This is a genomic window from Coprococcus sp. AF102-57, from assembly GCF_027686195.1.
Lineage (GTDB): Bacteria > Bacillota > Clostridia > Lachnospirales > Lachnospiraceae > Allocoprococcus > Allocoprococcus comes.
Map to the genome: position 1 here is coordinate 1 of NZ_JAQCSY010000002.1, position 115,343 is coordinate 115,343.

114 protein-coding genes and 8 pseudogenes (1 of these 122 running past the window's edge) are annotated in these 115,343 nt (G+C 41.9%); 12 read left to right on the forward strand and 110 right to left on the reverse strand.

Going from position 1 to position 115,343, the window contains the following annotated elements; all coding sequences use genetic code 11:
* Positions 1-41: 41 nt before the first annotated feature.
* The 7 genes from PGZ10_RS01300 to PGZ10_RS01330 all read right to left on the reverse strand — a co-directional run bounded on the left by PGZ10_RS01300 (position 42) and on the right by PGZ10_RS01330 (position 4,909).
* On the reverse strand, positions 42-896 hold the full coding sequence (locus PGZ10_RS01300) for a site-specific integrase (protein WP_270246773.1): 855 nt from the start codon (positions 894-896) through the stop codon (positions 42-44).
* Complete coding sequence (locus tag PGZ10_RS01305; RefSeq protein ID WP_270246772.1) at positions 868-1,332, reverse strand: N-terminal phage integrase SAM-like domain-containing protein; 465 nt, start codon at positions 1,330-1,332, stop codon at positions 868-870. Before PGZ10_RS01305 ends, PGZ10_RS01300 begins: the two co-directional genes overlap by 29 nt.
* A 2-nt stretch (positions 1,333-1,334) precedes the next feature.
* Positions 1,335-2,552, reverse strand: coding sequence for a site-specific integrase (locus tag PGZ10_RS01310; RefSeq protein ID WP_270540527.1), 1,218 nt, complete (start codon positions 2,550-2,552; stop codon positions 1,335-1,337).
* Positions 2,549-2,776 carry a helix-turn-helix domain-containing protein gene (locus PGZ10_RS01315; protein ID WP_005337954.1) on the reverse strand — a complete coding sequence of 76 codons (228 nt, stop codon included), beginning with the start codon at positions 2,774-2,776 and terminating at the stop codon, positions 2,549-2,551. The genes PGZ10_RS01310 and PGZ10_RS01315 overlap by 4 nt, the downstream gene beginning before the upstream one ends.
* A 150-nt stretch (positions 2,777-2,926) precedes the next feature.
* Positions 2,927-3,448: a type II toxin-antitoxin system PemK/MazF family toxin gene (locus PGZ10_RS01320; RefSeq protein WP_270246770.1), complete on the reverse strand. Its 522-nt coding sequence runs from the start codon at positions 3,446-3,448 to the stop codon at positions 2,927-2,929.
* 593 nt (positions 3,449-4,041) lie between these two features.
* Complete coding sequence (locus PGZ10_RS01325; RefSeq protein WP_270246769.1) at positions 4,042-4,512, reverse strand: RNA polymerase sigma factor; 471 nt, start codon at positions 4,510-4,512, stop codon at positions 4,042-4,044.
* 211 nt (positions 4,513-4,723) lie between these two features.
* Positions 4,724-4,909: a hypothetical protein gene (locus PGZ10_RS01330; RefSeq protein ID WP_270540528.1), complete on the reverse strand. Its 186-nt coding sequence runs from the start codon at positions 4,907-4,909 to the stop codon at positions 4,724-4,726.
* 89 nt (positions 4,910-4,998) lie between these two features.
* On the opposite strand from PGZ10_RS01330, the gene PGZ10_RS01335 reads away from it, so the two are divergent.
* A complete protein-coding gene (locus PGZ10_RS01335) occupies positions 4,999-5,361 on the forward strand; it encodes a helix-turn-helix domain-containing protein (RefSeq protein WP_270540531.1) in 363 nt (120 codons plus the stop codon).
* Positions 5,362-5,542: 181 nt separating this feature from the next.
* Here PGZ10_RS01335 and PGZ10_RS01340 read toward each other — a convergent pair whose 3' ends face one another.
* Positions 5,543-5,884 carry a hypothetical protein gene (locus PGZ10_RS01340; protein ID WP_026649399.1) on the reverse strand — a complete coding sequence of 114 codons (342 nt, stop codon included), beginning with the start codon at positions 5,882-5,884 and terminating at the stop codon, positions 5,543-5,545.
* 58 nt (positions 5,885-5,942) lie between these two features.
* Entirely contained in the window at positions 5,943-6,365 is a 423-nt protein-coding gene (locus PGZ10_RS01345; protein WP_270540532.1) for a winged helix-turn-helix domain-containing protein, read from the reverse strand.
* A gap of 158 nt (positions 6,366-6,523) precedes the next feature.
* On the opposite strand from PGZ10_RS01345, the gene PGZ10_RS01350 reads away from it, so the two are divergent.
* Positions 6,524-6,892: a BlaI/MecI/CopY family transcriptional regulator gene (locus tag PGZ10_RS01350; RefSeq protein ID WP_117542454.1), complete on the forward strand. Its 369-nt coding sequence runs from the start codon at positions 6,524-6,526 to the stop codon at positions 6,890-6,892.
* An 18-nt stretch (positions 6,893-6,910) separates the two neighbouring features.
* Complete coding sequence (locus PGZ10_RS01355; protein WP_173824655.1) at positions 6,911-8,710, forward strand: BlaR1 family beta-lactam sensor/signal transducer; 1,800 nt, start codon at positions 6,911-6,913, stop codon at positions 8,708-8,710.
* A 100-nt stretch (positions 8,711-8,810) separates the two neighbouring features.
* Here PGZ10_RS01355 and PGZ10_RS01360 read toward each other — a convergent pair whose 3' ends face one another.
* The 8 genes from PGZ10_RS01360 to PGZ10_RS01395 form a co-directional block, all read right to left on the reverse strand.
* Positions 8,811-9,650 carry a hypothetical protein gene (locus PGZ10_RS01360; protein WP_173824657.1) on the reverse strand — a complete coding sequence of 280 codons (840 nt, stop codon included), beginning with the start codon at positions 9,648-9,650 and terminating at the stop codon, positions 8,811-8,813.
* A gap of 26 nt (positions 9,651-9,676) precedes the next feature.
* On the reverse strand, positions 9,677-10,909 hold the full coding sequence (locus PGZ10_RS01365; RefSeq protein WP_270540534.1) for a DUF6070 family protein: 1,233 nt from the start codon (positions 10,907-10,909) through the stop codon (positions 9,677-9,679).
* 8 nt (positions 10,910-10,917) lie between these two features.
* Positions 10,918-12,156, reverse strand: coding sequence for a DUF6070 family protein (locus PGZ10_RS01370; RefSeq protein ID WP_243872384.1), 1,239 nt, complete (start codon positions 12,154-12,156; stop codon positions 10,918-10,920).
* Complete coding sequence (locus tag PGZ10_RS01375; RefSeq protein ID WP_270540536.1) at positions 12,107-14,218, reverse strand: penicillin-binding transpeptidase domain-containing protein; 2,112 nt, start codon at positions 14,216-14,218, stop codon at positions 12,107-12,109. Before PGZ10_RS01375 ends, PGZ10_RS01370 begins: the two co-directional genes overlap by 50 nt.
* Before the next feature lie 129 nt (positions 14,219-14,347).
* Positions 14,348-16,069: a lysozyme family protein gene (locus tag PGZ10_RS01380; protein WP_270540537.1), complete on the reverse strand. Its 1,722-nt coding sequence runs from the start codon at positions 16,067-16,069 to the stop codon at positions 14,348-14,350.
* A gap of 25 nt (positions 16,070-16,094) precedes the next feature.
* Positions 16,095-16,502: a DUF6075 family protein gene (locus tag PGZ10_RS01385; protein WP_028087880.1), complete on the reverse strand. Its 408-nt coding sequence runs from the start codon at positions 16,500-16,502 to the stop codon at positions 16,095-16,097.
* Positions 16,503-16,590: 88 nt separating this feature from the next.
* Complete coding sequence (locus tag PGZ10_RS01390) at positions 16,591-18,930, reverse strand: VirB4-like conjugal transfer ATPase, CD1110 family (protein WP_021740708.1); 2,340 nt, start codon at positions 18,928-18,930, stop codon at positions 16,591-16,593.
* The gene (locus PGZ10_RS01395; RefSeq protein WP_021740709.1) at positions 18,911-19,303 is read right to left on the reverse strand and encodes a PrgI family protein; all 393 of its coding nucleotides are present in this window, start codon (positions 19,301-19,303) and stop codon (positions 18,911-18,913) included. Before PGZ10_RS01395 ends, PGZ10_RS01390 begins: the two co-directional genes overlap by 20 nt.
* A gap of 82 nt (positions 19,304-19,385) precedes the next feature.
* On the opposite strand from PGZ10_RS01395, the gene PGZ10_RS01400 reads away from it, so the two are divergent.
* Complete coding sequence (locus PGZ10_RS01400) at positions 19,386-19,766, forward strand: hypothetical protein (RefSeq protein ID WP_021740710.1); 381 nt, start codon at positions 19,386-19,388, stop codon at positions 19,764-19,766.
* 54 nt (positions 19,767-19,820) lie between these two features.
* Here PGZ10_RS01400 and PGZ10_RS01405 read toward each other — a convergent pair whose 3' ends face one another.
* From PGZ10_RS01405 to PGZ10_RS01715, 63 genes and pseudogenes are all read right to left on the reverse strand, one after another.
* Entirely contained in the window at positions 19,821-20,657 is an 837-nt protein-coding gene (locus tag PGZ10_RS01405; protein WP_270540538.1) for a hypothetical protein, read from the reverse strand.
* Between the two features lie 83 nt (positions 20,658-20,740).
* Positions 20,741-21,106: a glutamyl-tRNA amidotransferase gene (locus PGZ10_RS01410; RefSeq protein WP_117835696.1), complete on the reverse strand. Its 366-nt coding sequence runs from the start codon at positions 21,104-21,106 to the stop codon at positions 20,741-20,743.
* A 34-nt stretch (positions 21,107-21,140) separates the two neighbouring features.
* Positions 21,141-22,937, reverse strand: a complete 1,797-nt coding sequence (locus PGZ10_RS01415; protein ID WP_021740712.1) for a VirD4-like conjugal transfer protein, CD1115 family — start codon at positions 22,935-22,937, stop codon at positions 21,141-21,143.
* The gene (locus tag PGZ10_RS01420; RefSeq protein ID WP_006426173.1) at positions 22,924-23,127 is read right to left on the reverse strand and encodes a hypothetical protein; all 204 of its coding nucleotides are present in this window, start codon (positions 23,125-23,127) and stop codon (positions 22,924-22,926) included. Before PGZ10_RS01420 ends, PGZ10_RS01415 begins: the two co-directional genes overlap by 14 nt.
* A 26-nt stretch (positions 23,128-23,153) precedes the next feature.
* A complete protein-coding gene (locus tag PGZ10_RS01425; protein ID WP_021740713.1) occupies positions 23,154-24,158 on the reverse strand; it encodes a hypothetical protein in 1,005 nt (334 codons plus the stop codon).
* A 5-nt stretch (positions 24,159-24,163) separates the two neighbouring features.
* Positions 24,164-25,045 carry a DUF3801 domain-containing protein gene (locus tag PGZ10_RS01430; protein ID WP_021740714.1) on the reverse strand — a complete coding sequence of 294 codons (882 nt, stop codon included), beginning with the start codon at positions 25,043-25,045 and terminating at the stop codon, positions 24,164-24,166.
* Positions 25,020-26,462 carry a relaxase/mobilization nuclease domain-containing protein gene (locus tag PGZ10_RS01435; RefSeq protein ID WP_270540539.1) on the reverse strand — a complete coding sequence of 481 codons (1,443 nt, stop codon included), beginning with the start codon at positions 26,460-26,462 and terminating at the stop codon, positions 25,020-25,022. The genes PGZ10_RS01430 and PGZ10_RS01435 overlap by 26 nt, the downstream gene beginning before the upstream one ends.
* Entirely contained in the window at positions 26,453-26,791 is a 339-nt protein-coding gene (locus PGZ10_RS01440; RefSeq protein WP_055157273.1) for a plasmid mobilization protein, read from the reverse strand. The genes PGZ10_RS01435 and PGZ10_RS01440 overlap by 10 nt, the downstream gene beginning before the upstream one ends.
* A complete protein-coding gene (locus PGZ10_RS01445) occupies positions 26,788-27,774 on the reverse strand; it encodes a DUF5688 family protein (RefSeq protein ID WP_270540540.1) in 987 nt (328 codons plus the stop codon). The genes PGZ10_RS01440 and PGZ10_RS01445 overlap by 4 nt, the downstream gene beginning before the upstream one ends.
* 120 nt (positions 27,775-27,894) lie before the next feature.
* A complete protein-coding gene (locus PGZ10_RS01450) occupies positions 27,895-28,002 on the reverse strand; it encodes a DUF3789 domain-containing protein (RefSeq protein WP_006426179.1) in 108 nt (35 codons plus the stop codon).
* 166 nt (positions 28,003-28,168) lie between these two features.
* Entirely contained in the window at positions 28,169-28,480 is a 312-nt protein-coding gene (locus PGZ10_RS01455; protein WP_270540541.1) for a hypothetical protein, read from the reverse strand.
* 15 nt (positions 28,481-28,495) lie between these two features.
* A complete protein-coding gene (locus PGZ10_RS01460; RefSeq protein WP_270540543.1) occupies positions 28,496-29,482 on the reverse strand; it encodes a DUF3991 domain-containing protein in 987 nt (328 codons plus the stop codon).
* A 110-nt stretch (positions 29,483-29,592) separates the two neighbouring features.
* Positions 29,593-30,123, reverse strand: coding sequence for a hypothetical protein (locus PGZ10_RS01465; RefSeq protein ID WP_270540544.1), 531 nt, complete (start codon positions 30,121-30,123; stop codon positions 29,593-29,595).
* Positions 30,124-30,134: 11 nt separating this feature from the next.
* The gene (locus PGZ10_RS01470; RefSeq protein WP_270540546.1) at positions 30,135-30,713 is read right to left on the reverse strand and encodes a hypothetical protein; all 579 of its coding nucleotides are present in this window, start codon (positions 30,711-30,713) and stop codon (positions 30,135-30,137) included.
* A gap of 31 nt (positions 30,714-30,744) precedes the next feature.
* Entirely contained in the window at positions 30,745-31,404 is a 660-nt protein-coding gene (locus tag PGZ10_RS01475) for an RloB family protein (RefSeq protein ID WP_270540548.1), read from the reverse strand.
* Positions 31,405-31,406: 2 nt separating this feature from the next.
* Positions 31,407-32,750, reverse strand: coding sequence for an AAA family ATPase (locus PGZ10_RS01480; protein ID WP_144094584.1), 1,344 nt, complete (start codon positions 32,748-32,750; stop codon positions 31,407-31,409).
* A 173-nt stretch (positions 32,751-32,923) separates the two neighbouring features.
* Positions 32,924-33,505, reverse strand: coding sequence for a JAB domain-containing protein (locus tag PGZ10_RS01485; protein ID WP_270540549.1), 582 nt, complete (start codon positions 33,503-33,505; stop codon positions 32,924-32,926).
* Positions 33,477-33,803: pseudogene (locus PGZ10_RS01490) on the reverse strand (LPXTG cell wall anchor domain-containing protein); the annotation flags it as partial. The gene PGZ10_RS01485 and the pseudogene PGZ10_RS01490, both read right to left, overlap by 29 nt.
* 115 nt (positions 33,804-33,918) lie before the next feature.
* A complete protein-coding gene (locus PGZ10_RS01495) occupies positions 33,919-34,326 on the reverse strand; it encodes a metal-dependent transcriptional regulator (protein ID WP_270540550.1) in 408 nt (135 codons plus the stop codon).
* 48 nt (positions 34,327-34,374) lie between these two features.
* Entirely contained in the window at positions 34,375-36,117 is a 1,743-nt protein-coding gene (locus PGZ10_RS01500) for an amino acid ABC transporter ATP-binding/permease protein (RefSeq protein ID WP_270540552.1), read from the reverse strand.
* Positions 36,117-36,716: pseudogene (locus tag PGZ10_RS01505) on the reverse strand (ATP-binding cassette domain-containing protein); the annotation flags it as partial. The pseudogene PGZ10_RS01505 and the gene PGZ10_RS01500, both read right to left, overlap by 1 nt.
* 90 nt (positions 36,717-36,806) lie before the next feature.
* Positions 36,807-38,426 (reverse strand): recombinase family protein, encoded by a 1,620-nt coding sequence (locus PGZ10_RS01510; protein WP_002571010.1) that lies wholly within the window; start codon positions 38,424-38,426, stop codon positions 36,807-36,809.
* 111 nt (positions 38,427-38,537) lie between these two features.
* Entirely contained in the window at positions 38,538-38,726 is a 189-nt protein-coding gene (locus PGZ10_RS01515; protein WP_002571011.1) for a transposon-encoded TnpW family protein, read from the reverse strand.
* Positions 38,727-38,740: 14 nt separating this feature from the next.
* Positions 38,741-39,583 carry an ATP-binding protein gene (locus PGZ10_RS01520; protein WP_002571012.1) on the reverse strand — a complete coding sequence of 281 codons (843 nt, stop codon included), beginning with the start codon at positions 39,581-39,583 and terminating at the stop codon, positions 38,741-38,743.
* Complete coding sequence (locus PGZ10_RS01525; protein ID WP_038283483.1) at positions 39,580-40,314, reverse strand: replication initiator protein A; 735 nt, start codon at positions 40,312-40,314, stop codon at positions 39,580-39,582. Before PGZ10_RS01525 ends, PGZ10_RS01520 begins: the two co-directional genes overlap by 4 nt.
* A gap of 132 nt (positions 40,315-40,446) precedes the next feature.
* On the reverse strand, positions 40,447-40,833 hold the full coding sequence (locus tag PGZ10_RS01530) for a cysteine-rich VLP domain-containing protein (protein WP_002571014.1): 387 nt from the start codon (positions 40,831-40,833) through the stop codon (positions 40,447-40,449).
* The gene (locus PGZ10_RS01535) at positions 40,823-42,439 is read right to left on the reverse strand and encodes a relaxase/mobilization nuclease domain-containing protein (RefSeq protein ID WP_002571015.1); all 1,617 of its coding nucleotides are present in this window, start codon (positions 42,437-42,439) and stop codon (positions 40,823-40,825) included. Before PGZ10_RS01535 ends, PGZ10_RS01530 begins: the two co-directional genes overlap by 11 nt.
* On the reverse strand, positions 42,411-42,809 hold the full coding sequence (locus PGZ10_RS01540; RefSeq protein ID WP_002578912.1) for a plasmid mobilization protein: 399 nt from the start codon (positions 42,807-42,809) through the stop codon (positions 42,411-42,413). Before PGZ10_RS01540 ends, PGZ10_RS01535 begins: the two co-directional genes overlap by 29 nt.
* Before the next feature lie 17 nt (positions 42,810-42,826).
* Positions 42,827-43,303 (reverse strand): hypothetical protein, encoded by a 477-nt coding sequence (locus PGZ10_RS01545; protein WP_040013272.1) that lies wholly within the window; start codon positions 43,301-43,303, stop codon positions 42,827-42,829.
* Between the two features lie 227 nt (positions 43,304-43,530).
* Complete coding sequence (locus tag PGZ10_RS01550; RefSeq protein ID WP_002571017.1) at positions 43,531-44,142, reverse strand: Type 1 glutamine amidotransferase-like domain-containing protein; 612 nt, start codon at positions 44,140-44,142, stop codon at positions 43,531-43,533.
* Between the two features lie 332 nt (positions 44,143-44,474).
* Positions 44,475-45,403, reverse strand: a pseudogene (gene erm(52), locus PGZ10_RS01555) (23S rRNA (adenine(2058)-N(6))-methyltransferase Erm(52)).
* Between the two features lie 458 nt (positions 45,404-45,861).
* Positions 45,862-46,059, reverse strand: a complete 198-nt coding sequence (locus tag PGZ10_RS01560) for a helix-turn-helix domain-containing protein (protein ID WP_002571019.1) — start codon at positions 46,057-46,059, stop codon at positions 45,862-45,864.
* The gene (locus tag PGZ10_RS01565; RefSeq protein WP_002571020.1) at positions 46,052-46,474 is read right to left on the reverse strand and encodes a sigma-70 family RNA polymerase sigma factor; all 423 of its coding nucleotides are present in this window, start codon (positions 46,472-46,474) and stop codon (positions 46,052-46,054) included. The genes PGZ10_RS01560 and PGZ10_RS01565 overlap by 8 nt, the downstream gene beginning before the upstream one ends.
* Positions 46,475-46,637: 163 nt before the next feature.
* Positions 46,638-47,081, reverse strand: coding sequence for a zinc ribbon domain-containing protein (locus tag PGZ10_RS01570; RefSeq protein ID WP_002571021.1), 444 nt, complete (start codon positions 47,079-47,081; stop codon positions 46,638-46,640).
* A 134-nt stretch (positions 47,082-47,215) separates the two neighbouring features.
* Positions 47,216-48,355 (reverse strand): annotated as a pseudogene (locus PGZ10_RS01575) (ABC transporter transmembrane domain-containing protein); the annotation flags it as partial.
* 10 nt (positions 48,356-48,365) lie between these two features.
* Positions 48,366-48,704 carry a nitrous oxide-stimulated promoter family protein gene (locus tag PGZ10_RS01580; protein ID WP_117527746.1) on the reverse strand — a complete coding sequence of 113 codons (339 nt, stop codon included), beginning with the start codon at positions 48,702-48,704 and terminating at the stop codon, positions 48,366-48,368.
* Between the two features lies 1 nt (position 48,705).
* Positions 48,706-49,110, reverse strand: a complete 405-nt coding sequence (locus tag PGZ10_RS01585; RefSeq protein ID WP_118198594.1) for a YbaN family protein — start codon at positions 49,108-49,110, stop codon at positions 48,706-48,708.
* 38 nt (positions 49,111-49,148) lie between these two features.
* Positions 49,149-49,640 (reverse strand): annotated as a pseudogene (locus PGZ10_RS01590) (ABC transporter ATP-binding protein); the annotation flags it as partial.
* Positions 49,630-49,764 (reverse strand): annotated as a pseudogene (locus PGZ10_RS16720) (iron chelate uptake ABC transporter family permease subunit); the annotation flags it as partial. The pseudogenes PGZ10_RS16720 and PGZ10_RS01590, both read right to left, overlap by 11 nt.
* Before the next feature lie 102 nt (positions 49,765-49,866).
* Positions 49,867-50,034, reverse strand: a pseudogene (locus PGZ10_RS16725) (NEAT domain-containing protein); the annotation flags it as partial.
* A gap of 329 nt (positions 50,035-50,363) precedes the next feature.
* Entirely contained in the window at positions 50,364-51,200 is an 837-nt protein-coding gene (locus PGZ10_RS01605) for a hypothetical protein (RefSeq protein WP_270540553.1), read from the reverse strand.
* Positions 51,201-51,219: 19 nt separating this feature from the next.
* Complete coding sequence (locus PGZ10_RS01610; RefSeq protein WP_270540555.1) at positions 51,220-52,038, reverse strand: metal-dependent transcriptional regulator; 819 nt, start codon at positions 52,036-52,038, stop codon at positions 51,220-51,222.
* Between the two features lie 37 nt (positions 52,039-52,075).
* Positions 52,076-52,345, reverse strand: a complete 270-nt coding sequence (locus PGZ10_RS01615) for a hypothetical protein (protein ID WP_270540557.1) — start codon at positions 52,343-52,345, stop codon at positions 52,076-52,078.
* Between the two features lie 362 nt (positions 52,346-52,707).
* A complete protein-coding gene (gene srtB, locus PGZ10_RS01620; RefSeq protein WP_270540558.1) occupies positions 52,708-53,520 on the reverse strand; it encodes a class B sortase in 813 nt (270 codons plus the stop codon).
* Positions 53,521-53,592: 72 nt separating this feature from the next.
* The gene (locus PGZ10_RS01625) at positions 53,593-53,934 is read right to left on the reverse strand and encodes an MmcQ/YjbR family DNA-binding protein (protein ID WP_330674214.1); all 342 of its coding nucleotides are present in this window, start codon (positions 53,932-53,934) and stop codon (positions 53,593-53,595) included.
* Positions 53,935-54,142: 208 nt separating this feature from the next.
* Positions 54,143-54,424, reverse strand: a complete 282-nt coding sequence (locus PGZ10_RS01630) for a type II toxin-antitoxin system RelE/ParE family toxin (protein WP_243002785.1) — start codon at positions 54,422-54,424, stop codon at positions 54,143-54,145.
* 13 nt (positions 54,425-54,437) lie between these two features.
* A pseudogene (locus tag PGZ10_RS01635) lies at positions 54,438-54,656 on the reverse strand (prevent-host-death protein).
* A 36-nt stretch (positions 54,657-54,692) separates the two neighbouring features.
* Positions 54,693-55,568, reverse strand: a complete 876-nt coding sequence (locus tag PGZ10_RS01640) for a YitT family protein (RefSeq protein WP_270203654.1) — start codon at positions 55,566-55,568, stop codon at positions 54,693-54,695.
* Positions 55,569-55,878: 310 nt separating this feature from the next.
* Positions 55,879-57,774 carry an ABC transporter ATP-binding protein gene (locus PGZ10_RS01645; RefSeq protein WP_270540560.1) on the reverse strand — a complete coding sequence of 632 codons (1,896 nt, stop codon included), beginning with the start codon at positions 57,772-57,774 and terminating at the stop codon, positions 55,879-55,881.
* Complete coding sequence (locus tag PGZ10_RS01650; RefSeq protein WP_195368490.1) at positions 57,774-59,525, reverse strand: ABC transporter ATP-binding protein; 1,752 nt, start codon at positions 59,523-59,525, stop codon at positions 57,774-57,776. The genes PGZ10_RS01645 and PGZ10_RS01650 overlap by 1 nt, the downstream gene beginning before the upstream one ends.
* The gene (locus tag PGZ10_RS01655; RefSeq protein ID WP_055246695.1) at positions 59,522-59,989 is read right to left on the reverse strand and encodes a MarR family winged helix-turn-helix transcriptional regulator; all 468 of its coding nucleotides are present in this window, start codon (positions 59,987-59,989) and stop codon (positions 59,522-59,524) included. The genes PGZ10_RS01650 and PGZ10_RS01655 overlap by 4 nt, the downstream gene beginning before the upstream one ends.
* Positions 59,990-60,114: 125 nt before the next feature.
* Positions 60,115-60,885 (reverse strand): YibE/F family protein, encoded by a 771-nt coding sequence (locus tag PGZ10_RS01660; RefSeq protein WP_173824688.1) that lies wholly within the window; start codon positions 60,883-60,885, stop codon positions 60,115-60,117.
* Positions 60,879-61,961, reverse strand: coding sequence for a YibE/F family protein (locus PGZ10_RS01665; RefSeq protein ID WP_270540561.1), 1,083 nt, complete (start codon positions 61,959-61,961; stop codon positions 60,879-60,881). Before PGZ10_RS01665 ends, PGZ10_RS01660 begins: the two co-directional genes overlap by 7 nt.
* Positions 61,962-62,015: 54 nt before the next feature.
* A complete protein-coding gene (locus tag PGZ10_RS01670; protein ID WP_117556994.1) occupies positions 62,016-62,591 on the reverse strand; it encodes a hypothetical protein in 576 nt (191 codons plus the stop codon).
* 1 nt (position 62,592) lies between these two features.
* The gene (locus PGZ10_RS01675) at positions 62,593-63,432 is read right to left on the reverse strand and encodes a metal ABC transporter permease (RefSeq protein ID WP_117556992.1); all 840 of its coding nucleotides are present in this window, start codon (positions 63,430-63,432) and stop codon (positions 62,593-62,595) included.
* Complete coding sequence (locus tag PGZ10_RS01680; RefSeq protein WP_270540563.1) at positions 63,429-64,139, reverse strand: metal ABC transporter ATP-binding protein; 711 nt, start codon at positions 64,137-64,139, stop codon at positions 63,429-63,431. The genes PGZ10_RS01675 and PGZ10_RS01680 overlap by 4 nt, the downstream gene beginning before the upstream one ends.
* Positions 64,140-64,147: 8 nt before the next feature.
* Positions 64,148-65,140: a metal ABC transporter substrate-binding protein gene (locus PGZ10_RS01685; protein WP_270540565.1), complete on the reverse strand. Its 993-nt coding sequence runs from the start codon at positions 65,138-65,140 to the stop codon at positions 64,148-64,150.
* A 95-nt stretch (positions 65,141-65,235) separates the two neighbouring features.
* Positions 65,236-65,535 (reverse strand): hypothetical protein, encoded by a 300-nt coding sequence (locus PGZ10_RS01690; protein ID WP_117556986.1) that lies wholly within the window; start codon positions 65,533-65,535, stop codon positions 65,236-65,238.
* A 42-nt stretch (positions 65,536-65,577) separates the two neighbouring features.
* Entirely contained in the window at positions 65,578-65,994 is a 417-nt protein-coding gene (locus tag PGZ10_RS01695; RefSeq protein WP_270540566.1) for a Fur family transcriptional regulator, read from the reverse strand.
* A 188-nt stretch (positions 65,995-66,182) separates the two neighbouring features.
* A complete protein-coding gene (gene hypD, locus PGZ10_RS01700) occupies positions 66,183-68,555 on the reverse strand; it encodes a trans-4-hydroxy-L-proline dehydratase (RefSeq protein WP_270540568.1) in 2,373 nt (790 codons plus the stop codon).
* A gap of 4 nt (positions 68,556-68,559) precedes the next feature.
* Positions 68,560-69,468 (reverse strand): trans-4-hydroxy-L-proline dehydratase activase, encoded by a 909-nt coding sequence (locus tag PGZ10_RS01705; protein WP_270246727.1) that lies wholly within the window; start codon positions 69,466-69,468, stop codon positions 68,560-68,562.
* A gap of 229 nt (positions 69,469-69,697) precedes the next feature.
* A complete protein-coding gene (locus tag PGZ10_RS01710) occupies positions 69,698-70,537 on the reverse strand; it encodes a C39 family peptidase (protein WP_270540569.1) in 840 nt (279 codons plus the stop codon).
* A gap of 226 nt (positions 70,538-70,763) precedes the next feature.
* On the reverse strand, positions 70,764-71,501 hold the full coding sequence (locus PGZ10_RS01715; RefSeq protein WP_270540571.1) for a peptidylprolyl isomerase: 738 nt from the start codon (positions 71,499-71,501) through the stop codon (positions 70,764-70,766).
* 176 nt (positions 71,502-71,677) lie between these two features.
* On the opposite strand from PGZ10_RS01715, the gene PGZ10_RS01720 reads away from it, so the two are divergent.
* The 3 genes from PGZ10_RS01720 to fucO all read left to right on the forward strand — a co-directional run bounded on the left by PGZ10_RS01720 (position 71,678) and on the right by fucO (position 74,862).
* Positions 71,678-73,027 (forward strand): MATE family efflux transporter, encoded by a 1,350-nt coding sequence (locus PGZ10_RS01720; protein WP_118198568.1) that lies wholly within the window; start codon positions 71,678-71,680, stop codon positions 73,025-73,027.
* A gap of 12 nt (positions 73,028-73,039) precedes the next feature.
* A complete protein-coding gene (locus tag PGZ10_RS01725) occupies positions 73,040-73,600 on the forward strand; it encodes a TetR/AcrR family transcriptional regulator C-terminal domain-containing protein (protein ID WP_008374533.1) in 561 nt (186 codons plus the stop codon).
* A gap of 116 nt (positions 73,601-73,716) precedes the next feature.
* A complete protein-coding gene (fucO, locus tag PGZ10_RS01730) occupies positions 73,717-74,862 on the forward strand; it encodes a lactaldehyde reductase (protein WP_118218149.1) in 1,146 nt (381 codons plus the stop codon).
* A gap of 303 nt (positions 74,863-75,165) precedes the next feature.
* On the opposite strand, the gene yihA is transcribed toward fucO, so the two are convergent.
* The 7 genes from yihA to PGZ10_RS01765 form a co-directional block, all read right to left on the reverse strand.
* Positions 75,166-75,768: a ribosome biogenesis GTP-binding protein YihA/YsxC gene (gene yihA / locus PGZ10_RS01735; RefSeq protein WP_008374529.1), complete on the reverse strand. Its 603-nt coding sequence runs from the start codon at positions 75,766-75,768 to the stop codon at positions 75,166-75,168.
* Positions 75,758-78,097 (reverse strand): endopeptidase La, encoded by a 2,340-nt coding sequence (gene lon / locus PGZ10_RS01740; protein WP_270540572.1) that lies wholly within the window; start codon positions 78,095-78,097, stop codon positions 75,758-75,760. The genes yihA and lon overlap by 11 nt, the downstream gene beginning before the upstream one ends.
* Positions 78,098-78,176: 79 nt before the next feature.
* Positions 78,177-79,427, reverse strand: a complete 1,251-nt coding sequence (gene clpX, locus PGZ10_RS01745) for an ATP-dependent Clp protease ATP-binding subunit ClpX (RefSeq protein ID WP_270246722.1) — start codon at positions 79,425-79,427, stop codon at positions 78,177-78,179.
* Between the two features lie 64 nt (positions 79,428-79,491).
* The gene (clpP, locus tag PGZ10_RS01750) at positions 79,492-80,076 is read right to left on the reverse strand and encodes an ATP-dependent Clp endopeptidase proteolytic subunit ClpP (protein WP_008374523.1); all 585 of its coding nucleotides are present in this window, start codon (positions 80,074-80,076) and stop codon (positions 79,492-79,494) included.
* Positions 80,077-80,116: 40 nt separating this feature from the next.
* Positions 80,117-81,403 (reverse strand): trigger factor, encoded by a 1,287-nt coding sequence (gene tig, locus PGZ10_RS01755; protein WP_022220277.1) that lies wholly within the window; start codon positions 81,401-81,403, stop codon positions 80,117-80,119.
* 83 nt (positions 81,404-81,486) lie between these two features.
* Entirely contained in the window at positions 81,487-82,167 is a 681-nt protein-coding gene (locus tag PGZ10_RS01760; protein ID WP_270540573.1) for a hypothetical protein, read from the reverse strand.
* On the reverse strand, positions 82,157-82,708 hold the full coding sequence (locus tag PGZ10_RS01765; protein ID WP_117557029.1) for a DJ-1 family glyoxalase III: 552 nt from the start codon (positions 82,706-82,708) through the stop codon (positions 82,157-82,159). Before PGZ10_RS01765 ends, PGZ10_RS01760 begins: the two co-directional genes overlap by 11 nt.
* A 132-nt stretch (positions 82,709-82,840) precedes the next feature.
* On the opposite strand from PGZ10_RS01765, the gene PGZ10_RS01770 reads away from it, so the two are divergent.
* Positions 82,841-83,290 (forward strand): CYTH domain-containing protein, encoded by a 450-nt coding sequence (locus PGZ10_RS01770; RefSeq protein ID WP_117556965.1) that lies wholly within the window; start codon positions 82,841-82,843, stop codon positions 83,288-83,290.
* A gap of 68 nt (positions 83,291-83,358) precedes the next feature.
* Here the strand turns inward: PGZ10_RS01770 and PGZ10_RS01775 are convergent, their stop codons facing one another.
* From PGZ10_RS01775 to PGZ10_RS01825, 11 genes are all read right to left on the reverse strand, one after another.
* Positions 83,359-84,567, reverse strand: a complete 1,209-nt coding sequence (locus tag PGZ10_RS01775; protein WP_117824294.1) for an aspartate kinase — start codon at positions 84,565-84,567, stop codon at positions 83,359-83,361.
* A gap of 26 nt (positions 84,568-84,593) precedes the next feature.
* Positions 84,594-85,811 carry a homoserine dehydrogenase gene (locus tag PGZ10_RS01780; protein ID WP_270540575.1) on the reverse strand — a complete coding sequence of 406 codons (1,218 nt, stop codon included), beginning with the start codon at positions 85,809-85,811 and terminating at the stop codon, positions 84,594-84,596.
* A gap of 8 nt (positions 85,812-85,819) precedes the next feature.
* On the reverse strand, positions 85,820-86,260 hold the full coding sequence (locus PGZ10_RS01785; protein ID WP_008374505.1) for an ACT domain-containing protein: 441 nt from the start codon (positions 86,258-86,260) through the stop codon (positions 85,820-85,822).
* Positions 86,253-87,363, reverse strand: a protein-coding gene (gene prfB / locus PGZ10_RS01790) for a peptide chain release factor 2 (RefSeq protein ID WP_117556961.1) whose coding sequence is annotated in 2 segments (ribosomal slippage) — positions 86,253-87,287 and positions 87,289-87,363 — 1,110 coding nt in all. Because the reading frame shifts where the segments join, the coding sequence is not laid out codon by codon here. The genes PGZ10_RS01785 and prfB overlap by 8 nt, the downstream gene beginning before the upstream one ends.
* A 50-nt stretch (positions 87,364-87,413) precedes the next feature.
* Positions 87,414-89,981: a preprotein translocase subunit SecA gene (gene secA, locus PGZ10_RS01795; protein WP_022220283.1), complete on the reverse strand. Its 2,568-nt coding sequence runs from the start codon at positions 89,979-89,981 to the stop codon at positions 87,414-87,416.
* Between the two features lie 115 nt (positions 89,982-90,096).
* Positions 90,097-90,870, reverse strand: coding sequence for a phosphoribosylformimino-5-aminoimidazole carboxamide ribotide isomerase (gene hisA / locus PGZ10_RS01800; protein ID WP_117556959.1), 774 nt, complete (start codon positions 90,868-90,870; stop codon positions 90,097-90,099).
* A 125-nt stretch (positions 90,871-90,995) separates the two neighbouring features.
* Complete coding sequence (locus PGZ10_RS01805) at positions 90,996-91,268, reverse strand: hypothetical protein (RefSeq protein WP_117556957.1); 273 nt, start codon at positions 91,266-91,268, stop codon at positions 90,996-90,998.
* Positions 91,269-91,491: 223 nt separating this feature from the next.
* The gene (locus tag PGZ10_RS01810) at positions 91,492-93,444 is read right to left on the reverse strand and encodes a fructose-1,6-bisphosphatase (RefSeq protein WP_270540576.1); all 1,953 of its coding nucleotides are present in this window, start codon (positions 93,442-93,444) and stop codon (positions 91,492-91,494) included.
* Between the two features lie 34 nt (positions 93,445-93,478).
* Positions 93,479-94,237 carry a 4-hydroxy-tetrahydrodipicolinate reductase gene (dapB, locus tag PGZ10_RS01815; protein WP_270246717.1) on the reverse strand — a complete coding sequence of 253 codons (759 nt, stop codon included), beginning with the start codon at positions 94,235-94,237 and terminating at the stop codon, positions 93,479-93,481.
* 119 nt (positions 94,238-94,356) lie between these two features.
* On the reverse strand, positions 94,357-95,247 hold the full coding sequence (gene dapA, locus PGZ10_RS01820) for a 4-hydroxy-tetrahydrodipicolinate synthase (protein WP_008374488.1): 891 nt from the start codon (positions 95,245-95,247) through the stop codon (positions 94,357-94,359).
* Between the two features lie 56 nt (positions 95,248-95,303).
* Positions 95,304-95,948 (reverse strand): single-stranded DNA-binding protein, encoded by a 645-nt coding sequence (locus PGZ10_RS01825; protein ID WP_117556951.1) that lies wholly within the window; start codon positions 95,946-95,948, stop codon positions 95,304-95,306.
* Positions 95,949-96,166: 218 nt separating this feature from the next.
* On the opposite strand from PGZ10_RS01825, the gene typA reads away from it, so the two are divergent.
* From typA to hpf, 3 genes are all read left to right on the forward strand, one after another.
* Positions 96,167-97,993 (forward strand): translational GTPase TypA, encoded by a 1,827-nt coding sequence (gene typA, locus PGZ10_RS01830; RefSeq protein ID WP_117556949.1) that lies wholly within the window; start codon positions 96,167-96,169, stop codon positions 97,991-97,993.
* Positions 97,994-98,071: 78 nt separating this feature from the next.
* Positions 98,072-98,683, forward strand: coding sequence for a transporter (locus PGZ10_RS01835; protein WP_008374483.1), 612 nt, complete (start codon positions 98,072-98,074; stop codon positions 98,681-98,683).
* Positions 98,684-98,891: 208 nt separating this feature from the next.
* Positions 98,892-99,428, forward strand: a complete 537-nt coding sequence (hpf, locus tag PGZ10_RS01840; RefSeq protein WP_022220288.1) for a ribosome hibernation-promoting factor, HPF/YfiA family — start codon at positions 98,892-98,894, stop codon at positions 99,426-99,428.
* Between the two features lie 114 nt (positions 99,429-99,542).
* Here hpf and PGZ10_RS01845 read toward each other — a convergent pair whose 3' ends face one another.
* Positions 99,543-100,199 carry a YigZ family protein gene (locus tag PGZ10_RS01845; RefSeq protein ID WP_270246716.1) on the reverse strand — a complete coding sequence of 219 codons (657 nt, stop codon included), beginning with the start codon at positions 100,197-100,199 and terminating at the stop codon, positions 99,543-99,545.
* A 216-nt stretch (positions 100,200-100,415) separates the two neighbouring features.
* On the opposite strand from PGZ10_RS01845, the gene PGZ10_RS01850 reads away from it, so the two are divergent.
* The gene (locus PGZ10_RS01850; RefSeq protein ID WP_270203588.1) at positions 100,416-103,052 is read left to right on the forward strand and encodes a transglycosylase domain-containing protein; all 2,637 of its coding nucleotides are present in this window, start codon (positions 100,416-100,418) and stop codon (positions 103,050-103,052) included.
* Between the two features lie 85 nt (positions 103,053-103,137).
* On the opposite strand, the gene PGZ10_RS01855 is transcribed toward PGZ10_RS01850, so the two are convergent.
* The 11 genes from PGZ10_RS01855 to uvrC all read right to left on the reverse strand — a co-directional run.
* Complete coding sequence (locus PGZ10_RS01855) at positions 103,138-104,295, reverse strand: amidohydrolase family protein (protein WP_118198562.1); 1,158 nt, start codon at positions 104,293-104,295, stop codon at positions 103,138-103,140.
* Positions 104,295-105,365 (reverse strand): amidohydrolase family protein, encoded by a 1,071-nt coding sequence (locus PGZ10_RS01860; protein WP_270203586.1) that lies wholly within the window; start codon positions 105,363-105,365, stop codon positions 104,295-104,297. The genes PGZ10_RS01855 and PGZ10_RS01860 overlap by 1 nt, the downstream gene beginning before the upstream one ends.
* 101 nt (positions 105,366-105,466) lie before the next feature.
* The gene (locus PGZ10_RS01865; RefSeq protein ID WP_270540578.1) at positions 105,467-107,155 is read right to left on the reverse strand and encodes a peptide ABC transporter substrate-binding protein; all 1,689 of its coding nucleotides are present in this window, start codon (positions 107,153-107,155) and stop codon (positions 105,467-105,469) included.
* A gap of 27 nt (positions 107,156-107,182) precedes the next feature.
* The gene (locus PGZ10_RS01870) at positions 107,183-108,172 is read right to left on the reverse strand and encodes an ABC transporter ATP-binding protein (RefSeq protein ID WP_270246714.1); all 990 of its coding nucleotides are present in this window, start codon (positions 108,170-108,172) and stop codon (positions 107,183-107,185) included.
* 2 nt (positions 108,173-108,174) lie between these two features.
* Positions 108,175-109,200 (reverse strand): ABC transporter ATP-binding protein, encoded by a 1,026-nt coding sequence (locus PGZ10_RS01875; RefSeq protein ID WP_270203583.1) that lies wholly within the window; start codon positions 109,198-109,200, stop codon positions 108,175-108,177.
* Positions 109,201-109,216: 16 nt separating this feature from the next.
* Positions 109,217-110,161 (reverse strand): ABC transporter permease, encoded by a 945-nt coding sequence (locus PGZ10_RS01880; protein WP_270246713.1) that lies wholly within the window; start codon positions 110,159-110,161, stop codon positions 109,217-109,219.
* Positions 110,162-110,172: 11 nt separating this feature from the next.
* Positions 110,173-111,108: an ABC transporter permease gene (locus tag PGZ10_RS01885; RefSeq protein ID WP_270203581.1), complete on the reverse strand. Its 936-nt coding sequence runs from the start codon at positions 111,106-111,108 to the stop codon at positions 110,173-110,175.
* Positions 111,109-111,112: 4 nt separating this feature from the next.
* Complete coding sequence (locus PGZ10_RS01890; protein ID WP_270540580.1) at positions 111,113-111,775, reverse strand: GntR family transcriptional regulator; 663 nt, start codon at positions 111,773-111,775, stop codon at positions 111,113-111,115.
* 195 nt (positions 111,776-111,970) lie between these two features.
* A complete protein-coding gene (locus tag PGZ10_RS01895; RefSeq protein WP_178413731.1) occupies positions 111,971-112,909 on the reverse strand; it encodes an ROK family glucokinase in 939 nt (312 codons plus the stop codon).
* Positions 112,910-112,923: 14 nt separating this feature from the next.
* The gene (gene hprK, locus PGZ10_RS01900; RefSeq protein ID WP_008374454.1) at positions 112,924-113,847 is read right to left on the reverse strand and encodes an HPr(Ser) kinase/phosphatase; all 924 of its coding nucleotides are present in this window, start codon (positions 113,845-113,847) and stop codon (positions 112,924-112,926) included.
* 14 nt (positions 113,848-113,861) lie between these two features.
* A protein-coding gene (uvrC, locus tag PGZ10_RS01905) for an excinuclease ABC subunit UvrC (protein WP_270540625.1) crosses the window boundary here: on the reverse strand, positions 113,862-115,343 show its 3' portion. The gene runs 414 nt beyond the window's last position; 1,482 of the gene's 1,896 nt are visible here — the last part of the coding sequence; its start codon lies beyond the right edge, outside the window; the stop codon is at positions 113,862-113,864.

The window sequence follows — 115,343 nt, forward strand, 5'->3', positions numbered from 1 at the left end:
ACAGCTGGAATTTAGTTTTTCATTTAAGTTTCTATTTTTTATCATGCTGCGTTGAAATATTCCTCCAGGATTAAGTCTATTTCAATCACTTCTGAATAATCATAATACTGATCTTTCCGCTCTTTTGGAATAACTTCTTCAATAAATGGTTCCAATATATCTAGACAGTCTTCTATGATTTCCTGCGTATCTCCATAGACATCTACTGATATGATTTCCTTGGCATGTCCCAATAAATGCGAAACACCTTTTGAATTAAAGCTATTCTTCAGCAAAATAGTTGCATAGGTATTTCTCAACTGGTGAAAATGAATATCAGGCAAATCCAAGGATTTCAACAAGTCTTTATAGTATTTCTGATGAAAACCTTTACTCCTTGGATTCCCATATGTAGAACAACAAATATAATTCCAGTCCCGGAACTCTTTTGGTCTGCGTCTGCGGTTCTTCTCATAAGTTTTCCGTTCTTCCAGAATTGCTTCAAATACATAATCCGGTATTGGAAGTTCACGCACACCAGCAGGTGTTTTTGTTTTAATTTCCTGCTTTGTCAGCATCTTAGGTGCACAGTCTTCTGCTTTACTGTTTGGCTTCTTTCCCAACTGACGCTCTACTCTCAACGTCCTGTGAATGTAATCGACATCACTGTATTTCAAACCGTTGATTTCACTTCTTCTGAGCCCCATCAATACAGCAAATAAAATCTGCATATGAATCGGTGTTTCTTTACTTTCCTCAATCAACTGTAGCACCTGCGGAAGTGTCAATGTTTTCTTTTCGTCGATTTTCAGAACACGATACTCTGTCTTTTTTATTTTCTTCGGTAAATTGATTCCCTTCGCAGGATTAGTTGCCAATACATTTTTGTTAAATGCATACTCCAATGATGTTTTCATGATCGTCCTGACATTTTTCGCAACTGATTCGTTTTTCTGCAACTGTATTATATAATTTTCTGATATAACCCTGATTCAGTGTAGACATATACATTTTTCCAAGCTGTGGAACAATATAATTCCTAATGGCACTTTTGTAAGTTGTATATGTGTCGTCTGTTATTCGGGGACGCATAATATCTTCCAACCAGAAGATCATAAACTCCTCTACCCGGATTTTTCCATACACAATATAGGTTCCAGTATGTAGCTGTCCGATTACTTCATCACGAAATGCATTAGCTTCTCTTTTGGTTGTGAATCCCGCATGTTGCTGTGTCTTTGTACTTTCGTCTGCAAACGTCAGCAACACACGAAATCCATACCCATTTTTGATTGTTGTCACCGAATAGACCTTATATTCTACATATTTCTTAAAATCAAAGGTCTTATGCATGGCTATCCCTCCGTTCCGTTTTGTTGTGGTACAAACGTATTATTTACAAACGCAATAATCTTATCCTGCTCGTCCATAATCTCACAATAATATTCGTAAGTCGTATGAACGGAACTATGACCTAGCAGACCAGATATTTTAAACAATGGAACTCCAAGCTCAATTAAAATGGTCGCAAACATATGTCTGAGTCCATGTACGGTGATATTTGGCAATCCATTTCTGTTACAGATTTTCGTAAGTGCCTGATTCATTGCCGTTAATGATCGGGGTTCGCCATTTTCCTGACAACATACATAATCAAAATTCTTGTATTCTATGCCCAGATCAGTTTTTCGCAATTCAATCAACTGCTGTCTGCGTTTTACTTCCCGCATCACCACTTTTGGCACTCTCAATATCCGGTAGCTGTTCTCAGTCTTTGGATTCCTTTCAATAACAGCATATTCCGTAACCGTAAATTCTTTTTCTTTCAGTTTCAGGTTTCCAACAAGCTGTCTGCTAATTCTGACGGTCTGTTTTTCAAAATCAAAATCCTGAAACTTCAATCCAAGGATTTCTCCTTTTCGTAATCCACAAAACAGTCCCAGTAAAATTTCCAGATACCAAGGATTCTTGCTCGCAGCTTCAAGAAAAACCTTCAATTTTTCTTTGCCTAATACCCTTACCTTTGGTTTTGCTCTCGGATATGGCTTTGTCTCAGGCATTGGATTATAGCTTATGAACTTATCTCTTGCTGCATCTTTCATGGCGATACTCAAAAGCTCCCGCCCTTTATTTCCCGCTGAAGGACAGATTTTCGCGACACGTTCCAGTAGAGCATCTAAATACTCTACTGAAACATACCTTAATTTGATATCCGCTTCCATACTCGGAAGAATCAGATTATATAAGGTATATGCTCCAACCATTCTCGTGGTTGTCTCAATTCTCGGACTGAAAATATTTTCAAACCAGTATTCCAGATAATCCCCAAGCATCACATCTGTCTTTTGCATTTTTGCAATCTGGAGATCTCTCTGCTTCTTCTGGTATCTTTTTTCATATTCCCAGTAACTTTTCTCTGCTTCTTCCGGCGTTTCAAAGCCACCTTTTTTCCCATATTTTGTCGTCAGATCGTCCTGCAGCTCTTTGGTTCTGTGATACCATGATTTTCCTTCAAAAAAGACAACTCTCTTTTCCTTTGACATTGTCTCTTGCTGCGTTTCTTTCTGTTTCATTCTGCTCTCACTCTTTCTCTCTCCTCGTCTCCATTCAGCCACTTATCAAAAGAATTGCATGGGATACGATAAGATCTGCCAATCTTCAACACCCGGAATGGTTTTCTGTCATAATAAACATTTTCTATAAATTCATATGCCTTGGAGCGTCCCAGCCCAAGCAAATTTTGAACATCTTCTACTTTATATACTTTCTTTTCCATTTCATTCTCTATCATTGCCATGACGTTATCCTCCTCGTCCTAATCTTTGCGCTTTACTACCGGTAGTTTTTAGCTGTGTAACATCTAAAAACGGTACACCACTAAGATATCCATTTTCGTCTACATCGTCCAATGTGCGAATTTTCAAATCGCACACTTGACTTTTACGTGTTACTTGTTCTTTCTTCCTATATAATAGTCGTACCCATTCCGGACATTGCAGAACATACATAATTCCTTATATCGCTGCTCCGGATTCACCCGCCGGATATAATGTCCCGGCACCTCATAAAAATTGCCTGCACATACTCTACACAAGCTCACGACTAACGGTTTTTCAATTATCTTCGGTATCCCGGTACTTCTTCGGATTGCTTTATTGATTTTCTCCATTTCAGTACAATCTAAGGTACACACATAATTTTCCAACCGTCTTTTATCTAAAGTTCTAAGCTGCTCCAACAGCACTACAGAATCCTTTTCCAAACCTTCCATTTCCGGAACTGCAATGTGTGTCGGCAGTTTCATTTTTTCTTTACTAGTAATTGCTGCCACGATCACTGTCGGACTGTATTTATTTCCTATATTATTCTGAATCACCAGCACCGGACGATAACCGCCCTGTTCACTTCCAAATACAGGATCAAGGTCGGCGTGATAAATATCCCCACGCCTGACGTTTCTATCTTCCATCTTTGCTTTATCTCCTCTCGTCTTTCTAACTGTTGTTATCCCTAAATATGTAAAATACAAGCCTATTTGTCCCCGACGCCCCGACTTGTAATTGGGAAATCATCAGACGGCTGACTGCTAATCAGCTCCACAGGATTTTATCTAAAATAAATATATGGGATTAGGAGTTTTCCTCTCCAGGGATCTCCTGAAGCTGCCCTCACTTGTTGCGGCATCAAAGAAATATTTTGTATACACGACTTTATGACCGGACAGGAGTATCATTATGCCTGTTGTCTGTCATCGCCCTGTCAGAAGCAATCTGACAGTTATAACCAGATATTTTTCGCTCAACAGTCCAGGTAATACAAACTGAAACCAAAAGGAAGTATACGGGTGGGATTTCGCTGTCTTTACCCAGCCTGTGTTATGGCGTATCTGTTAATGTGGCTTACGCTCATCACGATAACAACAGGAATGTGTCTGATGAATGTATATGAATTTGTCAAGGTTCGTCCCTCTCCCCAGTCTTTTCGTGACAAAAGAAGAAACAGGCGGATCAGAATATTTCTCTTTCCACCTGTTTCCTCACTTAAACGCTATTTTTCAACCCACTATCTCAAAATCTTTTTCAAATTTCTGATTGCTGCTTTTACAGACTTTGCTACCATCTGAAAAGAGCAGCCTTCTTCCTGTGCAATCTGCTCATAATTCTTATCTTTAAAATAATACTTCATCAATCGTCTTCTCTGAATTTCCGACAACTGCTGAATTGCACTATGTAAACGTTCCGCTTCCAGTTTATTCAGAACAGTATCCTCTACACCTTCCTCTTTCTGAAATACCCGTTCATATAAACTGGAATCCCAGATTTCTGACTGTTCCAAATGCCTGTCCACAACATTCATATGCGACACATCCTGCAATTCAAACGTATTAAAAGCTTCATATACATTCTTTCCTATTTCCAAATCCTTGTACTCTTTTTCACCATTATGAAATGAAACATAATATTTTCCGTCCTTCTCATAGATTTCATATGGGTTGTATTTATCTTTTCTTCTTTTTGGCTGTCTGCCTTCCATGTCCTTTCCTCCGATCTGAATTTTTTTGAATTCAGATCAGTAGGCGGGGCACGAATACGAGCAATCGCCCTTATTTTGAATTGCTCATTCTCAATATTTAGGTAACAAAAAACGCCCTGACAGATTTCACTCCTATGGACGCATTTAATTCGATATTTTATTACCCTGGATTCATTATTGGCTCTTACCCTAGTTTCAATTCCAACATTTACTAATGAAATTGTTGAGATTTTTTTAATTGAATACCTTCTGTTGAACAGAATTTTTTAGCTGAACTCTTGCTAAGAACCATATTTTCTCCGGTTAGATTCCGGAAAAGAAAATAAGCATACAAATACTGCTCTTTCGGAATCTGTTTTTTTTTAACCGAAAGAGATTTGTATGCTTTCTCATTCATTGGGTAATACCCTGTATTTTTTCTAATGTTACACCCTTTTCACTTTTCAAATTTAGGGTAATACACTAAGTTTATGGAGGTATATAAACATGGATATTCCAAAAACATTATTTGCCACTTTAGTAAAACAAGGGCGTATGGAAATGCATTTAACACAAGAAGCTCTTGCTGAAAAACTCGGAATATCGGCGGCTTATCTTGGAGACCTCGAACGCCATAAAGGCGGTCCCAGTCTGGAATTATTTTGTAAAACCATGCAGACTTTAAATATTTCTGCTGATGACTACGTTTACTCAAATCAGAATAAAAATAATTCTACATATGATCAGATTCTTCGGCTCTTAAATCAGTGCAATGATTATCAGTTACAGGTAATTCTTGCAACTACGACAGCTCTGCTAGATTCTAATCCTTTTATTTCTAACGTAGACACTACTAATGATACAAAATAAAACTTGTAAAATACCGATAAATAGCTGATAATTACCGATATTTAAAATTAGTGGAATAAATACTATTACCATATGTTAAAAACAGTTATGCTATATCATTACAACTTGATATAACATAACTGTTTCTTCTTTACGAACATCCTTTTATCTATCAAATACTACATTTTCCTCCACGACACACTTAATTGCTTTTCATCTCGCTAATTATTTTTTCCATATCCGTCGATTTTTTCAAGAGTCCTAAACCAGCCAATAACTGAATACAATCTACATATCCTTGACAATATGCCCTTTGTTCTGACACAAACGCTTCTTCTTCCAAAATTTCTCCATATTGCTTCAACTTCTCTCTGTCCTCATTACTTATATGATCGAGAAGTTTATTCACCTTTTCTTTTTCCATTTTCTTCTTCAACTGAATATTTGCAAGTTCTTGGAAATAGATATAACTTTCTCTGTTTATATTCTCACAACGCAACTGGTTCAAAAAAGAGGATATTTCATTCCAAATATCATTTTCCATAAAAATTTCTCCTGCTATTTTTGGTATCTTTACTTATTATGCCCAATTTTATATTCCATCATTTCATCAATTCACCATTAAATTTATATCCCATTCCCCATACATTTAAAATGTATCTTGGTTTTGCAGAATCTGGCTCAATCTTTTTTCTGATTCTCCGAATTATGCCCATAACATTATCTTCTGCCCCATAATATGGTTCTTTCCACACCTGTGTATATATTTGTTCCTTTGAAAATATCCGTCCTGGATTTTTTGCCAGCAAATATAATATTTCAAATTCATAATTCGTCAATTGAACCAGCTCACCATTACTTTCTACAGAACGATATTCCACATTTATTTTTAATGCTCCGTAATTAAGTACCCTATTTTGTTTATCAGGCATCTCAGAGTATTTTTTAGCAGACAGAAAATGTAATAATTCATTTAATTTTTCTTCCTCATTTTCATCAAATGTTACAACAACTACCCTTCCCATTTTTATAAAAACCTTTCACATTTCAAATCTTACAAGTGTAATTTTTATCTATTATTACATCTGTAAGATTTAAAGTCAAGTTTTTATTTCGTTGACAGAATAACCTTTTAAGATATATAATATTTTTATTACATTTGTAAGATTTGGAGGGATATCACATGAGCAATTTGCCTCAAATTACAGAAGCTGAATTTGAAGTTATGAAAATCGTTTGGAAATACGCGCCAATCAGCACAAACGAAATTACTGAAAAATTAACACAAACTTCCAGTTGGAGTCCTAAAACAATTCAGACATTGATCAAACGTCTCGTTTCTAAAAAGGCTTTAACTTATGAAAAACAAAGCCGGGTTTTTGTCTATACTCCATTAGTCAAGGAAGAGGAATATATTCGGCAGGAAAGTAATTCTTTTTTAAAACGATACTATAATGGTAATATCACTTCTATGCTTGCCTCTTACATTGAGGACGATAAATTATCTGAAGAAGACATTACTGCCTTACGGAATCTTCTTTCCAATCATTAATCATGGGAGGAGCATATTTTGACATATTTTAGCTTTCATTTTTTACTCTGTAATGCCATCATCTGTATTTTTTTAGGCATTTTACTGGGATTAAAAAGATTATTACAAAATCAATTATCCGCACGTATGCAATATAATCTTTCGATTATATTTCTTGTCGTTCTAATTGTTCCTTTTTTTCCAATAAAGTCTGCCCCATCTTCTATATCATGGGGACATTTACTAATGCCAAATTCAAATACCAATGGTGACATTCAAACCACTTTTCTTTCTGGTAATAGTTATACTTTGAATAAAATAAATGATTTTGCTGTCTCGGTCAACACCCAAATTCCAACTTTTATTCACTCATTACTTGTATTTTTCTGGAGCATCGGTGTTTTCGTAATGTTTGTTCTTCTCTACCGTTCGGCAAAACAAGTAAAAGCCTTACATAGTTCTGCCTTACCTCTTCAAAACGAAGTAATAAACACTCTTTATATAGATTGTTTAAACGAAACGAACATCAAGAACACAATCCCAATTTATAGTACAGCATTTTTGAAATCTCCTGTTTTAGCTGGTTTCCTACGTCCTCGCATTTATCTTCCAATTCACCTGATTTCAGATTTTAATGCCGGAACTATAAGCGCAACGGATCTTCGATATATGCTTCTGCACGAACTACAACACTACAAGCATAAAGATATTCTAGTTGGATATCTGATAAACACAGCAAATGTTTTCTACTGGTTCAATCCTTTGATCGGGTATTTTCTGAAAAGAATACGACAGGAACGAGAACTTGCCTGTGACGCTGCTGTATTGCAATTATTGAAAGAAACAGAATACACGTCATATGGAAATACACTGATTAACTTTGCCGAAACAATAGCTCTGACTCCATTTCCTCTTACTATGGGAATCAGTGGAAATGCAAAGCAGTTAAAAGGACGTATTTTAAATATCGCATCATTCCGCAAGCCTACTTTTACACAAAAAATTCGTGGATACCTTATATACATATTTGTCTCTACTGTCATCATTGGATGTGTTCCATTACTTTCTGTTTATGCTTCCGATCAGACTGTCTATCATTTTGATACAATAGGAAAGAATATTACTCAGCTAAATCTTTCTTCTAATTTTGGAAACTATACCGGAAGCTTTGTTCTATATGATCAAGCTACTGATAAATGGAATATTTATAATATGGATCATGCTTCCACACGTGTGCCACCGAATTCAACTTATAAAATATATGATGCATTACTTGGCCTGGAATCTGGAATCATTACACCGAAACATTCCACTTTCACATGGAATGGAGAACCCTGTCCTTTTGAATCTTGGGAATCTGATCAAGATTTGACCTCGGCTATGCATAATTCCGTGAACTGGTATTTTCAGGCAATTGATTCACAGGCCGGTTTTCAATCCGTAAAGACATTTTTACAGACAATAAACTATGGTAATCAGAATACTGGAACAAACTTAAATCTCTATTGGACGGATTTTTCTCTGAAGATATCTCCAATAGAACAAGTAGAATTGCTACAGAATTTCTATCAAAATAATTTTCATTTTGATAGAAAAAATATTCAGGCAGTAAAAAATGCTCTGTTACTTTCCACCACTTCTTCTGGCTCTCTTTACGGGAAAACCGGAACAGGACGTGTCAATGGTAAAGATGTCAATGGCTGGTTTGTCGGATACATTGAATCAGATAATAATACTTACTACTTTGCTACAAATATTCAAGCTCCTTCCAACGCAACCGGAAGTCAGGCTACTGAAATAACCGAAACTATACTTTCTGATTTTGGTATTTGGAAATAAAAAAGAAGAACTGGTAACCTAATTTCCTGTTATCAGTTCTTTCTTTTTCTTCGTAATCTCTTCAATATTGTTATCTGATTATTTTAAGGTATATCCTCACTTACATTCCTATATATTTTTGGGCTTCTTTTTTACAATCCAACGTATTACCATGGGCAATTACATATTCCATGCATTCTTTTCCCTGTTGTTCTTTCCCTACTCTGTAGTAACATACTCCAAGCAGAAGTCTGCGTGTAACCTCATAATATGGCAACTTTTCTGTATCATCTTCCAGTAATCTTATTGCTGCCTCATCTTCCTCTTTCAGCATAAACTTTTTTGCCATAAACAGCGGATTATTCTGAAATACGTTTCCTGCTTTTTCTAATGTATCAGAATATCCAGCTCCATCTTTCTCCTGATATTTCTTCGTCAGTTCAAGATTCGTCACAACCTGCTGCCAGAAACGTCCCTCTTTTTTTCCTTTCCATTCATTCTTTGTATATTCTTCTGCTTTCTGTAGTTCTCCATTAGCAATAAGTGCAACTATATACTTAGGTTGAGCCATCAATACTACATTTTTTTGAAAACCTTTATAATCCAGACTCTTTCCGTATTTTATCATCCCCTCCAACATTTCTAAATATTTCTCTGCATCACATTCCTGCGACAGCATCCGATCAATTTTTGAAAACTCTCGGAGAATATTACAAATTTCAATCAACATGACCACAATCAGATCAAGCACCGCACAGCCCCATAGAAGATAGGAATCTGTTGTGATCCAGCCCGACTGTTTCACATTGAAAAAGAGTACTGTCTCTTGATGTGGAAATGGATTCCCTTTAAAAATACTTACAATACAAATCAATGCTACATAAATCAACAGCACATTTCGTATCATTCTGATGCGACCATTTTTTTGCTTTTCATAAATCTTTTTTATCTGTTCTTCCATTCTCTTCTACCTTTCTTCGTTGCTGATCAATCCTGCAACTTATCTAATCGATACTGATATTTTGGTATATTATCGATTCCATTATCTAAAATCCTATTTCCAACATAATGAACCGATCCATCATTCTGAAATTTCACCGTAAGTTCATGTGTAATAACCGCATCATTACACACTACAGAATCACAAACTGCATTTATAGTCAATACAACTGTTCCATCTTCATTATACTTGATTTCAATTACTTCCGGCAATGATAATCCGAAATGTGTTGGTGCATAACTACCACATCCCAAACGTTGCCACGCATAAGTATTACTTTGTTCATCATACATCGCCCATTCTTTTAGTTCTTCTGCGGTAACAGGAAGATATGTCATAATTACACTTTCAAACTCATCTGCCGTAACTCCTGCTACTCCAGTTTCATTGCTAAATTTTTCCCCGTATTTCATATTATAAAGATATTCAAAAATCCCATTATAGTCCAGATCTTGCATATTCTCTATATTCCAGTTTGAGCACAATAGATTGTTTCCCTGATAACCCAATGGCCCTACATATTTTTCTGAATATTCCAGGCATTCCTCATTTAATGGTCTAACTCGGATAATACAACTTCCATCAACAATTTCTGTCACTTCCGGTGGTTCCGGTACACATACTTCATAGCAAAAGTTCCCATATTCTGTGTATTTCCATTCCTTTATTTTTGAAAGAGAAATATAGGTAAGCATCGGCTCTGTATCATCGTTCCACAACATTTTTGCTGAAATAACAAACATGTTTTCCCCATCATATGTATATTCTTTTCTGGTAATTCCTCCATCTATATCAATTTCATATAAAATTACGTTGTCTTTTTCTTCTTGCCTGGCAGCATTCAAAAACATTTCCATCTTCTGATAATTTTCCATAACAGAATAATGATCTGAACCCCTTACCGGATTTCCATTTTGTTTAATAATCTCTTTCATCCGATCCATCATTTGCCTGGCAACATTCTGATCAGCTTCTTGTATTCCATTAAATTCAGAATAAATATCTCGGATGGCCTCCATATTCTCTTCACAATCGTTCACTACTTCCTTTTTCTTTTTTTCATCAATTTGCAAATCATATCCCTTATCTTGAATTTCCATAACAGTGTTTTTCTGATTCTTCTCATTTTTTACATCTGTGCTGTTTACCGATATCTTACTTTCACAGGAAGTCAGAATCATTCCTATACAAAGCACTAACAAAATACTTTTTCTTTTCATATTGCCCCCTAATTATTACTGTAATTCTCTTCCCACTCTTCTTCTGTTAACCTTGGCATATACCACCCTGCATTTGCATTTTGATCTGAACTAATTACCTTATTTGATAAATACCGGAAACTTCCGTCTTCCATAGGTTTTATCATCAATTCACTGGTGATTGCCTGATCTAACATTCTGATTTCCCATACTGCTTCTATCGTAAGTTTTAATGTTCCATCGTGCAATTTTTCATATGAGATAACTTCCGGATATGGCTCATATGGAAATTCACAATCATACAATCCTCTCGGTCTGTATCTAAAAGTTTTGTCATCACAGTTATAAAAAGTTCCCTTTTTAATCTCAGTACTGTCAAATGGTAAATATGTCTGTAAAACCTCTTCAAACTCATCTTCTGGAACTTCATATTCTGCGCCACCATAATTTGCTTCATATGGAACTTGCTTTCCATATTTCATATAATACATTTTTTCATAAAGGTCATAAAAATCGAGTTCCATATAATTCTGGTTATCCCAATTTGTAATCAACAGGTTATTAAGTTCATACCCCAACGGCATAACGTATTTTCGATTCAATTCCCGGCACGTTTTATCTAATGGCTGCACTCTGAATCCAGTTTCACCCGGTGCTCCATCAAATCCCGGTGGACGGTACTCTTCAATAAACAAATATCCTTTTTCCGTATATTTCCACGCATACGCTTCATATTCATCATAATATTCGGCCTGTGGATTATTATCTTTCCATTCAACCTGACATAATCGAACATCCACCTTTCCATCCATTGACTCTAAATGATATTGTATAATTTCCCCTTCATCAAATACGACAATAATGTCAACTGCTGCCTGTTTTTCTTTTTCCGCTGCTTTGCAAAATTTTTCTACCTTTTCACTGTTGACCATATCAATCTGATTATCACGATCTACTGCCACATATCCTTGCATTTTCAGACAATTGATAATTTTTCTTTTCGTTTTTAATGTATTTAACTCTGACTTCTCCTGTATATAGATATTCTGAAAAATTTGTGCTGTTTCTTTCGCTTCAGCATACATTGCAGATTCTACAGTTTCTTTCTTTTGTACTTTTTCTGTGATTCTTTCTTGTCTGCATCCTGTAAAAACCATAAGAATTATCAATATCACCGTCAAAATCTTACGTTTGTAATAATTTCTTGTAAAAATTTTTTTATTCTTTAAAATACTCATCCAATACTGTTGCATCTTTTCTAACAACATAACCACTTCCACCGATTCCTTTCACATTCTCAACCATACTGATGAGAAGAATTGGTTTGTCTACATTTTCCTCTGCTGTAAACACTGAAAACCACCCGACTTCTTTACCATAAGTGTCTTCTTTCGTTGCTTTCAACTCTGCTGTCCCCGTTTTTCCAGCCAGTAAAATATCGTCACGATGTGCCGCATATCCGGTTCCTTCTGGATTATTTACAACACCTTCTACACCTTGCATAATTTCCTCTACATTTTCTTTGGTAAAAGCATTTTCTATCCATATTTCACCGGCAGCCTCTTCTTCGTATGTTAAATACGGCTTTACCATATTCCCTTCATTTAAAAACGAAGTATAAATACTTGCCAAATGTAACGGATTTACAAGAATCTGCCCTTGTCCATAGCCACTATCTGCCAGTTGTATTTCTGTTTCTATTTTATCCGTATTTGAATATGTTGATTCCTGCATCGCAATCTCAAACGGTATATTCTGATTAAAGCCTATTTCATTTAAAGTATTCATAAAATTTTCACTTCCAATTTTAAGAGCAGCCTTTGCGAAGTAAATATTATCAGAATAAATAATTGCATTCTTCATAATAACCGGTTCATACTCATGAAGTGTTGTCACTTGATAAGACCCCCAGGACGAATCTTTCTGCCATTCCAGACCTTCATGTCCAAAATCCTCTTTTGGATCTATGGTTCCCGTTTTCAACCCAATTCCTGCTACAACTGGCTTAAATGTTGAACCAGGACACCATACTTGACGGAAACGATTATATAAAGGTTTCTTTTCATCTTCATTTAATGATGTCCATTTTTCTGATGATAATCCTCGTATAAATTCATTATTGTCATAAGATGGAGTACTGACCAAAGCCAATACTTCTCCTGTATAAGGATTCATTGCAACAGAGCATCCCGGATCTTCTTTAAACTGCTCATATAATGATTTTTGCAAGTCAGAATCTATCGTCAATCTTATATCTTTACCATCTTCTTTAAAAGTGCTTACAAGAACTTCTTTTTCTTCCCCATCGCTATCTAGAATCTTTATATCACAACCATCTTTTCCTTTTAATTGCTTTTCGTATAATTTTTCCAACCCAGACCTTCCGATTACACTTTCGTTTGTATATCCTTCTCCCGGATGATTTTCCAAATCCTCTGCCGTTACAGATTGTACATAACCAATTAAATGAGCGGCTGCTTCCCCTAACTCATAGGATCTAACTTCCACATCTGACAGCATAACCCCTGGAATTTCTAGAAGTTTATTCTGACGCTCCTGCTCTTCAAGCGTCTTTTCTTCTGGCTGTATTTTCATTAAATCTGTTTCTTTTACTTTTGAAATTGTTTCAATTGGTACAAAAGAATCTTCTTTCACCCACTTTGCTGTAAGTTTGTTATTTATCGTTTCTACGTCTATCTTCAATAACTCTGCTATTTTTTCAAGAGATACATTCCTGTCTTCCAGCTTTCCCGGTATAATACCAACCGATGTCGCTACACCTTTTCCTGCAAGCATTTTACCATTCCGGTCTAATATTTCTCCTCGCTCCGCTTTTGAGATAGTAACGCTTATTTTATCATCACTCTCTAAATCTGGAAAAATCAAACTATCCTGCCATACTAATTTATATCCCTGTTTTGTTTTTTTCAGTTCTGCCATATTATCAAACTGTATTGCTCCAGCAATTGTATTACATGATGATTCATACGAAAGCGTAACTGTATCTGCTTTTTTCTCTTTCACAGCTATATGACTGATTTTAATGTCACTGACCTCTATTCCTTCGTATATCTTAGAATTTCGTTGTATGTATTCTTCTTTTGTCAGATAAACTTTTTCATCTGAATCTATCATAGTATACATTACTTCATATTCCTTTTTTTCAATATGGTTCATATATTCCACAAGTGTGTCTTCTGGTGATTCCGTTATCGTCCTTTTTAATAAAACACCTCCCGAAACAGCAATTACTGTTATAGCTACTATCAGCCCAAAAATCTTACAAATGTAAGATTTTTGAGTGTTTTGCTTTTTCCGTTTTCTTTTCATAGATATTCCTTTCTTCTAATTTTTTTGTTTCTTAAATCTTACACTTGTAATATTTAAAAGTCAAGTCTATTTTCAGGAATTGTATACTCCAGATTCACCATTAGACTATCACACTTTTTCTCCTGCCTTTTAATATGCCGGAACACCATATCCATAAATGTTACTGCTTCCGATACTGTAACTCCGTCTTGCTACTTTATCCCCACTGTTGCCTTCAATGGTATTTACGGTTCCACCACTAACGCTCTCTACAATTCCAACATGGTCAATCGTTCCATTATTCCCCCAGTCAAAGAAAATAATATCTCCTGCCGCCGGGGTATAACTGCTGTCCCGGAACCTGCCCTTACTTTCAAACCATCTAACACCGTCCGAACAAAGAGAAAATTTGGGAATGACTCCACTCTGGATATAACCGCTCTGGTCTGCACACCATGACACAAAGCAGGCACACCACTCTACCCGGCTTCCAAAACCATACCAACTCCAGTAGGTTGTTCCGCCTTTTCCTTCCTGAGATGCTGCTACCTGAACGATTGCCTGATTACCGATGCCTGTCGGGATTCTTCCAAATGCATAATACTGAAGCACATGTGGTACATACTGCTTGTCCCCATAACTGCTCCACCCCATTCTCTGTGCCATCATATCAGAAAATTCTGCTGCATTGGCAAGGGTATATCCACCTCTAGCTTTCGCCCATTCCAGATATCCATTTCCATAATTGTAGCTTTGCAATGCCAGTTTAATATTTTCCATATCCAGAGGATTTTTTACTCCTGCACGTTCCAGACAGCTTTTTATTTCCTGCACTCCGCAAGAAATCGAATACTCCGGATCTGTGATTCCATTCGGCTGTTTGGGATATTTTGTATTAAAACTGCCCTCTGAACACTGCATCGGGTCAAGTCCTCTCCCACCGGATTCCTGCATCATAATCGCTTTAATCAATTCCACATATTCACCAATTCCATATTGGTTTGCATACTGCCGAATTAGTGGCTCATATGCTTCTACTTCTGCACTGACAGAAGAAACCGTACTGGAATTATCCCCGCCTGTCATGCAAAGAAATCCACCAAATAAAATGACGATAATCAATATCACCACTGCAATCCAACCGCCTGCGGTCAATCCACTTAACAATGCTTTTATAGCTTCCATCAACGCTTTTATTGCATGTGTTACTGCCTTTGCTGTCGTTTTCACTGCAATCTTTGTATTCTGTGCTGTCTGTCTTGCTGCCTGCACTGCTTTTTCTGCTTTTTTCATGGAATAATGCATTGCCCGGACAGAAACATTTGCTGTCTGCTCCGATGTCTTAATACTGGTCTTTGCCGTCTGTTCTGCAGTCTTGACCGCTTTTCCAGAGGTCTTGATAGTACCTTTTCCAGTATTCTTTACAACCTGTTCCGATGCTCTCCCGGTCTTGATGGTTCTTTTATCCCGTTCAATGGTCTTAATTTTTTTGACAGCAAATTCTTTTCCCTGCTCCTGTGCCGTTTCTCCGCCTGAAGGCGGTACTGGTCGAATTTCTTCTTTCGGCTGGTAAACTGTTTCTTCGCCTGTCGAAGAAACAGAAGCTTTCTCTTTCTTCCGTTCAATAATCTTTCCTGCCTGTCTGCGTACCTGATGCCCTGTTTCGTGAAAGATGCGGTCAGCATACTTGCTGGCCGCATCTTCTGCATAACCTACCGGATTATTCTCTCTATCACTAGATTTCTCCGTCGATTGCATGATATTTTCTTTTGTTCTGACATAGGACTGCTTAACATGGTCTGTCACTGTAACTGTCTTATCTAATACTTTAATATCCTTATGGACTTGGCGTGTTTTTATCTTACGATCCATCGCTTTTCTCCATTTGAATCTTTATCTAGCGTTCATGATTAGTTTCTTTTTTGCTCACCTGTGGCAGTTCCCGGCAGTATTCCGGGTATTTCATGCGGATTGCTTCATAAAAATATGATGCATAGCCACAATCGAACATCTCGTATGGGGTAGACAGACTTTCTTCTCCCTTCTCCACATATCCATTCCACAAGTTGAAAGCCAGTCTGGTCAATCGTGCCGAACCGCCTGTCTGCCACCCTTCATGCAATGCTTCTGGTTTAATCAAACGCTCTTTAAAATCAAACATGCGATCAACATGATTTCTGGTATCTTCAGAAATTCCCACACAATAGAAAAATGAACTGTAATAACTGTCGTGCTTTCCGCATTTAGCTAACATCTGATAAAAAAACTTTTCGTGTTCCTTTGATGAAAATCTGATTTCTGACATATTTGGCTCCTTTTCCGGCACTAAAAAACGCCACAAATTGTGACGATTTTCAGTGCCTTGCTTTTCATTATTCAAAATATTTTTAATTTTACATTCTTCCCCGGTTGATACTGTCCTCTCCCGGCTTTGTGGTCATCAGTTTATACAACCTTGTATTGGTTGGGAATCTATTGACGAACGGTACAAGCGAACTTCCATATTTCACCAGACCACAACCGGCATCTGCATTTGTGATATATCCCATTTGCTCTGTAGAAATATTCAAAAGTGTCGCCAACTTTGCTCTGTCCGGCTCTGCCTGATTAAGCATCACGATATACTCACTGTTGGAAATCATCGTACTTGCAAGAACAGAATCTAACAGATATTCCACGTTCTGTGTGATTGCTGTCGGGAATGCATTACGCTTACGAAATCTTCGCCATGCAGAGTTAAAAAATGCTCCGGAATACTCATTTTCAAATACTACATGAAACTCGTCTAAAAAAATATGGGTTCGCTTTCCCTGTTTCCAGTTCTCCGTTACCCGGTTCAACATTGCATCAGTGATTACCAGAAGTCCCATGGTCTTTAACTGTTTTCCTAAATCCAGAATGTCGTATACCATGATACGGTTATTCACATCAACATTACTTTCATGTGCAAATGCGTCCAGACTTCCATTGGTAAATAATTCTGATACCAGTGCCAAATCCTGTGCTTCCGGTTCTTCCTGTTCTAAAAATTTTTCACGCAACACCCGCAAAGTCGGCACTGCTCCGCCATGCTGATATTCCTCATAAACTTCTCCCACACATCGGTCAATAATGGAACGTTCCTTTGCATTGATTCCTTTTTTATCCAACTGTTCAAACAGAGATAAAATAAACTGTGACTTCTCAATCACTGGATCACCGCCATCTCCATATCCGTCTACCATATCCATTGCATTGATATGGTCCCGGCTTCCTGCAGCAATACGAACCACTTCTCCGCCCATTGCTTCAACTAATGATGCATACTCTCGCTCTGGATCACAAATCAGGATATCGTCCTGCGTTGCCAGTGCCAGGAATACAATCTGCATTTTTGCATTAAAGGATTTTCCACTTCCCGGTACTCCTAAAAGGAATGAGTTTGGATTTAACAGTTTTTCTTTATTACACATGATTAAGTTATGGGAGATTGCATTTTCACCGCAATAGATTCCACCTGCGTCCATAATCTCCTGCACCCGGAATGGCATCAACACTGCTACACTCTCCGAAGTCAGTGTGCGGACTGCCGGAATCTTCCGGTGTCCGATGGGTAGTGCTGTATTCAGTCCGTCCATCTGCTGAAATTTCAGAACAGAAAACTGGCATAACTTTTTCCGTCCGATTGTCAGAAGTGTTTCCGTATCTGCATCAAGCTGTTTTTTCGATTCTGCCGTATGCACCATAGTCAGTATACCGAACATCATACGCTGGTCACGTGTGGTTAAATCGTCCATGAACTCTTTACTTTCTTTTCTCTGCTGTTCCAAATCATAAGGAATCACTGCGGAAAAGTTATTGTTGGCATTTTGGCGTCGTTGCCAGTTTGTTATATTAGTCTCCACACCTAACAAACGTTTTTCCACTTCCTGTACTGCTTCATCAGTCGGAACCGGAATCACATCAATGCTCAACATCAGATTTCGATTCATGTCGGTCAGTTCTGCTATCATATCGTCTTTGATGTAAGAAGCATACTCACGAAGAAAAAGTACTCTTCCATAACGATCTCCCATGCGGAAATAATCTTTTTCAAATTCAAAGGTATCCGGACAGATATAATCTTTAAAGCTGTGTCCTTTTCTCATATTCTCCTGAATATCAAAATGGAAACCAGATTCTTCTCCTGTACGGTAAAAATCGTGCAGAATCCGTAACTTATCTTCTCCATTTATCTCTACACATTTGGAACCCAATCTTGCAAAATGACTGTTCAGCTCTGTTGTCACTCGTGCAAAATACGTTCTGGCTTCTTCGATTGTTTTCTTATAGCAGGATACTGTCACATATTTTTCCTGCACCATGCTGTTGGAACTGGTTGCCTTATCTAAAAGCATATTGTTGTACTCTTTCCGATATAAATCCAGTCCGTCCTCCTGCATCGGAATCAGGATTGCTTTTTCAAAATCCACCTTATTCAAGCGGCGATTATTGATCGTTATTTTTGTTGTTCCACCGCAATCGAAAGAATTTAATAAATCCATATATTCCAGGAACATGGTTTCCTTATCTACTTTGCTTGCCACCGCGTAGTTGATATCTGTAAATTTATAAGTACGTGCAAATTTATTTCTCCCGATTTTAAAAATCCCGTCTGACCAGATAGTCTCGATGGGAATTACCTGCTGTACGCTTCTTGGAATTACAAATTTTTCTTTATCCTGCTTGAAAATATTACTCAGCGTTTTTATCATTCTTCTTGCGTCCCTCCTTCTTCAGACTTTCTTTCTCATATTTTTTAATGACTGGTTCTACCGCATCAAAATAAAGATTTTCTGACCGGAACACCAGTTTTTTCGGCATCAGGATTTCTGATTTTATCCATGCCCAGATAAACTGCTCCGCTGTCATTCCATGATATTTTACAAACCCGAACACTACACATGGGGCAGCTCCCAGTACACAAATCCAGCTCACTGTTTCCATGCTCATGTATGGGTGAAGCAAAAAATAAAGCCCAACGGCAATCCCGCAGGCTAATCCTGAAAAGATAAACTGTCTCAGGGACAATCCGAAAAAGATTGCTTCCGTGTAATCCCTGATTTCCTTGTTAATTTTTACTTCCAAAACGATACACCTCCAAATCGCACATTTGTTATATTTTTTCTGTTCTGTTACACTTTGGGTAAATGAAAGGGGGGACTGACCTATGCCAATCACTGTTATGATTTCACTTGTTGTTACCGTTGCTCTATTCCTGATTTCTCTGCTGTTTCGGATTGCTGCCAGATTAAATCTGACCTTACCGCTGTTATACTTTCTTGCTGTTTCCACAATTCTGAATCCATGGGCAGCAACTCATGAGAAACTTGCATTTGCAATCCTCTATCTGCTGACTGCCTTTTCTGTTCTCAGCTGGATTTTTGCTCTGCGACGCAAATGGCAGGAACATCAATACTACAAAGTTATGAAAGACGATATGTCCTTCCAGATTTCTCGTGCCAGACAAAGAGGGATTCCATTAGATTCTGTTCATTTCGATTCTCAGGGAAATATGAGATATAATGACAGCAAAGACATTGTAGAATAGGCTCATAACATACAACAGGGTATGTACGGTTTCTTACCATACATACTCTGTTTTTTATAATCCCATCATTTCCCTCACTACCCTGTCTGACATCTTCACCGCACCGACCAGTACAAGCATATTGAAAATCAACTCTCCAATATAGCTCCACACCATAGTGACTACTGCTGCATCTGGATTGACAACTGGCGGTGATGATGCAAACAATGAAAATATAATGCAGGAAAGTACCACGATTGCTCCCTCCAGACACACTGCTGCGTATGACTTCAAAAAACTTCTTCCGATATTCTGACTCGGCTCTCCTGCAAATGAAGATAATGGAATCGGTGCAATCGCTGTGTAAAGATACAATCGAAAAAATCTTCCATATACACTCATAATCATAATGAAGCTCAGAACTGTAATAAAAAGTCCACCGATCAACGTCACCGCCCATAGAGGAATACTTTCAAAAAATCCACAATCTTCTACCGCTTCTATGATTTCGTCCGGTAAAACGGTATCTTCCGTACTTCCAAATCCTGCGGTCTGCATAATCGTACTGGTCACTCCTTGTATGATATTGAATAATGCCATCATCAGCTCCAGTCCATACGTGACTACGCCTTTTGTAATCGCAAAACGGATAAAAATTTTCAATGCATGTTCCGGTCTTTTTACCTCTGTAAAACTTCCACAAGTCTTGACCACTCCGACTACAAAGAAAAGCACTAACAAAGCATAGCCGATTGCCTGCAATGCTCCATGGATCTGCACAATCACCTGCCAGATACCGCCACCCTTAAAGGTTTCCGGTGACTGTGTGAGTATCTGCCAGATTTCTGCAAGTTTGCTGTTCCAGGTATCCAAGGCATTTTGCAAGTTCTGTACTACCCAGTTATCTGACACCTTCTAAACACCTCCTGTCTTAGCCTGGGCGGTGCGATTCCTTTCGGACCTGCACCGTCCCGTTTCCTTATTTCCTATTCTTCTTAACCTGTAATCAGATTCAGGATTTCTTTTGCAAATGTAATAATAACACCGCCTGCAAGTGTCAGGAATCCATTCGCTCTCTGGCTTGGATCATGAGATTTCAGTGATAAACCGACCTGCACAATTCCAAATCCCAACAAAATCATTCCGATGGCACGAATCAGTCCAAAGATAAACGTGGACAGATTATTGATAACGGTCAGTGGATCGTCTGCCGCAAATACGGTACTTGCTCCTGCTGTCATAATCAGTACCATTGCAATATACACTGCCATGGCACGTTTCATTTTTGCTGTCATTGGCAGCTTCTTCGTTACTTTTGTGGTTTCTTTCTTCTCCTGCTTCTTTCGCATATCTAACTTCATTTTTTTGATAGCCTCCTATATATTTTTCTTGGATTTACTGATATTTCTGAATGATTTCTTCCAGATCTTCATCGGATAATAATTCATAATCTTCCACTTCCAGAGAATCATCTGTGAACTCGCCTTCCAAGCTGTCTCCCAGTGAAATACTTGCCACTGCCCGGTCAACTGCTCCATGCAGATATGGTTTTCCGTTTCCGTCAGTTGTAAGTCCCACATTGGGGTGCTTTAAAATATCAAATTTCTCGTCTAAAATTGGTCTTTCTCCACGAATAAAAAGAATCGCATATCGGTTATCCAACATGCGAACTTCATCGGGTGTCATCAGCTCCCGCCCTGTATTCTGATAATTGGTGGAATAGTTCCCGGAATGTCCCGTTGACTTTCCATAGGTGTTCGTGTCAATCGTTGCCTTGCCAAGAAGTTCGCTGACATATTTATGTGTTCCCTGCTCATTGCCGCCTAAATATAAAAATTCATCACAATTTCCCATAATGCTTTCCCACTGCTTCTCAAACAATGCTTTTAACTGCGCCAGATTCTGCAAAATAATACTGACTGACACTTCCCTGGAACGCATCACAGACAGAATCTTATCGAAGTCATCAGGCAGTGAAACATTTGCAAATTCGTCCATGAGGAAATGCACATGAACCGGAAGTCTCCCTCCATATTTATGGTCTGCCAGATAGAACAACTGCTGAAATAACTGGGTATACAAAATTGACACCAGAAAGTTGTAACTGGTGTCGTTGTCCGGGATTAACGCGAATAAAGCCACTTTTCGCTCTCCCAGTGATGGCAGGTCTAAATCGTCCGTTGCGGTCAGTGCTGCCAGACTGGATAAGTTAAATTTCTCAAGTCTTGCTGCAAGTGTAATCTGAATGGACTTTAATGTTTTTGCACTACCAGAGTGATAATCTTTGTAATACTTCACTGCAATGTGTTCTGGATTTTTCATTTCCAACCGCTCAAATAATTCATCAAGTGGTGACTGATACTGGTCATCGTCTTCTCTGACTTCTCCGGCACGTAACATTTCCATTACCATCGGAAAATTCTGTTCTTCCTCTGGTGCTTCATACTGTAAATAGAAAATCAGTGCCAGCAACAGCATGGAAGCTGCAGTATCCCAAAACGGATCGTTTGACTGACTTCCCTTGGGTGTAGTCGCTTTGAATAGGTTCGTTACCAATCTCTGCACATCGTTATCGTCCTTCAGATATACAAACGGGTTATAGCAATGGCTCTTTTCCATGTTGATCAGGTCAAGCACTCTTACCTCATATCCTTTTTCTTCCAGAAGATACCCAGTATCTCTTAGATTTTCTCCTTTTGGATCTAAAACCACAAAAGAAGTATTCGCCTGCATCAGATTCGGTTTTGCAAAAAATCTGGTCTTCCCTGAACCGGAACCACCAATCACAACCGTCAATACATTTCGCAAATGTTTCCTCATGTTATAACTGATCTGCACATGCATGGTCAGCAACTTATTTTTTGTAAACCGCTTCTCCTTGTATCTGCGATTTATTTTCTTCACATTTCCCCATTTAGCAGAACCATGTTCTTCACCTCGTCGGTAATGTTTCTTGGTAGAAATATAAATCCCGATTCCCATGCCGTAAGACAGCAAAAAAATAAGGACAGTTTTTACACTGTCCCCACATAACCGAATGGAAAACGGATGGTTCATTGCTTCCGGGACTCCATCCAGAATCCCCATAAGACCAGACGAAAGATAAGGTGCGACAAGTAACGCAAACCAGATAACCGGGATAATTCCAATTACCGCCAACATCAGACTGCTCTGCTCATCATCGTTCTTCATGGCTTCTGCGTCCTCGCTTTTCCTTCTCCGACGGTACTTCGATTTTCTCAATGACTTTCATTAAAACGTCATCGACAAGCTCCGTATCTTTTCCCTCTTTCAGCATCTGATTCCGCTTGTCCTTTAGGGAATGGAACACTACGCCACTCTCATATTTATCCAGTTCTAACGTAATCGTATCACTGCTCATTTTGCATTCTCCTTTCCCGAATTTTTCTAGCGTGCTTCTTTTCTATGTTGTCCTCTGGATTTCTGTTCTTTCTTTTCAGGCTCTGGATTTTCTTTCTTATCTTTCACATTTTCAGAACTGTCTTGCCCGTTTTTTTCAGCCTCTGACTGTCGGTAAGTTGCATTCCGATTCTGATCCAGTACCTTTGCCATTCTTGCAGAAATTGTATTCGCTGCATCTCTGGCTCTGGAAAGTTCCACTCTCACTTCCTGAGTCTCCATTTTTTCAAAAAACTCTGGTGCATGTAAAAAATTATATCGACTGGTATCCATTCCATATTTTTTACACAACATATAAGACGCACACGATACATGAAATGCATCTTCATTTTTATCATAGTGTGGATTTCCATCCGCATATCCGGCAAATACCAATTCCGGCACAAGATTCTGAAAGATTTCCTGTGCACTCATCCCTTTTCTTACATAAATACAACCTTCTTCCGGTTTAAAAAATGCTCCTTTTTCATCCGGCATCTGTTCTGGTTCTGCTGCAACAATATTTACCGGAGGGGTACTGACTAACGCCCGGATTAAATCATGTTCTTCATATTCTGACTTTTGAATTGTAGTATCGGACATTGTTGTCTGAGAAATATCATATAGCTTTTTCGCATTATAATAATTTCCAACTGTACCATCTTCACGCTTATATGTTTTTCCTGGCTCTAAAATCAGAACTGGATTCTGTTGTTCCATACGTTTTAAATAAAATCCATGATCTCTCCAGTATCCATAGTCACCTAATTTCTGTGCATCTGGTCTTTGTGCCAGAATCAGAAGTGCATTATTGGTAGTATATCGATCAAAGGTACTCTGTACATCCAGATACTTCTGCAGCATTTTCCCATCCGTTGCCACTTGTGCGGTTACCTGCTCTGACAACTCATAGCAGCGATTCCTGTTATTTTTGCTTTCCGCAATAAATGCCTGTACCTTTTCATCCTGTGGTACAGCCGATGCATTTAATAAAGAATCAAAACTATTATCCATAAAATTTACCTCTCTTTCCCTTTCCTTGGTTTTCGTTTCTGTTGTGGCTGCTGGTGGCGAATCTGATTCGGGTCTTTATTTCCCTGATTTCTCACCGGATCATTTCTATTCTCACGCCGCTCCGCTTCTTTCTTCCTTGCATTCTGTATTTCCCGAAGTTCCTTTCTGACCGATGGTTTCTCTGGTTTTTCCGGGGTAAATAACTTAGAAGTACCCTCTGCGGTTTTCTCTTGCTTCTTTGAGGTAGGCTCGGACAGACGGGATTTGGTCGTCTTTGCCAAAGAAGGGTTTTGCTCCTTACCCTCTTTCTTCACCGACTCTCCAAACAACTCGTCCATAAGCTGATCCTCCTTGGATTTCTGCGGATAATCTTTTTCCGGCTCTGCCTGTCCCTGTTTTTCTTGCTGAACCTGTACTTTTTCCGGCTTCTTTTCCTGCTTCTCTGATTTTCCGGCTTTTGCTTTTTCTGCACGTGTCCGCTCAATTTCCGTCTTAATCTTCGCTGCTTCTGTTACAGATGCAAACTGGAATCTATCTACGATACGGTTGATTCTTGGTGCATCTTCTTCCTTTACAATCACATCTATCAATCCGTCACTGCTTCCTCTTGGATTTCGGACTGCACAGTACAACACGCCATATCGTTTTGCTTCCTGAACAAATTGTTTCAGATCACTTTCTTTCACTGAAAATACCGTCAGTGGTCTACCTGATTTAACCAATGTTTCAAGTCTTACTCTGCCTTTTGTCTTTTTCTTCTCTTTTAAGACTGCATACAGCATCACTGCCAGATGCTTCGCTCCTGTGCCACTGATCTTCAATGCTGCTTCACCGACTTCCAATGACATTCGTACCACCTGATCAGCGGCTTCGCCTGATGTGTTCATGCCTTTGTTCCTCCTTCTGCTCTTTTTCTTCCCGCACCATCTTAAATTTTTCTTCGATTACCTTGGAACGTGCGGCGATTCCATCACAAAGTGCTGCCTCCTTTCTGAGCGTTCCAATTTTCTCTGTCAGAACTTTTATCTGCTCCTTCATTTCCTGTATTTCTTCTTCCGGTCTGTCTGCCCGAATCTTATAACGCAAGTGCTTCCGTTCCTCCGCACACTGCTCCATTTGTTTCTGTAAATGGTCTTTCAATGAAAAAAGCTGCTCCGCAGTATCAATGTGATAATGGCAAAGCAGCTTCGTTTCTTTAGAAACGGTATTCAGTTTTAATAAATCCTCCCGGAACAATACATGCACCTGTTTAGCAGATATTGACGGGCGATTCTTCGGTAGGATTCCTAAAAGATAACAGTAATGCAGATACAATCCCCGAAGTCCTCCGATTTTTCTTGTCTGCTTGAAGTTGCCGGATACCCTAATCCGGTAATGCCTCTGAACCGGAAATTTCTTCTCGGCAGGTAATTCATTTTCTTCCAGAGTCCGAACCCTGATTGCTTCCAGTGAATAATTCTCTCCAAAATTCCGCTTTAACTTCAGACCACGCTCCCGCCCTTCCGGACGAATGGTAATGTCTTTCCCAAACTTAAAAGAATATCCTTTTTCCCGCAAATAAAAAAAGAACTGTTTTTCAGTCCTCGCCTTTCGGATTGCCTCGTCAACATCTGCCTTTACCATGCTGTGATAACTCGGCTTCCCATCCTGTTCTGCCTGCCACTCGGCATAATGTTTTCCTTTTCCCTGTTCTGGCTGCCTCACAACCGATAACTGGTATTCTTTACATAAACGGTCTGACACCATCCGCATATCCCGGTAATCCTGATTTGTCCTGTGGTATCTTTTCCCATCAATGAATGAAACTGAGTTCACCACAAAATGGTTGTGCAGATGATTCGCCTTATCCAAATGAGTCGCAATCAATACCTGATACTGACTGCCCCACAATTCTTCTGCCAGCTTCTTTCCAATCTCATGTGCCATTGCCGGATTACATTCTCCCGGTGCAAAAGACTGGTAGCCATGAAACGCAACAATTCCGTCCTCCTTTCCAAAACGCTTTTTGACTGCAATCATTTCTTCTCTGGCGGTTGTCGGTGCACAATTAAGTCCCGATACATACTGTTCCATCAGTTCTTCCGATTCTCCGACAACTTCCATTTCCATTGATTTAGATTGTCTCAGTCTGGTCTTTTCTGCATTCACCGCATAGGTAATCACATCTTCCAGTCCTTGTGCGGATCGTGATTGATCCTCGACTATCTGCCCTTCGTTATTCTCTTTCGTCTTGTCCGGGTTCTCCGCATAATTGATTACTTTTCCAATCCAACCTTTAATGCTCCAGATTGATGTCACTGCCATGATTCATTTTTTTCCGGAAGTATTACTGCTTCTGTAATCTTACGGACTGCTTCATTGAACTTCCGCACTTCCTGATCGTAACGTTGCACATCTACCACATTTAACACATGTGCTTTCTGCGCAATCTGATTTAAGTTATTTCCAATTTTATGCAGCTCCCGCATCATAGAATAATAATCTGGTGGCGGTGCGTCTCTTGGAACAACACCAGAAATCAACTGTCTCAGGTAAGCTTCCCGGTTCAGTCCGCTTCTCTTTACTTTCTTATCCAATGCCTCTGCTTCTTTTTTGTTCAATCGGAAAAGAATTGCTACATTACGTTTTCTCAACGCTCCATCTCCTTTACTTTCTGTATAGAATCTGGTTCCTGGCGAATCTGGTGTTTTTCTTTATCGTAACTGTAAACTCTGTCTGAGAGAACCTCCTGCCGTTCCACTTCATTTTTATTTACTTCCCGTACCATTTCACCAAGCATTTTCGGTTCCATCTCTCCATTATCCGGAACAATCAGAACTTCATGCACAGATGACGGTAACACATAAAATCCTTCTGGGAAAAGCTGTTCCAATTTATTTAAAACTTCTGGCTGCGTGATCATAGATGCTCCATATTGCTTTTCTACATTCGTAAGTGCATACAGCATATCATGTGAACGAAGTCCAAAATCAACATTTTCATCTAACAGGTTTGTTGCATGTCCTTCTTCATTAAAAATACTCAACAACATTTCGTCCATTGACTGAAGAATCGGTGTATTTACAGGCTGTGTATTTGCTCTGGCCTGCTGGAACATTTCCTTTGCATCCACATTCCACATCTTAAGATGTTCATTTTTCACCTTCATAGTCGCTTTTCCATCGTTAGACTCTACCGGAAAATCCACATAACAGATAGCCGACAGATCTTCCATATTTTCATGAGGCATTTCCTGTAACATTCGTTTGTTTGCCTGGGTGTTCACAAGCATCACTGCCAGATGCTCCTTCACTGAATCATAATCCATTGGATTGATACCACTGTGCACAAACGGAGCATTGCCTGCTTCTTCCATGCATTTTGCAATTTCATTCATCACTTTCTCAACAGGTTCACCCAAACGTATTTCATTAAAGAACGACCCTACATAAACAACTGGGCACACATTTTCTTCCTGTAGTCTTACCTGTACTCCTATCATCTGGACTCCATTATTTTTATTCATCTGCATTACCTGAAATTCTGCATTCTCATATTTTTCTGGGAGAAAATTCCTGATGTCCTTTGCTACACTTTCCGCAAACACTTTTTCTGCTATCATCTCTCTTGCAATCATTTCTTCTGTTCTCCCTTCTTCTTGTTCATTTTCTTTAAATATTCCTGATATCGTCTTTCTGCTTTCTTTTTGTCTTTCATTGATACTTCAACCTGCATTTTGTATCTCCTTTCTTTTTGTCTACTGAATCTTGTTAATCTGCAACAGGCACATCAACACTACTCCTATAATGCCACCTACTAATACTCCACAAATAAACTTCAACATTGTTACTTTCTCCTTTTTCATTTTCTGAAGGTTTCAGGGATTCTCCCTGACAAGCTGCCGCAGACTGCCAGACAGGAAACCTGTGTGGCAATCCAAAGGCGTTGCTTGCTGGTATTGTGTATTCTTCTGATACCCGTCTCACTGTTCCGGGTATCAGAAGATTTACTTGCCGAAAAGCAAATGTTTTTTATTCTTTCAGTTCACAAATCCCGCAAGTTTCACACAAGTATTCACACTCTGTGCATCGTACATTTTCATCAGTTGCCATGCATTCTTTACTTGCCGGACAATACTTTTGACAACTTTCACACTGCTCCGTACCGCCTTCTTCTGACACTTTTTCAGCAATAATTCCAAGCAATTCATTCTGTTCTTTTTCTTCTTTCAACTGTGTTTCCAGAAAAATCTTCAACAGTTCTTCGCTGTCTACATCGTCTTCCATCGTCAAAATCAGTTCTTTCTTATACACAACCTTCAACTCATATCTTGCAATTTTCATATCTTTTTTCACCTTCTATCTCTCATATTTTTCATGACCAGACATACTCTTTTTCGTGTTTTTTTCTCGCTTTGTAATTGCCAGATTTAACTTGATGCAGAGCAGATCGTTGTAATCTTTTCCTTGTTTTGGTGGTACATCTTTTACCTGATATTGCTTTGGAAGCACTGCAGAAATTGCTTTTGTGGCAAGTCTTCCAATACGGTCATTGTCCAAATGCAGAACGATTGTCTTCACCTCTGGATGCATTTTTAATGTCCTGGCCAACGCTGCAGGGACTTTACTTTTTTCAATTTCTTTTGCTGGCTGATAGACACCTGCCAGTGACAATAAATGTTCTCTCCTCCACTCTTTCCCGTCTAATTTCTGCAACGTCGCATAAGATAACAAATCAATGGCTGACTCAAACAGATGCACCGTATCATTGGATTTCTCTGCAAAAATGGAAAAAGAATAATTCTTATTGCTTCCATTTGCTTCTCCTATAAAGCTGGTTCCGATTCCTCTAAGAGCTGCATATTTCGGATTATCTTTCTCATCCATCCCTACAAACACTACGTTATGATGAAATGCACTTTCATAAACTCTTCCGGACTCCAAACAAAACTGAATGATTTCCTTATCAATCCCACGTCCTAAAAGATACGCAATCACTTTCTGATCATCTTGATTTTTCTTTGGAAACAGTAACTGTTTCTTCATCGGAACATTCTCAGATACAAAAAGAGGCGGCTGAATATTTGCCCGTTCTGCAAGCAATTCAACCGCCTCTAAAAAACTGTATCCTCTTACTTTGATCAGATAATCCAGTGCTGATCTGCCACCGGTTCTCTGACTCCACCACATCCATTTCCCATTTGATATTTTCAAACTATCGTGTGTTCTGGTAGTGTAGGTGTTGCCAGAAAAGTGAACTAATTCGTATGGTTCATAATTTTTCAGGTATGTGAGCAAGTCCATACGCTTGACCTCCTGCACAACTGATGGTGGTATATATGGCATAATTTTCATCTCCTTCCCTGCCTTGGATTGATATTATTGGGGATAATATCCGGGCATGAAAATAGCCAGGTGATTCCTCGGGATGGAACTATCTGGCTATGTATTTTTTATTATATACAAAAACTGCTTCCTAATTTCAGTTCTCTAACTATATCATTATTTACTTTTTTAAATTCATCTTTATTATTTGCATAATCTGTAATCTTCATTTCCAACCATAATTCGGGTGATACTCTAATTCCTGTTACATCACTTTTTATCTGTGTTGCTAATAATATATACATTGAAATCGCTCTATATTTATTAAATGATACAGTATTTCGCAATGTATAATTTTCTTTTTGCATAGTAGCTGCAATTTTTATTGCTTCTTTTGAGCCATATGCATATATAGTATCCATTAATGAAGTAAAATCATTTAATAAATCACCTTTTCCTCCCGTTTGCATAATATTATCCATTAGTTTCAATATTTCATATGGTATAGATGACATTTTTTCAATATGAATACTCGTTTTTTCTTTTTCCAGTTCTTCCTTAAAATTTCTTTTCATTGATTTATATGTAACTATAAAACCGATAACTGAAATAATACTTGTTACCCCCGATGTAATAATAACACCTAATAATTCTTCACTCATCTTTTCACCTTTTAATTATTTTCTTTTTCTATAATTAGTATTATATCTTCATAAAACGATATTTTATTTGCTATATTCATTCTTCTATTTTTGCCCAAAAGGTACAATGTTACACCAATGATTAATATTAGCAACGAAAACATACCATAAAAAATTATTGATTCTTTAAAGTTGAATTCTAATAACCTCGCAGTTTGTTCATATAATTTATCTGTATTTGATACAAAATAATTAGTTACAATCTCTGATGCTGCAGCATTGTAATTTTTAATTAGTTCCGCAAAAGCAAACATAAAAGTTAATAAAACAGTTAAAACAAAAATATTTAAAGGCATCCAAATTGCATCAAGAGTTGCAATTTTATTTTCCTCACTTCTTTTCTTTCCTTTTATGTAATGCACAAAATTTAATCGAGTTGTTTCCGTAAACTGACTACACTTATTTATAATGTGACTTTCCCAGTTTTTATATGTCTTTAACTCACTCTTATTATCACCAATACTCTCATATTTTTTATATTCTTCATTTATGTTAAAATCATACGGTGTATTTTCTTTTCTTTTAAATATAATGGTTCTCTCCTTTTCCAAATATCAGTAAATTTTTCCTTAACAATTGGCATTAAGCTAATTCACAATCCTTCAATATCTTCTCAATTGCCTCCCATGCAGCCAATGAAGGATTCTCTTTATAATACTGATACCCTTTATATTGATACAAAGTATATCCATTTTCTTGATTTCTCTGCATGATTTTCCTTGCCCGATCAACAGCCGCAATTACATTGGACAAGTCCATTTTCTTAAGACATCTCTTGAAATTATTCTCTTCTTTGAATTCGTCCATATTTTGAAATTTTTCTCCAAACGCCCGGTTAATCGGTGTAATATACTGTTTTCGATGTGAAAATGACGCATTACAGTTCGTCATATGAAGAATGATCCATAAATCAAAAGTAAAATTACTATATCCAGATTTATATTTTATCTGTTTTCCTATTTTTTCTGCCTTCTTCATATTGTCCAGAGCTTCTTGAAAGCCTTTGACATGAAGCGGTTCATCACTTTCGTAATCAAAAAAATGATAGATTTCAATCTTTCTGGTAACGGTCAATGATTTCGCATGCTTTAATGGATTTTTTCTTACCGGACAATCAATAGACACCTTGCATGCAGCTTTTTCAGTATTATTTATCGTATCCTGCAGCCATTTTAAGTACCACTGTTCTGTTTCTCCCTCAACACTGAAATAATATTTATTTGTTGGTTTTCTCTTTGCCATCCCTATCCCTCTTTTTCATCACATAAGATTTCTTCAAAGATTGGTGTAAAATCAATATCCTTTATTGCTCCATACTGGCTGATGAAATATTTGCTCATATAATCTTCGTGCTTACGAACACCCTTATCACCTGTTGTGCCAAAATCAGATAATGCATATAATACGCTGTCATGTGTATCATCATCACGCTCAACAAACTTAATCTCGTCTCTTCTGAAAAGATTTGAATTCAAAAATATCGGATTATGAGTATTAAATATAAGCTGTGCATGATGGATATTTACATCATCATTATGAAATACATTGATAATACTCATCAATGCCATCGGATGAATGGATGCATCAAATTCATCCACCACCAATGTTCCACCCGTTTGCATCGCTTTAATTACAAGCGGAAACATATTGATAAATCGAATCGTTCCATATGACTCAAAAATATCTGCTGCAACCGCCGTAGTCTTTTTGTTTTTCATATTTTTAAATACAGAATATAATTTTGCATCAGGCTCGTCATCGCTCACGACATATCCTACTGCATTTGAATTAATTCCAAATAATTTTGCAGCTTCATCTGTTGTTTTTTCAACATAGATTGCTTTCTTTTTTGGATCTGCAAATCTTTTAATCAGTTGCATCGAATCCGCACGATAAATCACCATAAACTTATTCGTAAACCAATCAACAATCAGCTTTGTGAATTTAGGCGAAAAAATCAACTTAAAACCATTTGTTAAAAATAATTCTTCTTGATTCAAACTGTTTTTCGCAATTTCATTTACACTGTCTGCGTTCTGTTCTGTTATATCCGACAAATAATCTTTAATAACCTTTAAGTTCTCTATTTTCAGATCTTGCGTACGTTCAAATACTCTTTCTCCATTGACCTCCAACACTTCTGCAAGGATTTTTCTTTGATGTTCCTCCTCAAGAAAGGTTCCAAGATCAACCTCTAATTCATAGTGTATTTTAAATTTATGATCTTCTCCATCTTCCTCATAAAATTCTATTTCAAAACATACCGGTTTTGATTCCATTTCATTATTATTTGGAATCAATTCTAATGCTGCTGCAGCTGGGTTTGGTGATGATTTTTCTTCAGAATTTCTGATATTTCCTCTCAAAACAATTGCCCGCAATACATCCATCGCACCAATAATATTAGTTTTTCCTGCCGCATTCGGTCCATAAATAACCGAAGAACTTAACCCTTTTATCTCTTTTCCTTTTATTTTTGTCTTCATAAGACTATAATCTAATCCCTTTTGTTTTGGCGCAGCTACCATTGAAAAGCTTGCCTCTTCTACAAAAGATTTATAATTTTTTGTTTTAAATTCAAGAAGCATTTTATTACCTCCATTCTGCTTGTTTTTAACAAAATCATATTTATATTATAGTCTTATTGTATGATAGAGTCAATTTTTTATTCTTATTTTGCACTTTTTCTTCAAAATCATTTTATTTTTGTTAAGTCAAGGAATCTTTATATCATAGATTCCCTGACTCTCCACCGCTTGCCCTATCTCTCCCAATCCATCCTTCCTGTCACATTCAACATCTTTTCTTCTCGGAAGCTGAGCATCTTTCCATTAGTTCCACCGACAATGATATGATCCAGCAATTCTATCCCCAGTAGCTGTCCGCACTTCTGCAGCTTTCTCGTAACAATCATATCCTCTTTTGACGGTTTCACATTGCCACTGGGATGATTATGAAGTCCAATGATTGCAGAAGCATTTGCCAGAATACTGCTCTTAAAAACTTCTCTGGGAATTACCAAAGATGCATTGATTGTTCCACCATAATCTGCTCCTTTCGTTTCTTCCTTTACTTCTTTTTTTCCTGACAAATAGCTTATCACTTTGTTTGCCTTAATGCTTTTCTGCAGCTCACTGATAATGCACAGATCTGCTACATTCACTCCCGGCAAAGCAAGCATTTCATCCATCGCCATATTGACAATCTCTTTTTCCGTTCCGTATCCGGCATCAAATAAACGCTGTAATACTTTTATTGCTTTCTGATTTTTTCCCATTTCATCATCAAAGGGCAGCTTATCGCCGCCCTCTGTTTTACTCCTCCTCTTCTTTCTTTTCTTCAATTCCTAATCTCTTAACCTGTTTCTTTTTATTCCAGATACGAACTCCTATGATTCCGGCTGCTGATAATACCAGAATGGCTATCCATAAAATTGCATTTGTAGTGTCTCCTGTTTTCGGAGGGTTACTGGTTTTTGTAGTAGTACCCGGTGTCTCTGGGGTTGGTGTTTCCGGTACTTCTTTGATGGTTACAGTCTGACCTTCATCGTTGATGTCCTTATGCTCTGTTACCTTTTTCGGTTCTTCCGGATTTGTCATATCATACAGTTCTTCAAAGGTTACAAGCTGCTTTCCACTTATCTACCTCATCCGCAGCAATCAATACTTTTTTCATTTGTATCCCTTTTCTTATGTTACTTCATTTTTTAAACAGAAAAGGCAGTGAAATCTCTCCACCGCCTTTCCTGTTTTTGATTTAATTCGTTAATTGCATTTGTTCATTCGATGCATTTTCCTTTTTTATCTTCTTCACCAGCTCCTGAATCTTCCGAAAAGATTCTTCACTGATTGTATGTTCCATCCGGCATGTATCATGATTTGCAGTTTCCGGAGATACCCCTATCCGTTCTAAGAATTCTTCCAAAAGCAAATGCCTTGCATAAACCTTTTTAGCAATCTTTTTCCCTTCCGCTGTCAGTTCAACATAGCCATGTTCATCTTTTATTACATATCCTTCTGCCACCAATCCACGTATCGCAACTGAAACACTTGCTTTGGAATAGTTCAGATAATTACAAAGCAGAAAATTACGGACATATCCTTTCTGACGTTTCAAGATATACATCGCTTCCAGATAATCCTCTTTGGATTCTCCAAGTTTCATCTACTACCTTCTCCCCTTTCGGAAAGTATTTCTTCTGCATTCCTGCTGTTAAGAAATTCTGTCGTTCTCCATTTCATATACCACATCTGCCACGTTCATTGTAGATACTCTGTGAGATACCAGGACAACTGTTTTCTTCTTGGCCGATTCTTTCAATGATTTTAAGATAATTCCCTCATTTAAAGAGTCGAGGTTCGATGTAGGCTCATCGAGTAGAATGAGGGGGCATTCATGGAGAAATGCTCTTGCAATTCCGATTCTCTGTTTTTCACCACCAGACAGCGTATCACCCAGTTCTCCGACTTCTGTATCATATCCTTTCGGAAGTGTCATTATGAAATCGTGGATAGACGCTTTCTTTGCGGCTTCCATAATCTCTTCTCTGGATGCTCCCGGCTTTGCGATTGCGATATTGTTTGCAATCGAATCATGGAACAGGTGCGTTTCCTGTGTCACGTAACTTTCCATATCTCTTAAATGCTTGGTCGGAATCTTGCGTACATCTGTACCATCTACCGATACGCTTCCATCCTGCACATCCCAGAACCGCATCAGCAGTTTTAAAAGTGTAGATTTTCCAGAACCGCTCGCACCATGAATCCCTGTAATTTTACCCGGCTGTAATTTCAGTGAATAGTTATCTAAAATAACCTCATTATCATAAGCAAATGTTACGTTCTCTGCCTCTGCTCCTGTAAATTCATGTTCCATGCTCTCTGCACCGGAAGTTTCCACGTCACCCGGAATTTCTTCCACAAGCGGTGTCTCTTCCAGAAGAGAAAGAACACGCTCACCACTTGCCAGTGTCTGATTCAGGTTATTGGAAAGGCTTGATAATGCTACTACCGGTCCGAAAGAACCCATCATTGCGATGGTGCAGGTTAAGATTCCCTCGAATCCCATCTCGCCCTTTGCATACAGCCAGATGGTCAGTGCCAGCATTCCAAAAGATGCAAGCAGGATAACCATGTTCGTAAATGAACGCTGTAAGCCTTCCATTTTGCTTAAATCTTCCTGCATTCCTGCAAGATTTTTGGAACGCTCAGACATCTGCTCTTTTCTCTTTTCACCCTGTCCGTACTGAATGGTCTCGTCCAGTCCACGTAAAGAATCCAGAACAAAACTGTTCAGTTCTCCGAAGTTTGTCCGAAATTCCATTCCCTTCTGGCTGCCACGTTTTCCATTCCACATCGGGATGGCTACACCGACAATCAGATAAGCTGCCAGTGCAAGCACTCCTGCTAACCAGTGATATCTTCCGATAAAAATCACCATAATGATTGAGGTCAGCGTTGCAATCGCAATCGGGGAAATGGTATGTGCATAGAACACTTCCAGTAATTCGATATCGGTTGTAATAATCGAAATCAGATTTCCCTTATCCCGTCCTTCCAGTTTTGCAGGGCAGAGCTTTCTCAGTGCCGCAAATACTTTGTGACGGATGATTGCCAACAGCTTAAATGCAATAAAATGATTACAATACTGTTCCACATAATGCAGGATTCCACGAAGCACTGCAATTACGATCATGACTGTAATAATCGTTTTTACTGGAGTAAATACCAGCCACATATTATCTACCGGAACAATCATTCCGGCTACTCCTGTCAGAAGTCCATGCACGATGACCTGTCCTGTCAGTATTGTCAGGAAGATTGCACACAAATACCCCAATGTTCCAAGGATGATTGCTGCCAGCATGATATGGAGCAGGGGTTTGACCAGACCAATCAGACTTCCCATGATTTGGATGGCACTTCTGCGTTTTGTTGTATTCGTATTTTCACTCATTATGCCACTCCTCCTTTTCCATAGTTTTCCAATGCCATCTGGCTTTCATACAGATGTCTGTACGCACCATTCCGGCTCATCAGTTCGTCATGCTTTCCGATTTCTTTGATTTCTCCGTCTTTTAAGAAATAAATCTTGTCAGACTTCACAACATTTGCCAGTCTGTGGGAGATCAGAAGCACCGTCTTTGTCTTTGCCAGTTCGTGAATCACATTCATGATCAGTTCTTCACTTTCCACATCAATATTAGATGCGGCTTCATCGAAAATATAAACTGCACTGTCTGTCCGAAGCAATGCTCTGGCAATCACCAGTCTCTGACACTGACCGCCGGACAGGTTGCTTGCTTTTTCCAGCAATTGTGTCTGTAAGCCATCCTGTGTCTGTAAGAACCCTAAGAGATTGACTTTCTGAAGAACAGCTTCCATCTCTTCTTTCGTTGCGTCCGGTTTTGCCATCTTCAGATTTTCTTCTACTGTACCTTTGAACAGGTAGCTGTTATGGCGAACCAGAACAACCCTCTGCATCAGATTTATTTCATTTACTTCATTAAGCGGTACGCCACCGATGATGATTTCTCCGTTATATCCCCGGTTCTTTTGCTTATGTGTGATAAAGAAGTAATAGAAGTGTAAAAAATTTTGCCGTTCCTATCCGGCACTTGGCCATTGTGTCGGATAGGTCGGGCGTTAGGCTTCGGGCAAGTCAATCTTGCCGACAAAGCTGTAATAAATCTCAATGTCCTGCCTGCGGGTGCCGTTCTCGTCATAGCTACACTCATGCACGACGATTTTCTCAATCATTTCCCGCAAGAGGGTGGGGGTAAGTTCCTCAAAGGCAAGGTGCTTTCGGACGATACCCATAAACTTTTCCGCGTTGACGGTGGCGGCCTGCGACTTGTCCAGTTCGGCCTGCAAAGCGGCGGCGCGGTCTTTCAGTTCCCGCTGTTCCTGCTCATAGTCTGCCGACAGTTCCATGAAACGCTCGTCGCTGATTTTGCCGTTCACATTGTCCTCATACAGCCGCTTGATAATGCGGCTCACTTCGGCAATGCGCTCCTGCGCCTGTTCAAGCTGCTTGGTGGCTGCGGCGGTCTTTCTCTTGCCGCCGATCTCGTTCTGCTGGATAAGCAGCTTCACAAAGCGGCTCTCGTGCTTGGCGGCGTATTCGGTCACTTGCCGGAGATTGGAGAGGACACCGGCGGTCAACAGGTCGGTGCGGATAAAGTGCGCCGTACAGTCGCGGGTGCGCTTCTTGTAGCTGCCGCAGATGTAACAGTCCTGCTTGCGGTTCTTGTTCTGATACCGCTGCTGGTACATCACATGACCGCAGTCGGCGCAGAACAGCATACCGGAGAACAGCCCCACTTCATCATAGCGGTTCGGGCGTTTGCGCTGCTTGCGTAACTCCTGCACGCGCTCCCATGTTTCCCGGTCTATGATAGGCTCATGGTGGTTCTCAAAAATGGCCTGCTTCTCTACGGGGTTCTCTACACTGTGCTTGACCTTGTAAGAGGGCTTCTCCGTCTTGAAGTTTACCAGACAGCCGGTGTACTCCCGGTTTTCGAGGATATGAACAACGGTGTTCGTCGCCCATTTGCACTCATAGCCGGGGTGGTAGCGGCGGGTGCTGCCCGTCCTGCGGTATTCCAGCGTTCCCGGCGTAGGGATTTGCTGCTCCGTAAGCATACGGGCAATCTTGGTCGGGCCATTCCCGGCAAGGCAAAGCTGGTATATCTGCTGGACAACCGGCGCGGTTTCCTCGTCAACGAGATAGTTCTCGTCCTCGTCCATGAGATAGCCATAGACCGGCTTGCTGGTAACGGGCTTGCCGCTCATGCCTTTTGCTCGTTTTACTGCTTTGATTTTCTTGCTCGTATCTCTCACCAGCCATTCGTTGAACAGATTTCGCAGAGGGGTAAAATCGTTGTCCATGCCGCCGTTTGCGCTGTCCACATTGTCGTTGACAGCGATAAAACGCACTCCCTTTTGAGGGAACAGCATTTCCGTGTAAAACCCTACCTGCAAGTAGTTTCGCCCTAACCGGCTCATGTCCTTGACGATGACCGTACCCACTTTCCCGGCTTCAATGTCTGCAAGCATGGCTTGAAAACCGGGGCGCTGGAAGTTCGCGCCGGAAAAGCCGTCGTCGGTGTACCAGCGCAGGTTGGTAAAGCCATTCTGTTTTGCAAAGGCTTCGAGTATCCTTTTTTGGTTCGATATGGAATTACTCTCACCTTGCAATTCGTCCTCATGGGACAATCTCGGATAAAGGGCGGTAATGAGGTTTTGGGTGGCTTGTCTTAACATAAAATCCTCCGTTTCCGACAGCCAGCCCCACTATTCCGTAGCTTTATTGTACCACGGAATAGCGGGGGCTGTATAGCGGCAAAAGTGTAAAATCTGCTTCTTTATGGTTTGTCAAATTGCCGGTTTTTGTGTAGCAGCGGCTTCCGCTTCCAGTACCCGCGCCATTTTGTCGGCGGCGGTGGTGGTAGTGTCTTTCTTGAAATAGCCGGACACGACAAGGACGGAATTGCCCATGCGGATTTCCGTCACGCAGTCGGGGCGGCGGGCGGTGCGGGTGTCGTGCTGCTTGTTATCTGTCATAGGCAATACTCCTTTCAGTCGGTAATCAGTTTCTTCATGCTCTCCATTTTCCGCTGCGCGGCTTCCTGCCGGAAGTTGTCGCCGGTAAAGCGTACCGGGACGCACATGGAAAGCAGGCGGTCATAAATCCGGGAATGGGCGGTGTCCTCCGGGTTCCGCAGGTCGTCCAGCGTGAGGTTGGTCGTGACGATCAGCGGCTTGCCGCTGCGGTAACGGCTGTCAATCACATTGAAAACCTGTTCCAGCCCGTACTCGGTGCCGCGCTCCATGCCGAAGTCGTCAATGATAAGCAGCGGATAGCGGCAAAGGCGGGAAATGTACTCGTTGCGGTTCTCAAAGCTGGCGGCAAGGTCGTTGAGGATAAGGGCAAAATTCGTCATGTGGACGGGGATTTCTTTCTCCATAAGGGCGTTTGCGATACAGCCCGCAAGGTAGCTTTTCCCGGTTCCCACGCCGCCCCAGAACAGGCAGCCGATATTGTCGGCTCGCATATCCTCCCAGTGTTCCACATACCGGCGGGCAATCCCGGCCTGCGGGTTCCTGCCGTTGTCGTTCTCAAAAGTCCAGTCCCGCATGGTGGGGTCGGTAAAGCCCCGGCGTTTCAGTTCCTCCACGGTGTCAAAGTGCCTGCGCCGCTTCTCGGCGGCCTCCCGTTCCTCGCGGGCGGCTCTCTGGCAGTCGCACTCTGCCGGGTGGCGGTCGCGGCCAAAGATAGCGGCCTTATCCGGCGCAAAATAGGCTTCTTTCGGCTTGCGGCACCTGCCGCAGTACAGTAAACCGTCCTCGCCGGTGTAGTCCTCCGGCTCCGGGGTGGCAGTCGTCATATTCTCCAAAACAGCGTTGATTTCGTTCTTCATAAACTCTCGCCCTCCTTGCATGAGTAGTCAGGGATGCCCTTTTTCGGGGCGCCCTTTTTGTCGTTCCCCGCCCATATCCGAAGGGCGGCGGCATAGTTCTGGTAGCTTTTCCCGCTGGCGGCAAGGTAGCGGCTCATTTCCTCGATGAACCGTTCCAGCCTGTCGGGGTACTCTGCCTGCAACTCGTCGTATTCGGTCTGTGACAGAAAAATATTCTGGTATCGGCCATAGGGCGCGGGCGGCTCCCCACTCACTCCCTTTGTTTGGTTCTCTGTAAGGTTGTTTATAGTAGTTTGGTTAGGGGACGGTTTTCCGACCATCATAAGGTCGGTTTTCTGACCATCAGTTGGTCGGTTTTCCGGCTCTATGAGGGTCGGTTTTCCGGCCATCAGTTGGTCGGAAAACTGTACCTGTGGCACACGCGGCACTTTCACATACAGTCGGTTCGGTGCGGAGAAGCCGCCCCGTTCCCGTTCCAGCAGCCCCGCCATGTCCAGTTCATTCAGCGCCCCCTTTATGGTGGTGCTGCCTTTATCCAGTATTTCGGCTATCTCCGCGATGGGATAGATAATATAAATCCTGCCCTCGCCGTCCTGCCACTTGTTCTTCTGGGAGAGGGTGGAGCGGTCTAACAGCAGCGCATAGAGCAGCTTGGCGGTCTGGGAAATCTCCATTTTCAGCAGGAAACGGGGATAGGGCAGATAGGCGGGCAGCTTCGTGTCTGCCATGATATAATCAGCGATAGGATCACCTCCCTGTGTTCGGGTTGATTTTGACGGTTTGTACGCATTTAGAACGCTGTTTCCGGGGGAAAAGGATAAATGTATCGCGTACCCTTTGACACCCACGAAAAAAGCCTTGATTTATGCGGGTTTGAAAGGCTCTAAAGCGTGACATTTCTGCCTTTGTTTCTGCTTTCGCTCGGCGGCTTTGATTTTCTTCATGCGTCCGGCGCAGCCGGGGCAGTATTTTCCCCGGTTGGATTTGGGGACAAAGGCCGCGCCGCAGACGGCGCACCGTTTCCGGCTCCCCCGGTACAAGAGGGCTGCGGCCAGCTCCCCGTCAAGGGGCAGGACAGCCACACGGAACCAGCGGCACATGAGGGAAAAGGAAATGCTCTGGACGCATACGCAAGGCTCCCCGTCGTCCAACAGCAGGCAGTTCCCCTCGTCGTAGTTACAGCACTCATGCACCAGCCGCCGCGCCCGCCGGTGCTGGCGGTAGTCCATGCGGGGCAGGTTATCGCTCATGGCTCTGCTCCTTTCTGCGGCGGGGTTCCTCCCGGCGCAAAATCTGGTCGATGTTCCGCTTGACGGTCTGCAACTCCTTAAACCGCTGTTTCTGTGCGTGATAGGTGTTATACAGGCCGGATTTCTTGGAAACAAGCTGCTCGATCTCGTCCTGCAACGCTTTCCGGGCGGGCAGCCTGGTAATGCCATGTGCCTTGAAATACCGGGCGGCTGCGTCGGCTATGATAAAATCGCTCTCATGCGCCTGCCGGTATGCTTCGCGGGCTTTGGGGGATTTCTGCGCTTTCAGGCCGTCGCGGACGGGTTTGGTCTTGGCGTAGGCCAGCACCTGTCGCTGCAATTCCTTTTTCCCTTGCAGCTTCGTTTCCAGTGCTTTCAGTTCGCCGCTGGTCTGGCGCATTTCCTGATAGGCGGTATCAACGGCGGCTTCTAACTGCTCCGGGGAAGTGAAGCCGTATTCCTGATACACATTCAGCGTCGCGGCCATCTGTTTGAGGTTGTGCATGGTCGCCCAGCGTTCATAGCCCCGGCCTTTCCCCTCGGCTTTCTTCTGCTCAATGTCCACAAGCCGCTGCACATTCGGGGCGGTTCGGGCGGCTCTGTCTGCCCGCAGTTGGTCTTGGATAGAGGGCGGGGTGCTGGATATAGCCGCGGCCTTTTCTGCGGCTCTGGCGGCGTTCTGCTCCAAAACGGCAAGGACAGCGGCGCGGTCAAAATCGTCGCCCAGCTTGCGGGCGGAAATGGGCTTTGTCCTGTCCGGCGTGAGGTAACTAAGCCGCCCCCGGCTCTCCTTGACGGTCACGCCCTCCCGCAGCAGCAGAGAGGAAAAATCCTCGAATGAGGCCGCCGCAGACAGCGCGGCGCGTATGGTCTGCCGCAGCTTCTCTTTGTTCGTTTCAAACTTGGTCTGCCGGGGCGTGATACCGCCTGCAATCATGGGGGCGTTCTGCTTGTCCAGCGCGGCCTGTCCCTTTTTCTGCGCCCAATACTCCCGGTCTGTGACGCGGTTCTTGCTGCCGTTCAAGAGGTCGATTTGGTAAAGCCCCTCCCGGTGGCACATCTCCATGACTTCGGACTTGAAGTAGCGCAAGGCCGCGTCGGTACAGCGGTGCTTGCACCCGGCTTTCGTGTCGGCTGGCCTGTCCATGTAGGGCAGGAACGGGACTTCCTCTATCCGCAGCGAATTGATAACGATATGCACATGGATATTGCCGCTGTGGTTATGCCCGTCCGGGTGGGTGCATACAAGGGCTTGGTGGCCGGGGAAATGCTCGGCGCAAAACTTCTCGCCCAATTCCTGCGCCCGGTCTACGGTCAGGCCGTTGTCCGGGCCGTCCCGTGGGTCAAAGCTGATGATATAGTGGTGACTTTTCACATCTTCCCGCCGTTGGTTTTTCTCATAGCGGAGATTTGCCCGCATACAGGCAACGGCAAAATCCTCCCCGCCGCAGTTCAGCGTGGACAGCCGGTAGTCCTCGCGGGGGATAAGCCTGCCGGTTTCATCAAGGACGGGCTTCATGGTAAACTCGTCATGCTCAAAAAGCAGGTATTGTTCGGCGGCTCCGTAGTCGGCGTTTTTAGAGTTGATATGCTTGAGTGTTGCCAACCGCGTCACCTACTTTCTGTAAGATTTCATACTTGAGGGCGGCAAGGTCGGCTATGGCGGCGCGTACCTCGCCGGACAGCGCATTGTAGGGTACGCCGTACTCGTTCAGATACCGGGCAATCTGGTTGAGGTTGCCGCCGATCCTGCCGTACTCGGCTGTGAGTTTCCCGACAGCGGAAAGCAGCTCGTCATTGACCGCCGACACATGGATAATTGGGCGTATGGCGGTGCGCCGTATCGCCTGCCGGAGAAATTCGGACTGGCTGATACCATAGGGCGCAAGCCGCGCTGTGAAGTCGGCGTATTCATCTTCGGACAGCCGGGTTTTCACAACGCGGCTGCGGTGGGGCGTGTTGTATCGCTTCGGCATGGGCTGTAAACCTCCTTTCACTTATCACAAAAAATAGGCTGGTCTGTTAGGTATTTCCGGGGCAGTTCTCGCAAAAAAACGGCCTGCCGAACGGAAATCTTTTTGCGGCGCAAGCCGCCATAGCAGGGTTTGGGGAAGGCACTCCCCAACAAGTTTCCCGCGAGGGACAAAACCGCAGAATTGCGGATTTTGGCACCGTGGTAGAAACTTGCTCTAAGACTGCCGCAGACTGCCCCTGTCTGGTTTTTCCGTACATAGAACGGACAGGACAGGGCTTGCGGCCCGCTGTGGGCGGCCTTTTTTCCTTTCGCCAATATGACGCCGGAACGGGGCTTTGCTGCCCGCTGGCTGCGGCTTTTTCCCTTTCCGCTAAAGATACATTTCAAAGGCCGCCAGCTACCCGCTGGACGGGGATTTTTCAAAATTTCTTTTGCCTTAGTAATCCGGGCAACAGGATTTTGGCAACCGGCGGGGCAGAGAATTTTTCCTTTCACTCCCCACACCACCGCTCTTAGAAATTTGCCAAACGGAGCAGGCAGTTTTTTCTGGCTTCACCTACCTACTACGGGTGATTTTCGATTTTGCCAAATGGACACAAAAAAAGCAGCAAATCTTTTTCAGACTTACTGCTTTCGCTGGCCGCTGGTGGGCGGCTGATATTCAGTTTTGAAAGTTCGGGTCAGGGTGCCCCGAAGATAAAAAAACAACAGTATTCAATTTATTAAATAATTTCCTGTCGATTCCCTTTAATCAATACAGTTTGACCGTCAGCCAATTCAATCAAATCGTTCTTCGATATATCTCCAAAAGGGCTCTCTTTTTCAGCGTGTGGTATCAACGGATTTGCTAAATATCCTAATCCATCGGAAAAATTTCCGGCAGCAATCATACTACCTGCGCTAATTCCCAGATACACCAATCCATTCTCTATTGCTTGCTTTAGGGGCTTCGAAAATCCTGTTCTGTTTATTTCGCTAAGAAGCGTATGGGCATTTCCTCCACAAAAAGCAATCATGTCATATTGAGTGAGTTCTTGAACACTCATTAAGCGAAACGGTACAGGTATGTCACTAATATAACTTGAATATGTTCTTTTATATCCATCGGAAAGTAAAAACGCAAGATTATATATAAGAATATTATTCATAGGTATTCCCATATTCATAAGGCGCTCCATACATACAATGATTCCTTCTCGCGCACCATCATTTCCAACTGCGGCGGATGGAACCAAAATCGCTTTTGTGTTAATCGGTTCTTTTCCGATACATTTCCAAAATAATACCATAGTCTTTTCGTTTAAGCCACTTGAAGTTAAGAACAGGGTTCTCATAAACTTAGTCCTCTTTTAATTTTTCAAATTTCTGATTCTATGTAAGATGATAAAACATCAATTCATACCGAAATAATCCCATAATGTTAGTTATTTTGTTTTTTTTCAATACAGCTTACCATTATTATCACTATTCCGCGAGTATTAGATGACCTTAAATTCAATCTCTCCTTCTTGTATCTAACAAATATATTCTACTACCCCTGTTGTTTTTACTTTCTAATATACTTTTATGGTTAACTCATTGAAATCTACTATCAACAAAATCCAGCATTAAATTCTCTTCTCAGATTTTCGCACTACCATGCACATTTTTATAGAAATTATCAATACTATCTATTTTTTGTACCATTAGAAGTATCAATCCTTGTTCTACATTTCTTATTGCTACTAGACTTTCGTAAAGATGTTCTGTTTTGCTTTTTCAATTTTTTATTCATTTTTTGAAGTTTTTTATATGCATCTTGAAACTTTTTTTCTTTTCATCTGTCAATCCAATTTTGGAGTAATAATAAATATTCATCCACTGCTCGGCCGTGATTAACGTATATGAATTTGAAAGACTAATTCTATTGGCTTTTCCCAATCTTTTGATTTGCTCATTAGAAAATAAAATAGAAAGTCTCTCTTTAGCAGTCTCTCCTTTAATATTAGTGTAAAAAAAAGCCACTAAATCTTTATAATTTTGAAGATCATCACCACTCAATCTATCATCCCATAACTGCATATGAAGCATAACTGTATCAACATTAGGCGAAGGAAAAAAATCGCTCCTTTTAAAACTATGTGTAATTTCTACCTTATATTGTGCCTTTATTATAGCAGCACGAAAACCTTCATATTTTTGTAATGGAATACCGCAATTCTTTTTAGCTGCCTCTCTTTGAATTATGATATTTATATCTGATGGTGGATTTACATCGTCTGTTAATTTCCTAATAATATCCGCTGTTATCTGAAAAGGAATATTGGAGAATATTTTATATCTGCGATTTAAAGGCAACTTATATTTTAAAAAATCACCAAATATATATGTAACATTATCATGACTGTGATATCTTACTAAATTATTATATAATTCTTGATCATATTCAACTGCAACAACCTCTCCAGCATGCTGAGAAAGTACATCTGTTATTATCCCTTTTCCAGGACCAATTTCAATAACATAATCTGTTACATCAATATTTGACTTGCTTATTAAACGTTCTACCAACTTTTTATTAACCAAAAAATTTTGTGAATATCCAAGATTTTTCATCTAATCGCACCTCATTCTCTATTTATTTTCATAACTATATACGAGTAAGCCCTAACGTTGCATAAAAAACAGCCCCTGTAAAACGATATATAAGTAAAGTGCGCCAATAACCTATTCTTTCAAACACGATGAATGACCATTGTAATTTCTTAAAAAATGTACAATTACTTTAAAATATTATATATCTGATCTTTACCTGAATCATTTGCTCACTATTGTTGTATCTATTTTCTTGCATAGACCATTTTTTTTGGGCACATACCAGTCTCACGGAACGACTGTTGCACATTTTCTAAAACATAGAAGACAAAATATTTTTACTCTATAGAATTCTTTCAAAAAATATAATTACTATTTGTCGATGGCTTTATTATACTATGACCGCTTACTTATGGGAATAGATGAATTGTAAACTTGCTGGTGAAAATCGCTAATGACAGTCGGTGTTCGTTCTTTGCTTATCGGTCAAAGCGAAATTTGAACAGCGCGGCGATTAGCTTCTGTTTTATATGTTCCTCAACCTCGGCGCTGACTTTCCCGTGTACTTTGGAACAGTATCGGATATATCCGACGTAGTGGGAAAGAACGGTGTCGATTGCGTCCGGGTCGCCCTCATGCGCCTTGACGATTGTTTCATAGGGGAGAAGTTTACTCATAGCGTTTTCCCTCCATGAGCCGCCGGAGCCGCTTCAAGGCAAGCTGGATATGCCGCCCTGCTGTGCTGCGTGTCCGTCCGATATGTACGCCGATCACCCGCTGCGGCTGGCGCAGGAAATAGTAACGGAAAATTTCTTCCTGTGTCTGCTCTGGCAAAAGGGCAAGGGCGGCGGCGAGTTCCGCATGGTACAGAACGGCGGTCTGGCCGCAGGCGGTAAAAAGATATTCTTCAAGCTGCTCCGGCTCGGCAAGCTGGACAAACTTCTCATTCATCAGATAGTCAAGGGAAACTTCCCGTTCCCACCTCCGGCGCAGCTTCAAAATTATATCTATGGCGGCGTGACGAATGACAACCTTGCAAAAGGCGTTAAAGGTGTACTGGATATGCACTTTGTAGGCTTCATCTTCGGTCATGGAAATTCCCCCTCTCTGATAATAGTGCGGGGCGGCAGCACTCCTTGCTGTCGCCCCTTGATTGCCTACCAGCAAAGGCGGGCGGGGCTGTCAACGGCGGCGCGGTACGCGCCGTTCATCTTGACCGTTGACTGGCTCGGCTGGCTTTGCTATGACAATATAGTTATTTCCAGTGCTTTAATTGCGAAAGGTACAAATCAAACTGATTACGTCTGGTTTCTTCATCTGCGTTATCGGGATTTGGCATATTCGCAACCAGATAATCCAATAAAGATTCCTTGGATTGATATGCAAATTTCCCATTAGCATAGCACCATTTACAATAGTCCTCGTTATAGCTTCCGTCTGGTTCTCGGCTAATCAGACCATCTTCATTCAATGGCATTCCGCAACACTGACAAACAAGTTGCCGTGGAGAACCCAGAAGCGTATTGATTGACACATCAAAAACTCGTGATAACAGTTTTAAGGTATCTGTATTTGGCTGCGTTTCGCCTGTTTCCCAGCGACTAACCGCCTGTCGGGTAACTTGCACACGTTCAGCCAGTTGTTCTTGCGTAAGGTTGTTTTTCTCGCGTAAATTTTTAAGAATACCTTGTATTTCCATGCCCGTCCCTCCTAAAGGTTGTTTTTACTCATTATAACTTCAAAATGGGGTTTTAACAAGCAACTCGCTGTTGCTGCGGAATAGTGGGCTGCTGTCTATCAATTCTTATGTGTTACTTTATGGCACATGAGCATTGCTGCAAGGATTCCTGCAATCGTACTCTTACCACATCCGGATTCACCAACCAGAGATACAAAACTTCCTGCCGGAAGATTCAGATTGATTCCTTTTAAAATCTCTCTGTCCTCTTCATAAGAAAAGTGCACATCTTTTAATGTAACATCTAACGCGACCTCCGGCAGTATTTTTTCTCCAGCCTGTGGTTCCGGTAAATCTAAAATCTTGAAAATCTTATCACTCGCTGCCATACCATTCATTGCGATATGGAAGAATGAACCAAGCAGTCTGAGCGGCAGGAAAAACTCGCTGGCAAGCAGAACGATACATAACGTTCCTGCCACGCTGATATTTCCTTTTAAGAATTCGGACACCGCGACTGCCATACCGATCGCTGCTCCACCATACGCCACAATATCCATCACGCTGGTTGAATTGAGCTGCATGGTCAGCACCTTCATCGTAATCTTACGGAAGTTCTGGGATTCCACATCCATCTCGTCTGCTTTCTGCTGGTCTGCCTGATAAATCTTCAGTGTGGTAAGTCCCTGTAAATTTTCAAGGAACGAATCTCCCAGTCCAGTATAGATGCTCCAATACTTATTCAGTAATTTCTTTGCAATCTTCTGTACCACCACGATAGAAATCGGGATCAGCGGTACACAGATCAGCAGGATCACACTCGCTTTCAGGCTCACTCTGCAAAGAATGATAAATAATGTCAGTGGTGCGATCAGGCTATAAAATAATTGTGGAAGATATTTTCCAAAGTATGTTTCCAACTGCTCCACACCCTCAGTTGACACCTGTACGACCTCCGAAGAGGATACCTGCTCACTGTAGGAAGCTCCCAGCTTTAACATTTTCTCATAAATCTTTTCACGTAGAATCCGCTTTACATCCACACATGCCAGATAGGAAGACCTTGCTCCCATCCGTTCACATACGAACCGGATCACCACAACCAGGACTAAAATCAGTATCGTCCGTTCAATGATCGGTACGGTTACTGCCCGGTACACGACCCGTTCCAGTAAATCTGCGATAGAAAAGACTGCCAATACCTGCGACAGGAGGGCTGCCCACTGCCACAAAATCGTATACACGATATACTTTTTTGCGTGGGACAACAGCCCCACCAGTCTTGTTTTAATCATAAGTAACTCCTTACTTTTTCTTCTCTTTGTTGCTACACACCAGATGCCAGATAGCAAGCACCGGATGATACAACAGCATCCTTGGTCCTGAAAACCGCATAACCTGCCTGATCTGTTCTCTCATCTCCGGCTTATAACAATGTACCTTACAATTCGCACAAAACGTCTTTTCTTCCATAAATGGACACTTTTGACTTCTTTGTTTTGCATAATCCGAAAGTTTTTGACAGTCAGGACACATCTGCCCTTCCTGTCTTTTTTCTTTCGGATGTTTTTTTCGGCAATACAGCCGGATCATCTCTTCCACGACATACTGTTCTTTCTGCCGTTTCTTTTCTACTTTGTCCATCTTACTCTACGCTTTCTGCCATTTCAGCTTCAGGCTTTTCTGTCTTAACTCTTAAGAAGAAGTAAAACAGGTGGCATACCCACACAACTGCGATACAGATTCTTCCGATTGGTACATTCTTCATACAGATAAAGCCGATTGCCATGACTACCGTTACCATTCCGATAATCTTGCATTTTGTTCCCATTGTCATGGCTCTTTTCTGAACAAAACTGTCCAGATGTTTCTTATAAAGATTCGTTCCTATGAACCAGTCGTGCAGTTTCTTAGAACTCTTTGCAAAGCAAAACAGTGTTGCCATATAAAACGGAACGGTTGGCAGGATAGGAAGTACAATTCCTATCGTACCAAGTCCCAGACAAAGAAATCCAAGCACGATCCATACTACTTTTAAAGGATTTTTCATCTTCTTACACCGCCAATACAAATTTTCTGCCATCAACCCTTGTCACGATATTCTGTCAGATTGGTTACTTCCAATGCCCACTGGATCATACGCTCATCTTCGGCACTGTCTCCCTGCATCATTTTCTTATGAGGGGTTCTTCCGAATGCCACCAGATTCTCAACAGTGATATCGTCTGATGCACTGTTATACTGCTGAACAATCGCAACCTTTCTGGCGAATTCTTTTAAATTCAGGTTCTGGATGTTTTTACCCTTAAGGAAAATGTTCCCCTTTCTCGGATAGAGGTTCTTTGTCATCAGGGAAAACAGTGTGGATTTACAGCATCCGTTTGCTCCCATAATCGTTGTTATTTTACCTTCTTCAATCTTCAGGGATACGCCCTTTAAGACTTTATTTTTTCCATAGGAAAAATGCAGGTCTCTGACTTCCATCGCAGGCTTGTCTGCCCACTTATCCGCTTTTTTCACTTTCTTTACTGCTTCATTTTCTGTAGAAGTCAAATCCATATTCTTTTCTTTACTTCCCATACTTCTTAGACCTCCTTAACAGAATGATGAAGAATGGACCTCCGACCACACTCATAATGATGAATGCAGATACCTCATACGGAGCGGCTATCGTTCTTCCGATGGTATCTGCCAACAGGAATGTAACTGTAACATCAGCAAGTGTTCCATGCGGATTTCCATACTTATCAAGTGTATAACCTGTTGTGAAATATTTCAGCTGACTTAAATATCCAAGTTTCTGTCCCACCGTCAAACCATTGAAGTTCAAAGTAATATAATATTTACCATTCTTTACAGTCAATTTAATAGTATGATCAATCACTGCATCCGACATAGAAGCTGTTGTTTTATCAACTTTCACCATATTTCCGGTAATAGAATATACACCATCTGCAAGATTGCTAATATTCAATCTACTATTATTTCCATTAGCTTTTTGCTAATAAATCTTTAGTTATGATGTTTAGAGTTCTACGAGAATATTTCCGGTTGCTCGTTCCTAACTCCTTGTCTGAAAGATACCATAATTTGCCATCTGATGTCAATACAATTTTCGCACAAGTTTGTTGTCTGAATTGCAACAAATGAGCCGTTATTTCCTTTGATTTTGTTGCTATTCAGACAACAACAGACGCAAAAGTGCTGTTATTGATAGCATTTTATCAACAACAGCACCTTATTGAAATTTTTTCTTATTTTGTTACATGATATGCGTAAATGAGAATTTTTCTCACTTCTTATTTATACCCAGAAATATAATAATGCAGTACTTTCCGGCATGTGAACCGGTCCTACACTACAGGTTACGGTAACTGGTACAATTCCCATTGTGCCGATTCCCGTCCATCGGTGGATTCTGCACGCTTCCATCGGGATTTTTACAATATTATTCTCTATTCTTGCTTCTTCCAAAACTTCATTATGCTCATACTTTAATGTTTTCAGTTTTCCAGCCATCATTTCACCGTTCGCTCTGGAGTGTGCTGCCATCTCTTTCAGCTTTAATTCCAGATAGCTTTCTCCATTCTCCTGAACGATTTCGGCTATTTCTTCAAATCCTCTCATCGCCATAGAGTCTCTTCCCTGCCCCTGCTTTTTATTCATCCGGTAAAGCCGGAACACTACCGGATGCCTTTCACATTTCTGCAGATTGTGCTGTATCTCCTGATCCAGTTCATTCTCTTTTTTCTTGTATACTGATTTTTTCTCTGCATAGGCGTTAATCATCAGTTCCAGCATGTGGATGTCGATATTCTCCACCATAATATCCAGTGATTCCTCGATTTCTTCCGGTTTTGCACCGATTTCTTCCAGATATTTTTCAAGATTCTCATACAGGTTGGAATATCGTTCCAGCCATTCTTCTCCTGCAGGAGTAAATTCCAGTGATTCTGTCAGAATTCCTCTTTCTATGCAGTTCTTAAAATAGCGGTTCACCGTTGAACGGTTCACGCCATAATATTCTGCGATACTTCCCTGAGCTCCACGTTTCTTTTCTACTTTTGACAGGCCTTGTAAATATTGCAGTTGCAGCATTGTAGGTCTGTTCTGTCTCTTTAGATGTTCACCTTTTTCCATTTTCTTTGTCCTCTCTTCGTCACCATACATGAATATTCAATTCCCGATAATCGATTGGCAATGGCTTCTGTTCAAAACGGGTAATCGCAATAATTGCCACTGCTTCTGTGACCGGAATTCCTGTATTCGCAGTATAGGTAAAGATGTCTGTCGGCAACTGATAAACACCTTTTTCTTCTTTCGCCTGTATCCATTCTTCGTCTCTTCTGTACCATACACATCCGATAGATTCATCTTTTTTTGTCTTGAGCAGGAAGCAGTTCTGGGACTTTTTCACTCTCAATATGACGGAGTATTCCAGTTTCTCATACTCTGTTGCAAGGAATCTCGGATTGCGTCGCTCCGGTTCATATAGTCCGAATGCCATCGGGAAATCGCCATCCTCATAAAAGGTATACAAGTCCATATCGTCATATACTCTATCGTATACGTCACCATACTGCAGAAAGTTTTCAATTCCTTTTAATCCTTCCGGACTGATATAATGTTCCACTCTACAGGCATCTTCCTGCGCCCTCTGCTGCTCCATTCCACTTACCATCTGGAAGAACTGTGTCAGTTTCTCATGACGTGCAAGGCACTCCATCCCTTCCAGTTTTCCCTTATCGGTCAGTTCCAGATGTCCGTTTTCCGGCTCACACAAAAATCCTTTTTTTACCAGACTCCGCACCAAACCTGCCGCTTCATATCCGGTTATGTTCATTTCTCTAGCATACTCTTTCGATGTGATCTGTCTGCCCTGTCTCCATGTCCGGTAGACATATTCCAGAAGATCTTCCTCTAATTCGCCTCTGGCTTTTGTCACATCAATATTTCTGTTTTCAATCTTCTTTACCATTTTACCTTTCCCACCTGTCTTTTTATGTATTCATCCGCTACACGATATCCGGTATTTTCTGCAAAAGCCTTCCATCCAGTAAGCATATCGTTTTTTTCTTGGAGCCTTTCTTTTCCTCTGCGACAAACCCCAGATTATAGGTGAAGTGTATTTCACCCAACCACTGCTGTTCGTACTCTATGTGAAATGCTGTGGCAGGAATTTTGATACTGTGATCATTTACTTCTGCCCTCTTCCAGATTCCATGCATGTTCTGATACCAGATTGTCCTGTCATCCTCATTTTCCGGATGCTCCGTTAGTTCCAACCAAATCTCCCAAGGCTCTATGTGCAGCCAGCCATCCCTTTCAAACCGCATATCTTCGATAGCTGCTTTTCTCTCTTTTCCAATCTCTGTGGTGTAAAAGGAATACTACATCTGAAAAATCGTCCGCAGAATATCTTTTTGCAGGTATTCTTTTGCCACTTTCTTTGTTTCCATTACTTTTTCCTCTGTTTTGTTTATCGATTACGCTTTGGTTAGTTTGCTCAAACTATGTAATTTTAATTATATTGTCCTTTTTTCAGGTTTGTCAATGCATTTTCCGCTACAACATTATAATTCCATATAAAAATATCCAAAAATATGTTTTTATTTCTTTTTTCACATACTTTTGGATATTTTCACTCTTAATTTCCTGTTTCCTTTAATTTTGACTCATCCGTAGTCTGTGCGTCAACGCAGACTGCATGGATGGCAAGCCGCTTGCTGTATCCGTTCCCTGTACAGGTAGAAAGCGTCAGTATTTTATTACTGCTCTGCGGCTTTATTCCTGTATCAACATTGGAATCTTTTATCATCTGGTCGATAAAATTCTGATACTCTTCGCCCGGCTGGTATCCTACTTTATACACATCACCGCCATTGACCGCATCTTCATAAGAGAAGATTCGATAACGGTAGGCGGTTGTCTCAGAATATACAGTGAAGTATTGATTCTCTTTCCAGAAACCGTCGTCCTTATATTTTTTCAAGCTTCCGAACATGCTTCCGTCATTCATATTGTGACCGTAGATGATGTTGTAATAATCTGAAAAATCAGATTTATTAAGACCTTCCAAAAAAATACACCCTGCAATGTGGCTGTTGCCATGCAGGTCGGTTCTCAGATATTTCTGATTATCACCTGAATACAGAATCGGATAGTTGATGCCAAGTTCGTCCTGATTGTCAAACCGTATCCATCCGATGACATCTGGATTCTCAGCTTTCAGCTTGTCAAACTCTACTTTTACGTCTGTTGTCCACCAGTCTTTTTTCTTCTGCTTTCCATCATCTGGTTCGGACTCATCATTTACATACTCTTCGGCAAGTTTGTCATAATCTCTGGCAGATTTCCATCGGTCGATGTATGGGGGCAGGATATGCATAAGTGCTACCCCGATCAAAACCACTGCCAGAATGATCCATATCAGCCATCGGTATGAGCTTTTTTTCTTCATGTTGTCTCTCCCATTTTTCCTGTTAGTTTTCTCAAACCACTATCGTCATTATGGAATGTACGGTCAGAATTGTCAATCTTTTTCTTCTGTCGTACTGTCTGTTGTCTGTCTATCTGCTCCTGCCTCTCCATCTGCTTCTACCTGTCCGTCTACGAGGTCGTAACTAATATCGAGTAAGTCCAGAACTTTTGAATTGCTGACAGAACCATCCAGTGGAACTGCCAGCCAGTGCTCCTGATCCATGTGCTTTGCCGGAGCAAGGTGATACATTTCGATGTAGTTGCCTATCATGTCCGGCTCTGCCTGAACTTCCATGAAAATTGTTCTTTCGGCTGGTTGGTAAAAGATGGCATACGGTGCGGCGGTTCTTGGTTTTTTAAAGATTGTAACGCTGTATCGGGATTTGGTGATGATGTCTTTTTTATACTAAAAAATTACTACTTTTTGCAATATTCATAAATATTAAACGGTTCTTCTCTTTTTTCAAATAAGATATCAGCTTCTTTCCTTTGATGAAAATCTGATTTCTGACACTCTTGGTCTTCTTTTTCCTGCACTAAAAAAACGCCACAAATTGTGACGTTTTTTAGTACCTTTTATATTTCAGTGAGATTTCTTGATTCTAAAACTCACTTTTTCCATATTTTACAGTTACCACTGCAACAACTTTTTCATTTTCAAACACTTCATAAATGATAATATAGTTTTCTACAGTCAACTGCCTATATCCTTTAAAAGCATAAAATCCATATTTTCTTTCTGCCCCTCGATATGGCTGTTCTTCCAAACTTAAAATTGCTTTTTCAAGTTTTTCTGCCAGTGCAATTGCATTATCAGCATAATTACTAACAAGAAGTGCCTGCTCGTATATCTTATCAATATCTCTATATTCCTGTGGAAACATTTTTACGGTATATTTATCCCAAATGTTTCCTCCTGAGTTCTCCCAATGCCTCACGTGCATCTAATAACTCTGCACCTTCTGCGACTTCCCGTTCTGCTTCAAAAATTGCCTTATCAATCTGATTTGTGCTGAGTAATTCTTCATAAGTTTCCATACTCATAACTACTAAATCTCCATAACCATTTTTTGTAATAAATACTGGTTGCTATTGTTTGTGACATATTTCAGATATTTCATTTGTATTTCTTAAACCTGATGGAGTAGATCACTAACTTCTTTCTTCATTTTCCAAAACCTTCTGCTGATATCTCATGTCTGCCACCGTGTACACTGTGATGAAAGCCTTCGGATCAAGATTATTGATGTAATCCATGAGTTTCTGATACTCATTTTTATCTACGATCGTAATGATCTCGTGTCTTTTATCTAAATTGTACGCTCCGATGGCATCATAAATGGTTGCTCCACTATGAAGCTCATGCAGAATAAAATTCCGAAGTTCTTCTTCATACTTTGTAATAATACATACTCTTCGTTTCAGATTCTGCCCGAAGATAAAATGGTCTACCACCATCCCATTAAAATAAGTACCAAGAACACTTAAAACCACCGTCTTCTTATCATATACAAGTGCTGCCGAAAGCGCCACACACATACCGGCTAAAGACATGGCTTTCCCCAATTCGATGTGCAGATATTTATTCATGATCTTAGCCACAATATCAAGTCCGCCGGAAGAAGCATTCATATTAAAGAGAATACTGAGTCCTACACTGACTACCAGAACATAACAGAGGACATCCAGTTCCTGGGTTTTTGTCAGGGAACCGATATTCGGGAAAATCCGTTCAAAAATACCGATAAATACCGGCAGTAAGATACTGGTATACACGGTTTTCGTACCAAATTCCCGTCCACATGTTATGAATCCGATGATCAAAAGAACAACATTCAGGACCATTGTGATCACTGAAAGCGGTAAAGGTATAAAATTCGTAAGAATAATTCCAAGACCGGAAATACTGCTGACCGATGCATGGCTCGGCACCAGAAAGAAATAAACCGCTGCAGCGATAATTGCCACTGCAGCGGTAAGTGTAAATAGTTCCCATACAACTTCTTTGCAATTGATTTGTTTTTTCATTCTCAAACCTACCCTATCATGACATTTTTATAGAACTGCTATTTTACTTCTCTGCTCGGAAGGACTTGCAGTGCTATATATACAAGTATAGCGTATGCACAAAAAAATTGATAGTATTTTTTAATTTATGTAAATTTTGTTGAATCCTGTTGTTACTGTTCACTCCCGTGTCAATCACTACGCTGATTGGCACGGAGGATGCACGTTTTATCTTGAACGGCATCTCGCCCATCGCCAAAGGCGATTTAAAATGGCGAGATGCGTTGCTGGTCACAGGTACTGTGAACAGTAACATCCTGTCTTTTGAATCTTATTCAGCAATTGCATTCCCGGTGTACAACTGATAATATTTTCCCTTTTCTGAAATCAGTTGGTCATGGGTACCTCTTTCGATAATGCGTCCCTGTTCCAGAACCATGATACAGTCGGAATTCCGAACCGTAGACAGACGGTGTGCGATCACAAACGTAGTACGTCCATGCATCAGTCTGTCCATGCTTTCCTGAATAATACGTTCAGTACGCGTATCAATAGAGCTTGTAGCCTCATCCAGGATCAGTACCGGTGGATCTGCAACTGCTGCTCTGGCAATTGCAAGAAGCTGTCTCTGTCCCTGGCTTAAGTTTGCCCCATCCCCAGTGATGACCGTATCATATCCTTCCGGAAGTCTGCGGATAAATCCATCTGCATTTGCCAATTCTGCTGCTGCAAAGATTTCTTCATCTGTTGCATCCAGTTTTCCAAAACGGATATTGTCTTTTACCGTTCCTGTGAACAGATGTGTATCCTGCAGTACAATTCCAAGGGAACGTCGCAGATCCGCTTTCCGAATCTTGTTTATATTAATTCCATCGTAGCGGATTTTTCCATCCTGAATATCATAAAACCGGTTGATCAGATTTGTAATGGTTGTTTTTCCTGCTCCTGTCGAACCTACAAAGGCAATTTTCTGTCCTGGCTCTGCATACAATTTCACATCATGAAGCACGATCTTATCATCATTGTACCCGAAATCCACACCATCAAATACTACATTTCCCTTAAGCTCAATATAATCTACCGAACCATCTGCCTGATGTGTATGCTTCCATGCCCAGCATCGGGTATGTTCCTTACATTCTATAAGTTTTCCATTTTCTTTTTTCACATTAACCAGAGTCACATACCCGTCATCTACTTCCACTTTCTCATCCAGAAGGGTAAAGATACGCTCTGCTCCTGCAAGTGCCATTACAATAGCATTCATCTGCTGGCTGACCTGATTGATCGGCATACTGAAGCTTTTATTGAATGTCAGAAAGCTTGCCAGACCTCCCAGTGTAAATCCACCGACACCATTTAATGCAAGTGCACCTCCTACAATCGCACAGATTACATAACTGATATTTCCAATCTGCGCATTCATAGGTCCGAGGAAATTAGCATAGGTATTTGCACGGTCTGCGCTCACATACAGTTCTTCATTCAGCTGTTTGAATTCTTTCCTGCTTTCATCTTCATGGCAGAAGACTTTTACAACCTTCTGTCCATTCATCATTTCCTCGATAAATCCATTGACCTTACCGAGATTTCTCTGCTGTTCCAAAAAGTATTTTCCACTCTGCCCTGCTGCTTTTTTCGTCCCGAAAATCATAATTGCAACCATGACCATCGTCACAACTGTCAGTGGGATATTTAAGATCAGCATACTGACAAACACACTGACGATCGTGAAGCCACTGTTGATGATCTGCGGAATACTCTGGCTGACCATCTGTCTCAATGTATCAATATCATTCGTATAGATCGACATGATATCTCCATGTGCATGTGTATCAAAATATTTGATCGGAAGTTTTTCCATATGCTCAAATAATTCGTTACGCATGTTCATCATCATTCCCTGTGTAACATTGATCATAATCCGGTTATATGAATAGGTCGCGATAATTCCAACCCCGTAAAATACAGCAACCCTTCCGATCGCATGTGCAAGCGGAGAAAAGTTCGGTGTGCCGCTGGATAATAAAAACGGTGTGATATATTTGTCGATCAGATCTCTTGTAAACATCGTTCCCTGCACATTTGCGATAACTCCTACAAATATAAGGATAAATACTGCAATACAATGAACTTTATAATCACGGAAAATGTAGTTTATCAGACGCATCAAAAGTTTCCCCGGATATTTCACTTTATTCTGTGGTCTTCCCATCGGTCTTGGCATTATGCTTCACCTCCGTTTTCATCAAAATCTCCTCCGCCCTGAGTCTGCGATTCGTATACTTCGCGGTAAATTTCATCGGTCTTCAGCAATTCTTCGTGTGTACCAAATCCATGAACCTGCCCTTCATCCATAACGATGATACGGTCTGCATCCTGCACACTGGATACACGCTGTGCAATGATCAGCTTTGTTGTATCCGGGATTTCTTCACGGAATGCACGGCGGATCTTTGCATCTGTAGCAGTATCTACCGCACTGGTACTGTCATCCAGGATCAGAATCTTCGGTTTCTTAAGCAGTGCTCTTGCAATACACAGTCTCTGCTTCTGACCACCGGATACGTTGTTTCCTCCCTGCTCAATGTGGGTATTATATTTATCCGGGAAACGCTCAATGAATTCATCTGCACATGCAAGCCGACATGCTTCCATACATTCTTCGTCGGTCGCCTCTTTGTTTCCCCAGCGCAGGTTATCCAGAATACTTCCGGTAAACAGTACATTTTTCTGCAATACAACAGATACCTGGTTTCTCAGTACTTCCAGATCATAATCCTTGACATTCTTTCCGCCAACCAGGATTTCTCCGCCTGTCACGTCATACAGACGACTGATCAGATTCACCAGACTCGTCTTCGCACTTCCGGTTCCTCCAATGATGCCAATCGTCTCACCGGAATGGATGTCCAGATTGATATTCTTCAGGACTTTCTCTGCACTGTCTTTTTTGTAAGCAAAATCTACATTCTTAAATGAAATACTTCCATCTGCCACTTCATAAAGCGGATGTTCCGGATTATGGATATCGCTGGTTTCATCCAGTACTTCTGCTATACGCCGCATACTTGCCATACTCATGGAAATCATGACAAATACCATAGACAGCATCATCAGACTCATCAGAATGTTCATACAGTATGCAAGAAGACTCATCAACTCTCCCGTTGTCAACGATTTCACTACGATCATCTTTGCACCAAACCAGCTGATCAGGATGATGCAGGTATAAACAGTGAACATCATGATCGGTGAGTTCCATATAACATTTTTCTCTGCTCTTACAAAAATATCGTAAATATTCTTACTTGCATACTGAAATTTACTTGTTTCCTGTTCTTCTCTTACATATGCTTTTACTACACGGATCGCAGATACATTTTCCTGAACGGATGCATTTAAAGCATCATATTTTGGAAATGCCTGCTGGAAATAAGCCGTTGCATGACGAATGATAAAGAAGAGGATCACTCCCAGAATCACAACTGCCACAAGGTAAATACTTGCCAGTCTGGCATTGATCATAAATGCCATCACCATTGCACAGATCATACTTGCCGGTGCTCTCATCATCATACGCAGCATCATCTGGTACGCATTCTGCACATTGGTCACATCTGTTGTCAGACGTGTAACCAGACCTGCTGTACTGAAATGATCAATATTTGCAAACGAATAGGTCTGGATCTGATCGAACATCTTATTTCTCAAATTCTTCGCGAACCCGGTCGAAGCCTTTGCTCCGTATCGTCCTCCTGCCATTCCGGCAAGCAGACCACAAAATGCAGCCACGATCATAATTCCACCAACTTTGTAAATATGGTGAATATCTCCGGTATTGACACCCTTATCGATAATAGATGCCATCAGAAATGGAATCAATGTCTCAAACAATACTTCCAGAATCATAAAAAACGGTGTTGCGATCGATGCCGCTTTATATTCTTTTACTTCTTTTAATAAAGTCCGAATCATGAATTCTCTCCTTTCATTTTTCCCATATTGTAATAAACTTTATCGATCACATGCATAAATGCATGTAATTCTTCTTCTGTAATGCCTTCTTCCAACTGCGCATCCATTTTCTGAAAAATTTCTCCCAGTTTTTCATGGTTTTCCCGTCCTTTTTCTGTCAGCATTACTTTTTTCAGACGCGCATCATTTGCAACCGATGCACGGCAGATGTACCCTTTTTTCTCCAGCGTCTGGATAATATTTGTTACTGCTGAACGGCAGATACCAAAATACTTTTCTATATCTTTCTGATAAATTTCCTTATCCTGATGTTCATACAGATAGCGTAAGATCCAGCCATGCATCAGGGCAATCTCATCCAGTCCTTCTTCTTTTACACGCATTTCCAGCAGTTTTGAAATCGAACGGTCTATCCGGTGTACCTGATGTCCTACGTGGATTCGCTCTTCACATCCTTCACACAAATGACTTTCCTCCTTCCACTTTTTGCTTCTTCAAAAAAAGAAAACTGTTCACGAATAAATTGTTCATTCGTAAACAGTTTAATTCTAAACAAGTTTATCACAGATATTTTCCTGCTGTCAACCTGCTATTTACTATTTTCCATCCAATCAAAAAACTCACAGTTTTTTGCGATCAAAACCGCTGAAACCGGCATTATCATTGTGCAGGAAATTGCTCCAAAAATCATGGAAATACAGTTCTGAAAAAGAATTTTGGAGTTGATCAACAGCTCAATAGAGTAATTCTGCATTCTCAAATACGCGAATAACAACAGCGATTCTCCCAGATATGCAAACAATAACGTATTAACCGTTGTTCCAATCACATCTTTTCCAATCTTCATTCCACTTTGAACCAGTTTGTTCATTTTGATATCCGGCTTATGACATTTCACCTCATATACGGAAGTTGTTACTGTCAGTGCCATATCGATCACAGCTCCTAGCGTGCTGAGTACAATTACGGCTGTTGCAACCTTGGGCATACTGATATCCAGGTTCATATTATAATAGAAAACATCTTCTCCGGCTGCCTGGATCTCATTCAAGCCTCCCGCCCCACTTTTCCATACGACCAGATAAATAAATGCAAATAACACACACATTGTAATTGCAACCGCAAGAAATGCACTCCAGGTTTTAATATTCGTCCCATTTTGATAAAACAAAGTGATACAGGAAATTAAAATTCCTGCACCGGCAGTAACCAGAAACACGGGTGCTCCGACGGCATAAAGCCAGATTGCAAGACTCAGGCACAAAATATTTCCCGCCAGAGCGATCAGAGACATGGCGCCTCTGTCCCCTCCGACAAGCACTACTACTATCATTAGAATCAGTCCCAATATGATCAACATCTTTTTTCCCTCTTTTTCACAGATAGTTTCATCATAACTGCTGTTATGAAAATAGACACTGGGATCGCCAGTACAATTCCGATACTTTCTACAAAGAAACGGCATAATTCACATGGAATATGCAATTTTACAATGGTAACAAAACGCACCTCATTGTTCATCCGGATCAAACATGTAGGAATCAGACCGCAGCCAAACACAAACAACAGCACATTGATCATTGTTCCCATAATGTCATATCCGATCTCTCTGCCTGAACGGAAAAGTTCCACAAATTTTACTTCCGGTTTCTGCTCAACAATCTCGCTTAAAGCCACCGATATGGCAACCGCCACATCCATGATGGCACCGAGTCCTGACAACAGGATCTCTGCATGGAAAATTTCATCCGGATTATCAATACTGCCCAGATATTCCATCGTCGAATAATCCAGTTCTTCCATATGCTGCATAACAAGATCAAATACCCCCATGATCATAAGCAGGACACATAGTGTTGTCAATAGTGCGGCAAAAGTTTTCCTGTGGATTCCATTTAATCCAACAAGCGTTACCACTGCGAAAAAAAGAATCAGTCTGCTACATACACTCAGAATTTCCGATGTGTCATCCGCCATCCAGAAACCGATCACAAAAATCAGAATATTCAACATTGCTGTTATGATTGTCAAACCGCCCTGCCGTCCGGCAATCCCAAGGAGCAGAAGTGCAAGGAAGCCAAGCATAACAACCAGCATCGTATCCCGCTTTACTCCAATGATCGATGATCCCTTATAAAACACCCGGTCACCTTTATGGTATTTTTGGTCAACCATTTCTGTTGTTGTGTATTCATTGGCAATCCGGACTTCTTTTCCTTTGTCTTTTCCGTTTAGGATCTTACCATAAAGACTCTGCTTATATTTCGTTTCTTCTGTTCCACGGGTACTTTTGCTTTTCCCTTCTACAATTGTCACTACTTTTGTCACTTTCACGATCGGTGTCTGATACAGCCAGGCATCATTCATGACAAACAAAATTGCCAGCAGATACAACACACCTGCCACACAATAAAATCTTCCTTTTTTGTTTTTCATCAAATATCTGCTAATCTTTTTCCCGTATTCCTTCATGATCCATCTTTTCTCTTCTTATTTTTTTATCTGCATATCCGCATCTGTGATCCTGCAATACAAAGTCTCATCATTTGGTTCTTTATATGTCTCGAACGTTCCCTGAACGATAATTTCTGTTTCCTGTTCCGGATAATCTTCATCCGACAATTCTTCCTCATTTTTCCGGACAAATTCCAGTCCCTGCGCGCAGCACGCCAGCGCATCTTTGATCACGCAAAAATGATAGGTATTCCCTGTCGCTTCATCCTTACTTATATAATAATTCCCGTCGATCCGGATTGTTTTTCCTTCATACTGCTCCGGTTCCATCATCATCTGGTAAACTGTCGCGTAAACCATATCACTGTTCATTTCTGTAAGATCATAATCTACATCTTCTGTCTCCGTATTTTCTGAAGTGTCTGTACTTTCTTTTTTCTTGTCCTTTTCCTCTGTCTGTTCCTTCTGTTCTTCCGCTTTTGTCTGTTTCTCTAATACATCATTAACAGATTTCCCGTTATTCACTTTCTTGTTGCTGCTTGCATTATCTCTGCATCCGGTTATCAAAAGAATTCCCACAAACAATATCAGCCATTTCTGTAATTTTTTCACTTTATTTCCCTCCCGCGATTTTTTCGATCATGCAGCAGATCAAAAAGGCCACAATATCGGCTGCCACGATCGTTGAACCAACCGGTGTTCCTGCCAGGATTGACAAAAGCATCCCACTGATCGCACAGCACACAGATAATACAACCGAACATACCGTTACACTGAAAAATGTTTTAAAGATACGCATCGCGGATAGTGCCGGAAAGATGACCAGTGCCGAGATCAGTAACGAGCCTACCAGGTTCATTGCAAGTACGATGATCAGCGCTGTGATCACGGCGATCAGCAAATTATAACGGTCTGCCCGGATGCCTGTTGCCTTTGCGAACGTTTCATCAAAGGTCACGCAGAAAATTTTATGATAAAATACGATAAATAACACAACAACCACAACCGACAATACCACACACAGCCACACCTGTTCAATCTTCAATGTCAAAATAGAAGTAGATCCAAATAATGTAGTACATACATCTCCTGAAAGATTAGGACCTGTCGCAAATACATTCATAAGCAGATAACCGATTGCAAGTGCTCCAACTGAGATCATTGCAATCGCCGCATCTCCTTTTATTTTTGTATTTTGTCCTGTCCGTAATAATAAAATCGCACATACGACCGTTACCGGAAGGATAAACAGCATATTGTTTGTAATATTTAAAACCGATGCCACCGCCATCGCTCCAAATGCAACATGGGATAAGCCGTCTCCGATAAACGAAAATCTTTTCAATACCAGTGTCACTCCAAGCAAGGAGGAACAAAGTGCGATCAGTACGCCAACGATCAATGCATACCGCACAAAAGGATATCCCATATAAAATATCAGCTTTTCTATCATTTTTTCCCTCCTGTATTTCCTAGAACACTTCTCTTCGTATGCGCCCGCAGATAATTTTCTTTCGATTCAAAAATAACTTCCTGACCAATCTGCAGGATATGACTTGCATATTCCATTGCCCCACGGATATCATGTGATATCATAATGATCGTTATCTTGTCTTCCCGGTTGATCTTCTCAATTAACCGATACATTTCTTCTGTCATTTGTGGATCCAGCCCGGAAACCGGTTCATCCAGAAGCAGAATTTTCCTGGTCGCACAAAGTGCTCTTGCAAGCAGAACTCTCTGCTGTTGCCCTCCGGACAATTCTCTGTAGCAACGTTTTGACAGATGAGTGATCTGCAGTTTTTTCATCATATCTTCTGCGTATTTTTTTTCTTTTGTACGGTAAAACGGCCAGAAGCCAAGGTGATTCTGACATCCGGAGAGAACAATTTCTCTCACGGATGCCGGAAAATCTTTTTGCACCTCTGTCTGCTGTGGCAAATATCCGATTTCATTCTTCTTCAGTCCATCATAGAATTCTATTTTCCCGCTCACCGGTGGTAAAAGTCCCAGTAAAGTCTTCATAAAAGTAGACTTCCCAGCCCCATTTTCCCCGATCACACACAGATAGTCCCCTTTCTTTACCGAAAGGTTTATATTCTGCACGACTGTTTTTCCTTCATATCCGATTGCCAGATCCCGACATATAATTTGTGCCATATTCCCTCCTACTGCAAAGCTTCTTTTAATACTTCAAGATTCTTTTCCATCACTGACAGGTAGGTTGTGCCATTCTTCACATCATCCGATGTTGTAGACTGCATAGTATCCAGTGTCAGGATCTTCTGATTTTTCTCTTTGGTGTTCTCAATGATCGTCTTTGCAATTTTCTGATTGGAATTTTCAATCGCCATGATATCCTTTAGTCCCAACTCATCTACTTTATTCGCCAGGAATGAAATTGTATCAAAGCTTGCTTCACTTTCTGCCGAGCATCCGACAAATGCAGCATAATAGCTTAATCCATAATCATCTACCAGATAACGGAATGGAAAACGATCGCCAAACAGCAGTGTTTTCTGTGACGCGCCATCAACAACTTCCTGATACTTAGCATCCAGGTCTTTCAGCTTTTCACTGTATGCAGATGCATTCTCCTGATAAATATCCTTATGATCCGGGTCTGCTTTTTCCAGCGCGTCTGCAATTGCCTTACTCAGCACTTCTGCATTTTTTACAGACAGCCATACATGCTCATCATATTCCGGTTCTTCTTCCTCTCCACCTTCTTCCTCTTCTTCAGGCTCCATTCCTTCGATCACTTCTTCCTCTTTCACACTGTTTCCAAGTACATCGAGCAGATTGACCACCTGCATATCTTTATTCTTCGCCTGTTTTAACGCATCATCCACCCATGCATCCGATTCGCCGCCAACATATACAAACAGGTCACAATCCGATACTTTCATGATGTCCTCTGCAGTCGGCTGATAACTGTGCAGATCCACACCATTGTCAAGAAGCATGGTGATATCCATCTGATCCGCTTCTTCTCCCGCAATCTGACGTACCCAGTCATATTCCGGGAAAATGGTTGTCACAACTTTAATATCGGAATCTTTCTGAACTTTTGTTTCTTTATTGGAATTTTCCTTCCGGCAGGCAGAAATGCCCAGAGTCGCCATCACAGCGACCAGTAGAATTGCTATATACTTTTTCATGAATAAAACCTCCATTATCTACACTTATTAAAAAATGGTACACCAAAGGAAAGGTATGACTTTTCATACCCTTTCTGCTTTATAAAAAGTTTTATTCAATCATTTAATCTTACCTTTTGATGAACTAACGAAATGGACAAAATGATCCAGAGCCCCGGTAAAGCAACAGTTTCTGCGATAAAGATCACCGGACTGGCGAAAAATCCTACTGCAGGTGTTGTTCCCAGATTCCGAAGGACCTGCTTTGCCTGATGAACGCAGGCACAGATTGGGCAGTCCTTTCCCGTACAGTTATGATTTTCCTCTCTGGCAACATAAAAAAGAGAAGCAAAGGTTACAAATATAAGAAAAATACATATAACCGCTGCCATACTTTTTTTCTTTCCTGTATCCATCTCCTTCTCCTTTCCCAGATTTCATCTGTTAATAAATTTTATCTATTCTTTCTTACTGCATTCACCGCAGATTCCGTAAAACACGGTACGATGCGGATCCATCTGAAAATCATGATGCTGCTGCATATGCTGTTTTAAGATTTCTACCTCATTGCACTGTAAATGGATCAGCTTTCCACATTTCTCACATTTACAATGATAGCAGTTTTCATGTTCTTCCCCATGATCTCCGATATATTCAAAACAGGCACTGCTCGAACCGTCTACTACATACTTCGCGGCCAGACCTTCTTTCACCATCTTCTCCAGATGACGGTAAATGGTCGTGGTTCCGACGGAAATCCCTTTTTCCCTGAAAAAATCGCAGATTTCATTCACAGTAACATGTCTTCCCTGTACCGATTTCAGGAAGGTAAGTATTTCGGTCATTTGTTTTGTTTTATATGGTGCTTTTGCCATACTGACCTCCTCCCTTCAATTTGGAAATCGTTTTCATTTTATCACATTATTTTTATATGTCAATGAAATTTGAAAATGTTTTTCATTGTTCATAAAATAACAGAAGCACCACACACAGATTACTCTCTGCATTGCGGTGCTCCTGCCTCTTCCTTTATTTAACCTTTTTCAATTTCTCTGGTTATTTTCTATTCGAATGACTGCTCTGTACGGTTGATGATCTCATCCTGAAGCGGTTTGCTTAAGTTACGGAAGAAATCACTGTATCCTGCAACACGCACGATCAGATCTCTGTAATCTTCCGGATGCTTCTGCGCTTCCTGCAGAGTCTTTCTGTCGATAACATTGAACTGTACATGATGTCCATCCATTGCAAAGTAGCTGCGGATCAGACTTGCCATATTGTCAAGACCTTTCTCTCCTGCTACGACGTCCGGTGTGAACTTCTGATTCAGAAGTGTTCCTGCTGTAGCAAGATGATCCATCTTAGCACATGATTTGATAACTGCTGTCGGTCCGTTCACATCTGCGGATTTCTCCGGTGAAATACCTTCTGAAACCGGGATATGTGCTTTACGTCCGTTAGCTGTTGCTCCGATCACATCTCCGAAGTAAACATGGCAGGTTGTAGGAAGCATATCGACTCCGTACTTTCCGCCTCTCATAGTCGGACGTCCTGTGATCAGGTCATGATACAGATAAAATACGTCCTGCATCAGATCATCTGCGTAGTCATCATCGTTACCATATTTTGGTGTCTTGTCATGAACCATACGGTAGATTGCATCGTATCCTTCAAAGTTGTGATCCATTGCTTCGATCAGTTCTTCCATTGTGAAGTTCTTCTTGTCAAATACATTGTATTTAACAGCTGCAATACAGTCTGTAACGGTTCCAATACCAACACCCTGAATGTAGTTCGTGTTGTATCTTGCTCCACCTGCATTGTAATCTTTTGCATTACTGATGCAGTCGTTTGTTACAACGGAAAGACACGGTGCCGGCATATTTTCTGCATATAATCTCTCGATTACATTGTTTCCACGGATCTTAATATCGATAAAATGCTTCATCTGTTTCTTGAATGCATCCCACAGTTCATCAAATGTCTTAAAGTCTTTTGCATAACCAAGCGTCAGTCCGAGCTGTTTGCCTGACATTGCATCATAACCGTTGTAAAGAGTCAGCTGGAAAATCTTCGGAATATTCATATAACCGGTCAGGATATATGCTTCACTTCCCCATGCACCTGTCTCTACACAACCTGAAGATCCACCACGACGGGCATCTTCCAGAGTCTTTCCTGCATTAACAAGCTCCATGATCTGTGCTTCTGTATTGTAGAATGCCGGCTGTCCCCATCCTTTTCTTGAAATATCGCATGCTCTCCGGAGGAAACGTGCCGGTGTCTTCTTGCTGATGGTTACATTGGAGTTCGGCTGTACAAGCTTCATCTCATCCATACAGTCAAGGATCAGGTAGCTGACTGCGTTTACACCGTCTTTACCCTCTGGTGTAACTCCACCTGTATTGATATTCGCAAAGTCTACATAAGTAGCACTTTCTTTTAAGGTAATACCAACCTTAACCGGTGCCGGCTGGTTGTAGAATTTGATCCATAAGCATTCAAGCAGTTCTTTTGCTTTCTCGTCATCAAGGATTCCTGCTTCTGTATCTGCTTCATAATAAGAAATCAGATGCTGATCCAGACGTCCCGGACTGAATGCATCCCATGGGTTCAGTTCTGTTGTAACCGCAAGATGTGTAAACCAGTATAACTGGATTGCCTGCCAGAAGGTCTGCGGTTTGTGAGCCGGAACAACTTCCAGGTTGGCTGCGATCTGCTCTAATTCTTTCTTACGTGTAGGATCTGCTTCTTTTTCTGCCATTTCAAGGGCAAGCTTGTGATATCTTTCTCCAAGAATGATAACCGCATCACATGCAATATCCATCGCTTTGAGTTCTTCCATTTTATCGGTAGCTTCCGGATCATTCATGAAATCCAGCGCATCCATAGTCTTTTTGATCTTTTCTTTGTATTCCAGATATCCAACTTTAAAATTCTGTTCACCACCGCATGTATGTCCAGGTCCTCTCTGCTCCATAAACTCTGTGAACATACCTGCTGAATAGCAGTCATTCCATTCCGGAGTCATAGCTGCAAGGATCTTCTCTCTCATGCTTCGTCCTGACCAGTAAGGAATGATTTCCTTCTCCTGGATCTCACGATCTTCTTCTGTTGTATGGAAAGATACGAGATCACGTTCACTCATAACTACCATATCTTCTTTGCTGTGGCAGCAAAGTTCCGGGAATGTAGGAGAAGCCTGTGGATCTTTTCCTTTTTCACCAACGATCAGCTCACCGTCTCCCAGATAAAGTGTCTTCTTTGAAAAATATTCTTTTAATACCATGGCTCTCATAACCGGAATCGAATATTTTCCATCATTTTTTCTGTAAAAATCTGTCTCGATTCTTGCTCTTTCGAGATCAATGTGAACCGGTGTTGTAACACTCAGTTCTCTCAGCTTCTGAATTCTTTCATTCATGCCTCTTGCCATTTTCTTATCCTCCTATTTTTGTGTTGGTATACCCTGCATCCTGAAAAAGCTTTACAAAACTTTCCATCTCTTCTTTTTCCGGTGCATGTAAATCAGTTCCCTTGTATTCCATACCCAACTTCGGATATTTACTGCTTCCTGTATTATGGTAAGGCAGCAGATTAACCTGTGCCGGGTGAATGCCGTGTTTCTTCAGAAAATGAATGGTATCTTCCATGTTCTGCACATTGCCGTTCACTTCTTTGATCGTCGGGATTCGGATGTAAATCCTTGCTCCTGCATCTGAAAGCTTCACCAGGTTATCCAGGATCAGCTTATTGTCAACTCCGATATACTTTTTATGTAATTCCGGATCCATCACTTTTACGTCATATAAAAACGTATCTACATACGGTAAAATTGCTTCAAATTTATCATACGAAACATATCCGCAGGTGTCAATGGTAAGCGAAATTTCTTCTTTTTTAAGCGCTTTCGCGATCTGTAAAATATAATCCGTTGACATCGCCATCACTTCCCCACCGGAAAGTGTGACTCCACCGCCGGACTGTTCATAAAACATCCGGTCTTTCATCAGTTCTTTTACCATTTCCTTTACCGGATACTCCTGCCCTACGATCTCTCGAATGCCCTGCGGGCAGAAATTATCGCATTTTCCACAAAGCTGGCATTTCTCTTTGTCAAGCTCCGGCTTTCCATCTACCATAGTGATGGCATCGTTCGGACAGACCTTCGCACAGGTTCCACATCCGACGCACTTTTCTTTATCACACTGAAGTTCTCTCTCAAAACGCTGTGTCTCAGGGTTGTGACACCACTCGCACTTTAATGGACATCCTTTAAAAAATACAGTAGTACGAATTCCATCTCCGTCATGGATCGAATACTTCTGAATATTCGTTACTAAATTCATGGTAACTCTCCTTCTTGTCATTTTACTTTTTAGACTAACGTTTGTACCATAGTCTAAAGATACCAAAAAAACAAATAATTGTCAATCCTTTGGCAAACTTCTTCTCAAATATTTTTACAATCCTGATCTTCTTTCCTTAAACAGACGAAACTCTGCACTCAGCTCATCACATATATAAAGAAGAGATACTTCACAGACTGTTTTTATCTGCAAAGTACCTCCCACTTCTCTATTGTACATTCTTCAAAATCACACACTGATTACCTCTGGAACGAAAAGCCGATTCAAACTGTGCTCTGTCATAGCTCACAATCCCTTCAATCGGGTCTGCAACAGTCACACTGTCTGCACTGTATCCGATCAGTACAACACAATGATCGTTCATCGCCCAGCTGGCTTCTCTTCCATCTTCCGTATTCCAGCTTTCCATTATCTGACGTTCTTCCATACCAATTGTTCCCCATACAACCACGGGGGTTCCTTCACTTACAAAACGATACAGCTGTTCCGGCTCTGATCCTGTCTCGTCCTCTGCTTTCATTGCATTTCCATTATCTGCAAGATAGCCATCTGCTGCCGTCACGATTGCTCCCGCTCCGCAGCTTAATCCATCCGTCTCTGACTGTGGATTTCCTATAAAATAATTGTAAATATCATTTCCATATAAAGTTTCATTGTTTCCGTAATAAGTGTTGGTCCATCCAACTGTCGGTAAATATTTGAGTGCCATTGCCATCTTATCTGCAGAATATCCATAATAATTCAAAGCCATTGTAAGAGATGTGATCTCACATCCGGTAGGAAGCTCAGGCATCTGTCCTGTAAATGCAAAATCAGAAATACTGCTACTCTCCGGAAGGGGTGTCTTTTTCACCATTTCCGCATTTTTTATCTTCTGCGTCTTTGCTGTCGTTTTCTCCACTGCTGTAACAGACTGTCTTGCTCCTTTGATCTGTTCTAATTTTGCTTCTATATATGTAGTATCTTTTAATGTAAATCCTACGATAACGGCGCCAACCAGTATCCCTGCTGCCGCTGCGATCCATTTTGCTGCACTGCGAATCTGCATTCGTACCTCCGTTTCTTAACAGTTCTGTAACAATTCCGTCATATATACTACAACTTTTTTCGTGTTTCGTCAAATCTGCGGGGGAGTTTTCACAAATATTTCATAAATGAGAGTTGGCAGCATAAGTGATTCCAGATAGAAGGATTGCCTGCGCAATGGGTGCAGATCCGATAAAAATTAATCTGTCCTGCTGTTTTTTATCAATCGAATGAAATCCTGGCAAATACTATGCCATATATTTCTTCTTCAGTTCTTCCACCTTCGCGGTATAAGCCTCCTGCTGCTTTTTCTGCATGATCTCACTCTTAATCTGCTCTTTTACATCATCAAGCTTCGCATCTTCGGCTCCTTTCTTATCTTCCACTTTGATCAGATGGTATCCAAACTGTGTCTTGACCGGTCCAACCACATGTCCGATTTCTGCTGCAAATGCGGCATCTTCGAATTCTTTGACCATCTGTCCTTTTCCGAATTCGCCAAGGTCTCCACCGTTTGCTCCTGACGGGCAGGTAGAAGATTCTTTTGCAACATCCTCAAATGCTTTCCCACCACTTACGATGGATTCAAGTAGTTCGTTACATTTGTCTTCGGAATCAACCAGAATATGTTTTGCATGAACAGATGCTCCTTTTGCAAATCTTGCTTTGTTTGCTTCAAAATATTCTCTGATCTCTTCATCTGAAATTGTGATTCCCTCAAAGATCTTGCCGATCGCCATCTGTGCAAGGATATCTTTTCTTGCATTTTCCAGAATTGCTTTAAACTTTTCTGTCTCGTCTAACTTTTCTTCTTCACCATATTTTGCAAGTGCATAAACTGCGATCAGCTGATCAACACACTGTTTGCGGAAATCCGGATGGGATGCGTATACCTGCTGTTCTCTCGGAAGGCTTGCGATAAATGCATCTACCTCTGCTGATGTAATTTCATGTCCGCAGATTACTGCTTCAACTGTTTTTTCCATAATTTCTTTGTACTCCTTTTTTCTCGTAGTGTTTCAATTGTACCATTTCATACGGTGTTAGTCAAAGTTGGTTTTATTTCTATGAAACTTCTCTTCATCTGATATCTTTTCTTCCGACTTCATGTTATACTTCGTTTAGGTATGTTTTTTTAGTTTTTTCATTGGAGGTTATTAACATGTCAAACGAAAGTACAAAAACCAATCAGATTACCGAAGGAGTTATCTGGAAGCAATTATTGATTTTTTTCTTTCCTATTGTAGTTGGAACTTTGTTTCAACAGCTTTATAACACCGTAGATGCTGTCATCGTCGGTCGTTTTGTCGGAAAGGGCGCACTTGCCGCAGTCGGGGGATCTTCTGCCGTTCTTTCCAATCTGATCATCGGATGTTTTACGGGACTTGCAAGCGGTGCATCTGTAATTGTTTCTCAGTTTTATGGAGCAAAGGATGAGCGGAATCTGCAAAAGAGTCTGCATACCGCCTATGCTTTTTCCGTTATTCTCAGTATTGTATTTACAATACTCGGATGGGCCTTAACACCATTTCTTTTGAAGCTCATCGATACACCTGCAGATACACTTGCAGATTCTATTCTTTATCTGCGGATTTACTTTTTAGGTATTTTCGGTACCTTGATTTTTAATATAGGCTCAGCCATCATGCGCTCCATCGGTGATTCCCGCAGACCACTATATTACCTGATCGTCTGTTGTTTTCTAAACATCATCCTCGATCTGGTACTGGTAATTGTATTTGATATGGGAATTGTCGGAGCCGCTATCGCGACCATTATTTCACAGGCAGTAAGTGCAATCCTTGTTACCAATGCACTGATGAAAAAATATGATGACTGCAAGCTTTATCTGAGCAAACTGCACATAGACCTTTTGAAGCTGCGTCTGGAATTCCGCATCGGTATTCCAAGTGCACTGCAGGCATTTATGTACAGTATTACCAATATCATTATTCAGGCAGCGATCAATGGTTTCGGAACCGATACTGCCGCTGCATGGGCTTCTTTTGGTAAACTGGATGCGCTTTTCTGGACAGTCAACGGAGCATTCGGAATTGCAATCACAACCTTTGCCGGACAAAATTATGGAGCAGGTAAAAAAGAACGTATTTTCAAAAGTGTACGTATCTGCCTTGCCATGGCAGTGGCTGTATGCGGAGGGATCGTGCTGTTTTTAGCCATCTTCTGCCGCCCACTGTTCTCAATTTTTACGACAGATCAAAATGTGATCAATATCGGTATTGATATGCTGCGTTTTATGGCACCGTGCTACACTATTTATGTATTTATTGAAGTTCTCTCCGGTGCACTTCGCGGAACCGGCGATGTCCTGCTGCCGACACTGATCACACTTGGCGGCGTATGTCTGATCCGTATTCCGTGGATTATGTTTGTCTTACCGGCACACCATACCACAACCTGTGTAATGCTTAGTTATCCGATTTCCTGGATCACTACCACAGCTTTGATCATACCGTACTATTTATATAGAAAAAAACATGCCTACGATTAAGGAGAATTGAACATGGCCAAATCCGAATCTACCAAATACCGGCTCGCCGAAGCAATGAAAACCTGTATGAAGACCACTTCTGTCGATGATATCACCATCCGCCAGATTGTGGAAGTCTGCGGCGTCACACGCCAGACCTTTTACCGCAATTTTCTTGATAAATACGATCTGATCAACTGGTATTTTGACAAACTTCTTCTTAAATCATTTGAACATATGGGCGAAGGTACCACTGTTTATGACGGACTGGTCAAAAAATTTGAATATTTAAAGGAAGAGCACCTGTTTTTCGCTGCAGCATTCCGCTCTGATGATCAGAACTCTTTAAAAGAACATGATTTTGAACTGATTCTGGAATTCTATTCAAACCTTATTTTCCAGAAAACCGGAAGACGCCCGGATGCAGAAACTTCATTTCTTTTAGAGATGTACTGCCGTGGCTCGATTTACATGACTGTCAAATGGCTGCTTGGCGGAATGAAATTTCCGCCTGCGCAGCTTGCAAAACAACTAGTACTTGGCATGCCGGAAAAACTTGTGCAACTCTTCACTGATTTGCATATTTTGTCTTAATTTTTTGTATAAATGTTACACTTTTCATATTCTGTAACTTTTTTTACCACCTTCTTATTGTTAAAATAGTATCAGAAACAAGTGATTTTATCATAAACGAAAAGGAGATATGTATCATGGCAAACAGAATTATGTTAAATCAGACATCTTATCATGGAGCAGGTGCAATCGCAGAGATTGCAACAGAAGCAAAAGCTCACGGTTTCAAAAAAGCTCTTGTATGTTCTGACCCGGATCTGATCAAATTCAATGTTACTTCCAAAGTAACAGATATCTTAGACAAAGAAGGACTTGCTTACGAAATCTACTCTGATATCAAAGCAAACCCGACTATCGAGAACGTACAGCACGGTGTACAGGCTTTCAAAAATTCAGGTGCTGATTACATCATCGCAATCGGCGGCGGATCTTCTATGGATACTTCCAAAGCAATCGGTATCATCATCGCAAACCCGGAATTTGAAGATGTAAGAAGCCTGGAGGGTGTGGCTCCGACAAAGAAACCTTGCGTTCCGATCATTGCCGTTCCGACAACAGCCGGTACTGCTGCAGAAGTTACGATCAACTATGTAGTAACAGATGTAGAAAAGAAACGTAAATTCGTCTGTGTAGACCCACATGATATGCCAATCATCGCTGTTGTAGACCCGGAAATGATGTCTTCTATGCCAAAAGGACTGACCGCTTCAACCGGTATGGATGCATTAACTCATGCGATCGAAGGCTACACCACAAAAGCCGCATGGGAAATGACAGATATGTTCCACTTAAAAGCAATCGAGATTATCTCCAAATCTCTCCGCGGTGCTGTTGAAAACACCAAAGAAGGAAGAGAAGGAATGGCTCTTGGACAGTACATCGCCGGAATGGGCTTCTCAAACGTAGGTCTTGGAATCGCTCACTCAATGGCTCATACCCTTGGAGCAGTCTATGACACACCACACGGTGTTGCATGCGCAATGATGCTTCCGATCGTAATGGAATACAACGCAGACTGCACAGGAGAAAAATACCGTGAAATCGCCCGCGCAATGGGAGTTGAAGGCGTAGATAATATGTCTCAGGAAGAATACAGAAAAGCAGCTGTAGATGCAGTCCGCAAACTCTCTGAAGACGTAGGAATCCCATCCAAACTCGAAGCCCTCAAAGAAGAAGATCTCCAGTTCCTCGCAGAATCCGCCCACGCCGATGCCTGCGCACCTGGAAATCCAAAAGACGCATCCGTAGAAGATCTGAAAGATCTGTTTAGAAAACTGATGTAATCAAAAATTTATATAATCTGGCAAGAAATCTAAAATGATATCCACATTCTAAAAATTGGTATCCCACTTGCTTTTCTTACCAACCAACCAGAAAAAGCAACCCCCACAAATCCCGCCCAAAGTGGAATTTGTGGGGGTGAACTTTTTCTCCCCGTATCTTAGTTGATGCAACCCACTTGAGATATCAGCGCCCGAATCGCCATACATCTTGTTTGGATGCATTGAGGAAGCTGCTCGCATTCTGCATGGACGTCGATCCACAATCATAATCCGAAAACTGATAATGCAATGGATTTTTCAAGGTTATTCCTCTGTTCCTTTTCCCAGGAATTCTGTGTCTACAAGATTCCAGATCTCATCCCGTCCCTGCTTTGTCTCTGCTGAGAAAGGAATCACAACAGTTCCCGGAAGCAGCTTCAGTCCGGTCTTAATTGCCTTTACCTGCTTCTGTACCTGACTTCTCTTCAGCTTATCAAGCTTTGTCGCGATAATGATCGGATTGAATCCCTGATCCACGATCCAGTCATACATCATCTTATCATTCGCAGATGGATCATGACGGATATCGATCAGAAGGAAGACGGCTCGCAGCTGTTTAGAGCCATGAAGATAACGCTCGATCAGCTTTCCCCACTGTGCCTTCTCCTGCTCGGAAACCTTTGCATAACCGTATCCCGGAAGGTCCACCAGATACATTTCTTCGTTGATATTGTAAAAGTTGATGGTCTGTGTTTTTCCAGGTTTTGCCGAAGTTCTGGCAAGCGCCTTCCGGTTCATCAGTGCATTGATCAGAGAAGATTTACCGACATTGGATTTTCCGGCAAATGCGATCTCCGGCAAAGTGTGATCCGGCAATTTACTTGTAATTCCACAGACTGTTTCCAGATTTACATTCTTAATTACCATCTTTTTTCCTCCGTGTGCGTATAAGTGCGATTTTCAGAACCTCTTCCATCTGCGATACCGGAATAATCTCCAGTCCCTTTGTGATCTCAGAAGAAAGTTCATCCACATCTTTTTTGTTCTCCCTCGGTACAAGTACCGTCCTGATTCCGGCATTCTTTGCCGCCAGGAGCTTCTCTTTCAGTCCTCCGATCGGAAGTACTCTTCCCCTCAGCGTAATCTCACCCGTCATGGCAAGATCAGCACGCACTTTCTTGTCTGTAATTGCAGAGAGCATCGCAGTCGCCATCGTAATACCGGCTGAAGGTCCATCTTTCGGAACTGCCCCTTCCGGAATATGGATATGGATATCATGTTTTTCAAAGAAATCTTCAGCAACCTTATATTTACTGCTGATTGACCGGATATAACTGATTCCTGCCTGCGCAGATTCTTTCATCACATCGCCAAGCTGTCCCGTCAGAATGATCTCACCCTTTCCTGGCATTACATTCACTTCAATCTGCAGGGTATCTCCTCCTACACTGGTCCATGCCAGACCACGGACGATTCCCACCTCATCCTCGGCATTTGCCATCTGATAGGTGTACTTTTCTTTTCCAAGATACTTTTCAATATTCCGCTCTGTTACCTGAACTCTCTTTTTATCATGTTCATAGATCTCTCTGGCAGCCTTCCTGCAGATATTACCGATTTCACGCTCCATCTGACGCACACCGGCTTCCTTGGTGTAGTTCTGCGCAATTTTCCAGATCACGCCCTTACTGATCGTAAGCTGTTCTTTTGTTAGTCCATGTCTTTCCAACTGCTTTGGAATCAGATGTTCTGTCGCAATATGCAGCTTTTCATTCTCCGTATAACTGCTGACCTCAATTACTTCCATACGGTCAAGAAGGGGCCGGGGGATTGTCTGCAGCGAGTTAGCCGTCGTTACAAATGTCACCTCAGACAGATCGACCGGGACTTCCAGATAATGATCACGGAAACGATTGTTCTGTTCACTGTCCAACACCTCCAGAAGCGCAGAAAAAGTATCTCCCTTATAGTCTGTGCTGACTTTATCAATCTCATCCAGAAGGAGCAGTGGGTTCTTTACCCCGGCGCTCTTAATACCGTTTGCGATCCGTCCCGGCATTGCACCAACATAAGTTTTTCTGTGTCCACGGATTTCAGCCTCATCACGGACACCGCCAAGAGAAATTCTCACATACGGTTTTTTCAGTGCTTTTGCAAGTGATCTTGCAATGGATGTCTTTCCAGTTCCCGGAGGACCTACCAGACACAGGATCGGGCTGTCACCCTTTTTCGTAAGAGCACGTACTGCCAGAAACTCCAGCACACGTTCTTTAACCTCTTCCAGTCCGTAATGTTCTGCTTCCAGAAGCTCTTTCGCATATGCAATGTCTGTAAAATCCTCAGCCCGCTTATTCCATGGCATTTCCAGCATGGTTTCAATATATGTACGGATCACACCCGCTTCTGCCGGACTCTGCATGGAATTTTTAAATCTGCTGATCTCTTTTTTCAGCTTTTCTTTTACCTCATCCGGTGCATCCAGCGCTTCTGCCTTCTGTGCAAATTCCTCCGCATCGGAAATTGTAGTATCCTCACCAAGCTCTTCTCGGATCAGCTTCAACTGTTCGCGCAGGATATATTCTCTCTGATGCTTATCCACACGCTCTTTCACCTTCATCTGGATCTCATCGCGGATGTTCATGATCTGCATCTCATTGACCAACTTAAAGGAAATAAGCTCATAACGTCTGTCAAAATCAAGTTCTTCCAGGATTTCCTGCAATTCCCGGTAATCCAGAGGCATATTCGCTGCCACCTGATTCACCATCTTTTTCAATTCCGTGATCTCTTTGATCTGGTTTACCATATCTTTTGTGATCCTCGGCATTCTCGCCGCATAATCCAGATACAGATCCCGAAGTCCCCGCATCATCGCTTCCCGGTTGATCTCGCCTGCAATATCCGGATCACTCTCTTCCGGGATCGTAATATTTGCCCGAAGATACGGATCTGCAAATTCTATTGTATTTAAAACCGCCCGCTCTTCTGCAGATACAAGCACCCGCAGAATCTGCTTTGGCAGTTTGATGATCTGTTTTACTGTCGCAACTGTTCCCACACGGTAGAGATCTGCTTCTCCCGGATTTTCCACTTCCACATCTTTCTGTGTCAGCAAAAAAATCTTCTGGTCGCTTGCCATCGCTTCCTGAACCGCTTCAATCGAGCGTTCCCGGCTGATGTCAAAATGTGCCACCATCTCCGGCAGAATTGTCATTCCCCGCAGGGCAACCATTGGCAGACTTTCTGTTCTGTTCATATAGTTTTTTCTCCTGTTAAATAAAAATGGATGCTTCTGGCCTTAACCGTCAGCACCCATTTCCATACGTCTGATTTTCTTATGCACTTTCCGGTCTTGCTTCGATCTTTTCTGTACTCGGTGCTTTCTCCCCAAGTACTGCCTCTTTTGTCACAAGACAGTATTTCAGATTCTCATCAGACGGTGCTTTATACATGATATCCATCATTACATTTTCCATGATCGCACGGAGTCCTCTGGCTCCTGTCTTACGCTTCAGGGAAGTCTCAGCAATCGCCTCCAGCGCCTCTTTGTCGAATTCCAGTTCCACATCATCCAGCTCCAGAAGCTTCTGGTACTGTTTTACAATCGCATTCTTTGGTTCCGTCAGAATACGGATCAGATCTTCCTTATCCAGAAGTTCCAGGGATACAGTTACCGGCACACGTCCTACAAGTTCCGGGATCAGTCCGAACTTCACAAGATCCTGTGGAAGGATCTGCTGCAGAAGCCGGTCGATATCTTCCTCATGCCGCTGCGCGATCTGTGCCTCAAATCCAATGGATTTCTTATCTATTCTGTTCTCTATGATCTTATCTATTCCCTCAAACGCTCCACCGCAGATAAATAAAATATTGGTGGTATCAATCTGGATCATCTCCTGCTGCGGATGCTTACGTCCACCCTGTGGCGGTACATTTGCGATTGTACCTTCCAGGATCTTCAGAAGTGCCTGCTGAACACCTTCTCCTGATACATCACGGGTAATCGACGGATTCTCAGATTTTCTTGTGATTTTGTCAATCTCATCGATATAAATGATTCCGTGCTCTGCACGTTCAATATCACCCTCTGCTGCCTGAATGATCTTAAGAAGAATATTCTCTACATCTTCTCCGACATATCCCGCTTCTGTAAGCGCAGTTGCATCTGCAATTGCAAACGGTACATTCAGAATTTTTGCGAGAGACTGTGCCAGAAAAGTCTTACCGCATCCTGTCGGTCCTACCATCAGGATATTACTCTTCTGAAGCTCCACGCCCAGATCTTTTTCTGCCATAATACGCTTATAGTGATTATATACCGCAACAGAAAGTACTTTCTTTGCTTCGTCCTGTCCGATCACATAATCATCCAGAAATGCCTTGATTTCTTCCGGTTTCAGAAGATTGATATCATCATATGCATTTTCTTCTTCATAACCAAGTTCATCTTCAATGATCTCAGTACATACATCCACACACTGGTCACAGATAAACACCCCATTTGGTCCGGCGATCATCTTGCGTACTTGACTCTGTGGTTTATTGCAAAAAGAACATCTTACGATTTCTTCATATTTTCCTGCCATATTCTTACCTCGCACTTTTTTACACGTAAAGGGAATGTCCCAATAAGGACATTCCCTTTTCCCGTTAACGGCTTGTAATAACCTTATCAATCAATCCATATGCCAAAGCTTCTTCAGCAGTCTTCCAGTTATCTCTTTCCGTATCTGCACAAATTGTCTCATAACTCTGACCTGTATTTGCAGCCATCAATCTGTTCATTCTTTCTCTGATCTTCAGAATATGCTGTGCATTGATCTCAATCTCGGTTGCCTGACCCTGTGCACCGCCTGAAGGCTGGTGAATCATGATCTCTGCATTCGGAAGGGCATATCTCTTTCCCTTTGCTCCGCCTGCGAGAAGGAAGGCTCCCATACTTGCAGCCATTCCCATACACATCGTAGAGACGTCACATTTGATGTAATTCATAGTGTCGTAGATCGACATACCTGCTGAAATCGATCCGCCAGGACTGTTAATATAAAACTGGATATCCTTTTCCGGATCTTCTGCTTCCAGAAACAGCAGCTGCGCTACGATCAGGCTCGCTGATGCATCATTCACTTCAGTATCCAGGAAAATGATTCTGTCTTTTAAAAGTCTTGAATAAATGTCGTAAGAGCGTTCTCCACGGCTTGTCTGTTCAACGACATAAGGTACTAAACTACTCATGTAACACTCCTCCTGCTATATTAAAGTATGAAACAGATACTTATTTTTCTACGGCATTGTCAACTACAAATGTAATTGCTTCCTGAACTGCCATATCCTGCTTCATCTGTTCTTTTTCTTTGTCACCCATAAAGCTCTTAAGCTTGTCAGCTTCCATCTGGTAAGCTTCTGCCATCTTAGCGATCTCTTCGTCTAATTTTTCATCTGTGATTTCGATGTTTTCTGCTTTTGCAATTGCTTCAAGAACAAGTCTTGTCTTGATTCTCTTCTCAGCCTGCGGACGAAGTTCATCCATCATCTTGTCAGCTGTCATGCCTGTGAACTGCATGTACTGGTCAAGAGTCAGTCCCTGCTGCTGCATTCTCTGAGCGAATTCATCAAGCATCTGTCTTGCCTGTGTATCAACCATAGCTTCCGGAAGATCCATCTTAGCTGATTCGATGATCGCATCTACAGCTGCATCTTCCTGTGCTCTCTTGCCATCGTTTACTTTCTGCTCTTTGATCTTAGCTTTGATATCAGTTTTTAATTCATCAAGAGTATCGAATTCTGATACTTCTGAAGCAAATTCATCATCAAGCTCCGGAAGTTCTTTTGCTTTGATCTCATGAACTGTGCATTTGAATACAGCTTCTTTTCCTTTGAGGTCTTCTGCATGGTAATCTTCCGGGAATGTAACCTTAACTTCAACTTCTTTTTCTGGTTCTGCACCGATCAGCTGTTCTTCAAATCCTGGAATGAAAGATCCTGAACCGATTGTCAGCGGATAGTTTTCTCCTTTTCCACCTTCAAAAGCTTCTCCGTCTACAAATCCTTCAAAATCAAGGACAACTTCGTCTTTATCCTGTACCGGACGTCCTTCTACTGTGATTGTTCTTGCGTTCTTAAGCTGTTCTTCCTCAAGCTTAGCGTCGATTTCTTTCTGTGTTACGCGGTTAGAATATTTCGGAACTTCGATTCCTTTGTATTCGCCAAGTTCTACTTCCGGCTTTGTAGCTACTTCAGCTGTAAAGATGAACGGTTTTCCTTTTTCGATCTGTGTTACATCGATCTTCGGCTGAGATACGATCTCAAGTCCGCTTTCATCGTATGCTTTTGAATATGCTTCCGGAATCAGAGCGTTTGCTGCATCATCATAGAAGATTTCCGGTCCGTACATCTTTTCGATGAGCTGGCGCGGAACTTTTCCTTTACGGAATCCAGGAACATTAATTCTGCTTTTCTGTTTCTGGTATGCTTTCTGAAGTGCTCCTTCTAATTCTTCTGCTGAAACTTCGATTGTGAGTTTCGCCATATTGTGTTCTAACTGTTCAACTTGTAAACTCATTACCATTTCCTCCTAAATTTACATATGCAAAAAGTCGACAGACTTATCTACATTACAATCATTTTACAAGTATAGCACAACTTCTACAGTTTATCAAGCTCTAAAATTCGTTCTATAAAGCCATTTAATTCCTCATCACCGATCGACCAGGTATTCCGCCCTTTTTGCGTCACGGTAAAGGTATATTCCTGCTTCTCTCCATACTGCATATCAAGATAAGAACTTCTTAAAAGGCTGTATGCACCGGTCATGTAATCCAACACCATTGCCTCTTTGATTTCTTCATCTGTTCCGCTGTACTTTCCTGCATCTTTGTCTGCCTGGATCTTCTCGGACTCTTCCTTCAGCTTCGGCATGAAGCGGGTAAATACATCCACCGGCTGGTACTTTACCGTCACCTCACAGGTCTTACTCCCTGTCTTTTTTACACCACTTACCTGATAACGGGCGGAACTAAAGATCTCTTTGATCAATACACCATATGTCTCAGAAAAGTCATTTTCCGTCTCCACACCATTTAGTAGACAGTCCTGGACAAAAGCATTGATCCCGTTCTCATAGACCTTTTTCAGATCACTGTCTGATGCTCCGAGGATTTCCTTTGCTTCCTGGGTTTGTCCCTGAAAAGTCAGATCCAGGTTCGCCTGCACATATTTTTCCGCCTTTCCTTCATTGATCCCACATCCGGCAAGCAGTGTAGTCAAAAGCAGCACTGCCAGAAACACACTGCCTGCTTTTTTCTTTTTCCAGAAACTACCGTTCATAGACTACCTGCTTTGAAATGGTATCTGCGCTTTCTTTATCCCGCAGCTCGCTGATCAGCGCAAGTGCAAAATCGATCGCGGTTCCAAGTCCCCTGCTGGTTGTGATATGTCCATCTGTCACTGCCGGCTGACAGGTAACTTCCGCTCCGGTAAGTCCTTCTTCCATTCCCGGATAGCAGATTGCCTTCTTTCCTTTCAGGATTCCCATTCCGCCAAATACGGTCGGTGCCGCACAGATTGCAGCCAGATATTTTTTTTCTTCATTATGTTTTAAAATCAGCTTTTCAAGACCTTTGTGTTCTTTTAAATGGATTGTTCCCGGCATCCCCCCCGGAAGCACCAGCATCTTCACCTCTGAAAAATCTGTATTTTCAAACAAGCTGTCTGCTTTTACTATAATTCCGTGTGCCCCCTGAATCTCTTCCTGTCCCATGATGGAAACGGTTCTGGTCTCGATCCCGGCTCTTCTTAAAAGATCAACGACCGTAAGACCTTCAATTTCTTCAAATCCATCTGCAAGAAATACACATACTTCACTCATAATCTTGTCCATCCTTTCTTTTTCCTGATGTTCCCCATTGTAACAGAAGCCTGCAAAAATGGCAACTTTCTGCCTTGTCTCCCCCGAAAAACTCCGCTATACTGTTAATGAATATATAAGGAGGGCTTTCCCATGGAAATAGAACGCAAATATCTGATTCATAAGCTTCCGGATCACCTTGAAGCTTATCCGCACCGCACACTTGAGCAGGCTTATCTATGCACCGAACCGGTTGTCCGTGTCCGCAGGGATGCTGATGACTACATCCTGACCTACAAATCCAAAGGTCTGATGATTCGTGAAGAACATAATCTTCCTCTTACCGAGGAAGCCTACTGCCATCTGCGCGAAAAGGCAGACGGGCGCATTATCACAAAAGAACGCTACTGCATCCCTTACGGAGATCATCTCACGATCGAGCTTGATGTCTTCGCCGGTGATCTCGCCCCACTTCTCCTTGCCGAAGTCGAATTCTCTTCCGAAGAAGAGGCAAATTCCTTTACCCCGCCGGATTGGTTTGGTGAGGATGTCACCTTTTCCAGCAAATATCATAACAGTACACTGAGTCAGAAAAAGGATTGAGAAATTTCCCAATCCTTTTTTCTTCCGCAAATGCTCCATCCGGTACATTTGCGACCACATTCTTTTTATTAGTCTTCCAGACCAAATCCGTCATGGATTGCAACCAGTGCACGGTCTGCATCTTTTTCATCGATCAGAACCGTGATACGGATCTCTGATGTAGAAATCATATTGATATTGATATTGGAATTGCTAAGTGATTCAAACATGGTCGCAGCAACGCCCGGATTGCTGAGCATTCCGGCTCCTACGATCGATACCTTTGCAACTTTTTCGTTATAATTCATCTCTTTGATCGTAAGGGCTTCTTTTCTAGCTTCCAGAACTTCCATTGCCTCTTTAAGATCATCCTGTGATACAGTAAACGTAATGTCTTTTGTTCCGTCACGTCCAACTGACTGAAGAATAATATCTACGTTAATATTATGCTTTGCAAGTGTATTGAAAATCTTAAACGCAGTACCTGGTTTGTCTTCTACACCCATTACTGAAATTCTCGCTGTATTTTTATCTGCCGCAACGCCGGTAATTAACATTTTTTCCACCTTTGCTACCTCCTTGACCAGGGTTCCTTCTTCTGTGTTCAGGCTGGAACGTACAACCAGCTCAACCCCGTATTTTTTCGCCATCTCTACAGAACGATTATGTAAAACCTTTGCCCCTGATGTTGCAAGCTCCAGCATCTCATCGTAGGTGATCTCTTCGATTTTGCGTGCATTCGGTACCACTCTCGGGTCTGCAGTGTAAACACCGTCTACGTCTGTATAAATCTCGCATTTGTCTGCATGCATTGCAGCCGCAAGTGCCACAGCTGTCGTATCGGATCCACCTCTTCCAAGTGTGGTATAGTCTCCATAATGGTTGACTCCCTGGAATCCGGTTACGATCACGATCTTACGGTTCTCCAGTTCGTGGGTGATACGGTCTGTATCCACTCTTTTAAATCTTGCATTTCCGTTCCGCGCCGTAGAATGCATCTTTACCTGGAATGCATTCAGCGAGATTGCCGGAACATTCAAAAACTGAAGTGCCATTGCCATCAGTGCCACAGATACCTGCTCTCCCGTGGTAAGGAGCATATCAAGTTCTCGTTTTGATGGATACGGATTGATCTCGGCTGCCTTCTCAAGCAGTTCATCTGTTGTATCTCCCATTGCAGAGAGAACAACGATCACATCATTCCCCATCTGATACTCTTCTGCGCAGCGTCTTGCCACATTAAAGATCCTCTCTTTATCTGCAACCGAACTGCCGCCAAATTTCTTAACTACCAGCATAATTTCCTCCTACAGTTCCTGCATTTTTATACTTCTTCTTCTACTCTTATCATATGCAGAATTTCCGGATAAGCTTTTGCTTTTTCCTCATATTCTCCCTCGGTCATCACTGGTGTGACAAAACCGAATTCTCCATTGACCCCTGCCTCTACAAATCTTACTTCACCAAAATCATTGCCGATTCGTTCTTTGAACGCATCCTCATTTCCACGGATTCGCACCAGGAACTTCTTGCTGGTCTTGCTTCTGTCTTCCAATGTAAGCTTTTCTTCGCTCCAGAAATTCATGATATCTCTGCCCTGATTCTGTACAACTGCCACAATGTCAGCCACAACCGCACTTGCAGTCGGAAGCTTTCCTGCCCCACTTCCGTAGAACATCGCATCTCCCAGCATATTCCCCTTTACAAATACGGCATTAAATACACCATTCACACTGTAAAGCGGATGTTCTGCATGAAGAAGCACCGGTGCAACTCCCGCATAAAGAGTTCCGTCCACATGCTTACACTCAGCAAGAAGTTTGATATTCATTCCCAGAGCCTTTGCATACTGCATATCTTCTGTTGTGATCTTTGTAATACCTTCGGTATAAATTTCTTCAAAATCCACATATTTTCCTGAGATGATCGATGCAAGGATCGCGATCTTCCGGCATGCATCCTGTCCTTCCACATCAGCAGTCGGATCTGCCTCTGCAAATCCATTCTTCTGTGCTTCACGGAGAACCTCTTCATAGTTCGCTCCCTCGTAGAACATCCTGGTCATCATGTAATTGGTTGTTCCGTTCAGGATTCCTGCGATTTCTTCGATCTCATCACCTGTCAGGGATGATCCAAGTGCCCGGAGGATTGGAATCCCCCCTCCCACACTTGCTTCAAAAAGGAAATTCACATTCTTTTCCCGTGCTGTTTTAAGAAGTGCGGATCCATGCTTGGCAACCAACGCCTTATTGGATGTCACAACACTTTTTCCTGCTTCCAGTGCTTTTCTGACAAAGGTATTCGCCGGTTCCACACCGCCCATCACTTCTACTACAATTCCAATCTCCGGATCATTCAGGATAATCTCATAATCATGAACAATCTTTTCCTGGATCTTATCTCCCGGGAAATTTCTCAGATCCAACACATATTTTACTTCAATTTTTTCTTTTGCCCGTGACGCGATCAGCTTCTGATTTACATCCAGAACTTCTACCACACCAGAACCTACGGTACCATAACCCAATACTGCAATCTTCATCTTTTTGTCTACTCCCTGCCTACGATTTTCAAATAATGCACACCTGAATGCTGTTCAATCTCTTCCACCATCTCCGACAGATTCTTCGTTGTCTGCAACACCTCCACACTGAGTGTCAGTGTTGCCACCCCGTTGATCGGAATACTCTGGTGAATAGTCAGGATATTCGCCTGATACCTTGCCACCGCGTTTAAAAGCTCTGCCATAACCCCCGGTGTATCATCAAGCTGAATAACCATCGTAACAGTCCTTCCTTTTTCATTTTCGTGAAATGGGAAAATATCATCCTTATATTTATAGAAAGAACTTCTGCTGATACCGATCTCTTCTGTCGCTTCCTGAATAGTCATTCCACGTCTGGTTGCGAGCAGTCTCTTTGTCTCGACAACCTTTATGAGCACCTCCGGCACTGCTTTTTTCTTTACCACATAGTACTTTGTATTATCCATTGTTACTCCTCTGTTTCAGATAAGCATTGATAAATGGATCCAGCTCCCCATCCAGAACTGCACTTACATTTCCGGTCTCTTCACCGGTACGGTGATCCTTGACCAGATTGTAAGGATGTAAAATATAGGATCGGATCTGGCTTCCAAAATTGATATCCTGAACTTCCCCCCGGATACCGGATACCTTTTCTTCCTGCTCCTGCTTTTTCAAAAGATACAGCTTGGCTTTCAACATCTGCATCGCTTTGTCCTTATTAAAAAGCTGCGAACGTTCATTCTGGCACTGCACTACGATTCCTGTCGGAAGATGCGTGATCCGCACCGCAGACGAAGTCTTGTTGATATGCTGTCCTCCGGCTCCGCTCGAACGGTAGGTATCGATCCGCAGGTCGTCGTCATTCAGCTCAATGTCAATATCATCTTCAATATCCGGTATCACATCACAGGATGCAAAAGATGTCTGCCTCTTGCCTGCTGAATTGAACGGAGAAATACGCACCAGACGGTGCACTCCCTTTTCTGACTGAAAATAGCCATATGCATTATCTCCCGTTACTTCAAACGTGATTCCTTTCAGTCCGGTAATATCTCCGTCCTGATAGTCCAGCACGGTTATCTGAAATCCTTTTGACTGTGCATATCTTGTATACATACGATACAGCATATTTGCCCAGTCACAGCTGTCTGTTCCTCCGGCTCCTGCATGCAGTGTCACGATTGCATTGCAGGAATCATATTCTCCCGAAAGAAGCGTCCGGATCCTGAGATCTTCAAATTCTTTTTCAAATTTAGCGATCTCACGCTGGATCTCTTTGATCATCTCCCGGTCTTCTTCCTCTTCCGTAAGTTCGATCAGTGCATTGATATCTTCATATGAACTTTCCAGATCCCGGACCTCCTTCACACAGTCCTGCATTTTCCGGAGTTCTTTCATGATCCTCTGCGAAAGCTCTGTCTTGTCCCAGAACCCCGGTTCTTCTATCTTTCTTTCCAGCTCTTCAATCCGTTTTTCTTTGCCTGCCAGGTCAAAGTGAATCCCTCATTTCCTTCAGGGGTTCTTCATACGCATTTAATGTCTGCTTAAATCCGTCTAATTCAACCACTGTATCACCTCAAATCTCATAAAATTATATAAAAATCCAAACAGTCGTATTTATTTTCTTCCACAGCATTGTTTGTATTTCTTGCCGCTTCCACACGGGCATGGATCATTTGGATATATCTTTTTCTCGGCACGTACCTTTGGTCCCTTCGCAACGCTGTCATCTTTATTGGTACCGGTTACCTTTGCAACCTGTTCTCTTTCAACCTTCTGTTCTACATTGACATGGAAGAGAAGTCTGACTGTATCCACTTCGATTGCACGTGTCATTTCACCGAACATATCATATCCGATCATCTTGTATTCAACCAAAGGATCTCTCTGTCCGTAAGCCTGCAGACCGATTCCCTGACGTAACTGATCCATATCATCAATGTGATCCATCCATTTTGCATCGATCACACGCAGAAGGAACACACGCTCCACCTCACGCAGATGCTCTGCTTCCGGGAACTGTGCTTCTTTTTCTTCGTATGCTTTTGCAGCACGTTCTTTCAGGAGATGCTTGATCTCTTTTGGCTCTTTATCCTTTGCATCCTCCTCCGTAACCGGCGGAAGCGTTGGAATCACATCCAGAAGGTCACGGTTCATTGCTCCAAGATCCCATTCTTCAAAATCCTGTTCCTCAGAAAGATTGGCATCGACAGTATTTTCCACAAAGTCTGTGATCATATGGAAGATAGAATCTCTCATATTCTCACCGTCAAGGACTCTGCGTCTTTCATCGTAGATGATCTCTCTCTGTTCGTTCATTACCTGGTCATATTCAAGCAGGTTCTTACGAATACCAAAGTTATTGCTCTCAATCTTCTTCTGAGCCTTCTCAATCGCACTTGAAAGCATCTTGTGCTCGATCTGTTCTCCTTCTTCTACTCCAAGCTTGGTAAATACATCCATCAGTCTCTCGGAACCGAACAGACGCATCAGGTCATCCTCCAGAGAAATATAGAATCTGGATTCTCCCGGATCGCCCTGACGTCCGGCACGTCCACGCAACTGGTTGTCAATACGACGGGACTCATGACGTTCTGTACCGATGATCTTCAGTCCGCCGGCTGCTCTTGATTCTTCATCAAGCTTGATATCCGTACCACGGCCTGCCATGTTGGTTGCGATCGTAACAGCCCCATGCTGTCCTGCCTGCGCAACGATCTCAGCCTCCAATTCATGGAACTTGGCATTCAGTACATTATGTTTTACGCCGCGTTTACTGAGCATCTTACTGAGGAGCTCGGAAGTTTCGATCGTGATCGTACCAACCAGAACCGGCTGTTCTTTTTCATGCGCTTCACAGATTGCATCAATAACTGCGTTAAATTTCTCTTTCTTTGATTTGTAAACGGCATCCTCCAGGTCAATTCTCTGTACCGGAACATTCGTCGGAATCTCAATAACGTCCATTCCGTAAATATCACGGAACTCCTGTTCCTCTGTGAGGGCTGTACCTGTCATACCGGATTTCTTCTCATATTTATTAAACAAATTCTGGAATGTAATGGTAGCCAGAGTCTTGCTTTCTCTCTTGACCTTTACATGCTCTTTTGCTTCGATTGCCTGATGAAGTCCGTCAGAATAACGGCGTCCCGGCATGATACGTCCGGTAAATTCATCAACGATCAGGACCTCATCATCTTTTACTACATAATCTTGGTCACGGAACATCAGATTATGTGCACGCAGTGCCAGAATGATGTTGTGCTGGATCTCCAGGTTCTCCGGGTCAGCAAGGTTCTCAATATGGAAGAACTTCTCAACCTTCTTCACACCCTCTTCGGTCAGGTTGATATTCTTTTCTTTTTCATTGACAATGAAGTCTCCGGTCTCTTCGATCTCTTCTCCCATAATGGCATTCATCTTAGAGAATTCCCCGCTTGCTTCACCTCTCTCCAGCTGTCTTGCCAGAACATCACATGCTTCGTAAAGTCTGGTTGACTTTCCGCTCTGTCCGGAAATGATAAGCGGTGTTCTCGCTTCATCGATCAGAACTGAGTCAACCTCATCGATAAGTGCATATTTCATACCGCGCTGTACCAGCTGTTCTTTATAGATAACCATGTTATCACGGAGGTAATCGAAACCAAGTTCATTATTCGTCACATAAGTGATATCGCAATTATACGCTGCACGTCGTTCATCATTATCCATCTGGTTCAGAACAACTCCAACAGTCAGTCCCAGGAATTCATGAACCTTTCCCATCCACTCAGCATCACGCTTTGCCAGATAGTCGTTGACTGTTACAATATGCACCCCTTCTCCGGTCAGTGCATTTAAGTATGCCGGCAGTGTAGATACAAGTGTTTTACCTTCACCGGTCTTCATCTCGGCAATACGGCCCTGATGCAGGATGATACCACCGATCATCTGTACACGGTAGTGGCGCATTCCAAGTACACGGACAGCTGCCTCTCTTACAACAGCAAACGCTTCCGGAAGAAGATCGTCCAGTGTCTCTCCTTTTGCAAGCCTCTCCTTGAATTCTTTCGTCTTTTCTTTCAATTCCTCATCGGAGAGCTTCTGCATCTCCGGCTCCAGCGCATCAATATGATCCACGATCGGGTAGATTCGCTTCAATTCATGTTCGCTGTGCGTTCCAAATATCTTTTCAATAATTCCCATTTTATTAAGCTCCTTATATTCCTTGCTTATCACTTCTGTCTGAAGTGTTTTGCTTTTTTCCGCTATAGATAGACAGTATCCATTGTAGCACCATTTCTTTTATTCTTCAATCAGTTTATTTCACCGGTTCTGTCAGCTCGGCATACGGAATCTTACCGCCAAAAAGATCCAGTGCACTGCCGATCGTATAGTCCAGCTTTTCCCCGCTGATCCGTGCAAACTCCCGCAGATCCTCCATGCTTCCAATTCCACCGGCATAGGTGATCGGAAGTCCGTCCCACGCCGCAAGCATCCTGACCAGCTCCTCCTCTGTACCAGATGCTTTTCCTTCTACATCAACCCCGTGAACCAGAAATTCATCACACCATCCGGACAGCTCTTCCAGGACCTCCGGTATCAGTCTGAGCTCAGTAAATGTCTGCCATCTGTTGGTTACAATATAATAACTGTTCTCGCGCCTCCGGCAGCTGAGATCCAGTACCAGATGTTCTTTCCCTACTGCCTTTTTCAGCCGGTCCAGCCGGTCATACCGCACTTGTCCATTCTGAAATACATAGGATGTAACGATCACATGACTTGCCCCTTCCTCCAGATACTCTGCAGCATTTTCTGCAGTAATTCCTCCGCCGATCTGCATTCCGCCCGGATAGGCATGTAGTGCTTTCAGTGCCTGTGCCTTTGTCGCATCATAGTATTCCGATGCCGGCGGATTCAGCAAAATAATGTGTCCTCCGGTAAGTCCATCTTTCTTATACATTGTCGCATAATAATCTGCATCCTGTCTGGATATGTAATTTTCTACCGCTGCATTTCCCGCATCTTTCAGGCTACCACCCACAATCTGCTTGACTGCACCGTTATGAATATCTATACATGGTCGAAATTTCATGAAGTCCTCCGCTTTTTCTGTTGATCTCGTCTTTGCATACCGTCATATTGTATCACACCCGCGGACATTTTACTACCTTTTGTCTGTAAAAAGGCAAGACTTTTCCGCAAAGTCTTGCCTTTTCCCTATTCCTGACCATCTATTGTATGATTATCATTTACATTCCGGTCCTCTGTCCTGTTTCTGGTCATATCATCGACTCCGTCTTTCACATCATCTACTGCATCCTCAACGCCATCTCCGATATCGTTTGTGACATCATTTACCGTTCCATTCTGATTCGTCCCACCGGTATTCGTATCCGGATTTGCAGCGTTATCACCATTTCCACACGCCGTAATTCCTCCCATCAGCATCACACAGGTAAAAACCAGAACCATTCTTCTTAGATATTGCATGTTGTAATTCTCCTTTTTCTGTAAAATACTTGTACTATTACTATCCGCAGAAAAAGGATTTTTATACTTATTTTTAATTTTTTTCGTAACTGTTCAGAGCCAACCTCCAAAATGCTACGCATTTCGTCGGTGTGGCGTATCCGCCAAATAAAATTTCAAAAACAGTCTTAAAAATGCAAGCATTTTACACCTGTTTTATGAAATTTTGCTTGGCTCTGAACAGTTACAATTTTTCGATGATCTGACCACTTCTGTAAGCGTCCAGCAATGCCTCCAGATCCGCGATCCGTTCCTTCAGTACTTTTCCAACATCAGTATCTCCTACCGTCTTGCGTTCGAGTGTCCGTTTTACGATCACACTGTCCGAATGGATATCTCTTTCTTTTTCAATAGCTGCCTCCGTCGATTCAAACGGATCATGCGCCGCAAGGATCAGTCCATAGGAATTATAGATCAGCGTGTATCCTGCAATTCCGGTTTCTTTCTGGTACGCTTTTGAAAATCCGCCATCAATAACAAGCACTTTTCCACCACATTTGACCGGATTCTCTCCATTTTTCGTTTTCACCGGAACATGTCCGTTGATGATATGGGAAATTTCTCTGTCCAGGCCAAATTCATCCAGAATTCCGTTCATCACATTTTCATCTTCAAGAAGAAGATAATACGCATTCTTTTTCTCTTTCCACAGCTCCTTTTCTGCAAGGAAATAACGCTCAAAGGTCGCCATTTTATCTTTGCCGAAAAGAGGAGAATTCGCACCCTGCCAGATATACCACATCAGGTCACGCCCTTTTTTCTTTTCATCCGGATCTACCGCAAAAAATCCTTTTCTCACATAGGACTCCATCACATCATAAAGTGTCCTTCCCTGATAGCTTTTACCGTATATCTTTACCTTTCTGAGTGATCCGTCATCATTCAGTGGAACACAGCCGTGATACAGCAAATTGGAATTATAAATCTTGTAAAGACTTCCTTTGTTCAAAAGGAAACGCATATGCCTCTGCAATTTTTCACAGCTCTGGAACGCTTTCACCAGGCGGTTCATGATCTCTTCTTCTTCAGCTGAAAGCTGATATGGATTCTTCGGATCTATGGTCGGAAAATAATCATCCAGAAGCTGATAGATTTTTCCGCCTATCGTTATAGTCCCTTCCTCGTAGTTGATCTTATCCAGAAAGTTTCTTCTCTGGAAACCAAATTCCGGATAAAGCTCTGCTGCCTGTCCTTCTACTTTGAACTGGATAACAGAAATTGCCTTGTGCATTTTCATATTCAGTTCCAGCTCCTGTGGTTTGCAATTGTCCTGCCCTTTTAATAAAAAGCATTCACAGGGATCTTTTGCATACTGTTTCCATGCGAAAGTTGCAAGCGGAAGCAGATTGATCCCATATCCATCCTCCAGAATATCCAGATTCCCATAGCGGGCACAGATACGGATTACATTCGCAATACAGCATTTCTGCCCCGCTGCCGCTCCCATCCACAGGATATCATGATTCCCCCACTGGATGTCCACCGAATGATACTCCATCAGCTTGTCCATAATCAGATGCGGTCCCGGACCTCTGTCGTAAATATCACCGACAATATGCAGGTGATCCACAACCAGACGCTGGATCAGTTCACACAAGGCTACAATAAATTCCTCCGCTCTTCCGATCTGGATAATTGTACTGATGATCGAATTATAATATGATTCCTTATCTGTCATTCCTGACTTTTCTGTGATCAGTTCCTCGATCACATATGCAAAATCCTTCGGGAGTGCTTTTCTGACCTTCGATCTGGTATATTTGCTCGCCGAACGTTTTGCTACCTCGATCAGACGGTACAGCATGATCTTGTACCAGTCATCCATATTCTGTTCTTCTTCCCGGATCCGCTCCATCTTCTCCCGCGGATAGTAGATCAAGGTTGCCAGTGTCTGCTTGTCCCGGCTGCTCATTGTGTTTGCAAATACATCATCGACCTTGCGCTTTACCGAACCCGATCCGTTCTTCAGCACATGTGCAAACGCTTCATATTCTCCGTGAATATCCGTCAGAAAATGTTCCGTTCCTTTTGGAAGATTCACGATTGCCTGTAAGTTAATAATTTCTGTGGACGCAGCTGCGATTGATGGAAATAATTCCGACAGCCCTTCCAGATATTTCTCCTCTAATGCTTTCATAACTTCCTCCCTCTTGTATAAAAGCTTTTTCTGCTTACAGTCCGATCACATCACTCATATCGTACATTCCTGCCGGTTTTCCAGCCAGGAATTTGGCAGCTTCAACTGCACCTTTTCCAAAAATTGCTTTTGAATATGCAGTGTGGTGGAATTCGATCACTTCATCTGCCCCCGCAAAGATGACGTCATGCTGTCCAACGATCGTACCTCCACGTACTGCAACGATCCCGATTTCGTTTTTCTCACGTTTTTTTCGTTCATGACTGCGGTCATAATTGTATACATACTGGTCAGCCATCGCTTCATTAATCGAATCTGCAAGTGCGATCGCTGTTCCACTTGGAGCATCAACTTTCTGATTATGATGTTTTTCTACAATTTCAATATCAAAGCCTGCCGGAGCAAGAACCTTTGCTGCATCCTTTAAAAGCTTCATCAGAAGATTGACTCCCAGTGACATGTTTGCAGAACGGAGAACCGCAACTTTTTCTCCTGCTTCTTTCACCTTTGCAAGCTGTTCCTCAGAAAGTCCTGTTGTGCAAAGAACAACAGGAAGAGTTTTCTCCACACATACATCCAGAAGCTCATCAACTGCTGCTGCGTTTGAGAAATCAATCACAACATCTGCCTGCACATCACACTCTGCAAGGCTTGTAAATACCGGGTACGGATTCTCGATTCCGGTGAATTTATCAATACCTGCCACGATTTCGATCACATCATCTTCCTTTACAAGTTCCGAGATCACCTGTCCCATTTTTCCGTTACATCCATGCATAATTGCCTTAACCATTTTGTATTCCTCCTTGTTATCTCCATTTTCTTGTGTATCTTTTCACAAATTCCTGTATAGCACAAAAGGAACTGATGGATACTCCAGTCAGTCCCTTTTCTCTATAATCTGACCCTTTATTATGCCAGTTTAATTCCAAATGCTTCCAGTTCTTTTGCAAGCTGTGCTGTATGTGCTTCTGTCATCTCTGTCAAAGGCATACGCAGAGGACCTGCCTGCCATCCCATCAGATTTAAAGCCTTTTTAACCGGAATCGGATTCACTTCACAGAATAACTTCTCGATCAGCGGAATCGCATCCAGCTGCATCTTACAGCTTCCCTTGACATCTCCTTCAAAGAACTTTGCACAGATGTCATGTGTATACTGCGGAGCCACGTTCGCAAGAACTGAGATGACACCCTTTCCTCCAACAGAAAGGAGCGGTACGATCTGGTCATCATTGCCTGAATACAGATCGATCTTGCCATCTGTCAGCTGCATGATCTTTGAAATCTGGGAAATATTGCCTGATGCTTCTTTTACCGCAACAATATTCTCTATATTTTTATGTAAAGCTGCAACTGTCTCCGGAGCAATATTCACACCGGTACGGCTCGCCACACTGTAAAGGATGATTGGTGCTTTTGCTTCTTTTGCAACAGCGGTATAATGTGCGATCAGTCCGTCCTGTGTACATTTGTTATAATATGGTGTTACAAGCAGCAGTCCGTCTGCACCGTCTTCTACTGCCTCTTTTGACATCTGGATCGTTGTGTAGGTACTGTTGGAACCGGTACCTGCGATCACCGGGATTCTTCCCTTGACACGCTCGATTGCAAATTTGATGCATTCCATGTGCTCTTCTTCTGATAAAGTAGAGGATTCACCTGTTGTTCCGCAGATGATAATACTGTCGGTTCCATGTGTACAATGGTAGTCCAGCATTTCATCCAGTTTGTCATAATTTATACTCTCGTCTTCATGAAACGGCGTTACAAGTGCCACTCCTGATCCTGTAAATATAGCCATAATATTCCTCCTGACATGTTGCTTTATGATACTAAACAATCAAATTAAGTTTAGCATTAAATACAGGCACTGTCAATCAGAGTCTTTTCCAGCTTACTGACCGAAACTTCATAGGCAATCCTCTTTTCTGTCTCGGTATCTGAGATCCGTTTTACATATTCCCTGCTCTGGATCCTTCCCAAAAGCTGTACATGCTCTCCCACTTCAAAGCCGGAGGCATATCTTGCATTTCTCCCCCAGCAGATGCATGGAATATAATCAGATTTTCCATACGGGCGGTTAACCGCAAGCAAAAGATCTGCGATTTCCCTTCCAAGCGGTGTCTTTCGGTAGATCGGTTCCTTGCAGATATAGCCATCCAGCCAGATACTGTTGGTCTTTGTCCCGTCAGGTTCTTCTTCCATAAAGGAAATCTCCCGTACAAACACGGATAATACCAGACGGTTTTTCTGCTCTTCATGCCGGTTGTAAGAGCGGAACTGCCCGTGCACCATAATATACTCTCCGGTATAATCCTGTGTCACATCGATCAGTCTCTCTGAGATCATCAGCGGAATACGGTCTTCTGAATTGCTCAGTCTTTTCACTTCTACCTCTACCATATAAAAGCCTTCTCCGAAGACCTCATGGCTGAATGAAAATTCAGTTGCTACCTTTCCCATGATCGTTACCTGGTTATTTTCAATAATCTTATCTGACATAATAATGTAAATCTCCTTCCTCTTCGCAGGCGTATTTTACCGCGTTCTTACTCTTGATCACTATCTAATCTATGAAGCTTTTCCAGTTTTTAGAACAAAAAGTAAACTCTTTTTTTGCAGAAAGTCAAATTTTTTTCTTTCTACTTGTAAATTTTTCAAAATGTGATAAACTATACGGGTTGTAACTTTAAATAGGTAATAAGAAGGGTTTTGAGAATATGAAGACAAAACGTGAAGACATTAGAAATATCGCTATCATCGCCCATGTTGACCATGGTAAAACAACATTAGTAGATGAACTTTTAAAACAGAGCGGTGTTTTCCGTGAAAATCAGGAAGTAGCCGAACGAGTAATGGATTCCAACGATATCGAACGTGAACGTGGAATTACCATTCTTTCCAAAAACACTGCAGTTGTTTATAAAAATACAAAGATCAATATCATTGACACTCCTGGACATGCCGATTTCGGTGGAGAAGTAGAACGTGTCCTTAAGATGGTCAATGGAGTGGTTCTTCTGGTTGACGCTTTTGAAGGTGCCATGCCACAGACCAAATTCGTTTTGAAAAAAGCTCTTGCACTGAAGCTCCCGGTTATCGTATGTATCAACAAGATCGACCGTCCGGAAGCACGTCCGGATGAAGTTATCGATGAAGTTCTTGAACTTCTCATCGATCTGGGCGCATCTGACGAACAGCTTGACTGCCCGTTCCTTTTTGCTTCTGCAAGAGACGGATATGCAACTTACAATATCGACGATGAACCGAAAGACATGGTTCCTCTGTTTGAGACCATCCTGGATTACATCCCGGCTCCGGAAGGAGATCCTGATGCAGGTACACAGATGCTGATCAGTACCATCGATTACAATGAATACGTTGGCCGTATCGGTGTTGGAAAAGTCGATAACGGAACGATTTCTGTCAACCAGGATGTAGTTGTTGTAAACCATCATGATCCGGACAAACAGAAAAAAGTAAAGATCAGCAAATTATATGAATTTGACGGTCTGAATAAAGTAGAAGTAAAAGAAGCAGGCATCGGTTCTATCGTTGCAATCTCCGGTATTGCAGATATTTCCATCGGTGATACGATCTGTTCGCCGGACAATCCGGTTCCGATCGAATTCCAGAAGATTTCCGAGCCTACGATCGCAATGCAGTTCGTTGTCAACGACAGTCCGTTTGCAGGACAGGAGGGTAAATTCGTCACTTCCCGTCACCTCCGTGACCGTCTGTTCCGTGAACTGAATACAGACGTCAGCCTTCGTGTTGAAGAGACAGACAACACAGACAGCTTCAAGGTATCCGGACGTGGAGAGCTTCATCTTTCCGTCCTCGTTGAAAACATGCGTCGTGAAGGTTATGAATTCGCAGTCAGCAAAGCCGAAGTTCTTTACAAAAAAGACGAAAACGGCAAGCAGCTCGAGCCAATGGAAACCGTATACATTGATGTACCGGATGAATTTACAGGTACAGTTATTGATAAATTAAGCCAGAGAAAAGGCGAACTCCGCAACATGGGAATGTCTAATGGCGGATACACCCGTCTTGAATTCTCCATCCCGTCAAGAGGTCTGATCGGTTATCGTGGAGAATTCCTGACCGATACAAAAGGTAACGGTATCATGAACACAGCCTTTGACTGCTACGCTCCGTATAAAGGAGATATCCAGTACAGAAGCCAGGGATCCCTGATCGCCTTCGAGACAGGTGAAGCTGTAGCTTACGGTCTGTTCAACGCACAGGATCGTGGAACACTCTTCATCGGACCTGGTGAAAAGGTTTACTCCGGTATGGTAATCGGTCAGAATGCGAAGACAGATGATATCGAACTGAATGTATGTAAGACCAAACACCTTACCAATACCCGTTCTTCAAGTGCTGATGAAGCCTTAAAGCTTACTCCGCCGAGAATCCTCAGTCTGGAAGAAGCACTTGATTTCATCGATACCGATGAACTTCTGGAAGTCACACCGAAGAGCCTGCGTATCCGTAAAAAGATTCTGGATCCGAAACTCCGTAAGAGAAGCAATTTCCAGTAAAAAACTATAGATTTTTCTTTACACTTCCCCCTTGTATCCGTTACAATCTTTGTATACAACGAACAAGGGGGATTTTTTATGAAAAAATACTTAAACGCAGCACTCCATAAGCTGACCGTACTTCTGGAATTTATCATTTCATTCGTTCTGGCTGCCGGAATCATCATTCTGCTTGTCCAGCTGATCCTGTCCATGCCAAATGTTCCGGATCTGAATATTTATCCAAATTACGAAGACCTGGTAGAAACCTGTTTCAATCTGATCATTGGTGTCGAGCTGATCCGTATGCTTTATCAGCACAAGCCTTCCACTGTGTTTGAGGTGCTGTTATTTGCCATCGCCAGACAGGTGATCATGGCACATAATAATCCGGTATCCAGCCTGATCGGTGTGATCTCCATCGCACTTTTATTTGCAACCAGAAAATTCCTTTTTATTGAATTTGATGAATCTGAAAAAATCATTTTCCGTGCTACTACAAAAGCACGGATTGTAAACAGCATCCTGCACGTCCATATTCCATATGAAGATGAACAAACCTTATATGACGTGATCACTAAAAGATTTGAACAGGAAAAAACAGAAATTGGTGTGGGTGCAAGTACATTCTTCGATAATTTTGGTCTGCGCGTTGCCAAAATGCATAATGGAAAGATCAGTCGTATCGAAGTAATCCGCTCCATACATTGACAGAATTTTCTGATAATTCAGTTTTCTTTACAGAATTTTAATAATTTTTTTGCATTTACCATTGCATCTCTCCCCTATGATAGAGTATAATGTAGCTATAGTCGGAAGGATATAAAAACTATCTATACATCCTGCCGGTCAAGCTCTTATAGATGCACTTATCTCCGTACATACTATGAGAAATATGAGAAAAAAGGAGTTGAGCTGTATGAATTTTATCATTAGCGGAAGAAACATTGACATCACACCTGGTCTCAGACAGGCTGTAGAACAGAAATTAGGAAAACTGGAAAAGTATTTTACTCCTGAAACTGACATTATCGTTACACTCAGTGTAGAAAAAGAACGTCAGAAAATCGAAGTTACGATCCCTGTAAAAGGAAACATTATCCGTTCCGAGCAGGAAAGCAGCGATATGTATGTATCCATTGATCTCGTAGAAGAAATTATCGAGCGTCAGCTCAGAAAGTATAAAACCAAACTGATTGCAAAACAGCAGGGCGGACATGATTTCCGTCAGGAATTTATTGAATCCGATACTTCGGCAGCAGAGTCAGACGAGATTGAGATCGTCCGTACCAAACGTTTCGGCATCAAACCAATGTTCCCGGAGGATGCCTGCATTCAGATGGAACTTCTCGGACATAACTTCTACGTATTCAGCAATGCTGAGACAGACGAAGTCAATGTTGTATATAAGAGAAAGAATGGAACCTACGGTCTGATCGAACCGGAATTCCAGTAAACCAATAAACTCATACAGAGAACCTGCTGTCTGCAGTTCCTCCTGTATACTAAGACATTAAAACCCCTATACAGAACGGATTCTCCGTTCTGTATAGGGGTTCTTTTTCCTGTTCTATTCCTCAAAAACCAGGATTTCTTTTCCATCCTCCGCAAAATAGCAGCTGTCTCCTTTTTCGATCACAGCCTGTCCATTTGTTCCCTCTGTAATCTCGGAAACCACACATTGCTCCTGATCATAAGGCAGAATCACTTTCATCAGCACTTTATCCGTATACTGTGTATCCTGCACACTGATCTGCCGTTGTCCGAGGATATACTGGATCTTCCCAAGTCCGGTATAATCCGTTCCAATCTCATACCGGTAACCCAGGCGCTTTGTGATCACAGTACTTGCCTGAAGACCTTCCTTTACTGCTCCCTGATAAGCCCGCACCAGACCACCTGTTCCCAGAAGCGTCCCGCCAAAATACCTGGTCACAACAACCGCCGTATCGTGAAGATCTTCCCCTGTAAGCACATCCAGCATCGGTTTTCCTGCTGTACCTGCAGGTTCCCCGTCATCACTACATCTCAGAGTTGGATTTGTTACACCGATCACATAAGCAAAACAGTTATGTCTTGCGTCCCAGTATTTTTTCTTCACTTCTTCTATAAATGCCAGTACTTCTTCTTCTGAGTGTACCGGTCTTACCGTTGCGATAAAACGGGATTTCTTTTCAACAATTTCCCCTTCTCCTCCCCGGTATACTGTTTTGTATTCTTCCTGCATGTCTGCGTTTTTCCCTTCATTTTCCTTATATTTTCACTATTTCCAGTATACAAATCTATTTCTTCAGATGCAAGAAAATTACAAAAATGTTACAATTTCCCTATATTTCCGAAATTTTTCTTAATTTTGTAAAATGGAACATTGAAGTTTTCAAGTTTTCCTTTATTTAAATTATCAAGTTTGATATAATATTGCAATATGAAGGAGGAAGCATTCATGAATTATGGAAAGCGAAAAGCTTCTAAAAAACAAAAACGCATAACATCGAAAAAGAATATGCACAAAAAGAAACTGGGCGTTCGCCTTTTTAAAGGTTTTCTATTATGTATCTTTGTCTGCTGTATCCTCGCAGCGATCGGAGGTGGCTTTATCATCAGGCATGTGATTGATAATGCACCTGAGATTACAGCTGACAGCATCAAACCACAGGGTTATACGTCCACCGCACTTGCAGATGACGGCACGACAACAATAGCCGAATTCACCGGTGCAGGTGCCAACCGTGTATATAAGACGATTGATCAGATCCCGGAGGATCTGCAGCATGCATTCGTCGCAATCGAAGACTCCCGTTTTTACAAGCATAACGGTGTTGATATCCAAGGTATTATCCGTGCTTTTGTTGTTGGTATCACTCATGGTGGCAACTTCTCTGAAGGAGCCAGTACCATTACCCAGCAGCTGATCAAGAACAATGTCTTCCCTGACTTTGTAAATGAAAGCACTTTTGAAGAAAAGCTGGAACGTAAGATCCAGGAACAGTATCTCGCAATTCAGGTTGAAAAGCAGCTTGATAAAGATTCAATCCTTGAAAGCTACCTGAACACGATCAACCTTGGTCAGGACTGTCTGGGAGTACAGTCAGCCGCACAGAGATATTTTAATAAGGATGTCAATGAACTTAACCTTTCCGAATCTGCAACCATCGCTGCAATCACACAGAATCCGGGAAGATACAATCCGATCACCAATCCGGAAGACAACGCAACCCGCCGCAAAAAAGTTCTGGATAATATGCTCGATCAGGGCTGGATCGACCAGGCTGCCCATGATGAAGCACTGGCAGATGACGTATATTCCAGAATTCAGAACGTAAATACACGGATCGAAGAGACCAACACCGTCAACTCTTATTTTGTTGATGCCCTGTCTGAGCAGCTGATCGAAGATCTCACCTCAGAAGACGGACTTGGATATTCCCAGACACAGGCAGAGAACGCACTGTACAGCGGTGGTCTCACCATTTATTCAACTCAGAATCTTACGATGCAGAACATCTGTGATGAAGAATTGAATGATGACAACAATTATCCGGCCAATATTGACTGGGGTGTTGATTATGCCCTCACAGTCTATCATACTGATGGCTCGGTAGATAACTACAGTGCCGGACACCTGAAACAATTCGGGGCAGATCAGTACGGTGATGATGAAGGACTTCTCTTCGGATCACAGGAAGCTGCACAGGAAAGAATTGACGCATTCCGTAACAGTCTTCTCCAGGATGGCGAGACCTATGATGAGTACGTCAACCTCTCTCCACAGCCGCAGACTTCACTTACCATCATCGATCAGAAAACAGGGCAGATCAAAGCTCTTGTCGGTGGCCGTGGACAAAAAACAACCAACCGTGGACTGAACCGCGCATACAAGGGTTCTACCCGTAACGCAGGTTCTACATTCAAGATTCTTGCCGTATACGCTCCGGCATTGGACAGCGCAGATCTTACACTTGCTACCACCGAAGTTGATGAAGAATACTACTATCAGCACGACCTGGAACATCATCAGGTTCATAACTGGTGGGGCGATTACTATAAAGGTACCGTAACATACCGTCAGGCGATCGAACAGTCCATGAACATCATTGCGGTAAAGACATTGAATAAGATTGGTATCAATCTTGGTTTTGAATACTGCGAGAAATTTGGTCTTTCCACACTTACCGAAGACGATGCTGTAGAGTCTCTTGCTCTTGGTGGTATTTCCCATGGTGTTTACAACTATGAACTGACAGCAGCCTATGCATCCATTGCAAACGGCGGTGTATATAACAAACCATCCCTGTACACAAAGGTATTGGATCATGATGGTAATGTCCTGATCGACAACTCCAATCCGGAAAGCCACACTGTGATCAAAGATACAACTGCGGCACTTCTTACCAACGCCATGCAGGATGTTGTCACAAAGGGTACTGCAACCGATGCACAGCTCAATAATATGCCTGCATCCGGTAAATCCGGTACAACCTCCGACAACCGTGACTTCTGGTTCGAAGGATTTACACCGTATTATACCTGTGGTATCTGGATGGGTTACGATGGTAACCAGGAAATGTCTGAAGGAAGCTGGAACTATCATTTCAAGATCTGGGCTAAGATCATGAACCGGATCGATGAAGCTTTGGGACTTACCTACAAAGACTTCGAGATGCCAGGTTCTCTCGTTCAGAAGAGCGTATGTACAATTTCCGGTAAGCTTGCCGGTTCCGGCTGTCCGTCACAGACCGAATGGTTTGATCCGGATACTGTCCCGACCGAGACATGTTCCGGACATGCAAGCAAGTCAACTACCACAAACAGTACAAAAAATTCGAATGACAAATCCGATTCTAATAGTACAACAGGTGGAAACTCCTCCGGTAACTCTACCGGCACTAATGGGGATACTACCGGTGGTACCGGCGGTGATTCCGGCAATACTGGCGGCGGCACAGATTCCGGTAATAATAGTGGCAATTCTGGTAATACCGGTGGCGATTCTGGTAATACCGGTGGCGATTCCGGTAATACCGGTGGCGGCACTGATTCCGGCAATACCGGTGGCTCAGATTCTGGCAATGGACAGTAAGAATCTATCATCTAATTAGAATAAAAAGAGATCAGTGAATATTTGAAATTCACTGATCTCTCTTTTTTATCTATCAATCTGGTTTCTATTTCTGATATACGATCTTACCTTCAATCATCGTATAGTATACCATTGCATCGGTATCAAGTCCGAGTTTTCCTTTCATTACAATAATATCTGCATCTTTTCCTTCTTCCAGGCTTCCCAGACGGTCTTCTACACCCAGCACCTTTGCAGCATTGATCGTAACCGTTCTTACTGCTCTCTCCTGTGCAAGTCCTTCACGCACTGCTTCTCCCACATGATGATACAGGGATTCTTCACTCAGAATCGGTGAATCAGTGATCATCGCCACATTCACCCCTCTGTCATCCAGCATTTTTACAGCTTCCACATCGATTTTTCTACGTTCTCCAGGACTACGGTAAGTTGCAATCGGTCCGTAGCATATATCGCATCCGCTTTCCACGATTTCATCCAGATAATCGGTTGCTCCCCATGCATGTTCTAATGAGAAGTGTACGTTGTATTTTTTCGCAATCTCGATTGCTGTGAGCATATCATACTGTGTACAGTGGATCTTACATGGAATTTCTCCTTTTAAAGCCAGGCAAAGAGCTTCCATATCCGGATCATACTCCACTTCTTTATTCTGTTCTTTGTCTTCCATGTATTTCTTTGCTTTTGCAAAGGTATCATCCAGAACCTTAGCGATTCCCATTCTCGTCATCGGAAGCCGTTTCATATCACCATATGTATTTTTCGGATTTCCTCCAAGTGCGATCTTCACCGCACATGGTGATTTGATTGTCATATCAAACACATTGTTTCCATAAGTTTTAAGTGCAAACGGAAGTCCGCAGAATACATTTCCGCTTCCAGGTGTCAGAAGCATGGTTGTTATTCCGTGCTCATAAGCTACTTTAAATTCTCTTGCTTTTGGATTTGTTCCAAAACGTGCATCAACAGAAAGAGTAACCGGATTTGTCATCTCATTGGCATCGTCTACACACGGATCCACATTGAAATCAAATAATCCGATGTGAGAATGTGCATCGATAAGTCCCGGAAGAACATAATATCCTTCTGCCTCAATGAGCTTATCTCCATCCTCTAAGCAGTCTTCACTGATATGTTCTGCTACTTCTTTGATCTTTGTTCCTTCGACGAGAATATCACCCTGAAAGATGCCCTTATCCTCTGTCATTGTATACAAAATACCATTTTTGATTAATGTCTGCATTACGATAATACCACCTTTCCATTTATCATACAAAACTGTACATGTGCCGCATAAGATTTTACAGGATGATCACTGTAAATTGTGATGTCCGCATCTTTTCCAACTTCGATACTTCCGATCCGATCTGCAACACCAAGCATCTCGGCTGGCTGGATCGTCATCATTTTTACTACATCCTCGGCATCGATTCCTGCACGATATACTTCGATCGCACTCCAGATGAATACTTCTCTACCTTCAGAAGCACCTTTGCATGTGTTTGTAAATGCGATGCGGTTTCCGTTTTCTACCAGTTCTTTTAATCTGGAAAGGTCGATTTCATGTTTTGAAATCTGTGACAGATTGCTGAAATTACCAAAGATAATTCCAACTTTCTTTTCTTTCAGTTCTTCGATCGCATCGCCGAATTCAAATCCATCTACAATTGTAAGCTGGATATCTTCATCTTTCAGAAGCTCCATAAGACACTGAATCTCACCTGCAGTTTCTGCAGCGATGACAAATGGCATCTGATATTTCTTCAAAAGGTCATCTTTTCTGATTGCTTCTTTGAGCAAATGGAAAATTCCCATTCTTGTTTTCGGCATCTGGTTACTTGCACCATACACATCCTTAACGGTTGAGCATACACTTCCTTTCATTGCTGCATGCTCTTTTACAATACGGTTCGCCATATGATCCGGAGCTGTCTTACATACTGTGATCTGTCCTCCGATCACATTGCAGTGATCCGGTGAAAATCCAACAGATGTAATTCCTGATTTATAGAATTCCTGTGCATTCACTTCATCTGGATCGATGGCATACTTCACGCTCAGATCCGGATTAATTACATTTGTAGTTTCTGCATTATCTCTGTAACGAGTCGGAATCCCCATAGCTCCGATAGAAGAATGTGGATCGATGAAACCAGGGAAAACCTGTTTTCCTGTTGCATCGATAATTTCTGCATCTGCTTCGCAGATATTCTTTTCGATTTTCTTAATCTTTTCCCCCTCGATTAAGATATCATAGTTTTCAAGCACTTCACCCGTTCCGGTATGAATGGTTCCATTTTTAATTACATACATAATCATTTCTCCATTTACTTTTATTTTTTAAACCTAAAGTGCCATAGAGGTTTTATAACCTCTATGACATTTCAATTTAGTTTACTCTGTAAGTCAATATACTATTTTTCAATATAAACCTGAGAGAAATCAACCTGACCAACTGTAGAAACGAAGTAGTTCTTCACATATTTCTTAACAAATGTAGGTGCCTCTTCAACATAAGTAGGTTCGATCAGTCCTGACTTAACAACCAGTTCTTCTGCCTGCAGATAAAGCTCTGCCTTCTTCTGGTCATCAACTTCAAATTTTGCTTCATTTAAAAGTTCCTGGTATTTCTTAGGATCTTCTCCTGACCATCCTGTCTTTTCTGCGTTGAAGTATCCATTATCAGGATCGAACAACTGAAGAAGAGCACTTGGTTCATTGTAGTATGGTCCCCAGCCGCCTGTTGCGATATCGTAATCACCGGCGTCAATCTTATCCCACATGATGTTCCATTCCATCATATCGATTTCGACATTGATTCCAAGAACGCTTTCCCACTGCTGCTTCATCCATTCAGCAATCTTTTTAGATACTTCAGATGTACCACGGCTTGCATAACGGATTGTTACCTTTGACGGGTCTGGATCTTTACCAAGTTCTTTTAAGCCTTCAATAAGTAAAGCTTTCGGATCTTTGATTTCTTCCTGAAGTTCCTGAACGAAATGATTCTTTCCGCCAACTAATTCTGTGTAAGTTTTTTCTCCAACCTGGACAGTATCTGGCATCATAGAATAAATCGGAACGCCTTTTCCATTACGAAGAGTATCGATCATTTCCTGACGGTCATAAGCTACAGTTAAAGCCTGTCTGATCTTTTCATTACACAGATATTCGTTTGCTGCATTCAGCATGAAGAATTCCGGTGAACTATCCGGAACCTGATATGATTCAGATTCTCCCTGTTCTTCGATAGTCTTTCCCCAGTTTGCATCCGTTGTACCGATCACATCCAACTCACCGTTGATGTAAGACTGAACTGCAGTACCTGATTCCTGAATGACCTTGCAATTGATCTTGTCAAGCTTCACATCGTCAGCTCCCCAGTATTGGTCATTTCTTACCACTACCATTTCTGTATTCTGGCTCCAGCTTTCAATCTTGAATGGTCCGTTAAATACAGTCTTTGTTTCAGATGTTGCATAATCACTTCCAAGCTCTTCATACATTGCTTTGTTTACCGGATAAGCTGATGAAGAAACCAGTTCCAGGAAGTAAGATGCCGGGTGGATAATTTTGATTTCCAATGTATCTTCATCAATGGCGTGCACACCGATATCTTCCGGTTTCTTTCCCTGATCATAAAGAGCTTCTGAGAAGTTCTCGATAACTCCGTCAAACAGCCATGCGTTTGTTGCTGCAACGGAAGGAGTTGCCATCTTCTGGAAAGTAAATTCAAAGTCATTTGCTGTTACTTTCGTTCCATCACTCCACTTTGCATCTTTGTTCATGTGGAAGGTATAAGTAAGTCCGTCTTCACTTATATCCCAGCTTTTTGCTGCAGCAGGAATGATCTCATAAGTATTTCCATCCCGAGTTACTCTTTTAACGAGTGGGTCTAACACCATATTAAATGCTGCGTTATCAGGACCTGTTGTGTTGATCAGCGGGTTCAGTCCGACAACCACACTGTTGTTGGAGATGTTCAGAACCTGTTCTGTTTTTCCGTCAGAACTTGCTTTTTTGTCATCTCCGCCACATCCGGCCAGACAGCTGACAGCCATTGCTACTGCAAGCCCCATTGCTAATGTTTTTCTTTTTTTCATAGTCTTCCTCCTTTATATCCAGCAAGATTACGCTTGCGGGTGATCTTCCATCAACTCTTTTGCTCTGTGACAAGCTACGAAGTGTTCCGGTGCGAGTTCCTCAAGCTTCGGTGTTTCCTGATGACATTTTTCTGTTGCATATCTGCATCTTGTCACAAATCTACATCCAGGTTTTGGATTAACCGGGCTTGGAATCTCTCCTTCCAGTCGAATTCTCGTCTTCTGTTCTTCTGTATCCGGATCCGGAATCGGAATCGCTGCCATCAACGCCTTTGTATATGGATGAAATGGTTTCTGATATAACTCATCACTCTCTGCAAATTCAACCATATTTCCCAGATACATTACACCGACACGGTCTGAAATATGTTTTACCATAGACAGATCATGTGCGATAAAGAGATAGGTCAGATTTTTCTTCTGCTGAAGTTCGATCAGCAGGTTAACAACCTGTGCCTGAATGGAAACGTCAAGTGCAGAGATTGGCTCATCACAGACAATAAATTCCGGTTCGATTGCAAGTGCTCTTGCAATTCCGATACGCTGTCTTTGTCCACCCGAAAACTCATGAGGGAAACGAAGTGCATGCTCTCTGTTAAGTCCGACCAGTTCCAGTAATTCATAAATCTTTTCTTGACGTTCTTTACCAGTGTAAAGCTTATGGATATCAATTCCTTCCCCAATGATGTCACCGACTGTCATTCTTGGATTCAGTGAAGAATACGGATCCTGGAAAATAATTTGAGCTCTTTTTGTAAACTCTTTCTTTTCTTTTTTATTCAGTTTATTAATATCGACTCCGTCAAAAAGAACCTCACCGTCTGTTGCCTTATAAAGCCCCATAACTGTCTTTCCACAGGTTGTTTTTCCACAGCCGGATTCACCTACAATTCCAAGAGTCTCACCTTTATAGATCTTAAAGTTTACTCCATCCACTGCCTTCAGTGTCTGGTTTCTTCCAACCTGAAAATACTTCTTCAAATCTTTTACTTCGATCAATACTTCTTTCTTATCCATGGTTACTGTCTCCTCCTTATCATATTCTCAGGAAGATTGCTCACATCCGCTCTTGGATCGTGAAGCCAGCAGTTACATTCCTGTGTATCACTGAATTTTGTAAGCTCCGGATATTTCTTTCTGCAGATCTTCATTCCATACTCGCAACGTGGAGCAAAAGAACATCCAACCGGTGGATTAATAAGATCCGGCGGCGTTCCTTTTAAGGAATACAATGTTTCTTTATTTGTAGAATGGATCTTCGGAACGGAATCCAGAAGAGCTCTCGTGTAAGGATGTGTAGACTGATAGAAAATTTCTCGTACATCACCACGTTCTACAATTTTTCCTGCATACATAACCTGAATCTTATCTGCAACGCTCGCTACAACACCTAAGTCATGTGTTACAAGGATCATCGCCATATCCAGTTCTTTTTGCAATTCTCCGATCAGCTCCATGATCTGTGCCTGGATCGTTACGTCCAGAGCAGTGGTCGGCTCGTCTGCGATCAGGATTTCCGGTTTACATGCAAGCGCAATTGCGATCATCGCTCTCTGTCTCATACCGCCGGAAAACTCAAATGGATACTGTTTCATTCGTTTTTCTGCATTTGGTATTTTAACCAGCTGCAGCATTTCTAAAGCTTCTTTATGTGCTTCTTCTTTAGAAATCTGTCTATGGATCAGAATACTTTCCGCAATCTGATCTCCGATCTTCATGGTCGGATTCAGTGAAGTCATTGGATCCTGGAAAATCATTGAAATTTTGCTTCCTCGAATAGAAACCATTTCATTTTCTGACTTTTTCAGAAGATCTTCCCCATGAAACAATACTTCAGAATTTTCATTTAATAATGTGTTTGATTCTGGAAGCAATCGCATGATTGCTTTTGAAGATACCGTCTTACCACAACCAGACTCTCCTACTATCGCAAGAGTTTCTCCCTTATGCAGATCAAAATCTATTCCTCTTACTGCGTGTGAGATTCCGGCGTAGGTCTTAAAAGATACCTCCAGATTTTTCACTTCCAGTATTTTTTCTTTCATCTTGTAGTTCCCCCTTTTATTTTCTCAGCTTCGGATCCAATGCATCTGAAAGTCCATCACCGATCAGATGGAAAGTCAGCATTGTAAGTACGATCATCAGACATGGGAAGAACAATTCATGCGGGTAAAACATAAGTTGCTGCTGTCCTGCTGATGCAAGTGCTCCCCAGCTGGTTTCCGGTGGTCTTACTCCAAGTCCGATATAACTTAAGAAAGCCTCACTGAAAATAAATCCCGGAACTGACATCGTAATATCAACCATAATAATTCCAAGTGTATTCGGAAGAAGATGTTTGATAATAATACGTCCCGTTGACGCGCCAAGTGCTGTTGCTGCCTGCACATAATCCTGTTCCTTGATCTGAAGGATCTGTCCTCGTACCATACGCGCGGTTCCTACCCACGCGGTAAGACTCATCGCAAAGACGAGGGAGAACATACTTCTTCCAAGTACCATGGATAAAATTACTACAATGATCAGATACGGCAGGTTTCCGATAAATTCACAGATACGCATGATAATATCATCTACAAGTCCGCCTTTTAATCCTGCCAGTGCACCAAGAAGTGCTCCGATCACAAACATTACCAATGTACAACATAAACCGATATAGATTGAAATACGTCCACCGACACAGACACGGGTAAAGAGATCTCTTCCCATATCATCAGTACCGAACCAGTGTGCACTGCTTGGTCCCTGGTTCTTAATTGACGCATCAATCAGCTGATAATTCTGTCCTGTAATCACTGGTCCGATAAACAGGATCACTACGATCACAGCTAATAATATAAGACCAAATATCGCAAGTTTATTTTCCCTGAATCTTCTCCAGACATCCGCCCAATAGGTCAGGGATTTCTCTCCGATATCTTCACCAGATAATCCTTCCGTCCCGATACGTTTAAAATCATCTGATTCATTCCATTCTTCTGTCATTACTACCTCTTTTGTACTCATCAGAAGCCCTCCTATTTCTTACCTTTTGCAACTCGGATTCTCGGATCGACGATTCCGTACAGAATGTCTACGACAATCAGCGAGCCAACGAACAAAATAGCAAAGAAAATTGTAAGACCGATTACCATCGTATAATCATTATCCGAAACTGCTTTTACATAATAGAATCCAAGTCCCGGAATCGCAAACATACGTTCAAGGATGAATGATCCTGCAAAAATTCCTGCCAGAGAAGGTCCGATCATTGTAATGATCGGAAGCATTGCATTTCTCAAAATATGTTTCCGTACCACTCTTTTTTTCGTACATCCCTTTGCTTTCGCTGTGATAATATAATCTTCCCCAATTACAGACAGTGTACTGCTCCTCATATATTTTGTATAAGATGCAATTCCTCCGATTGCATAGGCGGCAACAGGAAGAATATAGTGTTTTAATTCTCCCCAGCCAAATACCGGCACCAGTTTCCATTTGAATGCAAGAAAATACTGCAATACCGATGCAAATACAAAACTAGGAACACAAATTGCCAATACAACGAGTACCCTTATGACATGATCCACCGGTTTTCCCCGGTTCAGTGCTGCAACCATTCCAAGACTGATACCAATCGTCACCTGGAACAGCAATCCCAATAACCCAATCTTCGCTGATACCAACGTATTATTTTTTATAATATCATTTGCTGACTGTCCGGTATAAATAATTGATTCCCCAAAATCTCCTGTCGTCAGAAGATTCTTCATATACGTTGTATACCGCTTTACTACCGGCTGGTCCAGTCCGTATTTCTCACGGATGATTTCCTGTGCCTGTTCCGGCATCTGTCCGACTTTTGCAGCGATCGGATCTCCCGGAGCACCTGCCACCAGAAAAAATGTTGCTGTGGCAATCAAGAACAATGTCAACACAGCATATGTCAGCCTTTTCCCAATAAATTTAACCATACCTTCAGTTCCTTTCTCCGTTTTTCTTTTGATTTTCATACAGAACATGCGGGACAACCATGTAGTGGATTTCTATCTCTTTACAGATATCTTCGACTGTCCCATTATGAAACAAATCCAAAATTCTCTGATGATTGATGTGAACCACATCAAATGGTACCAGAGTTTTTGTATCCATCGTATAATATGCCGCCGTATTCCCTCCTTCCAGTATTTTCCAGATTCTATGAAGTTTTTCACTGTGTGCGGTCTTCACAATACATTCATGGAACTGTTCATCGAATTTTATAACATCATACAGATTTTTCTGATCGGCCGCTTTCTCCATGGAAAAGACAATCTTCTGCATCTCTTCATCCTGTTCTTTGCTGATCTCTCCCCCACACATCTGCACTGCCAGTTTCTCAAGCGTAGACTGAATCAGGTATGTTTCCTGCATCTCTTCATAAGTCATCGTCTTTACTACGCAGCCTTTCTGTGCTTCATATACAACCAGCCCTTCTTCTTCGATCTGCCTGAGAGCTTCTCTTAATGGGCCTCTGCTGACTTTCAGCTCTTCTGCTACTTTTGCCTCTATAATTCGTTCTCCCGGTTTGATCTCTCCTGATAAAATCTTATGTCTTAAAATTTCAACTACTTGCTCTCTTAATGTTTTACGTATTATCATTTTGTCTTCCTTTTCACAATTATTTAGAGTTCATAGGCTTATTTAATAATGTTACTACGATAAGTCTACAACATTTTGTGCAGAATGTCAAATGTAAACATTTGTCATTCTGCATTTTCTTCTGCAAAAAACAAAAATCTTGCAAGAATGTTAAATATTTCTCACAAGATTTTTGTTTTTTATAATATCTTTCACTTATTCCAATACCAGTTTTGCTGCTCCGCAGATTCCTGCATCATTTGCAAGCTCTGCAAGTGCAAATTCTGTATCTTTATCTGCAAAGAATGCCATTTCTTTAAATGGTCCTTTAATGTAATCGAGCAGAACCTCTCCGGCTTTTGATACCCCTCCGCCGATTACGATAACCGCCGGATCACATGCAGCTGCAAGGTTCGCCAGCGCATGTCCCAGATAATTTCCAAATTCAGTTGCGATTTCGATCGCGACTTCGTCTCCGGCTTTCACTGCATCAAACACTTCTTTCGCAGACATCTCTGCCACATTTCTGAGGGTACTTGGTTTCTCATCTTTTGCAAGACGCATATTGGCAAGTCTTGTGATTCCTGTTGCAGAAGCATACTGTTCCAGACAGCCTTTCTTTCCACATCCACAGGTTTCTGTCTCCTGGTAGTTTACACACAGATGACCGATCTCTCCGCCAGCTCCGTGTGCCCCTACAAGGCACTTTCCATCCACGATGATTCCACCGCCAACACCGGTTCCAAGAGTAACCATAATGACATTCTTGTGACCTTTTCCACCACCTTTCCACATCTCACCAAGCGCAGCTACATTTGCATCATTCCCTGGAATCACTTTCATTCCGTCAAGAAGCTCTTCCAGTTCACGTGTCACTTCTTTATATCCCCATCCGAGATTTGCTGTATTCTGAACAATTCCATCCTCGGTTACCGGTGCCGGAAGCCCCATTCCAAGTCCGATGATCTGTTCCTTCACCAGTTTCTTTTCTGCCATCTTTGCTTTCACTGCCTGCGCAATATCCGGGAGGATTGCTTCTCCCTGGTTCTCAGTACGTGTCTTGATCTCCCATTTATCAAGAAGCTCTCCGTCTTCCTGAAAAAGTCCCATCTTTACTGTCGTTCCGCCTATATCAATACCAAAACAATATTTCATCTGTCTCCTGCTCCTTACATATTCTTTTTTAGATTTTCCTGTACCCGGCGGTACAGCTCCTGAGCTGCGTTATAGCCCATTTGTTTCTGTCTGTGGTTGACTGCCGCTGATTCTACGATAATGGCAACATTACGTCCAGGGCGGATTGGAATACTGTGGCATACAACCTTATTACCAAGAAATTCTGTATACTCCTCAGTAAGTCCAAGCCTGTCGTATTCGCGATCCTTGTTCCAGTCCTCAAGCGTAATGACGAGATCAATATTTTGTGTCTCTCTTACACTCTGCACACCAAACAGCGTCTTTACGTCAATGATGCCAATTCCGCGAAGTTCAATAAAATGGCGGGTAATATCCGGTGCTGTACCAACAAGAGTATCATCACTGACCTTCCGGATCTCCACCACGTCATCTGTTACCAGACGATGGCCTCGCTTGATCAGCTCCAGTGCCGCCTCACTTTTACCGATACCGCTGTCTCCCATGATCAGAACACCGACTCCATAACAATCCACCAGTACCCCGTGAATTGAAATACACGGTGCCAGTTCCACTTTCATCCAGCGGATCAGTTCTGCAGAAAAGGAAGAAGTCTGTTTATCCGTAATAAATACCGGAATATTGTTCTTCACTGCTTTCTCCAGAAATTCCGGATCCGGCTGCAGATTTCTGCAGAAAATAAAGCATGGAATCCCATACTCAAGCAGTGTATCATATATTTTCATCTTATGCTCATATTCCAATGTCTGCAGATAAGTGTACTCTACATATCCGATAAGCTGAATCCGTTCGCAATCAAAATGATCAAAAAATCCGGCGAGCTGAAGTGCCGGACGGTTAATATCCGGAATTTTTACTTCCCGCTGTGTCATATCGACATCCGGAGTAAGATTTCTAAGTTCCATCTTCTCTACGATTTTTGTTAATGTTACTCCCATAGTCCTGTCTCCTTTTATTGTTCTTCCATCCGAGTAGCTTCTGTATCTTCCATTTCGCTTCCTCTGAAAAAATTATACACGCTTTTGGCTGATTTTTCATCCATTGATGGAATTTTTTTCAAATCTTCCACCTCTGCATTCTTAATCTCATCCAGGCTGGCAAATGTCCGCATCAGTGCTTTCCTTCTCGCAGGTCCGATTCTCGGAATATCATCCAGGATCGAATGCACTTGTCCCTGACTACGCAGTTTCCGGTGAAATTCTATAGCAAATCTGTGCGCCTCATCCTGCACTCTTGTGATCAGTCGAAACCCTTCGGAATTGCGGTCGATCGGAATCTCGATATTCTGATAGTAGAGTCCTCTCGTCCGATGGTGGTCATCTTTGACCATACCACATACCGGAATGGATATATGAAGTTCATCCAGTACTTCCAGTGCTATATTAACCTGTCCTTTTCCACCATCCATCATGATCAGATCCGGAAAAACATTAAAACTTCCCAGCTCTTTCCCGCTTTTCTGTTCCTCCAGACCATGCCGGAATCTTCTGGTGAGAACCTCACGCATACTTGCATAATCATCCGCCCCCTGCACACCCTTAATGTGGAACTTACGATAATCGTTTCGTTTCGGTTTGCCTCTCTCATAAACGATCATCGACCCTACCGAGGCAAATCCATTGGTATTGGAAATATCATACGCCTCCATACGCACCAGGTTATTAAGATCAAGCAACTTTTCTATTTCTTTTACTGCACCGATCGTTCTTCCTTCTTCACGCTTGATACGCTCCTTATCTTTTTCCAGTACCATCTTTGCATTTTTCGCCGCAAGCTCAACAAGCTTTTCTTTTTCCCCTTTTTTCGGGATACGGAAATGAACCTTATGCCCACGTTTTTCTCCAAGCCATGCTTCCAGGATCTCCCGCTCTTCCGGTTCTACCGGAAGCATCAGTTCGCCCGGAATATATGGCGTTCCGGCATAAAACTGCTTAATAAAGCTGGAGAGGATCTCTGCATTTTCATCTCCCTGGGCAATCCGCAGATAAAAATGATCTCTGCCGATCAGACGACCATTGCGGATAAAGAATACCTGTACCACCGCATCCTCATGCTCTCTTGCAAGAGCCACAATATCCCGGTCCTCGCCCCCTGTATCGGTAATCTTCTGCTTCTGTGCAATTTGCTTCACGCTGTGCAGAAGCTCCCGGTATTCAATTGCTTTCTCAAATTCCAGATCATCCGATGCCTCCTGCATCTTTTTCTCCAGATCCTTTAAGATTTTATCATAATTTCCTCCCAGGAATTTGAGTACTTCATCAACCGACTCTCTGTATTTTTCCTGCGAAATATACCCCTGACACGGTGCATCGCACTGCTTGATATGATGATAGAGACAGCATCTTTCTTTTCCGATATCGCGCGGAAGGATGCGGTTACAGCTACGCAGACGGTAAAGCTTCCGGATCAGTTCGATCGTATCTTTTACCGCCGT

Coding starts and splice junctions, on each gene's coding strand:
- PGZ10_RS01300 (WP_270246773.1), bottom strand. CDS start 896: ATGAAAACATCATTGGAGTATGCATTTAACAAAAATGTATTGGCAACT.
- PGZ10_RS01305 (WP_270246772.1), bottom strand. CDS start 1,332: ATGCATAAGACCTTTGATTTTAAGAAATATGTAGAATATAAGGTCTAT.
- PGZ10_RS01310 (WP_270540527.1), bottom strand. CDS start 2,552: ATGAAACAGAAAGAAACGCAGCAAGAGACAATGTCAAAGGAAAAGAGA.
- PGZ10_RS01315 (WP_005337954.1), bottom strand. CDS start 2,776: ATGGCAATGATAGAGAATGAAATGGAAAAGAAAGTATATAAAGTAGAA.
- PGZ10_RS01320 (WP_270246770.1), bottom strand. CDS start 3,448: ATGGAAGATAGAAACGTCAGGCGTGGGGATATTTATCACGCCGACCTT.
- PGZ10_RS01325 (WP_270246769.1), bottom strand. CDS start 4,512: ATGGAAGGCAGACAGCCAAAAAGAAGAAAAGATAAATACAACCCATAT.
- PGZ10_RS01330 (WP_270540528.1), bottom strand. CDS start 4,909: ATGAATGAGAAAGCATACAAATCTCTTTCGGTTAAAAAAAAACAGATT.
- PGZ10_RS01335 (WP_270540531.1), top strand. CDS start 4,999: ATGGATATTCCAAAAACATTATTTGCCACTTTAGTAAAACAAGGGCGT.
- PGZ10_RS01340 (WP_026649399.1), bottom strand. CDS start 5,884: ATGGAAAATGATATTTGGAATGAAATATCCTCTTTTTTGAACCAGTTG.
- PGZ10_RS01345 (WP_270540532.1), bottom strand. CDS start 6,365: ATGGGAAGGGTAGTTGTTGTAACATTTGATGAAAATGAGGAAGAAAAA.
- PGZ10_RS01350 (WP_117542454.1), top strand. CDS start 6,524: ATGAGCAATTTGCCTCAAATTACAGAAGCTGAATTTGAAGTTATGAAA.
- PGZ10_RS01360 (WP_173824657.1), bottom strand. CDS start 9,650: ATGGAAGAACAGATAAAAAAGATTTATGAAAAGCAAAAAAATGGTCGC.
- PGZ10_RS01365 (WP_270540534.1), bottom strand. CDS start 10,909: ATGAAAAGAAAAAGTATTTTGTTAGTGCTTTGTATAGGAATGATTCTG.
- PGZ10_RS01370 (WP_243872384.1), bottom strand. CDS start 12,156: ATGTTGTTAGAAAAGATGCAACAGTATTGGATGAGTATTTTAAAGAAT.
- PGZ10_RS01375 (WP_270540536.1), bottom strand. CDS start 14,218: ATGAAAAGAAAACGGAAAAAGCAAAACACTCAAAAATCTTACATTTGT.
- PGZ10_RS01380 (WP_270540537.1), bottom strand. CDS start 16,069: ATGGATCGTAAGATAAAAACACGCCAAGTCCATAAGGATATTAAAGTA.
- PGZ10_RS01385 (WP_028087880.1), bottom strand. CDS start 16,502: ATGTCAGAAATCAGATTTTCATCAAAGGAACACGAAAAGTTTTTTTAT.
- PGZ10_RS01390 (WP_021740708.1), bottom strand. CDS start 18,930: ATGATAAAAACGCTGAGTAATATTTTCAAGCAGGATAAAGAAAAATTT.
- PGZ10_RS01400 (WP_021740710.1), top strand. CDS start 19,386: ATGCCAATCACTGTTATGATTTCACTTGTTGTTACCGTTGCTCTATTC.
- PGZ10_RS01410 (WP_117835696.1), bottom strand. CDS start 21,106: ATGAAGTTAGATATGCGAAAGAAGCAGGAGAAGAAAGAAACCACAAAA.
- PGZ10_RS01415 (WP_021740712.1), bottom strand. CDS start 22,937: ATGAAGAACGATGATGAGCAGAGCAGTCTGATGTTGGCGGTAATTGGA.
- PGZ10_RS01420 (WP_006426173.1), bottom strand. CDS start 23,127: ATGAGCAGTGATACGATTACGTTAGAACTGGATAAATATGAGAGTGGC.
- PGZ10_RS01425 (WP_021740713.1), bottom strand. CDS start 24,158: ATGGATAATAGTTTTGATTCTTTATTAAATGCATCGGCTGTACCACAG.
- PGZ10_RS01430 (WP_021740714.1), bottom strand. CDS start 25,045: ATGAACACATCAGGCGAAGCCGCTGATCAGGTGGTACGAATGTCATTG.
- PGZ10_RS01435 (WP_270540539.1), bottom strand. CDS start 26,462: ATGGCAGTGACATCAATCTGGAGCATTAAAGGTTGGATTGGAAAAGTA.
- PGZ10_RS01445 (WP_270540540.1), bottom strand. CDS start 27,774: ATGATTGCAAGAGAGATGATAGCAGAAAAAGTGTTTGCGGAAAGTGTA.
- PGZ10_RS01450 (WP_006426179.1), bottom strand. CDS start 28,002: ATGAAAAAGGAGAAAGTAACAATGTTGAAGTTTATTTGTGGAGTATTA.
- PGZ10_RS01455 (WP_270540541.1), bottom strand. CDS start 28,480: ATGAAAATTGCAAGATATGAGTTGAAGGTTGTGTATAAGAAAGAACTG.
- PGZ10_RS01460 (WP_270540543.1), bottom strand. CDS start 29,482: ATGCCATATATACCACCATCAGTTGTGCAGGAGGTCAAGCGTATGGAC.
- PGZ10_RS01465 (WP_270540544.1), bottom strand. CDS start 30,123: ATGAGTGAAGAATTATTAGGTGTTATTATTACATCGGGGGTAACAAGT.
- PGZ10_RS01475 (WP_270540548.1), bottom strand. CDS start 31,404: ATGGCAAAGAGAAAACCAACAAATAAATATTATTTCAGTGTTGAGGGA.
- PGZ10_RS01480 (WP_144094584.1), bottom strand. CDS start 32,750: ATGCTTCTTGAATTTAAAACAAAAAATTATAAATCTTTTGTAGAAGAG.
- PGZ10_RS01495 (WP_270540550.1), bottom strand. CDS start 34,326: ATGAAACTTGGAGAATCCAAAGAGGATTATCTGGAAGCGATGTATATC.
- PGZ10_RS01500 (WP_270540552.1), bottom strand. CDS start 36,117: ATGAGTGAAAATACGAATACAACAAAACGCAGAAGTGCCATCCAAATC.
- PGZ10_RS01510 (WP_002571010.1), bottom strand. CDS start 38,426: ATGTTAAGACAAGCCACCCAAAACCTCATTACCGCCCTTTATCCGAGA.
- PGZ10_RS01515 (WP_002571011.1), bottom strand. CDS start 38,726: ATGACAGATAACAAGCAGCACGACACCCGCACCGCCCGCCGCCCCGAC.
- PGZ10_RS01520 (WP_002571012.1), bottom strand. CDS start 39,583: ATGAAGAACGAAATCAACGCTGTTTTGGAGAATATGACGACTGCCACC.
- PGZ10_RS01530 (WP_002571014.1), bottom strand. CDS start 40,833: ATGAGCGATAACCTGCCCCGCATGGACTACCGCCAGCACCGGCGGGCG.
- PGZ10_RS01540 (WP_002578912.1), bottom strand. CDS start 42,809: ATGCCGAAGCGATACAACACGCCCCACCGCAGCCGCGTTGTGAAAACC.
- PGZ10_RS01550 (WP_002571017.1), bottom strand. CDS start 44,142: ATGAGAACCCTGTTCTTAACTTCAAGTGGCTTAAACGAAAAGACTATG.
- PGZ10_RS01560 (WP_002571019.1), bottom strand. CDS start 46,059: ATGAGTAAACTTCTCCCCTATGAAACAATCGTCAAGGCGCATGAGGGC.
- PGZ10_RS01565 (WP_002571020.1), bottom strand. CDS start 46,474: ATGACCGAAGATGAAGCCTACAAAGTGCATATCCAGTACACCTTTAAC.
- PGZ10_RS01570 (WP_002571021.1), bottom strand. CDS start 47,081: ATGGAAATACAAGGTATTCTTAAAAATTTACGCGAGAAAAACAACCTT.
- PGZ10_RS01580 (WP_117527746.1), bottom strand. CDS start 48,704: ATGGACAAAGTAGAAAAGAAACGGCAGAAAGAACAGTATGTCGTGGAA.
- PGZ10_RS01585 (WP_118198594.1), bottom strand. CDS start 49,110: ATGAAAAATCCTTTAAAAGTAGTATGGATCGTGCTTGGATTTCTTTGT.
- PGZ10_RS01605 (WP_270540553.1), bottom strand. CDS start 51,200: ATGGAAAAAGGTGAACATCTAAAGAGACAGAACAGACCTACAATGCTG.
- PGZ10_RS01610 (WP_270540555.1), bottom strand. CDS start 52,038: ATGGTAAAGAAGATTGAAAACAGAAATATTGATGTGACAAAAGCCAGA.
- srtB (WP_270540558.1), bottom strand. CDS start 53,520: ATGAAGAAAAAAAGCTCATACCGATGGCTGATATGGATCATTCTGGCA.
- PGZ10_RS01630 (WP_243002785.1), bottom strand. CDS start 54,424: ATGTTTCCACAGGAATATAGAGATATTGATAAGATATACGAGCAGGCA.
- PGZ10_RS01640 (WP_270203654.1), bottom strand. CDS start 55,568: ATGAAAAAACAAATCAATTGCAAAGAAGTTGTATGGGAACTATTTACA.
- PGZ10_RS01645 (WP_270540560.1), bottom strand. CDS start 57,774: ATGCCAAGACCGATGGGAAGACCACAGAATAAAGTGAAATATCCGGGG.
- PGZ10_RS01650 (WP_195368490.1), bottom strand. CDS start 59,525: ATGATTCGGACTTTATTAAAAGAAGTAAAAGAATATAAAGCGGCATCG.
- PGZ10_RS01660 (WP_173824688.1), bottom strand. CDS start 60,885: ATGTTGATCATATTGGGACTGATTCTAATGATAGTAGTAGTGCTTGTC.
- PGZ10_RS01665 (WP_270540561.1), bottom strand. CDS start 61,961: ATGAAAAACAAAAAAGGAAGATTTTATTGTGTGGCAGGTGTGTTGTAT.
- PGZ10_RS01675 (WP_117556992.1), bottom strand. CDS start 63,432: ATGATAGAAAAGCTGATATTTTATATGGGATATCCTTTTGTGCGGTAT.
- PGZ10_RS01680 (WP_270540563.1), bottom strand. CDS start 64,139: ATGGCACAAATTATATGTCGGGATCTGGCAATCGGATATGAAGGAAAA.
- PGZ10_RS01685 (WP_270540565.1), bottom strand. CDS start 65,140: ATGAAAAAGTATATAGCAATTCTACTGGTCGCTGTGATGGCGACTCTG.
- PGZ10_RS01690 (WP_117556986.1), bottom strand. CDS start 65,535: ATGGATACAGGAAAGAAAAAAAGTATGGCAGCGGTTATATGTATTTTT.
- PGZ10_RS01695 (WP_270540566.1), bottom strand. CDS start 65,994: ATGGCAAAAGCACCATATAAAACAAAACAAATGACCGAAATACTTACC.
- hypD (WP_270540568.1), bottom strand. CDS start 68,555: ATGGCAAGAGGCATGAATGAAAGAATTCAGAAGCTGAGAGAACTGAGT.
- PGZ10_RS01705 (WP_270246727.1), bottom strand. CDS start 69,468: ATGAATTTAGTAACGAATATTCAGAAGTATTCGATCCATGACGGAGAT.
- PGZ10_RS01710 (WP_270540569.1), bottom strand. CDS start 70,537: ATGCAGATTCGCAGTGCAGCAAAATGGATCGCAGCGGCAGCAGGGATA.
- PGZ10_RS01715 (WP_270540571.1), bottom strand. CDS start 71,501: ATGGAAAAAACAGTTGAAGCAGTAATCTGCGGACATGAAATTACATCA.
- PGZ10_RS01720 (WP_118198568.1), top strand. CDS start 71,678: ATGTCAAACGAAAGTACAAAAACCAATCAGATTACCGAAGGAGTTATC.
- PGZ10_RS01725 (WP_008374533.1), top strand. CDS start 73,040: ATGGCCAAATCCGAATCTACCAAATACCGGCTCGCCGAAGCAATGAAA.
- fucO (WP_118218149.1), top strand. CDS start 73,717: ATGGCAAACAGAATTATGTTAAATCAGACATCTTATCATGGAGCAGGT.
- yihA (WP_008374529.1), bottom strand. CDS start 75,768: ATGGTAATTAAGAATGTAAATCTGGAAACAGTCTGTGGAATTACAAGT.
- lon (WP_270540572.1), bottom strand. CDS start 78,097: ATGAACAGAACAGAAAGTCTGCCAATGGTTGCCCTGCGGGGAATGACA.
- clpX (WP_270246722.1), bottom strand. CDS start 79,427: ATGGCAGGAAAATATGAAGAAATCGTAAGATGTTCTTTTTGCAATAAA.
- clpP (WP_008374523.1), bottom strand. CDS start 80,076: ATGAGTAGTTTAGTACCTTATGTCGTTGAACAGACAAGCCGTGGAGAA.
- tig (WP_022220277.1), bottom strand. CDS start 81,403: ATGAGTTTACAAGTTGAACAGTTAGAACACAATATGGCGAAACTCACA.
- PGZ10_RS01760 (WP_270540573.1), bottom strand. CDS start 82,167: ATGAACGGTAGTTTCTGGAAAAAGAAAAAAGCAGGCAGTGTGTTTCTG.
- PGZ10_RS01765 (WP_117557029.1), bottom strand. CDS start 82,708: ATGAGTGAAGTATGTGTATTTCTTGCAGATGGATTTGAAGAAATTGAA.
- PGZ10_RS01770 (WP_117556965.1), top strand. CDS start 82,841: ATGGAAATAGAACGCAAATATCTGATTCATAAGCTTCCGGATCACCTT.
- PGZ10_RS01775 (WP_117824294.1), bottom strand. CDS start 84,567: ATGCTGGTAGTTAAGAAATTTGGCGGCAGTTCGGTTGCAGATAAAGAG.
- PGZ10_RS01780 (WP_270540575.1), bottom strand. CDS start 85,811: ATGAAGATTGCAGTATTGGGTTATGGTACCGTAGGTTCTGGTGTGGTA.
- PGZ10_RS01785 (WP_008374505.1), bottom strand. CDS start 86,260: ATGGATAATACAAAGTACTATGTGGTAAAGAAAAAAGCAGTGCCGGAG.
- secA (WP_022220283.1), bottom strand. CDS start 89,981: ATGGGAATTATTGAAAAGATATTTGGAACGCACAGCGAACATGAATTG.
- hisA (WP_117556959.1), bottom strand. CDS start 90,870: ATGAAATTTCGACCATGTATAGATATTCATAACGGTGCAGTCAAGCAG.
- PGZ10_RS01805 (WP_117556957.1), bottom strand. CDS start 91,268: ATGCAATATCTAAGAAGAATGGTTCTGGTTTTTACCTGTGTGATGCTG.
- PGZ10_RS01810 (WP_270540576.1), bottom strand. CDS start 93,444: ATGAAAGCATTAGAGGAGAAATATCTGGAAGGGCTGTCGGAATTATTT.
- dapB (WP_270246717.1), bottom strand. CDS start 94,237: ATGGTTAAGGCAATTATGCATGGATGTAACGGAAAAATGGGACAGGTG.
- dapA (WP_008374488.1), bottom strand. CDS start 95,247: ATGGCTATATTTACAGGATCAGGAGTGGCACTTGTAACGCCGTTTCAT.
- PGZ10_RS01825 (WP_117556951.1), bottom strand. CDS start 95,948: ATGTCAGATAAGATTATTGAAAATAACCAGGTAACGATCATGGGAAAG.
- typA (WP_117556949.1), top strand. CDS start 96,167: ATGAAGACAAAACGTGAAGACATTAGAAATATCGCTATCATCGCCCAT.
- PGZ10_RS01835 (WP_008374483.1), top strand. CDS start 98,072: ATGAAAAAATACTTAAACGCAGCACTCCATAAGCTGACCGTACTTCTG.
- hpf (WP_022220288.1), top strand. CDS start 98,892: ATGAATTTTATCATTAGCGGAAGAAACATTGACATCACACCTGGTCTC.
- PGZ10_RS01845 (WP_270246716.1), bottom strand. CDS start 100,199: ATGCAGGAAGAATACAAAACAGTATACCGGGGAGGAGAAGGGGAAATT.
- PGZ10_RS01850 (WP_270203588.1), top strand. CDS start 100,416: ATGAATTATGGAAAGCGAAAAGCTTCTAAAAAACAAAAACGCATAACA.
- PGZ10_RS01855 (WP_118198562.1), bottom strand. CDS start 104,295: ATGCAGACATTAATCAAAAATGGTATTTTGTATACAATGACAGAGGAT.
- PGZ10_RS01860 (WP_270203586.1), bottom strand. CDS start 105,365: ATGTATGTAATTAAAAATGGAACCATTCATACCGGAACGGGTGAAGTG.
- PGZ10_RS01865 (WP_270540578.1), bottom strand. CDS start 107,155: ATGAAAAAAAGAAAAACATTAGCAATGGGGCTTGCAGTAGCAATGGCT.
- PGZ10_RS01870 (WP_270246714.1), bottom strand. CDS start 108,172: ATGGATAAGAAAGAAGTATTGATCGAAGTAAAAGATTTGAAGAAGTAT.
- PGZ10_RS01875 (WP_270203583.1), bottom strand. CDS start 109,200: ATGAAAGAAAAAATACTGGAAGTGAAAAATCTGGAGGTATCTTTTAAG.
- PGZ10_RS01880 (WP_270246713.1), bottom strand. CDS start 110,161: ATGAGTACAAAAGAGGTAGTAATGACAGAAGAATGGAATGAATCAGAT.
- PGZ10_RS01885 (WP_270203581.1), bottom strand. CDS start 111,108: ATGGTTAAATTTATTGGGAAAAGGCTGACATATGCTGTGTTGACATTG.
- PGZ10_RS01890 (WP_270540580.1), bottom strand. CDS start 111,775: ATGATAATACGTAAAACATTAAGAGAGCAAGTAGTTGAAATTTTAAGA.
- PGZ10_RS01895 (WP_178413731.1), bottom strand. CDS start 112,909: ATGAAATATTGTTTTGGTATTGATATAGGCGGAACGACAGTAAAGATG.
- hprK (WP_008374454.1), bottom strand. CDS start 113,847: ATGGGAGTAACATTAACAAAAATCGTAGAGAAGATGGAACTTAGAAAT.